Annotated in this window: 104 protein-coding genes, 9 pseudogenes and 1 other annotated feature; of the genes and pseudogenes, 13 read left to right on the top strand and 100 right to left on the bottom strand. The window is 37.2% G+C overall.

Annotated elements, in window-relative coordinates:
- Positions 1-140: 140 nt before the first annotated feature.
- A pseudogene (locus FBF73_RS06270) lies at positions 141-1,210 on the bottom strand (IS3 family transposase); the annotation flags it as partial.
- A gap of 376 nt (positions 1,211-1,586) precedes the next feature.
- Here FBF73_RS06270 and gshAB point away from each other — a divergent pair.
- Positions 1,587-3,851 carry a bifunctional glutamate--cysteine ligase GshA/glutathione synthetase GshB gene (gene gshAB, locus FBF73_RS06265; protein ID WP_136937281.1) on the top strand — a complete coding sequence of 755 codons (2,265 nt, stop codon included), beginning with the start codon at positions 1,587-1,589 and terminating at the stop codon, positions 3,849-3,851.
- A 120-nt stretch (positions 3,852-3,971) separates the two neighbouring features.
- On the opposite strand, the pseudogene FBF73_RS06260 reads toward gshAB, so the two are convergent.
- The 4 genes and pseudogenes from FBF73_RS06260 to FBF73_RS06245 all read right to left on the bottom strand — a co-directional run.
- Positions 3,972-4,355 (bottom strand): annotated as a pseudogene (locus tag FBF73_RS06260) (transposase); the annotation flags it as partial.
- A 1-nt stretch (position 4,356) separates the two neighbouring features.
- Positions 4,357-4,572, bottom strand: coding sequence for a hypothetical protein (locus tag FBF73_RS06255; RefSeq protein ID WP_000456789.1), 216 nt, complete (start codon positions 4,570-4,572; stop codon positions 4,357-4,359).
- A 1,448-nt stretch (positions 4,573-6,020) separates the two neighbouring features.
- Positions 6,021-7,472, bottom strand: a complete 1,452-nt coding sequence (locus FBF73_RS06250; RefSeq protein ID WP_136937280.1) for a hypothetical protein — start codon at positions 7,470-7,472, stop codon at positions 6,021-6,023.
- 6 nt (positions 7,473-7,478) lie between these two features.
- Positions 7,479-7,823: a helix-turn-helix domain-containing protein gene (locus FBF73_RS06245; RefSeq protein WP_084923920.1), complete on the bottom strand. Its 345-nt coding sequence runs from the start codon at positions 7,821-7,823 to the stop codon at positions 7,479-7,481.
- 865 nt (positions 7,824-8,688) lie between these two features.
- On the opposite strand from FBF73_RS06245, the gene FBF73_RS06235 reads away from it, so the two are divergent.
- From FBF73_RS06235 to FBF73_RS06220, 4 genes and pseudogenes are all read left to right on the top strand, one after another.
- Positions 8,689-8,895, top strand: a complete 207-nt coding sequence (locus FBF73_RS06235) for a hypothetical protein (protein ID WP_084923924.1) — start codon at positions 8,689-8,691, stop codon at positions 8,893-8,895.
- 80 nt (positions 8,896-8,975) lie between these two features.
- A pseudogene (locus FBF73_RS06230) lies at positions 8,976-9,173 on the top strand (hypothetical protein); the annotation flags it as partial.
- A 126-nt stretch (positions 9,174-9,299) separates the two neighbouring features.
- A complete protein-coding gene (locus FBF73_RS06225) occupies positions 9,300-9,437 on the top strand; it encodes a hypothetical protein (RefSeq protein WP_169435181.1) in 138 nt (45 codons plus the stop codon).
- A 179-nt stretch (positions 9,438-9,616) separates the two neighbouring features.
- Entirely contained in the window at positions 9,617-10,441 is an 825-nt protein-coding gene (locus tag FBF73_RS06220) for a peptidylprolyl isomerase (RefSeq protein ID WP_136937279.1), read from the top strand.
- A gap of 140 nt (positions 10,442-10,581) precedes the next feature.
- Here the strand turns inward: FBF73_RS06220 and FBF73_RS06215 are convergent, their stop codons facing one another.
- The 7 genes from FBF73_RS06215 to FBF73_RS06185 form a co-directional block, all read right to left on the bottom strand.
- A complete protein-coding gene (locus FBF73_RS06215) occupies positions 10,582-12,123 on the bottom strand; it encodes an ABC-F family ATP-binding cassette domain-containing protein (RefSeq protein WP_000025378.1) in 1,542 nt (513 codons plus the stop codon).
- Position 12,124: 1 nt separating this feature from the next.
- Complete coding sequence (locus FBF73_RS06210; protein WP_136937278.1) at positions 12,125-12,607, bottom strand: VanZ family protein; 483 nt, start codon at positions 12,605-12,607, stop codon at positions 12,125-12,127.
- A complete protein-coding gene (gene rlmN, locus FBF73_RS06205) occupies positions 12,607-13,692 on the bottom strand; it encodes a 23S rRNA (adenine(2503)-C(2))-methyltransferase RlmN (RefSeq protein ID WP_136937277.1) in 1,086 nt (361 codons plus the stop codon). Before rlmN ends, FBF73_RS06210 begins: the two co-directional genes overlap by 1 nt.
- A 20-nt stretch (positions 13,693-13,712) precedes the next feature.
- Positions 13,713-14,243, bottom strand: coding sequence for a YutD family protein (locus FBF73_RS06200; protein WP_136937276.1), 531 nt, complete (start codon positions 14,241-14,243; stop codon positions 13,713-13,715).
- A 155-nt stretch (positions 14,244-14,398) separates the two neighbouring features.
- Complete coding sequence (gene sodA / locus FBF73_RS06195; protein ID WP_136937275.1) at positions 14,399-15,004, bottom strand: superoxide dismutase SodA; 606 nt, start codon at positions 15,002-15,004, stop codon at positions 14,399-14,401.
- A gap of 172 nt (positions 15,005-15,176) precedes the next feature.
- Positions 15,177-16,214, bottom strand: a complete 1,038-nt coding sequence (holA, locus tag FBF73_RS06190) for a DNA polymerase III subunit delta (RefSeq protein WP_136937274.1) — start codon at positions 16,212-16,214, stop codon at positions 15,177-15,179.
- Positions 16,215-16,246: 32 nt separating this feature from the next.
- On the bottom strand, positions 16,247-17,182 hold the full coding sequence (locus FBF73_RS06185) for a dihydroorotate oxidase (protein ID WP_136937273.1): 936 nt from the start codon (positions 17,180-17,182) through the stop codon (positions 16,247-16,249).
- 244 nt (positions 17,183-17,426) lie between these two features.
- Between FBF73_RS06185 and gdhA the strand changes: the two genes are divergently transcribed.
- A complete protein-coding gene (gene gdhA / locus FBF73_RS06180) occupies positions 17,427-18,773 on the top strand; it encodes an NADP-specific glutamate dehydrogenase (protein WP_000199532.1) in 1,347 nt (448 codons plus the stop codon).
- 228 nt (positions 18,774-19,001) lie between these two features.
- On the opposite strand, the gene FBF73_RS06175 is transcribed toward gdhA, so the two are convergent.
- From FBF73_RS06175 to FBF73_RS06095, 17 genes are all read right to left on the bottom strand, one after another.
- The gene (locus tag FBF73_RS06175) at positions 19,002-20,189 is read right to left on the bottom strand and encodes a tyrosine-type recombinase/integrase (protein ID WP_125328389.1); all 1,188 of its coding nucleotides are present in this window, start codon (positions 20,187-20,189) and stop codon (positions 19,002-19,004) included.
- On the bottom strand, positions 20,161-20,430 hold the full coding sequence (locus FBF73_RS06170) for a DUF3173 family protein (protein WP_007520163.1): 270 nt from the start codon (positions 20,428-20,430) through the stop codon (positions 20,161-20,163). Before FBF73_RS06170 ends, FBF73_RS06175 begins: the two co-directional genes overlap by 29 nt.
- Before the next feature lie 269 nt (positions 20,431-20,699).
- Positions 20,700-20,927 carry a helix-turn-helix domain-containing protein gene (locus FBF73_RS06165; RefSeq protein WP_020998542.1) on the bottom strand — a complete coding sequence of 76 codons (228 nt, stop codon included), beginning with the start codon at positions 20,925-20,927 and terminating at the stop codon, positions 20,700-20,702.
- A 103-nt stretch (positions 20,928-21,030) separates the two neighbouring features.
- Positions 21,031-22,860, bottom strand: a complete 1,830-nt coding sequence (locus FBF73_RS06160; RefSeq protein WP_136937272.1) for an SAG1250 family conjugative relaxase — start codon at positions 22,858-22,860, stop codon at positions 21,031-21,033.
- Positions 22,847-23,212, bottom strand: a complete 366-nt coding sequence (locus tag FBF73_RS06155) for a MobC family plasmid mobilization relaxosome protein (protein ID WP_048773374.1) — start codon at positions 23,210-23,212, stop codon at positions 22,847-22,849. Before FBF73_RS06155 ends, FBF73_RS06160 begins: the two co-directional genes overlap by 14 nt.
- A 1-nt stretch (position 23,213) precedes the next feature.
- Entirely contained in the window at positions 23,214-23,573 is a 360-nt protein-coding gene (locus FBF73_RS06150) for an SAG1252 family conjugative relaxosome accessory protein (protein ID WP_048773372.1), read from the bottom strand.
- Positions 23,574-23,867: 294 nt separating this feature from the next.
- On the bottom strand, positions 23,868-24,158 hold the full coding sequence (locus FBF73_RS06145) for a DUF5960 family protein (RefSeq protein ID WP_001080187.1): 291 nt from the start codon (positions 24,156-24,158) through the stop codon (positions 23,868-23,870).
- Positions 24,148-24,513 carry a hypothetical protein gene (locus tag FBF73_RS06140; protein ID WP_048773369.1) on the bottom strand — a complete coding sequence of 122 codons (366 nt, stop codon included), beginning with the start codon at positions 24,511-24,513 and terminating at the stop codon, positions 24,148-24,150. The genes FBF73_RS06145 and FBF73_RS06140 overlap by 11 nt, the downstream gene beginning before the upstream one ends.
- Positions 24,510-25,925 (bottom strand): Y-family DNA polymerase, encoded by a 1,416-nt coding sequence (locus FBF73_RS06135; RefSeq protein ID WP_125353086.1) that lies wholly within the window; start codon positions 25,923-25,925, stop codon positions 24,510-24,512. The genes FBF73_RS06140 and FBF73_RS06135 overlap by 4 nt, the downstream gene beginning before the upstream one ends.
- A 2-nt stretch (positions 25,926-25,927) precedes the next feature.
- A complete protein-coding gene (locus FBF73_RS06130) occupies positions 25,928-26,611 on the bottom strand; it encodes a LexA family transcriptional regulator (RefSeq protein ID WP_136937271.1) in 684 nt (227 codons plus the stop codon).
- Positions 26,612-26,865: 254 nt separating this feature from the next.
- Complete coding sequence (gene pezT, locus FBF73_RS06125) at positions 26,866-27,636, bottom strand: type II toxin-antitoxin system toxin PezT (RefSeq protein ID WP_136937270.1); 771 nt, start codon at positions 27,634-27,636, stop codon at positions 26,866-26,868.
- Positions 27,636-28,112, bottom strand: coding sequence for a type II toxin-antitoxin system antitoxin PezA (pezA, locus tag FBF73_RS06120; protein WP_136937269.1), 477 nt, complete (start codon positions 28,110-28,112; stop codon positions 27,636-27,638). Before pezA ends, pezT begins: the two co-directional genes overlap by 1 nt.
- A 67-nt stretch (positions 28,113-28,179) precedes the next feature.
- Entirely contained in the window at positions 28,180-28,452 is a 273-nt protein-coding gene (locus FBF73_RS06115; protein ID WP_136937268.1) for a hypothetical protein, read from the bottom strand.
- A gap of 37 nt (positions 28,453-28,489) precedes the next feature.
- On the bottom strand, positions 28,490-28,873 hold the full coding sequence (locus FBF73_RS06110; RefSeq protein WP_136937267.1) for a DUF5945 family protein: 384 nt from the start codon (positions 28,871-28,873) through the stop codon (positions 28,490-28,492).
- Complete coding sequence (locus FBF73_RS06105; RefSeq protein WP_000152419.1) at positions 28,870-29,103, bottom strand: DUF5965 family protein; 234 nt, start codon at positions 29,101-29,103, stop codon at positions 28,870-28,872. The genes FBF73_RS06110 and FBF73_RS06105 overlap by 4 nt, the downstream gene beginning before the upstream one ends.
- A 50-nt stretch (positions 29,104-29,153) precedes the next feature.
- Positions 29,154-30,239, bottom strand: coding sequence for a toprim domain-containing protein (locus FBF73_RS06100; protein ID WP_136937266.1), 1,086 nt, complete (start codon positions 30,237-30,239; stop codon positions 29,154-29,156).
- A 9-nt stretch (positions 30,240-30,248) separates the two neighbouring features.
- A complete protein-coding gene (locus FBF73_RS06095) occupies positions 30,249-30,890 on the bottom strand; it encodes a hypothetical protein (RefSeq protein WP_000933083.1) in 642 nt (213 codons plus the stop codon).
- A gap of 159 nt (positions 30,891-31,049) precedes the next feature.
- Here FBF73_RS06095 and FBF73_RS06090 point away from each other — a divergent pair, with 159 nt between their 5' ends.
- Entirely contained in the window at positions 31,050-31,247 is a 198-nt protein-coding gene (locus FBF73_RS06090; RefSeq protein ID WP_001841477.1) for a hypothetical protein, read from the top strand.
- 13 nt (positions 31,248-31,260) lie between these two features.
- Here the strand turns inward: FBF73_RS06090 and FBF73_RS06085 are convergent, their stop codons facing one another.
- The 10 genes and pseudogenes from FBF73_RS06085 to FBF73_RS06040 all read right to left on the bottom strand — a co-directional run bounded on the left by FBF73_RS06085 (position 31,261) and on the right by FBF73_RS06040 (position 45,514).
- Positions 31,261-31,557 (bottom strand): DUF5966 family protein, encoded by a 297-nt coding sequence (locus tag FBF73_RS06085; protein WP_000998893.1) that lies wholly within the window; start codon positions 31,555-31,557, stop codon positions 31,261-31,263.
- 13 nt (positions 31,558-31,570) lie between these two features.
- Positions 31,571-31,855, bottom strand: a complete 285-nt coding sequence (locus FBF73_RS06080) for a DUF5962 family protein (protein ID WP_023916199.1) — start codon at positions 31,853-31,855, stop codon at positions 31,571-31,573.
- A 74-nt stretch (positions 31,856-31,929) separates the two neighbouring features.
- Positions 31,930-38,148 carry a DEAD/DEAH box helicase family protein gene (locus tag FBF73_RS06075; RefSeq protein ID WP_169435184.1) on the bottom strand — a complete coding sequence of 2,073 codons (6,219 nt, stop codon included), beginning with the start codon at positions 38,146-38,148 and terminating at the stop codon, positions 31,930-31,932.
- A gap of 47 nt (positions 38,149-38,195) precedes the next feature.
- Complete coding sequence (locus FBF73_RS06070) at positions 38,196-38,606, bottom strand: thrombospondin type 3 repeat-containing protein (RefSeq protein ID WP_000387515.1); 411 nt, start codon at positions 38,604-38,606, stop codon at positions 38,196-38,198.
- A 245-nt stretch (positions 38,607-38,851) separates the two neighbouring features.
- Positions 38,852-39,121: pseudogene (locus FBF73_RS06065) on the bottom strand (CHAP domain-containing protein); the annotation flags it as partial.
- A 247-nt stretch (positions 39,122-39,368) separates the two neighbouring features.
- A complete protein-coding gene (locus tag FBF73_RS06060) occupies positions 39,369-40,739 on the bottom strand; it encodes an ABC transporter ATP-binding protein (RefSeq protein WP_048773348.1) in 1,371 nt (456 codons plus the stop codon).
- Positions 40,733-41,422, bottom strand: a complete 690-nt coding sequence (locus FBF73_RS06055; protein WP_162837406.1) for an energy-coupling factor transporter transmembrane component T — start codon at positions 41,420-41,422, stop codon at positions 40,733-40,735. Before FBF73_RS06055 ends, FBF73_RS06060 begins: the two co-directional genes overlap by 7 nt.
- On the bottom strand, positions 41,419-42,006 hold the full coding sequence (locus FBF73_RS06050; RefSeq protein ID WP_042768183.1) for an MptD family putative ECF transporter S component: 588 nt from the start codon (positions 42,004-42,006) through the stop codon (positions 41,419-41,421). Before FBF73_RS06050 ends, FBF73_RS06055 begins: the two co-directional genes overlap by 4 nt.
- A gap of 21 nt (positions 42,007-42,027) precedes the next feature.
- Positions 42,028-43,752 (bottom strand): ABC transporter ATP-binding protein, encoded by a 1,725-nt coding sequence (locus tag FBF73_RS06045; protein ID WP_084888027.1) that lies wholly within the window; start codon positions 43,750-43,752, stop codon positions 42,028-42,030.
- 4 nt (positions 43,753-43,756) lie between these two features.
- Positions 43,757-45,514 carry an ABC transporter ATP-binding protein gene (locus FBF73_RS06040; RefSeq protein WP_136937264.1) on the bottom strand — a complete coding sequence of 586 codons (1,758 nt, stop codon included), beginning with the start codon at positions 45,512-45,514 and terminating at the stop codon, positions 43,757-43,759.
- 226 nt (positions 45,515-45,740) lie between these two features.
- Here FBF73_RS06040 and FBF73_RS06035 point away from each other — a divergent pair, with 226 nt between their 5' ends.
- Positions 45,741-46,703, top strand: coding sequence for a helix-turn-helix domain-containing protein (locus tag FBF73_RS06035; protein WP_136937263.1), 963 nt, complete (start codon positions 45,741-45,743; stop codon positions 46,701-46,703).
- Positions 46,704-47,593: 890 nt separating this feature from the next.
- Here the strand turns inward: FBF73_RS06035 and FBF73_RS06030 are convergent.
- The gene (locus FBF73_RS06030; RefSeq protein ID WP_070481759.1) at positions 47,594-48,160 is read right to left on the bottom strand and encodes a PBECR4 domain-containing protein; all 567 of its coding nucleotides are present in this window, start codon (positions 48,158-48,160) and stop codon (positions 47,594-47,596) included.
- An 18-nt stretch (positions 48,161-48,178) separates the two neighbouring features.
- Between FBF73_RS06030 and FBF73_RS09990 the strand changes: the two genes are divergently transcribed.
- Entirely contained in the window at positions 48,179-48,367 is a 189-nt protein-coding gene (locus FBF73_RS09990; protein ID WP_001860875.1) for a hypothetical protein, read from the top strand.
- A gap of 30 nt (positions 48,368-48,397) precedes the next feature.
- Here the strand turns inward: FBF73_RS09990 and FBF73_RS10255 are convergent.
- From FBF73_RS10255 to mecA, 26 genes and pseudogenes are all read right to left on the bottom strand, one after another.
- Positions 48,398-48,520, bottom strand: a pseudogene (locus tag FBF73_RS10255) (CHAP domain-containing protein); the annotation flags it as partial.
- 138 nt (positions 48,521-48,658) lie between these two features.
- Positions 48,659-50,581 carry a group II intron reverse transcriptase/maturase gene (gene ltrA, locus FBF73_RS06010; protein ID WP_136937262.1) on the bottom strand — a complete coding sequence of 641 codons (1,923 nt, stop codon included), beginning with the start codon at positions 50,579-50,581 and terminating at the stop codon, positions 48,659-48,661.
- Between the two features lie 708 nt (positions 50,582-51,289).
- Positions 51,290-53,995, bottom strand: a complete 2,706-nt coding sequence (locus FBF73_RS06000) for a phage tail tip lysozyme (RefSeq protein ID WP_136937261.1) — start codon at positions 53,993-53,995, stop codon at positions 51,290-51,292.
- An 11-nt stretch (positions 53,996-54,006) separates the two neighbouring features.
- Entirely contained in the window at positions 54,007-56,364 is a 2,358-nt protein-coding gene (locus tag FBF73_RS05995; RefSeq protein WP_169435183.1) for a VirB4-like conjugal transfer ATPase, CD1110 family, read from the bottom strand.
- On the bottom strand, positions 56,315-56,674 hold the full coding sequence (locus tag FBF73_RS05990) for a PrgI family protein (protein ID WP_048773335.1): 360 nt from the start codon (positions 56,672-56,674) through the stop codon (positions 56,315-56,317). Before FBF73_RS05990 ends, FBF73_RS05995 begins: the two co-directional genes overlap by 50 nt.
- 53 nt (positions 56,675-56,727) lie before the next feature.
- On the bottom strand, positions 56,728-57,582 hold the full coding sequence (locus FBF73_RS05985; protein WP_001054257.1) for a conjugal transfer protein TrbL: 855 nt from the start codon (positions 57,580-57,582) through the stop codon (positions 56,728-56,730).
- Positions 57,583-57,598: 16 nt separating this feature from the next.
- Positions 57,599-57,841 carry a hypothetical protein gene (locus tag FBF73_RS05980; protein ID WP_000627865.1) on the bottom strand — a complete coding sequence of 81 codons (243 nt, stop codon included), beginning with the start codon at positions 57,839-57,841 and terminating at the stop codon, positions 57,599-57,601.
- Between the two features lie 20 nt (positions 57,842-57,861).
- Positions 57,862-59,739 (bottom strand): VirD4-like conjugal transfer protein, CD1115 family, encoded by a 1,878-nt coding sequence (locus FBF73_RS05975; protein ID WP_136937288.1) that lies wholly within the window; start codon positions 59,737-59,739, stop codon positions 57,862-57,864.
- Positions 59,739-60,227 (bottom strand): hypothetical protein, encoded by a 489-nt coding sequence (locus FBF73_RS05970; RefSeq protein ID WP_048773330.1) that lies wholly within the window; start codon positions 60,225-60,227, stop codon positions 59,739-59,741. Before FBF73_RS05970 ends, FBF73_RS05975 begins: the two co-directional genes overlap by 1 nt.
- Positions 60,217-60,516: a hypothetical protein gene (locus tag FBF73_RS05965; protein WP_000869753.1), complete on the bottom strand. Its 300-nt coding sequence runs from the start codon at positions 60,514-60,516 to the stop codon at positions 60,217-60,219. The genes FBF73_RS05970 and FBF73_RS05965 overlap by 11 nt, the downstream gene beginning before the upstream one ends.
- 333 nt (positions 60,517-60,849) lie before the next feature.
- Positions 60,850-61,437, bottom strand: a complete 588-nt coding sequence (locus FBF73_RS05960) for a CPBP family intramembrane glutamic endopeptidase (RefSeq protein WP_048773328.1) — start codon at positions 61,435-61,437, stop codon at positions 60,850-60,852.
- Positions 61,438-61,439: 2 nt separating this feature from the next.
- Positions 61,440-61,673, bottom strand: coding sequence for a hypothetical protein (locus FBF73_RS05955; RefSeq protein WP_000840776.1), 234 nt, complete (start codon positions 61,671-61,673; stop codon positions 61,440-61,442).
- 12 nt (positions 61,674-61,685) lie between these two features.
- Complete coding sequence (locus tag FBF73_RS05950) at positions 61,686-62,066, bottom strand: hypothetical protein (protein ID WP_125353399.1); 381 nt, start codon at positions 62,064-62,066, stop codon at positions 61,686-61,688.
- The gene (locus tag FBF73_RS05945) at positions 62,059-62,508 is read right to left on the bottom strand and encodes a hypothetical protein (protein WP_125353397.1); all 450 of its coding nucleotides are present in this window, start codon (positions 62,506-62,508) and stop codon (positions 62,059-62,061) included. Before FBF73_RS05945 ends, FBF73_RS05950 begins: the two co-directional genes overlap by 8 nt.
- Positions 62,492-63,850, bottom strand: a complete 1,359-nt coding sequence (dcm, locus tag FBF73_RS05940) for a DNA (cytosine-5-)-methyltransferase (RefSeq protein WP_125353395.1) — start codon at positions 63,848-63,850, stop codon at positions 62,492-62,494. Before dcm ends, FBF73_RS05945 begins: the two co-directional genes overlap by 17 nt.
- A 99-nt stretch (positions 63,851-63,949) precedes the next feature.
- Positions 63,950-64,729: a replication initiator protein A gene (locus FBF73_RS05935; RefSeq protein WP_136937259.1), complete on the bottom strand. Its 780-nt coding sequence runs from the start codon at positions 64,727-64,729 to the stop codon at positions 63,950-63,952.
- Complete coding sequence (locus FBF73_RS05930) at positions 64,726-64,899, bottom strand: hypothetical protein (RefSeq protein ID WP_000159601.1); 174 nt, start codon at positions 64,897-64,899, stop codon at positions 64,726-64,728. The genes FBF73_RS05935 and FBF73_RS05930 overlap by 4 nt, the downstream gene beginning before the upstream one ends.
- Before the next feature lie 201 nt (positions 64,900-65,100).
- Complete coding sequence (gene rplL, locus FBF73_RS05925) at positions 65,101-65,469, bottom strand: 50S ribosomal protein L7/L12 (RefSeq protein ID WP_001196965.1); 369 nt, start codon at positions 65,467-65,469, stop codon at positions 65,101-65,103.
- 74 nt (positions 65,470-65,543) lie between these two features.
- Complete coding sequence (gene rplJ, locus FBF73_RS05920; RefSeq protein ID WP_054380833.1) at positions 65,544-66,044, bottom strand: 50S ribosomal protein L10; 501 nt, start codon at positions 66,042-66,044, stop codon at positions 65,544-65,546.
- Positions 66,045-66,083: 39 nt separating this feature from the next.
- Positions 66,084-66,219 (bottom strand) — a sequence feature (ribosomal protein L10 leader region).
- Between the two features lie 75 nt (positions 66,220-66,294).
- Positions 66,295-67,554: a TRZ/ATZ family protein gene (locus FBF73_RS05910; protein ID WP_136937258.1), complete on the bottom strand. Its 1,260-nt coding sequence runs from the start codon at positions 67,552-67,554 to the stop codon at positions 66,295-66,297.
- A 102-nt stretch (positions 67,555-67,656) separates the two neighbouring features.
- Positions 67,657-69,405: an ABC transporter ATP-binding protein gene (locus tag FBF73_RS05905; RefSeq protein WP_136937257.1), complete on the bottom strand. Its 1,749-nt coding sequence runs from the start codon at positions 69,403-69,405 to the stop codon at positions 67,657-67,659.
- Position 69,406: 1 nt separating this feature from the next.
- On the bottom strand, positions 69,407-71,131 hold the full coding sequence (locus FBF73_RS05900) for an ABC transporter ATP-binding protein (RefSeq protein WP_136937256.1): 1,725 nt from the start codon (positions 71,129-71,131) through the stop codon (positions 69,407-69,409).
- A gap of 60 nt (positions 71,132-71,191) precedes the next feature.
- Positions 71,192-72,130: a peptide-methionine (R)-S-oxide reductase MsrB gene (gene msrB, locus FBF73_RS05895; RefSeq protein WP_136937255.1), complete on the bottom strand. Its 939-nt coding sequence runs from the start codon at positions 72,128-72,130 to the stop codon at positions 71,192-71,194.
- A 258-nt stretch (positions 72,131-72,388) separates the two neighbouring features.
- Positions 72,389-73,258: a homoserine kinase gene (gene thrB / locus FBF73_RS05885; protein ID WP_136937254.1), complete on the bottom strand. Its 870-nt coding sequence runs from the start codon at positions 73,256-73,258 to the stop codon at positions 72,389-72,391.
- A 1-nt stretch (position 73,259) separates the two neighbouring features.
- On the bottom strand, positions 73,260-74,546 hold the full coding sequence (locus FBF73_RS05880; protein WP_136937253.1) for a homoserine dehydrogenase: 1,287 nt from the start codon (positions 74,544-74,546) through the stop codon (positions 73,260-73,262).
- A gap of 151 nt (positions 74,547-74,697) precedes the next feature.
- Positions 74,698-75,435, bottom strand: coding sequence for an adaptor protein MecA (gene mecA, locus FBF73_RS05875; protein ID WP_136937252.1), 738 nt, complete (start codon positions 75,433-75,435; stop codon positions 74,698-74,700).
- 124 nt (positions 75,436-75,559) lie between these two features.
- On the opposite strand from mecA, the gene FBF73_RS05870 reads away from it, so the two are divergent.
- Complete coding sequence (locus tag FBF73_RS05870; protein WP_136937251.1) at positions 75,560-77,044, top strand: oligosaccharide flippase family protein; 1,485 nt, start codon at positions 75,560-75,562, stop codon at positions 77,042-77,044.
- 78 nt (positions 77,045-77,122) lie between these two features.
- On the opposite strand, the pseudogene FBF73_RS05865 reads toward FBF73_RS05870, so the two are convergent.
- Positions 77,123-77,729: pseudogene (locus tag FBF73_RS05865) on the bottom strand (transposase); the annotation flags it as partial.
- On the opposite strand from FBF73_RS05865, the pseudogene FBF73_RS05860 reads away from it, so the two are divergent.
- Positions 77,712-78,051 (top strand): annotated as a pseudogene (locus FBF73_RS05860) (transposase); the annotation flags it as partial. The pseudogenes FBF73_RS05865 and FBF73_RS05860 overlap by 18 nt on opposite strands.
- A gap of 73 nt (positions 78,052-78,124) precedes the next feature.
- On the opposite strand, the gene FBF73_RS05855 reads toward FBF73_RS05860, so the two are convergent.
- The 21 genes and pseudogenes from FBF73_RS05855 to FBF73_RS05755 all read right to left on the bottom strand — a co-directional run bounded on the left by FBF73_RS05855 (position 78,125) and on the right by FBF73_RS05755 (position 99,000).
- On the bottom strand, positions 78,125-79,162 hold the full coding sequence (locus tag FBF73_RS05855; protein ID WP_136937250.1) for a prephenate dehydratase: 1,038 nt from the start codon (positions 79,160-79,162) through the stop codon (positions 78,125-78,127).
- On the bottom strand, positions 79,162-80,616 hold the full coding sequence (locus tag FBF73_RS05850; RefSeq protein ID WP_169435185.1) for an O-antigen polysaccharide polymerase Wzy family protein: 1,455 nt from the start codon (positions 80,614-80,616) through the stop codon (positions 79,162-79,164). The genes FBF73_RS05855 and FBF73_RS05850 overlap by 1 nt, the downstream gene beginning before the upstream one ends.
- A 31-nt stretch (positions 80,617-80,647) precedes the next feature.
- Complete coding sequence (locus FBF73_RS05845) at positions 80,648-81,667, bottom strand: sulfotransferase (RefSeq protein WP_136937248.1); 1,020 nt, start codon at positions 81,665-81,667, stop codon at positions 80,648-80,650.
- A 12-nt stretch (positions 81,668-81,679) separates the two neighbouring features.
- Positions 81,680-82,783, bottom strand: a complete 1,104-nt coding sequence (locus FBF73_RS05840) for a glycosyltransferase (RefSeq protein ID WP_136937247.1) — start codon at positions 82,781-82,783, stop codon at positions 81,680-81,682.
- Positions 82,784-82,790: 7 nt separating this feature from the next.
- Positions 82,791-83,756, bottom strand: coding sequence for a glycosyltransferase (locus tag FBF73_RS05835; RefSeq protein WP_136937246.1), 966 nt, complete (start codon positions 83,754-83,756; stop codon positions 82,791-82,793).
- Positions 83,753-84,967 (bottom strand): CDP-glycerol glycerophosphotransferase family protein, encoded by a 1,215-nt coding sequence (locus tag FBF73_RS05830; protein ID WP_136937245.1) that lies wholly within the window; start codon positions 84,965-84,967, stop codon positions 83,753-83,755. The genes FBF73_RS05835 and FBF73_RS05830 overlap by 4 nt, the downstream gene beginning before the upstream one ends.
- 22 nt (positions 84,968-84,989) lie before the next feature.
- Positions 84,990-85,418 (bottom strand): annotated as a pseudogene (locus FBF73_RS05825) (LicD family protein); the annotation flags it as partial.
- Between the two features lie 125 nt (positions 85,419-85,543).
- Complete coding sequence (locus FBF73_RS05820) at positions 85,544-86,854, bottom strand: LCP family protein (protein ID WP_136937243.1); 1,311 nt, start codon at positions 86,852-86,854, stop codon at positions 85,544-85,546.
- Positions 86,851-87,699, bottom strand: coding sequence for a prephenate dehydratase (gene pheA / locus FBF73_RS05815; protein ID WP_136937242.1), 849 nt, complete (start codon positions 87,697-87,699; stop codon positions 86,851-86,853). Before pheA ends, FBF73_RS05820 begins: the two co-directional genes overlap by 4 nt.
- Positions 87,696-88,172, bottom strand: coding sequence for a shikimate kinase (locus FBF73_RS05810; protein ID WP_136937241.1), 477 nt, complete (start codon positions 88,170-88,172; stop codon positions 87,696-87,698). The genes pheA and FBF73_RS05810 overlap by 4 nt, the downstream gene beginning before the upstream one ends.
- Complete coding sequence (gene aroA, locus FBF73_RS05805; protein ID WP_136937240.1) at positions 88,165-89,448, bottom strand: 3-phosphoshikimate 1-carboxyvinyltransferase; 1,284 nt, start codon at positions 89,446-89,448, stop codon at positions 88,165-88,167. Before aroA ends, FBF73_RS05810 begins: the two co-directional genes overlap by 8 nt.
- 91 nt (positions 89,449-89,539) lie before the next feature.
- Positions 89,540-89,878, bottom strand: a complete 339-nt coding sequence (locus tag FBF73_RS05800) for a YlbF/YmcA family competence regulator (RefSeq protein ID WP_045611301.1) — start codon at positions 89,876-89,878, stop codon at positions 89,540-89,542.
- Positions 89,879-89,888: 10 nt separating this feature from the next.
- Positions 89,889-90,992, bottom strand: coding sequence for a prephenate dehydrogenase (locus FBF73_RS05795; RefSeq protein WP_136937239.1), 1,104 nt, complete (start codon positions 90,990-90,992; stop codon positions 89,889-89,891).
- A gap of 9 nt (positions 90,993-91,001) precedes the next feature.
- Positions 91,002-92,168, bottom strand: coding sequence for a chorismate synthase (gene aroC / locus FBF73_RS05790; RefSeq protein WP_136937238.1), 1,167 nt, complete (start codon positions 92,166-92,168; stop codon positions 91,002-91,004).
- 9 nt (positions 92,169-92,177) lie between these two features.
- Positions 92,178-93,245, bottom strand: a complete 1,068-nt coding sequence (gene aroB / locus FBF73_RS05785) for a 3-dehydroquinate synthase (protein WP_136937237.1) — start codon at positions 93,243-93,245, stop codon at positions 92,178-92,180.
- A gap of 18 nt (positions 93,246-93,263) precedes the next feature.
- A complete protein-coding gene (locus FBF73_RS05780; RefSeq protein WP_136937236.1) occupies positions 93,264-94,118 on the bottom strand; it encodes a shikimate dehydrogenase in 855 nt (284 codons plus the stop codon).
- Complete coding sequence (gene aroD, locus FBF73_RS05775; protein ID WP_000767752.1) at positions 94,108-94,785, bottom strand: type I 3-dehydroquinate dehydratase; 678 nt, start codon at positions 94,783-94,785, stop codon at positions 94,108-94,110. The genes FBF73_RS05780 and aroD overlap by 11 nt, the downstream gene beginning before the upstream one ends.
- Complete coding sequence (locus tag FBF73_RS05770) at positions 94,782-95,945, bottom strand: class I SAM-dependent rRNA methyltransferase (RefSeq protein ID WP_169435182.1); 1,164 nt, start codon at positions 95,943-95,945, stop codon at positions 94,782-94,784. The genes aroD and FBF73_RS05770 overlap by 4 nt, the downstream gene beginning before the upstream one ends.
- A gap of 355 nt (positions 95,946-96,300) precedes the next feature.
- Positions 96,301-96,561 carry a hypothetical protein gene (locus FBF73_RS10240; protein ID WP_136937287.1) on the bottom strand — a complete coding sequence of 87 codons (261 nt, stop codon included), beginning with the start codon at positions 96,559-96,561 and terminating at the stop codon, positions 96,301-96,303.
- A gap of 71 nt (positions 96,562-96,632) precedes the next feature.
- Positions 96,633-98,270, bottom strand: coding sequence for a hypothetical protein (locus FBF73_RS05760; protein WP_136937234.1), 1,638 nt, complete (start codon positions 98,268-98,270; stop codon positions 96,633-96,635).
- Positions 98,251-99,000: an ABC transporter ATP-binding protein gene (locus FBF73_RS05755; protein ID WP_136937233.1), complete on the bottom strand. Its 750-nt coding sequence runs from the start codon at positions 98,998-99,000 to the stop codon at positions 98,251-98,253. The genes FBF73_RS05760 and FBF73_RS05755 overlap by 20 nt, the downstream gene beginning before the upstream one ends.
- 178 nt (positions 99,001-99,178) lie before the next feature.
- Here FBF73_RS05755 and FBF73_RS05750 point away from each other — a divergent pair, with 178 nt between their 5' ends.
- Positions 99,179-100,633, top strand: a complete 1,455-nt coding sequence (locus FBF73_RS05750; protein WP_136937232.1) for an alpha-amylase — start codon at positions 99,179-99,181, stop codon at positions 100,631-100,633.
- A 194-nt stretch (positions 100,634-100,827) separates the two neighbouring features.
- Here the strand turns inward: FBF73_RS05750 and alaS are convergent, their stop codons facing one another.
- From alaS to budA, 11 genes and pseudogenes are all read right to left on the bottom strand, one after another.
- Positions 100,828-103,446, bottom strand: a complete 2,619-nt coding sequence (gene alaS, locus FBF73_RS05745) for an alanine--tRNA ligase (RefSeq protein WP_136937231.1) — start codon at positions 103,444-103,446, stop codon at positions 100,828-100,830.
- Positions 103,447-103,467: 21 nt separating this feature from the next.
- The gene (locus FBF73_RS05740) at positions 103,468-103,953 is read right to left on the bottom strand and encodes an LURP-one-related/scramblase family protein (protein WP_020903187.1); all 486 of its coding nucleotides are present in this window, start codon (positions 103,951-103,953) and stop codon (positions 103,468-103,470) included.
- A 284-nt stretch (positions 103,954-104,237) separates the two neighbouring features.
- A pseudogene (locus tag FBF73_RS10125) lies at positions 104,238-104,702 on the bottom strand (PASTA domain-containing protein); the annotation flags it as partial.
- Positions 104,703-105,403: 701 nt separating this feature from the next.
- A complete protein-coding gene (locus FBF73_RS05730) occupies positions 105,404-106,228 on the bottom strand; it encodes a GIY-YIG nuclease family protein (RefSeq protein ID WP_136937229.1) in 825 nt (274 codons plus the stop codon).
- Positions 106,229-106,389: 161 nt separating this feature from the next.
- A complete protein-coding gene (locus FBF73_RS05725) occupies positions 106,390-107,460 on the bottom strand; it encodes an ABC transporter substrate-binding protein (RefSeq protein WP_136937228.1) in 1,071 nt (356 codons plus the stop codon).
- Positions 107,457-108,230, bottom strand: a complete 774-nt coding sequence (locus FBF73_RS05720) for an ABC transporter permease (protein WP_136937227.1) — start codon at positions 108,228-108,230, stop codon at positions 107,457-107,459. Before FBF73_RS05720 ends, FBF73_RS05725 begins: the two co-directional genes overlap by 4 nt.
- On the bottom strand, positions 108,227-109,033 hold the full coding sequence (locus FBF73_RS05715; RefSeq protein WP_136937226.1) for an ABC transporter permease: 807 nt from the start codon (positions 109,031-109,033) through the stop codon (positions 108,227-108,229). Before FBF73_RS05715 ends, FBF73_RS05720 begins: the two co-directional genes overlap by 4 nt.
- Positions 109,014-110,171, bottom strand: a complete 1,158-nt coding sequence (locus FBF73_RS05710; RefSeq protein WP_000742900.1) for an ABC transporter ATP-binding protein — start codon at positions 110,169-110,171, stop codon at positions 109,014-109,016. Before FBF73_RS05710 ends, FBF73_RS05715 begins: the two co-directional genes overlap by 20 nt.
- A 159-nt stretch (positions 110,172-110,330) precedes the next feature.
- Positions 110,331-111,236: a UDP-N-acetylmuramate dehydrogenase gene (murB, locus tag FBF73_RS05705; protein ID WP_000111599.1), complete on the bottom strand. Its 906-nt coding sequence runs from the start codon at positions 111,234-111,236 to the stop codon at positions 110,331-110,333.
- Positions 111,237-111,347: 111 nt separating this feature from the next.
- Positions 111,348-112,100, bottom strand: a complete 753-nt coding sequence (locus tag FBF73_RS05700; protein ID WP_136937225.1) for a YhfC family intramembrane metalloprotease — start codon at positions 112,098-112,100, stop codon at positions 111,348-111,350.
- A 9-nt stretch (positions 112,101-112,109) separates the two neighbouring features.
- Positions 112,110-112,841 carry an acetolactate decarboxylase gene (gene budA, locus FBF73_RS05695; RefSeq protein ID WP_125454691.1) on the bottom strand — a complete coding sequence of 244 codons (732 nt, stop codon included), beginning with the start codon at positions 112,839-112,841 and terminating at the stop codon, positions 112,110-112,112.
- Positions 112,842-112,982: 141 nt separating this feature from the next.
- Here budA and FBF73_RS05690 point away from each other — a divergent pair, with 141 nt between their 5' ends.
- Positions 112,983-114,254, top strand: coding sequence for a PLP-dependent aminotransferase family protein (locus tag FBF73_RS05690; RefSeq protein ID WP_136937224.1), 1,272 nt, complete (start codon positions 112,983-112,985; stop codon positions 114,252-114,254).
- A gap of 20 nt (positions 114,255-114,274) precedes the next feature.
- On the opposite strand, the gene FBF73_RS05685 is transcribed toward FBF73_RS05690, so the two are convergent.
- Positions 114,275-115,090, bottom strand: coding sequence for an ABC transporter substrate-binding protein (locus tag FBF73_RS05685; protein WP_136937223.1), 816 nt, complete (start codon positions 115,088-115,090; stop codon positions 114,275-114,277).
- Between the last annotated feature and the right edge of the window lie 253 nt (positions 115,091-115,343).

The following is a 115,343-nucleotide window of genomic DNA, read 5'->3' as shown; positions in this document are numbered from 1 at the left end:
AAATAATATATAATAGAAGATGATTCGTCTTTTTAAACGGACTTATCAAAAACTGGAATTCTATCAATATTTTGGACACATTTTGGGAGGAAAATTTGAAGGCTAGCGCCCTTCGGTTGCTGGACCCCTTCTACGACCAATTCTCTGTACTCTACAGGGGACTGGTCATTCAATTTTTGTTGAATTCTAGTTTCATTATAAAATATGATGTAATTTTTGACAATATCTGTTATACTATCTCCAGTTATGTTTCTTCACTTATGGAGATAGAAGGTTTCAGACTTTAGGACGGAATGAAACCATTCGATACAGGCATTATCTGCTGGTGTTCCCTTACGGGACATGGAGCGGGTGATGCCTTTTTCTACACAAGCCTGATAGTAAGCTTTTGAGGTGTAAACCGATCCCTGATCACTGTGTAAGATCGCTCCTTGAGGTAATTCCAATTGATGGAGCGTGTCCAACACAAAGTCCGTATCCTGACAATCTGAGATGGTATAAGCCACAATCTCACGATTATAAAGATCCATGATGGAGGACAAGTATAGCTTACATTTACCTAAGTATAAATAAGTAATATCTGTGACAAGCTTCTCCATAGGCTTGTCTGCTTGAAAATCACGATCCAGCTTATTGTCTGTTACATGGTAAGGCTTCCCTAATTTAGGTTCCTTCTTGGGACGGGCACGGCAAAGGTAGCCCTTTTCCTTCATGATACGATAGACCTTCTTGCGATTAACGACGAGGTTATAAACTTTCTTTAGTAAGCGAGTGATGGTTCGATAGCCGTAAATAAAGTGATTTTCTATACAGAGTTGTTCGATTTTATCTGCTATTTCGCCTCTTTTCTGAGAATTCTTACACTCCTGTTTCCAGCGATAAAAGGTGGAGCGTTTGACGCCGAAACATTCTAAAATAATAGATACAGGGAACGTTTTCTTATACTCTTCTACTAGCTTGATAAGACTTACTTTGTCGATTCTCTTATCAAGCTCTGATACTTTTTTAGTAATTCTACCTGCAATCGTAACTGTTCCACTTCAGATAACTGTTTCATCCCATTACCATAAGTATATTGTTTCCCCACGGGTTGGTGGAAACGGTACAATTCATCATTCTGATACCATCGCTACCAGGTCTTGGCCTGACTAGCATTTTTGATGCTGAGGGTATCCATGATAACTTTATTTGATTTGCCTGCCTTCTTCATTTCGATACAGGCTAGCTTAGTTTCTACTGAATATGCTTTTTGACCATAACAAAACACCCCTGTTTCTAGTTTACCACAACAGGAGTGTTTTCTTGTGTCTCATTTTATGGGTGCAGTGCCGACCCTAGGGATTCTTTCGTTCTCATATATACGTCATTAGTATAGGCTAATTTGATTTAAATTGCAAGAGAAATAACATTTTACATAAAAATCGGTGGGTATTTTACAATTTTTGCATATAATAGAGCTAAAAAGCAACTGGTTTTAAGAATTCTTATCTAAAACATTCGAAAATTCCCCTTAACCGTAGCGGAAAGTTGTTTTCTTTTCCCTGTTATAATATACTATTACTAACATTAGATGAAAAGGTGACTCTATGACTATAAATCAACTGCTTCAAAAGCTGGAGCCTACTAGCCCTATCCTTCAAGCTAACTTTGGAATTGAACGCGAAAGTCTTCGTGTCGATAGACAGGGAAAATTAGCACATACGCCTCACCCTTCCTGCCTAGGAGCTCGAAGTTTCCACCCTTATATTCAAACAGATTTTTGTGAGTTTCAGATGGAACTCATCACACCAGTTGCTAAATCTACCACTGAGGCTCGTCGATTTCTTGGAGCCATTACCGATGTAGCTGGACGTTCCATCAGTAAAGATGAACTTCTCTGGCCCTTGTCCATGCCTCCTCGTATCAACGCCCAAGAAATCCAAGTTGCCCAACTGGAAAATGAATTTGAACGCCATTATCGTAACTACCTAGCCGAAAAATACGGAACTAAACTACAAGCTATCTCAGGTATCCACTATAATATGGAACTAGGGAAAGATTTGGTTGAAGCCCTATTCCAAGAAAGTGACCAGATTGATATAATTGCTTTCAAAAACGCCCTCTATCTCAAGCTGGCTCAGAACTATTTGCGCTATCGTTGGGTGATTACCTATCTCTTTGGTGCTGCACCTGTTGCTGAGCAAGGCTTCTTCGACCAAGAAGTGCCAGAACTCGTGCGTTCCTTCCGAAACAGCGACCATGGTTATGTCAATAAGGAAGAAATACAAGTATCTTTTGCAAGCCTAGAAGACTATGTCTCTGCCATCGAAAACTATATCGAACAAGGTGATTTGATTGCGGAAAAGGAATTTTACTCGGCTGTTCGTTTCCGTGGACAAAAGGTTAATCGCTCCTTCCTTGACAAGGGAATCACCTACCTAGAATTCCGTAACTTCGACCTCAACCCCTTTGAGCGTATCGGTATTAGCCAAACTACCATGGATACCGTACACCTACTCCTTCTAGCCTTCCTCTGGCTGGATACCCCTGAAAATGTTGATCAGGCTCTGGCTCAAGGTCACGCGCTGAATGAAAAAATTGCCCTCTCTCATCCTTTAGAACCTCTACCTTCTGAAGCTGAAACTCAGAACATTACGACAGCTCTAGACCAACTGGTGCAACATTTTGGGCTTGGTGACTATCATCGAGGTCTGGTCAAACAAGTTAAAGATGCCTTTTCAGATTCCAGTCAGACACTAGCTGCTCAACTTCTTCCTCATATCAAAGACAAGTCCCTTTCTGACTTTGCCCTTGACAAGGCGCTTGCCTATCATGATTACGACTGGACTGCCCACTATGCCCTTAAGGGTTATGAGGAGATGGAACTTTCTACCCAGATGCTGCTCTTTGATGCCATTCAAAAAGGGCTTCATTTTGAAATCCTAGATGAGCAGGATCAATTCCTTAAACTCTGGCATAAAGATCATGTTGAGTACGTCAAAAATGGTAACATGACCTCAAAAGACAACTATGTAGTTCCTCTTGCCATGGCTAATAAAACCGTGACCAAAAAAATCCTGGCTGATGCTGGCTTCCCTGTCCCTGCCGGCGACGAATTTACCAGTCTAGAACAAGGTCTAGCCTACTATCCTCTTATCAAGGGCAAACAAATTGTGGTTAAACCAAAATCAACCAACTTCGGTCTGGGCATTTCCATTTTCCAAGAGCCTGCCAGCCTTGATAACTATAAGAAAGCTCTCGAGATTGCCTTTGCAGAAGATACAGCTGTTCTTGTTGAAGAATTTATCCCAGGAACCGAATACCGTTTCTTCATTCTGGACGGGCGTTGTGAGGCTGTCCTCCTTCGTGTCGCTGCTAATGTTGTCGGTGATGGCAAACACACCATTCGTGAATTAGTCGCTCAGAAAAATGCCAATCCATTGCGAGGCCGTGACCACCGCTCACCTCTGGAAATCATTAAGCTAGGAGACATCGAACAATTGATGTTGACTCAGCAAGGTTATGCACCTGATGATATTCTCCCAGAAGGGAAAAAGGTCAATCTCCGCCGTAACTCCAACATCTCTACGGGTGGTGACTCTATTGATGTCACTGAGACAATAGATTCCTCTTACCAAGAATTGGCAGCAGCTATGGCAACTAGCATGGGGGCCTGGGCTTGCGGGGTTGACATCATCATTCCAGATAGAACTCAGCCTGCTAGCAAGGAAAAACCTCATTGCACTTGTATCGAGCTCAACTTCAATCCCTCTATGTATATTCACACCTACTGTGCTGAAGGTCCTGGACAAGCTATCACTCCAAAAATCCTAGACAAGCTTTTTCCAGAAGTTACCACAAGTCAAACCTAAAACCTAATTCTTAGGAACAAACAAATCACCTTTATCTCGATGATATGATACCTCTTAAGTAGACAAGGTAAATACCTAAAATCTACGGCTCTTTGTCAACTGTAGTGGGTTGAAGAAAAGCTAAGCTCGAGAAAGGACACATTTCGTCCTTTCTTTTTTGATATTCAGAGCGATGAAAATTCGCTTCTTGAAGTTTTCAAAGTTCCGAAAACCAAAGGCATTGCGCTTGATAAGTTTGATGAGATTATTGGTTGCTTCCAATTTGGCGTTGGAATAGGGTAGTTGAAGGGCGTTGACGATTTTCTCTTTGTCCTTTAGAAAGGTTTTAAAGACAGTCTGAAAAAGAGGATGAATCTGCTTTAGATTGTCCTCAATGAGTCCGAAAAATTTTTCTGGTTCCTTATTCTGAAAGTGAAAAAGTAAGAGCTGATAGAGATGATAGTGGTGTTTCAAGTCTTCTGAATAGCTCAAAAGCTTGTCTAGAATTTCTTTATTGCCTAAATTGTCAAATTAAGTTAGACTTTTCAAGTAACTCAGAAAAACTTGGTAGGGTGATTGAAATAGTTCTATATAGTAATTCATAGACTACCCTCTGTTCAACTATTCCCCATTCATCTGTAACAAAAAAATATTTCTCATGATGTCGCCAAATATGTTGTCCATAACCTTTTATTTCCTCAAACTTACTAACTTCTTCCCAGCCTAGTTTACTATATTCCATGTATGTTCTCCGATCTTTTCACTAATATCTTACATTACACCTTCAGGAATATCTCCTGTTGATCATTGTAACTATCTAGTTGACTGTTATACCAAACCCTGGAATTCTGTCAATATCTTCTTTTCCCTATTTTGATTTATTTCTCAGCTATATGGTATATTAGGATACTTTGAATTCACCTTAAACAAAAAAATGCACAAGTTAATTACAACCTGCACATCTTTTTAATTTTATATTTAAAAGAGACTATAAATCAACTTTCCGAAAAATAAGTATTTTTCTGAGAGAAATTGGTTACTCATTATAGTCCCTAGCATTTTTTAATTTATAAACACTTGTTGTGTTATTTTCATAGGAGGAACGAATGTGCGATTTTAAATAGGGATTGCTCGTAGCTTGTATAGTAGAATTTACTGAAGCTTTTGACTTTAGAAAATTCGATGTACCTTTAGACAGTATAAATTTAAAATCTAGTCTAGAAACCAATAGAGAAGTTGATAAGATTAAGGATGAGTTATCAAGCTTCCTTATGAACAATTGAAAAGTAATAAAAGTCCGATTAATTTTTACTTAGACTATCCGGATGATTGCTTGGGCATAGTATCATTTAATAGTAGAAATTACATTGATACGGAATTATTACATGAATACTTTATGGAGGAGAATGCACCAAAAGCTTATTACAGCGCTCTTATAAAGAAATGGATTAGTGATACTAAAATTATTAAAATGAAATCCAACTAATACCTAAACAAATCACAAAAAAAATATCTGAATCTGTAACACTCCGTTTTATAAGTTATTTTCAATCTTTTTATAAAAAAGCAATAAACAAAAAGTAGAACATAGACAAACAAACACTTTAATAATCATTAAGAAAAATAGAAAGGTCGAGCTATCAACAAATAAGTATCACAGATTTAACTGAGAGGAATTTTTGTAGTAAAATGTAATCAATTAATAGTTGATATATAAAGATTATTGAAACAACTTAAGATAAACTAAAAGCCACCTAGATTGGTGGCTTTTATCATAAACACATTAAAAATGTTTGCTTATAAGTAAAAGGTCGCTTTTAAAACGACCTTCACTCTCGCATAATATACATCTAACTTATACTCCGCCTTTTCCTATTTGGCTACCCCACCGTTAACGCTAGATGTAATTATAAGAAATCCTGAAAAAATTAACATAAAAATCACTCTCCTACTGTTTGTTTTATTTTCCCAAAAAATATGTTCAATAAATTTTTCAAATAGAACAGAAGTAATTATGCCAAAGCAGTTAGTAATTAGAGCAAATGATGGGGGTAGGATTCGAACCTACAATACTAATTACTCTATTCAGGTAAATATATTATACTACTTTTTTAAAAATTAGTAAAGATATTTCTTTCATTTGAGAATTTTTTAGTAATTATATAATTTCTTTTTCTACTGATTATTAAATCAATGACATTCCCAATTCAAATTTGCTATCAAGTTTTTAAATTTGTCAATACTAATTTTTATTTCAACTTTACGACTATTATAACTGTCTATCAATTGAATTTTTAACTCATCACTTAAAATTAGACAAACGTTACCGTGTGCTAAAGCATTACGTATTTTTTCTAATATAAATTTTCTAGGTAAATCTGTTTTATCGTTTTCCCTGACATAATTTTTTTTATAGTAATTGTTACACCAATCAACAAGATCTTGATAATTGTATTCGAACTGGCTTTCATCTATAAAAATACCACTAAAATTTTCTAAATCATCATCTTCAACTCTAAGCATTATGTTATATAATGTTAGAACTGTAAATAAGGTCTGAAAAGCAACCTTATCATCTTCATCTTCTCGTAACTCTAACACTCTTTTTTTAATTTGTTCTTTAAACTCACTGTCTAATTTTTCTATATTATTTTTTACAATTAAATCGATAAGAATATCAACAAGTTGAATTAAATTCAAAATAAAGTTCGAAAATTCTGTTTCAAAATCATACAGCAGCTTCATGAACCAATGAAATTCTTTTTCTGTAAAATCGACTCCGTTTAATTTATATTCTTTCATCTTCTCATAATTATTAACCGGTCGAATATTTACCACAAAGTTAGGATTGTTATAAATAAAATCGAAAATTTTATCCGGTGAAGATTGATGGCGACTATAATCAATCATTGGATGTGTGCCGTCACCAGGTTTATATTTATCATCTGATTCAAATTTATAAGTTATTTCATAAAAATATAAACTATCTGTCAATTTTCTATTTTCATCTAAATTAGAGAAAAAAGTATGTTTATACGGTATACCATAAGTTGCTTGATTTGAATAATATCTACTGATAAACTCATGAATAACTGGTTCAAAAGCAATTCCATAATTTTTTATTTTTCCTTTATCTTTGTTATATAAGCAATAATATGGAATAATTCCAAAATCTTCTACTACAGAGAAATTACCATATTGCATGTGAGCAAAAGAAATTCTTAATCGAGCCACTTCATCATATCTGCGTTCTGCTTCCGGATTGAATACCGCAAGTGGATTTTTAGAAAAATCATCTTTTCCAGTTTGTCTACAAAATTTCTGGATCAAATCATCTTGTTTGATTGTTTGGAAGTATTTTTGAATATTAAATCTAAATATATTCTCCTCAAATTTAGCGTATTCAAAATTTTTTTTAAAGTACTCTTTCTCTAGTTTCTCTTTATTAAATACCATTAAACAAGAATCTAAAAATATACGAAATCTACTTAAATCAAACACCCGTAATTCTTTGAATTTATTATTATTTATATCATTCACAATTTTATCGACAGATACTCCATTATTATAGTATTCAGCAAAAAAGTTTATCATATCCCCATTGTTTTCAATATATGGGGAAATACTATCTCGAACTCCCATCTTGTATTATTTCTCCTTTTCGTTAAACATTCTCTTTCTTTCTTCCATAAACTCAATCATCTCTTTCTTAAAAATCACCTTTTCCTGAGCAGTCAATCCTTTCGAGTTCATACGGAAAAGTAACTCAATATTGTCTAATTCATCTATTCTTTCTTCTGAGTTTCCAACTAAATAGTCAACTGAAACATTCAAAACTTGAGCAATCTTAACTAAATTATCTTGTGTTGGTTTTTTTACTCCACGTTCCCATGAAGCATATGCCTGTTGGGAAATATTTAGTTTTTCAGCTATTTGAGTTTGTGTTAGTTTTACTTGTTTCCTTAGTGTTTTCAAGCGTTCTGCGAATTCCATATGTGACCTCAAAAAATTATTTTAAATTTTTGCAAAAAATTGTCGGCTTTTACAACCAAAGGTTGTAAAATATAATCAACAACTAATAGTTGTATATCAATTAAAAATAATAGCCTTATCTTCAAGGCTGAATCCCGATCATTGACAATTAAATAAAAAGTGCGTCTGACAACCAGATGACTAATCATCAGAACAACACATAAACTTCGTACCTTTATTGTAATTGTTTTGGAAAGAAAAGTCAAGTCTCTTATGGTTGAAGTGAAGATATAAAACATTTTTGTGGGCTTCCACGCGTTTCGGACTTTCGCACTTTTCCGAATAGTAAAGTGAACTGGCTTCGCCAAAGGGCGTAAGAGAACCCAATGGGTATGATAATGACTACCTATTGAGGTTGGCTGGGAAAGCGATGGTAATTCATGCAAAGCACCTTGCTAAACGTTGCCACCGTGAAGGAGGGATCCTTCAACCAAATAACTTTTCTTTACTGCTGTCTATCCTTATCAGATAGACTCACTCTCAAGCTACTAAGTCTTCTTTTTACTTAGTAGCTTTTTCACTTTTATAATAAAGGAGAAAACTATGACTAACTTTTTTCGCACTACAATGTAAACGACTTTACGATAATTACACTTTTACTTATAGAATATTCAGTTCATCTGATAAGCTAACCACACAGCTATACACTCAAGCTTTGAATGATTTAGATTCTTTAGCAAAGAAATCACTCATCACAGGATTTTCTCATGCTGAAGTGAAATTCTATACTAGAATGTTTAAACGTAAACTCTCTACTCACTACTACTCAAAAGTGAAACTACCTGCTTAACTCTTTTTATTTTACAACTCAGAAAGGAAACAACATATGATACCAGAAACTTTAAAAATGAAACCAGAATTTATCGGTCCAGCTTACTACGAAAAATTAGGAGACGCTCCACGTTATGTCTTTGCAGAAGATGCTCTTGTTGAAGTAGTTAACCCTATTTTCTTATCGGATATTTCGCTGAATAGAAAGTCTGTCGCACCTGCTCTCAATGTTTTTGCTGAGAAGCTAGTACTCAAAAAATAACAAAATAAAGGAAAAAATAAAATTTTAAACCATTTAGAAATTTGTTAAAATAGGAAATAAAAGTTTGAAAGAGGCTATCAGTGAATACTATTTTAGAAAAAATTCATAAAGACCATCAACTCAAACCCTTCATCTCTCCTGAACGTGATCTGGATGCTTGGCTCCTAAATCCCAAGCCTGTTCCCAAAAGAAACATGGAACTATTAACAGATGATTTACTAGCAGGAGATATCATTTTACTATGGAGAATACAGTTTGGCACTTTTACCACCGAAACCTGGTTTCCTAAATACTTTGAGTATACTTATGGCATTGATGCCCCAAAACACCTAAAAACTCTGGTAGATTAAGGTTATACTGTCATTGAAACTGCTTTTGATTCACTTGACCATCTGAATGCTACAATGAAAAAGAATATTCTGAAAAGTAAGGGAATTAGAGGACTATCTAAGATGAAGGCTGCAGATCTGGATCAAACTCTTCATGACAACTTTTCAGAAGAAGAATTACAAGTCAATTTTCAATTCGTGGCTACAAATTGACTCCAAAGGGAGAGCAGATACTGGAACAATACCAGGACATTATCGACCGTCACCCAAAGAAAAATCTCTAATCAAGCGACTTTTTGGTTGCTTGACTGTAAAACTACCCTGCCACTAATATTTGAAATCCACTTCCTTTTAGGGTACAATGGTAGAAATGAATTTTTGAGAGGATCAGAATGAAAAAACTAGCAACCCTTCTTTTACTGTCCACTGTAGCCCTAGCCGGATGTAGCAGCATCCAACGTAGTCTGCGTGGTAACGATTATGTGGATTCCAGTCTTGCTGCCGAAGAAAGTTCTAAAGCAGCTGCCCAATCTGCCAAGGACTTAAACGATGCTTTAACAAATGAGAATGCCAATTTCCCTCAACTTTCTAAGGAAGTTGCTGAAGATGATGCTGAAGTAATTCTCCACACAAGTCAAGGCGATATCCGCATTAAACTCTTCCCTAAACTGGCTCCTCTAGCAGTTGAGAACTTCCTCACTCATGCCAAAGAAGGCTACTATAACGGCATTACCTTCCACCGTGTCATCGATGGCTTCATGGTTCAAACTGGAGATCCAAAAGGGGACGGTACAGGTGGTCAGTCCATCTGGCATGACAAGGATGAGACTAAAGACAAGGGAACTGGTTTCAAAAACGAGATTACTCCTTATCTCTATAACATCCGTGGTGCTCTTTCTATGGCTAATACTGGTCAACCAAATACCAATGGTAGCCAGTTCTTCATCAACCAAAACTCTACAGATACCTCTGCTAAACTCCCTACAAGCAAGTACCCAAAGAAAATCATAGAAGCCTACAAAGAAGGTGGAAACCCTAGTCTAGATGGCAAACACCCAGTCTTTGGTCAAGTGATTGACGGTATGGATGTTGTAGATAAAATTGCTAAAGCCGAAAAAGATGAAAAAGACAAACCAACTACTGCTATTACTATCGATAGCATCGAAGTGGTGAAAGACTACGATTTTAAACTCAATGAAAATCAAAGAGCCAACTAGGAAACTAGCCGCAGGCTGTACTTGAGTACGGCAAGGCGACGTTGACGCGGTTTGAATTTGATTTTCGAAGAGTATTAAATCTTAAAAACCTAAAAAATACAGTACCCACATTCGGTACTGTATTTCTTTTACTCTCATTCTTAAGTTAAATTATTAAAATCCCATATTTGGTCCATCCAGCCTTCATAGAAGTCTGGTTCGTGGCAGACCATAAGAATAGATCCCTTGTATTCTTTGAGAGCGCGTTTGAGTTCATCCTTGGCATCCACATCCAAGTGGTTGGTCGGCTCGTCCAGCACTAAAACATTGTTTTCACGATTCATCAAGAGACAGAAACGAACCTTGGCTTGTTCCCCACCTGACAAGACCTGAATTTGGCTTTCAATATGCTTGGTTGTCAAACCACAACGGGCAAGGGCTGCACGAACTTCTGCTTGGTTGAGAGCTGGAAAGGCATTCCAGACAGCTTCTAGTGGTGTTTGACGATTGCCACCTTCTACTTCTTGCTCAAAATAACCAAGTTCTAGGTAGTCTCCACGTTCAACCTCTCCAGCAATTGGCGGGATAATTCCCAAAAGAGACTTCAAGAGAGTTGTCTTCCCGATACCATTTGCCCCGATAATAGCAACCTTTTGATTACGTTCAAAAGTAAGATTTAGTGGCTTAGTCAGAGGACGATCATAACCAATTTGCAAATCCTTGGCTTGGAAGATAAAGCGCCCTGGCGTACGAGCCGGTTTGAAATCAAAGGATGGCTTTGGTTTCTCACTTTGCAACTCGATAATATCCATCTTATCCAATTTCTTTTGGCGAGACATGGCCATGTTTCGTGTTGCAACACGCGCTTTGTTTCGAGCTACGAAGTCCTTGAGGTCCGCAATCTCTTTCTGCTGACGTTCGTAGGCAGCCTCTAGCTGAGATTTCTTCATGGCATAGACTTCTTGGAACTGGTAGTAGTCACCAGAGTAACGCGTCAGCTGTTGATTTTCCACATGATATACGATATTGATAACATCATTGAGGAAAGGAATATCATGCGAAATAAGGACAAAGGCATTCTCATAGTTTTGGAGATAGCGCTTGAGCCAATCAATATGCTCAGCATCCAAGTAGTTGGTCGGCTCGTCCAACAGCAAGATATCAGGCTTTTCAAGGAGGAGTTTAGCCAAAAGTACCTTGGTTCTTTGCCCACCTGACAAAGAGGTTACATCTGTATCCATGCCAAAGTCCATAACACCAAGGGCACGCGCTACTTCGTCAATCTTAGCATCCAAGGTATAGAAATCACGACTCTCCAGACGGTCTTGGAGTTCGCCAACTTCTTCCATGAGAGCATCAACATCCGCTCCGTCTTCAGCCATTTCCATATAGAGGTCATTGATACGGGCTTCTGCTTTGAAAAGCTCATCAAAAGCCGTACGGAGAACATCACGCACCGACTGTCCTTCAGCAAGGACGGAGTGCTGATCCAAGTAACCAGCAGTCACATATTTGGACCACTCAACCTTCCCTTCATCTGGCAACATCTTACCAGTCACGATACTCATAAAGGTTGATTTCCCTTCACCATTAGCACCGACCAGACCGATATGTTCTCCTTTGAGAAGACGGAAGGACACATCTTCAAAAATTGCACGGTCACCAAAACCGTGACTCAGATTTTTAACTTCTAAAATACTCATTTTAATTCCTTATCTTGTTTTTATGTAATCGTTTATAGAGGAGCCAAGCGATATAGCCACCCAAGGTATTGGTCCACAAATCATCAATCTCAAAGACGCGATTAAAATCAAAGAAAAAATCCAAGACCAACTGCGTACACTCGATTCCAAGACTCACTAGAAAACTGAAAAAAATCACTTTTCTTGTCTTACGCAAGTTTGGAAGGAGATAAAGGAGTTGGAAAATCAGAGGAAAAAGCAAGAAGACATTGAGGAAATTTTGTAGAAAAAGCCAACATAATTGTCCTATGTCACTCACTTCACCCAGTTTCCAGAGAGAATTGAAAGGAGTCAAAAGAAAAACCAGGCGTCCAAGATGCTGAATACCTGGAGTTTCCACTCCCACGGGAGATTGTTCTTGAGGATTAAAGCAAAAATAGACAATGCAAATGCTATAGAAAATGACTCCCCAGACCAAAACATGATTATAAGTCTTCTTCATCATTAAGGGTTGACTGTTGCGACTGCTTTCTGGCGGTCACGTTTCATTGTATTAGAACGCAATTGTCCACAAGCTGCATCAATATCAGTACCATGCTCCTGACGAACAACACAGTTGACCCCTTTTTTCTTAAGCGTATCATAGAAGGCCAGGACGCGCTCTTTAGGACTACGGCTATATTGGTCATGCTCACTAACTGGGTTATAAGGAATCAAGTTTACATAAGACAATTTCTTGATGTTCTTGAGCAATTCAGCCAATTCCAAGGCTTGTTCTACACCGTCATTGACTTCATTGAGCATGATGTATTCAAAGGTCACACGGCGATTAGTTGTTTCGATATAATACTCAATAGCAGCAAAGAGTTTTTCAATCGGAAAGGCACGGTTAATCTTCATGATGCTTGAGCGCAGTTCATTATTAGGTGCATGAAGGGAAACGGCAAGATTGACCTGAACTCCTTCATTAGCAAAATCACGAATTTTATGGGCCAAACCTGAAGTTGAAACCGTAATGTGACGAGCACCGATTGCCATTCCCTTGTCATCATTGATAGTACGAACGAAATTCAAGACATTGTTGTAGTTATCAAAGGGCTCACCGATTCCCATGACAACGATATGGCTGACGCGTTCATCCTGACCACGCTCATCAAAGTATTTCTGAACCAGCATGATTTGCGCTACGATTTCACCGTTATTGAGGTTACGTTGTTTCTTAATCAAACCAGAAGCACAGAAGGTACAACCGATATTACATCCGACCTGAGTGGTCACACAGACTGACAAACCATAGTGTTGACGCATGAGTACTGTCTCAATCAGCATTCCATCTGGCAATTCAAAAAGATATTTAACTGTCCCATCAGCAGACTCTTGAACGATACGTTGTTTCAAGGGATTGACCACAAACTGGTCATTAAGCTTAGCAATCAAATCCTTGGAAAGGTTGGTCATCTCTTCAAATGACTGGACACGTTTACGGTAAAGCCATTCCCAGATTTGATCTGCACGGAATTTCTTTTCTCCTTGCTCCAAAACCCATTCCTGCATGGTTTGACGTGTTAAACTATAAATTGACGGTTTCATTTCTTCTCCTTATTCTCTACTCACTTCTGACGAATGACAAAATGACGTTGCCCCTTGTCCTCTTTCTGAGAATGCTGGTCCTTCTGACGACGTCTATTTTTCTTATCTGCATTCGGTTTTCGTTTTGTTTGAGTCGGTTTCTTTCCTTTTCTAGAAGGCTGTTCTTCTTCCTTCTTACGCATTTTCTTGTCAAATGATGCTCGCTTAGGGGCTTCATTTTCTAATACAAAATAGGCACAACCATAACTACAATACTCTAAAAGATAGTCTTGTAAACGACTGATTTTTTCAAGTTTTTCTTCTGTTCGATCATCCTTATAAAAACCTCGTAGACGAAGCTGTTCGTTGCTCCAGTCTCCCACGATATAATCAAACTTGGTTAAGACTTCTGAAAAACGCTGATTAAAAGCCGTCACATAAAAGGCATCCTTGATATTTTCCACCAAGGAAAAAGCTATCCCTTCTGTTTCAACCTTGTCCCCATGTAAATGGAACTCAGGACCAGGAAACTTGTTATAGTTGTATAATTCAGGTGCAATTTCTTTTCGCATAGATATCCTTTTTTCACGATTACTTAATACTTTATTCTACCATAATTTCTAGCAGTTAGCACGTTTCTCATAAAAATGAAAAAAGTCTGACGATTTGTCAGACCAAAATAATATAACCTTAAAAAGAGAAGAACAATTCTTCCCTCCAACTATCATTATTTAGCAGCTGCGTACAATTCATCTACTTTGTTCCAGTTGATCACTGAGAAGAAAGCTTTGATGTAGTCAGGACGCACGTTGCGGTATTTCACGTAGTAAGCATGTTCCCAAACGTCCAAGCCCAAGATTGGTTTTTTGCCTTCTGAGATTGGTGTGTCTTGGTTTGCTGTTGAAGTCACTTCAAGTTTACCTTCTTTGTTGACAACCAACCATGCCCATCCTGAACCAAAACGAGTTGTTGCGGCTGCAGTGAAGGCTGCTTGGAATTCTTCAAATGAACCAAATGTTGCATCGATTGCTACTGCAAGTTCTGCTGATGGAGCTGTTTTTTCAGGAGTCATCAATTCCCAGAAAAGAGCGTGGTTCAAGTGTCCACCACCATTGTTAATAAGTGCTTGACGGATATCAGCTGGGATAGATTCTACATCAGCAAGCAAGGCTTCAAGATCTTCACCGATTTCAGGGTGTTTTTCAAGAGCTGCATTGGCATTGTTGACATAAGTTTGATGGTGTTTGTCATGGTGCAAGTGCATTGTTTCCGCATCGATGTATGGTTCCAAAGCGTCGTATGCATATGGAAGATCTGGTAAGATAATAGCCATCTGTAATACCTCTTTTTCTTTCTATATGAAAATGATAACGCAAACATTCACTTTTTTCAAGTTTTTTGCTTATAGATAAGGAAATCACTGAGATATTTTCTAATAAAAAAGCAAATCAGCAAGAAACCCACGACAAGATAATATTGACGTGGGTTGTAGTTTCAAAAAAATATCAATTGAGCTGACTAGAAATCTGTAAGAGTGCCTTTTCGAAAAGGAAACCTTTTTCATAAAGACCTGTTTTAATCTGATAATCTGTCTCAATTAAATAAGAAATAGCTTGCTTCAAAAAGCTCAAGGAAAGGCCTCGTGAATCCCTCAACGCAAACTTGATTTGATAGGGATTGGGATTGCGTCCGAGAAAACTTCCTAGACTACTTGCAATCTGCGCTTCTGTTTGCCCAGACTCCGACAAAATCTTCACCTGAGTAAAAGTCCGAAATTGTCCTAGCATGACTGCAATCAACTTGATTTCATCTTCTCCTTGCAAGGTCAAGTCTCTAACCAAATCGCGCGCCTGGTCCATCTTTTTAGTCAGAATAAACTGAGTTAAATCAAAAATATTGTCCTGCAAGGTCTTGAGAATTGCGTTAACAATATCCTCTTCCTCGATAACAGAGTCTTCCTTATAGGACTGTAAAAAGAGGAGATTTTTCTGGATTTCGCTAAATTGAAAACCAGACTTGATGAGGAGATTTTCAAAAGAATGATTGGCAAACTGCAGACCTTGTTTCTGACTCCACTTTTGAAAATACTGGTACAGTTCTTGTTCTTTAACTTCTACTGCATCAAAAACCTTGGCATCACGCTTAAGTAATTTAACCAACCGTCTTTTGCTATCCAGCTTTCCTTCCGCAAAGATTAACAGCTTGGTTGTTGGCGAAGGATTGTCAAGGTATTCCTCAAACGATTTGAGCTCATCATCTATCAAAAAGCGTTTTTTAGCAGTTGTGATATCGACAAAATGATCTAGTATCACGATTTTCTCATCCGCGAAGAAAGGAAGGCTGACCAACTCCAGTTCCACATCCTTGTAAGCTACTTCTTTCATATCAAAGTAGGCAAAGTTAAGGTCAGCAGAATCATAACCAATCTGTTTCAATACTTGACTCTTCATAACTTCAAACTGACCTTGATCTGTCCCTGTAAATAGGCTCAGACTAGGTAAATTTGATAAAGTCAACTTCTGACTTTCTTCAATGGCTAACATCTTCTCTCCTTTCTTCTAACTTTTTAGTTCATTTAATCAATATAGCGCAATTTCCCACGGAAATCTTCTAGGCTTTCGTACCCTTTTTCCGCCATAATTGCTTTTAGTTCATTGGTAATGCGGTCAAAAGCACCGACGCCTTCTTTATGAAGAGTTGTTCCTACCTGCACCATACTTGCTCCACAGAGGATATGTTCAAAAGCATCACGACCAGTCAGAACGCCACCTGTTCCGATGATTTGGATTTGAGGATTTAAACGTTGATAAAAGGCATGAACATTGGCTAGCGCAGTCGGTTTGATATATTCTCCACCAATGCCACCGAAACCATTTTTAGGACGAATAACGACGGACTCATCTTCTATATAAAGGCCGTTTCCGATAGAGTTGACACAGTTGACAAACTTAAGTGGGTACTTGTTGAAAATAGCTGCCGCTTGGTCAAAGTGAACAATGTCAAAATATGGTGGCAATTTAATTCCAAGAGGTTTGGTGAAGTAGGCAAACACCTCTGCCAAAATCCGGTCTGTTGTCTCAAAATCATAAGCAATCTGAGGTTTTCCTGGAACATTTGGACAAGAGAGATTAAGCTCTGTCAATCCTTTAAATTCACTCTCTTGAACTTTTTTCAAGATGGTATGTGTTTCTTCTGGAGACATGCCAACTAGAGATAGGAAGAAAGTACGGTTTGGCTCTTTTTCCTGCAAGTCCAAAAGATAGTCCAGATAGTAGTCTAAGCCATTATTTGGTAATCCCATGGAGTTGATAGAACCAAGTGGAACATCCTGATAACGTGGTTCAGGATTCCCCTGACGAAAGTCCAAAGTCGCTGTCTTAGTGACAAAGGTTCCTGCCACTGAGTTTTTAACACCTTCCAACTCAGCTATCGTCATACAAGCCACACCTGCAGCATTCATCAAGCAATTGTCAAACTCAAAACCAGCAATTTGTGTTTTCGTTGATACCATGATTCTGATCCTCCGGATTCCATTTATTTCTAATATTATACCATATTTTCAGCTTTTCTCTTTAAGAAAGTCATTTATAAGAAAAACGTTCGTTTTTTATCCACTTTCAAAAAATTCCAATTTCAAACAATCCCAAAAATCAAATTGAAAGAATTTTTAGAAAATTTTTGTTTTTCTCTTTACAGTTAAAAAAAATTCTGCTATAATGACACACATAATTAAATTAGAATTTAAGGAGAACGATATGACATCTGCTAAAGAATATATCCAAAGCGTGTTTGAAACTGTAAAAGCTCGTAACGGGCACGAGGCTGAATTCCTCCAAGCTGTTGAAGAATTTTTCAACACTTTGGAACCTGTGTTTGAAAAACACCCTGAGTATATCGAAGAAAATATCTTGGCACGTATTACTGAGCCTGAGCGCGTGATTTCTTTCCGTGTTCCTTGGGTTGACCGTGATGGAAAAGTGCAAGTAAACCGCGGCTACCGTGTTCAATTCAACTCAGCTGTTGGACCATATAAAGGCGGACTTCGTTTCCACCCAACTGTAAACCAAGGGATTTTGAAATTCCTCGGATTCGAACAAATCTTTAAAAATGTTTTGACTGGACTTCCTATTGGTGGAGGTAAAGGTGGATCAGACTTCGATCCTAAAGGTAAAACAGATGCTGAAGTGATGCGCTTCTGCCAAAGCTTCATGACTGAATTGCAAAAACACATCGGACCATCACTTGACGTACCTGCTGGTGATATCGGTGTAGGTGGACGCGAAATTGGTTACCTTTACGGACAGTACAAACGCCTTAACCAATTTGATGCTGGTGTCTTGACTGGTAAACCTCTTGGGTTTGGTGGTAGCTTGATTCGTCCAGAAGCAACTGGTTACGGTTTGGTTTACTATACTGAAGAAATGCTCAAAGCTAACGGTAATAGCTTTGCTGGTAAGAAAGTCGTTATTTCAGGCTCTGGTAACGTAGCTCAGTACGCTCTTCAAAAAGCAACTGAACTTGGTGCAACTGTTATCTCTGTATCTGACTCAAATGGTTATGTCATCGATGAAAATGGTATCGACTTCGATCTCTTGGTAGATGTTAAAGAAAAACGTCGTGCTCGCTTGACTGAGTATGCAGCTGAGAAAGCAACTGCTACTTACCATGAAGGTTCTGTATGGACTTACGCTGGAAACTATGATATCGCTCTTCCATGTGCGACTCAAAACGAAATCAATGGTGAAGCAGCTAAACGTTTGGTTGCCCAAGGTGTTATCTGTGTATCTGAAGGTGCCAACATGCCAAGCGACCTTGATGCCATCAAAGTTTACAAAGAAAATGGTATTTTCTACGGACCTGCTAAAGCTGCCAATGCCGGTGGTGTAGCCGTTTCAGCCCTTGAAATGAGCCAAAACAGCCTTCGCCTCTCATGGACTCGTGAAGAAGTTGATGGACGTCTCAAAGACATCATGACAAACATCTTCAACACAGCTAAAACAACTTCAGAAACATACGGTCTTGATAAAGACTACCTTGCAGGGGCTAACATTGCTGCCTTTGAAAATGTAGCAAATGCTATGATTGCACAAGGTATTGTTTAAGATTTATTTGGTCAATCCTCAATCACTACGATTGGGGATTTTTAGATTGAATTAAACAGTTGGAAAATTACTTACTTGCCCCTTTTAGAACAAAAAGAAAAACCGCTACTCCTAAGAATAGCGGTTTAATCATGTTTTTAAGCTACTAATGTAGTTGCTCTATTATTTAAGAGTAACAATTTGCTAATCTTATTTTCTCCCAGTATTAGTGGGTTAATTCCTCCATTTTCAACTTTGGCAGGAATTTGGTAGGTAAATTGATAATCCAAGATTATCTAAACTGTTTGTAATCTCTTCTGAAATTGTTGAATCACCTGAATAATACCAGTGACTATATGTATTCAACGTGGTTGACTTATCAGCATGTCCTAATCGATATGAAACATATAAGGTATCCTTATGCAATACATTTATAAGATAGGATGCATGACTATGTCTTAATCCTTTCCCTGTAATTTCTGGTACACCAGTAACCCTAGCATGCCTTTTTATTATCCTAGAGATTGTAGACTTACACAAGGGCTCACCAAAACGTGATATTACATAATCTTTATCATCATTCTTGATTTGAACTTCTCGCCATTTTTTAAGTATTGTAATCGTAAAATCATCTAAATCAATTTTACGATTCCCTGCTACTGTCTTTGTTTGTTGTTTAGCATACCATACACCGTTTTTATCCTTCTCAATCGTCGAATGAACATGAATCCATTTACGTTCAAAATCAATATCTTCCCATTTAAGAGCAATACCTTCACTAACTCTTAAACCAGTCATAAAATATAACCAGATCGTCATGTAATTATGGAGTCCCTCATACTCACTAATATCAAAAGAGTTTATTACCTTCTTAAATTCATCAAATGTCCAAAATTTTGTATCAGGGTGCTTTCCTCTAGGATTATCTAATCCTTTAAAAGGAACTCTATCAATATAACCCAATCTTTCTGCATAGCCCAGACATGCTTTAAATCTAGACCACATATTTTTAGCATAGTTACTAGAATACTTGTCTATAATAGCTAAGCGAAATCTTTCACAGTCAATAGTACTAATATCTGATAATTTTTTACTACCAAATTGCTTAATAAATAACTGATGATGTGGTAAAGCGGTCTGATAAGTTACAAATTGAACTTTTTGTTGATAATATTTTAAATAAATCTCTTCCATAAACTCTCTAAAAGTTAGAAAACTATTATTAATAGTAGAGTTCACAAATTCATGTTTTAAACGAAGTATCTCTTCATATGCTTCCTTAAAAGAATTAAACGGTAGTCCCTGTTGATTTTTCCTTCCTTTCTTTTGAATTCTTTTCCCAGTTATTGGATCAACTCCTAATTCAATTTGAAAATAAATTTTTCCTTTTGAATCTTTGTATACACCTTTATATTTCTTTATCTTTGATATAACCATTTTTCTCACCTTCTATATCTGAAAAAGAAATACCAATTAAATTTTCTACAATATTTTTAGGAGCAATGCCTAACCTTTTATTATCGAAAGGTGAACATCCTAATTGTACCGCATTCTTATCATTTTTTCTAGTTTCTTCAAACTTTTTTACAGCAATTTTTTTTGCTTGTCTAATAATATTTCTCGATGTGTGCTCTGGAAAACCAATCGCAACTAAATCTTTATAGTTTACTGTTTCCATGATTTTACTACTTCCTTTCTTAGATTTTTTCACCTCCATGGCATGACTGATGAAGTCATCATAAGAATTACACTTGCTGCTCTTTTACGGTGGCAGCCTGAACGGTCAGAAGTATCATTGTATATCATTTGTATCATGGCATATAAAGTATCGCTCTATTTTATTGATGGTTTTAATATCGCTCTTATCATGGCGAGCCATTCAAAACTGCTCCACAAATGAGGAAAGTACCATTTTGGACTATTCAATTGTCAATGTGCTTTCTTAACCTAATACTTTTTAGAGTAATAGTCTTCTTTATTATCCACTCGACCTACAAGGTAATCTAAACTTACATTATAAAAATCTGCAAGTTTGATAAGGTCATCTATAGAGATTAACCTGGTACCTGATTCCATTTTAGAATACGCTGATCTTGTACAATTTAAGATTGTTTTTGCAACATATTCTTGTGTCAAATCATCATCCTCGCGTAAATCTCTAATCCTTTTCAACATCCAATGTCTCCTAAAACAAGTATAATATAGTTATTTTCTTATTTTTAAATATGTGACAAATTGGAACATGAAACTATTCTAGATATACTTTTTAGGAAATTGTTTACTCTATATGTATCTCATTTTCCTTGATAGATTTCGTATTTTTTGTTTTCTGGTAGTTCTTTATCGTACGATTAAACATCTCAAATAAATTTATAGCTTCCCTATGTTGTTCCTTCAGTTTTTCAAGCCTTCCTTTATAAATGAACAAATCTTTCTCTATTGTGTCCACTGATATTTTGACATTAATATTATCTTCTAAATTTCCTGAACCATTTTCCATATCATTCAACAATATTTCCTCTAAACTAGACAAATTATCAATTTTATCTTGGACTTGTTGAATCATATTCTCTAGATATGATATTTGGTCAATGAAATCTTTTGTTATGTCTTCATAAGTATTCGAACTAGTTTCTGAAGATATAAGAAAATCTAATTGTTCTATTTTTTCTTTAATTTTGCTTAGAGGAATTCTTCTATACATATACTGCGATTCATACTGAAGATTAAATTGTCTAATCAAAGTTTTACCTTTCATAAAGCGATTTTTTTCTGCTAAATCTTTATGATATACATAGTAAGAACTAGTTTCTCTGAGAAATACTTTAACTTTTTCTTCTTCCATATTGATTTGAATATTTGGTACAAAAATAAGTCCTTCTTGTCGGATTCCAAACTGTACCTTAATGTAAATTCCATCTTCTACCACTTCTTCAACTTGATTAAGATTCAACTCTACTTCAAACTCATGAACAGCATCCCTATTTCTCTTGAAATCTTGATATGATTTCCATATCCCATCTTCTGTCGGCAACTTTTTTTCTTTAATTAGCTTTTCTTCATTGTAACGTTCAACTAAATTTTTATTATCTAAGACAACAGTTTCATTTTTGTTATTAAAATAGTCTTGAAAATAACTAACACTATACTGATTCGTTTTTACCAATTCCTGCTCTGAAATCTTAATCCCATCAAATTCAAATAGAACATGTTTTGCTTTCGGAATTATTTTTAAGCCCAAAAATTCTGCTCGTTGAATCAATTCATTCATATTCTTCATTTTCGGAAGTAAAAATTCTAAGATGTTTATGATTTCCCTTTGAACAAACTTTTTCTTAAAATAAGTTTCATTATAAGGTTGTTTTCTACTCAATTTACTATCACGTACGACTTGTTTCATATTTGAATCAGTCATAAAATAAGTAACATGCTTGTGTCTAAAATCAATTTTTAAATGTAAAGCTTTTGCTTTTTTCTTGAAATCTTCAAAATTTTTCGAGTTCTCGATTAGAAAATATACTCGTTGTTTTATTTCGTATTTGTAATTTGTTTTTCGATAAACTTCATACTGATGATGAGAATAACGATTTTCTATAATTTTTGCGCCTACAATTTTTGAAAGACGATCTGAAACCATTCTTAGATTACGTTCTGCTTTATAATCCCATAGAAACTTTTTATCAGAATTCTTATCAATTGAATTTAGTATGATGTGATTGTGGATATGATCTTTATCAACATGAGTTGCCACGATAAATCGAAATCTACCACCTGTTAACTCTTTAACTGTCTCATAACCAATCTGATTGATTTGTTCTGGAGTAAGATGGTCATCTGGAGAAAAGGACTGAATGATATGATGAGAATGAATTTTTCTTTGATTTGCTTCTTGCCTATCATGACGAATTTCATAAAGAGTATCATTGCTTAAAAAATTATCATTGTACATCTTCACTAGTTCTTTATAACTAGGAAAATCTAAATAATTTCTCATGCCAAAATCTGAAACTAGTGTTAGGTTTTTTGTTTTACTTGGATTCAAAATATATTTGATTAGTTTACTACGATAATTTTTTCCATGTATCGCAAAGTGTTTAGTGACGACCATAAAATTTCCTCAATTTTTCAGATTGGATAAGAAAATCTTTCTCCACTTCTACTATTAACTCTTCTATACCTTTTCTCAATTCATCTAATTCAACTTCCGTTATTAAGTTCGAATAATTTATGCTTCTGGCGATTTGATTAATATTATTTCCTATTCGTTTTAATTCAAAAATTAAATCTTGATAACTATTCGTATCAATGGTGATGAAATTCATACCAGGATCTAATAGAGTTCGTCTAGCATATTCTGAAAAGGATAAGCAGTTACTTTTTGAGATATTTTCATTTAATTTGACTAATTCGAGATCAGATAAAAAGACTTTTTTTAAATTTGTTCTATATCGGTGTTCCACTCTACCACCTCATGTATTTGTTACTAAAATCTTCACTAAGAGGACTTGTTTTTTCTACCTCTTTAATTAATTCTTGAATACAAGTTAACAGAATAGAAACATGTTCTTGAGTAACCTGATGATTTATTTTAGCAATTATTAATATTTCATGAACATCACGGCTAATTTGTTCCAACTTTTGATTTTTCCAAATGTTGAACCATTTTTCCATCTGTTTTTGTCCATCAGACAATAGTAAGCTTTTACGGAGAAAATCAGAAAAATTATCCTCTCCTTTCTCTCTCATTAAATCTAATATTTGTTTTTCTTCCGTTTCTGTTAAGCGAAATTGTTTCCGAATACTACGTATATCTCTTTTCATATGACTTTTCCTCCCTCATTGATACCTGTACTGACAATGTAAGCTTACAGACACTGTCAGTATATTTTTCAAAATAGATTCAACATTTTTGTAAGGCTTTGCGAGCTCAGATATTGTGTCCACAATATCCCAAAAATCATATCGCCTGCCATTTCAAACCTCACGGTTTAAAAAACAAACGATATGAAAATGTGGTGGCACGCCCCCAAACCCCCAAGATAAATCTAAATTAAAAAAAGTATAACAAATACTTTTTGATAAAATTATCACAGAAAAAAGAGCCCTATCGGACTCTTACAAATTAAAACAATGTCTCTGATATTCATACTGCCTAATCCCACTACTATCTTTGTTCATCTTGATAGAAAAAACAAAGTAATGATCACGATTGTCTAAAGATTTGCTTTTGTTTAATTTAAAATAATGTTTCTGAGACATAGCCATGGTGCGTAAAATATCATCAGTGATAAATGTTAATGGTATATCTAAAGCAGAATACTTGTAAAAATCTGACTCAAACCTTAAATAAGAATCAGAAAAATAATCTAGCTGTAATTTATCATCATATAATTCTTTACGATTCATATAAATCTACCCCTTCTATCTGTATATCGAGTATATCTCCCCATCTTAATCGAAGAAAACCAGAGTCTGATTTAATGGATATAGACTCTCTCCCAATCTCTTTAACAATACCCGATACTACTTTTCTTCTATTTGAGAGCTTACAAACAAAAGTTGCTGGGAATACATTCGTATAAAGTTGACGAACAAATAGAACTTTCTCTTCCATTGATAGGGAAATGGAGATGTCTTCTCTATTTTTTTCTTCCCAAAGAGAACTGGAATGTTCTGACAAAAAGAATCCCATCCACTTAGCCATCCCACGGTCTTGATACTCTCTTGCAGACAAAAAAGGTAAATAAGAACGATTCATCATTTTAGTCCATCTAATCCTCCAGCTGAATGACCACCAATGAGTTTACTTCTTGCGATTGTTCTAGAAGCTTGATCCAGGGCATTCCCTTTCAATAGTGAAGTAAAACCAAATTCTGTTCGAATAGCATCAATTGCGGACTGGAGCCTTTCTTCTTTTTCTATTTTCTCAACATCATCAAATAATGAAATCAATCCAAATGATTCATCTACTAAACCTGAATAGCTCACTGCAACACTTCTGATAGCTCCTGAAGTATATTTAGTGTGAAATAACTTTAAAACATAGTTTGTAAGTAGTGCTGTTTGATTGGTTGGTTCAATCTTCATTTGAGTATGAATAGATCGTTTCTGTTCCACTTTAGAATACCCTAAGTGTATAGAAACTACAGTTGCTTTCTTACCAGCTCTTCTCAATCTAACTGCAACTTGTTCTGCCATCTCACGAAGTATGATTTCAATATCTCTTTGTTTGACATAATCTCTAGGTAAAACTTGAGAGTTCCCTATTCCTTTTGACTTTGGCTTATAAGGTTTATGAACATTACTTTCATCAATCCCATTAGCATGAAACCATAACTCTAAGCCCATGATACCAAGCTCTTTTTTAATCAAGTCAGGATTAGCCTTAGCTAATTCTTTAATCGAAAAGATACCTAAACTATGTAATCTCTTCTCCATCCGATTCCCAATTCCCCAGAAATCTGTCATTTTAGGGATAGACCATACTTTCTTTTCAACATCTTCATAGGACCAATTGGCTCTCATTGTCGGAGTCTTTTTAGCTTCATTATCTAGTGCTAACTTTGCTAATAAGGGATTGGCATTAGACATACCAACCGTTGAATAGATTCCTGTTTTTCTCCAAATCTTTTTTTGAATAGCAGCTGAGATGATGTCTAACTTATCTTTTCGACTAATACTTTTATCAGGCACAAAATAATTTAATGAACTTGTTAAATCAATAAAACCTTCATCAATTGAGTAGGGATAAATATCGTCTGGTGCTGCAAAATCTTGAAAGATTTTTTGAATCTCCATATTGACTGCAATATAAGTATCCATTCTCGGAGGAACAATCACTGTTGATTTTGCCCACTCTTCTATATAACGGACATAGTCTATCGTTGTCGGTAACCCTTGCTTTCTAGCATTATAGTAAGAGAACTTTCTAGTCTTTACATCAAATGGTAAATCATAGGAACGTCCAACATTTGATTTCCCAAATACCTTCTTAAACATAGGAGAGGAGGCAAGAATTAAACCCGCAGAATTATCTGCACGACTCATAACACAAAGTGAAGTCTTAAGTGGATGCAGGCCTCTATCTACACATTCTACACTTGCGTAAAAAGATTTCATATCAATAAAGGCAATGTCGCTTTTAGGTTCGAGACTATAATCAAACCAAGTCATACTCAGTCCTCTAAAGGCATAAAGTTTCCAACAATTTTCCCTATGATACGAGGATTCTCATCATAAGGCGCAAACTTATCTGAATAGTTTCGATTGAGTGAAACTAAACGAAGTCCATTTTCTTCACGATACACTTTCTTGATATAGGTTTGACCATCCCAATCGATGGCATAGATAGCTCCATCATAATCAAATCCTGTTTGCTTAATAAGGGCTACAGAACCATTTTCATATGTCGGTTCCATTGAATTACCAAACACCCATGATGCAAAGTCACAATCAAATTGATGATTGAAGTAAACTGTATCGTAATTACCATCATCAAAGTAAGCTGTTCCTGTACCAGCTGATAATTTTTCATAGACCTTATAAGCAAATCGTTCAGAAACTTCTACAACTTTAGAGTTTTGATTGTTCAATAATTCTTTTGCATAATGAAGTGTCGCTTTTTGATTCTTTTCAGTTAGCTTGAGATAAGTTTCAACTATTTCATACTCTGATTCAAAATATCGAGGATCAACATTCAAAATCTGACTCAATTTGGTTAGATTGTTTTGATTAGGCTTTGTTTTACCTAATTCCCAATTAAAGTATGAAGCTCTACTGATTCCCAAACTGGATGCAAGTTGAGATTGTGATAACCCCTGACTTTCTCTTTTTTCTTTTAATTTAATAGGTGAAAACATTTGTTCTCCTTTTGTAAGTTTATTAACTAACAAAAGAATACCATAGCTGCTGGAAAAAATCAAGAGTTTAATAATCCCCAAGATTTAAAATAATCATAAACTACTCTAAATTCGTACTTATATTGTTAGGAAATCATCACTGAAGAATGCTAAAACTTTTGAAAAAATATGAAGAACAAGAAGATAGAGAATATAAAAAAGGATCGTTATTTTTTAATTGACGATCCAATAGACTTTATTTTAAAAATCTAACTCTACAAACCATTTCGATTAGTTAAATCTTTCAATCTTTCTTCTCCTGATTTAAGCATATCCTTCTCTACTTGATTCCATTCTCCAAATAGTAAGTCATGAAGAACGGTTGCTGCTGAAGTTGTATTTTCTTTTGAATCATATACACAACTTCTATCTCGTTGGTAAATTTGAATTCTTTCAAAGATAGCTACTTCTTCCAATTGTCGTGTATTATCAACTAAATGATTTACAATGAAATCATGATGTTCTTTTGGAGTTGCGCGTGCTTGATTTGGATTGATAGCGTACAGTTCTTCGTATCGGATAAGGGTGCTCAGATAGGACAGCTTAGGCTTTGTCGCAATCAAGGCTAATTGTACTTCATATCCCTTATTTTTCAAGAGTTGTGCTGTTTTCTTTGGAACATCAACCGTTCGTAAAGTTCCCTCTATCAAAAGATTGTATCCCAAATGACTCAATTCTGTTACTAAAGACTCTACCATTTTACCCGCAAAATCTTTGGTGTATTCAACACTATCTTTGCCATATTCTTGCTGAAGTTCTAAATAGTGTGGATGCTGAGAACGAAAACTATCGCCATCTATGATAACAATATTTCCTTGAAATTCTTTCTGTTTAATACGATGAATTGTAGTCTTACCAGCACCACTTTGCCCTCCAAGCAAAATCGCTATAGGTTGCTTACTGGACTTTTTTCCTCTTGTCAGTGAGCGAAGATTCCGTGCTAGAGCATGTTTGAATTCACTATCGGTATAATCTTGGATTTCCATTAGGCTACCATCCGTTTTTCAGATATCTCTAACATACGTTCAATTCCATCCAAATAACCGCTATATCTCTCTATTTCATCAAAAGTTTCTACTAAATAGATATTTGTATGAATCAAGTCAGATAGATCATCACTCATTAAAATCCAAGGATTAGATTCATCATCAATGCTAATTCCCTGACTATCTTGATAGCGATAGAGTCGAGATAATAGATTAGAACCTCTTTCTTTCACAATTTCAATTTTTAAAGTCAATTCATAATCTTCAACAGGATTAAGCATTTTATCTTCTCCTACAATATCGACATAAGATACATTAAACTTCTGACAAATGATGTCAATTAATTCCGTAGAGACTGAACTCGTTCCATTTTCATAACGACTCAGACTATTTCGAGAAATTCCTATAATTCGGGCAAAGTCGTCTTGTGTTAAGTCATGTGTTTTACGTAAGGATTTTATGTTCTTTCCAATCATGGCAAACTCCTTTATTTTTATAATTCAATTATAGCATAAAAAAGTATAACGCACCAATTTTGGTGCATTATTGGCTATTTTTCCTAAACCTCTCTAAATTCTTCTCCAATTGTTCCTTATGAAGTTGATTCTTAGCTTCCTTTAATGTGTCGTCCAAAGTTTCTTCTCTGAAAGTTGCTTCTGTTTTTAGTTGTTCTGATCCTTGATCTGGAGTGAAAATGATATCTAGCAGTCGGTCTATTTTTTCAAGATCTTGGACAGACATATCAGATAGTCTATGAATCAGCTTTTTAAATACGTCACTATTGTCGTGATTTTTCTTAAAAAATGTTGTAAACATCTATAACCTCTCAAAAAAAGCAGCCTATCAGGACTGCTTAGTGTAATTCCGAAATCGCATCATAAATGGACTGCAATTTCTTATTGTCTTTATTCTTTGTGTCAATCAACGTATGTAGCTCTTCAATTTTCTTTTGACTACTTTGAATATCGCTATTGTTATCCGCAATCAGTCTTTTAAGATGTTGCTGATAACTTGTAGTGATATCTATCTCTTTTCCTGTTCTAACCTCTGTAACTTTGGGTTTAGAACTAGAATTTGATTCCGTCACAGGTGCTTGTTTGCGCTTTTGAAAAGCTGCTTCATAATTTACATCATTACCTCCTTGATGATTTCCAAATAAGGCCGCAATTTTATCTGGATCTTCTTGATTTTCTGATTTACTCTCTAATGGTTGATTAAAATTCCAATCTTTTGTCATTCACTCATTTCATCCTTTCTAAATTCAGAATCATCGAATTGTCTTTCTTTACCAAAGGCATGGTCAAGAGCTTCTTCAAAACTCATGTGACTAATGCTTTGACGCCTTTTGAACGTCGCAAACATCGCTGTCTCCAGTTGCTCTTTGTAAGCAGCGAGTTTTTCTGTCTCTCTTGCTACCTTGCTTTCTTGCCTAGTGACCTTTTCTTCTAAGCGTTCAATAATGGTCATATACGATCCTCCTTCATTCTAATATTAGCTAAAACATCTTGATTTTGTTATCACAATTCTAAACATTGAGAGGTTTGTCTTACTGGTGGATTCCACAATGTATCTTTTACTGTCTCAAGCTTAAATTGAAAATCTGATTTCTTTTCTCTAAGAATATCGTTCCAATCTATTTTTTCTTTCCCAGATTCATTATTAGGTAAATCCAGTAAAACAGGAAATCCTGATTGAGATAACTTATCAGAAAAATCTTTTCCTGCTTCATCACAATCTACTGCCAGTGTCAATAAATCAGGATGATTATCAAAATAGCTGGTTGTATCACGAATTGTATTGATCAAAGGCAATAACTTTGAAGGTATTACTGTATCTAAAAATTCCAACTTCTGATTTTCTTCAGCTATCAGTCGTAAAGTTTGATAAGCAACAACAGACCTTTTTAATCCCTCCATAGATACCAAACGAACATCAAATAGATTTTGTTGATGAAGTTCGTAATAGCTCATCAAGTCGATAAACGATTCACAAAAGACCAATCTATTTGGTTTACCAATGTCAAAGGATATTCCAACATGTCCATGGCTTCCTTTTAGAATCGTTTTTAACCTCTCTCTTGGGATAGAATGATTCTTATAAATCCCTTGTAGGCTTGCTGCCTGCAGTTTGTGACGATGATCAAAGCTTTTAAAAACAATAACAGGTTCAACTGTTTCATTTGTTTTCCAAGTGGCTTGTGCCATCAATCCTTGTTGAATCATCTTTTGTACGATTTCTTCTGCGATTCCTCTACATTCTGTTAAATAATATCTGGCCAGACTACAGTTAGAATCTTCTACTCTCTTTAAAGGATAATAAAATGGTCTCAATCTATTTTCTTGAACGGCTTCTTTTTGAAAAGGTTCTTCAGAAAGAAAGGCTAGAGCTTCTTTAAAGGAAATTCCCTTAACAAGTCGAACAAAATCAATAACATCACCTTGAATATCTCTTGAAAACCATTTAAAAGTATTGGTAGTTGAAAAAATCCGAAATGAATCGTGTTCAGGATGTTCATAGACACTGCTCGAAACTTGTTTAAAGGAGATACCTAAACGATTGGCTACATCAAGAATTGAAATTTGCTTACATTCTTCTATTTCCATGCAATATCATCATTTTGTCGTAGTATTTGGCAGTGATGGAACAGATGAGGATTCTTCCAAAGTTTTGGGAGTGGCCTTATCCAAATCATCTAACCCAGATTTCCAAACCTGTACTTGGTTGACCAATAACTTACCAGGTAGTTTCGAATAAGACAACTTAACTGTTCTTGTTTCTGTCTGATTAGTCTTTGATTGGTTGGCATTCTTTAAATCAGATACATAGGTTACATTATAAGAGACCATGGCAATAGCTTGATTCGTAGTCTGATTGACAAAGATATCTGCTTTTTCAAAATGATAATCCAAAATATAATCCTTATACACTTGGTTCATGGCATCATTTTGACTTGACAATTCTTGAGAATAAGCCGATTCAGTCATATAAGGTTGAATACGTGTATTATTTTCTCCGAGCTTTTCTTTCGTATAGTACTGAGTCAAAAATTCTTTTACAGTATCCGATGACAAAATGCTGGCTTTATCTTCTGCTTGTTTGTCCTCTACAAGTTTAGCTGCAGCCAATTCGATTTCTTTGCGACTTTGTTTAGCAGTAGAATGTTGACCAGCAGTATATCCCATCATGAGAATAAAGCTAGTTGCGGCTACTGCTCCAACACTAATTAAGGCTTTAGTTTTGACTTTATTTAACATCTTAGACCTTCTTTCTATAAAAACTAGGTCAAGAATAACAAAAAGAACTTGTAAGTTTTATCACATCACAACGAAAGGTAATTCCTACATTTCAGGCGAAAAATCGTACAGTTCAGAGCAAAATATCAAAATTAGCTGTCTTCAGTTTATAATATAAATATGAACAAATTAAAAGAAGAAAATTTGAGAAGAGCTCTTTCTCATATTGAACGCCATAAACAAGCCATAAATACAAGTAATAATAGTGAGGATAATGATTTTCATAAATTATTACTCCAATTTAGCTATGATGTATATGAAAGAATCAAGGCAAATAAAAAACCCTATCCGAATTTAGATTCAGATAAAGTTTTTTAACCATCTAACAAGTTTACATACTTTCCTTAGTTTTGGAGTTTATGAAACGCCAACTGAATCCTAGAACCAACATCAGATTGATGAAAAGGTACACAGCCGTAAAACTAGTTAAACCATGTTGCCTGATATCATCAAAGTATAAAGTCGGTTCAGTAAAGAACAAATAAATTCCATAGACCTCCACGAAAATAAGAAAACTGATAAAACCAATAAGGAAAAGTCCACTGGCAATAAGAAAGAGTCTCCATAAAAGAATGAGAATTCCTCCTACTGCTAAAAAAATTACTGGGATAAGGAGTAAATCATTCATGACTTTCTCCTTCCTAATCAATCAATTGACGATAATGGGTGGCAAGAGAGGAATCAAACTCTTCTAATTTTTGAACTAAGTCCAAATACTCCTCTTTTTCATGTTCTTCAAAGTCCACACCTCGATGATTTTGAAGAGTGATTTCCAATTGGCTAGTGAGTTCTCGTTTGGAAAAGCTGTAATCGCCTGTCACTTCCTCATAATGTTCCTTTAACTCCTTGTAGGCTTGGTATTCTTCAGGTGTTTGAAATCCCTGTACCAAAGCCTCTTCTAATTGATAATAGGTATCTTCCATCATAATTGTTACCTCGTTTCTTTCTATCTTTATTCTACCGCGCTTTTCATTTCTTGTCCGCTATTTGTATCTATTTTTTAATCCAATTCAAAAGAAAGTTGTTCCTGCTTTTCGTTTCCTTTTTCATGGAATTGTCTTAAGGCTTGATCTATAATATCTAAATCCGTTTCTGTTTCAATCAATGGCGCGAGTACATCGTATTCGGCCTTTTTAGTTTGATAATCCTCTTCCTTTGGAAAATTTTTCTCAATTTCTACCTTAGCAGTAGTCCATTTATCCTTTAAGTCATCCAATAAGTTCTGAGTTTTCACTTGGTCCTCTTTAATGTGTTCAATCGTATGCTGAAGCCTTTGAATCGTCCCCAAAGGAGAATACAAATCTAAACTGACAGAATATTGATTTTCTCCTACAATCTTAACAGAGAAGGTTTCAGGAAGAGGTTGATTTGTTGCAAGACTAAGCATTTTAATGTCAAACCCTCGATAACTGGCTAGGGTGCGAAATTCTTTAATATCAGCTTGATTATGACGGATAAGACGGTGTAGGGATTCCCCTGCTTCAGCTCGTTGCTCAAAAGCTTGCTTACCTACCGTCATAGAAAATGCCTGGTCTTTCGACATTTCAGACTGTTGAATGTCGCCTTCATACTTGCTTAATCGTTTCTCAAGAATGGGTATATTTTCTTCACAGTAAGAGATTGTATGACGATAGTGATCCTTGCTGCGTTGAAAGGCGCGTCTTTGATTTTCTAATAGAGTTAGATCATTCTCTAGTTCCATCTTATATTTGAGATAAGGATTACCTGTTGCTAGTGCCTTAAAATCAGAAGCTGTCATAGTCTGCTCATCAATGTCTTCTGCAGCACGAATCGGCTCCTTAGAAGTCATAATTTGCTTAATATAACGGAGTTTGTTCTCCTGAGTTGCCCATAGATAATTATCAAACGAACCTTTGGTAATATAGTGGTAAATATCCACTTCCTTGTTTTCATTTCCCTGTCGGATAATCCGTCCATTGCGCTGCTGAATGTCACTTGGTCTCCACGGTACATCCAGATGATGAACTGCTTTCATCTTGCTCTGAACATTTAAACCTGTTCCTCCTTTTTCAGTTGAGGCAAGGAGAATCCGCACCTCTCCTGCATTGACCTTTCGAGACAAACTATTCTTCTTTTCATCACTATTGGCATCATGTACAAAGGCAATTTCCTTACTAGGGACTCCTCTATCAACTAATAAAGCCTTAATCTCAGAATAAACATCAAAGCCATTATCTTTTTTCTTAGGTGTGCCAATATCTGAAAAAATCATCTGAGTAGCCTTATTTTCCATTCCCTCACGATAAATTCTTTCAACATTATCCACTACCTGAAGCAGTTTATGATTATCTGCTAGACTATAACTAGAGTCCAATAAACGCATATCAATTGCTAGTTTTCGTGCCTCACCCGTAATTTTTAACATGTTATCCTGACTCGGATCAACTGTTCCACATTTGACCATATCTGACCTCATAACCAATTCTTCTAGATAGAGTTTCTGGTTTTCAGTTAACTCACTCTCAATAGGGATAATATGAGCTTCTGGAACAGGTAAATCCAACATATCTTGTGTTTGAATGTCGGCTGTTTCTTTATAGATTTTCATCAACTCAGGTAGATTGACAAACTTTTTAAATCGTTTCTTAGGTTGGTACTTATCCCCTGTAGGAGCTAATTCCATAGAGTTTTGAATTTCTCCAAAAGCACCTACCCAAGAGTCAAAATAATCAACTTGATAGCGTTTTAAGATATCCGGTTGAATGTAGTTCATCATAGTATACAACTCACTAATAGAATTGGAAACAGGTGTTCCTGTCGCAAAGACAATATTTTTAAAATCATGTTCTTCCTGAATCTGTCGAACCTTCATCTCCATATCCACATTCTTCTTAGAAGTTGTATTAGTAATCCCTGCTACATTCCCAAGTCCAGTAATTGGACGAATATTTTTAAAGTGATGTGCTTCATCCACAAAGAGAAAATCAATTCCTAAGTTCTCAAAATCAATAAAACTATCACGATTAAAGCGTTGGAGTTCTTCCAATTGTTTCTCTAGACCACTTATTGATTGCTCCGCTTCTTTAACGGTATACTTGTTTTCAGAATGTGTTTTAATCTCTCGTAGTTCATTGAGTTTATCCTCAATATAGTTCATCTGTCTTTCTTTACTGACAGGGATTTTTTCAAATTGAGAATCCCCAATGACAATGGCATCGTAATCTCCTGTAATAATACGTGACACAAATTGTTTTCTTCTCGCCTTCACAAAATCTTTCTTAGTAGTCACAAAGACCTTTTTAGTAGGGAAAAATTTCATGATCTCTTGGCCAAATTGAGCAGACAAACTAGAGGGCACCACATACAAGGGCTTATGAACCATCCCCAACTCCTTTAATTTAAACCCAGCACCAAGCATGGTCAAGGTCTTTCCTGAACCTACCTCATGAGCTAATAAAGCTCTTTTTTCTTCTACGATTCTTTGAATGGCATTCTCTTGATGAGGGCGAAGGCTGATGTTTTGTGCCAAGCCATCAATGACTAGATGGCTACCGTCATACTCTCGACTAACTGTTCGATTATAAAGACGATTATAGCTTTCCTCAATGACTTGTTGGACTTCTGGATACCGTGAGACAAATTCTTGAAAGAGCTCTTGTAAATGCTGCTCTTTCGCTCTTAGAACAGAAGTTTTTTCCAAATCTGTGATGGTCTTTTTCTTTTCTCCTTCCGTAATAGTCATGGTAATAGTAGGTTGGTTCGAATTAAGTAAATTCTCAAAAATCTTTCTTCCTGTATCATAACGTGACCCACTGACTCCAAGACTACTATCTTTGGCACTTGGATAGCGATAAGCAAATGATGTCCTTAAATGAACCTGCCCATCAACAGGATTCACTTCAATGACTTGTTCTACATCAGGCGAAGACAATTCAAATTCACGATTGGTAAAACATTCAAAGGCAAATTTACCATAAACGGATTGAGGGATCCAACGTGACCCTATTTTGAACTCAATATCTGCCAGATGAATCCGCGGAGGGCGAACAGATTCTAACAAATCTAAAGCGTGGTTCCAATCATATTCTTGGTTGTTTTCCTCCACTAATAGTTGAACTACTTCTATCTTGTTGAGAATATCTCCTGACAAAAACTGGTTCTTAGAAAGATATTTTCTTTCTCCTCTTAAATATCTTTCGGGATCTATTAAAATCTGGTCACCTAACTCATCTAAAATAGCAGCTTGGCTATGTTCGGGATAAATTGATACCATATAGTCTAAATCAACCCCTCTACCATCCGATAAACTAGAGTTTAAGGCATCTAGAGCAGTTGAAACTCTTGCAATCACTCTCTCTGGCCTAACCAATGCTTTCTCAAAGGCTAAAGATTTTTTATATTTTACTTTCTGATCTTTAGAATCAATGTATTCATCTTCTAAACTTGCTAGTAAAGAATACTTATCGTCACTATCAAATAAGTTCCGATTAACGGAGGCATTCAAGTATCCAAATTGACTTACAAAGCGGTCATAGTCACGATTGAGTTTACTAAGTAATACCTGAAAATCTGTCCGACTATAATCTTGATGACGTTGAATTTCAATTAAGGATTGATAGGTCTCTCTCAAATCAACCATGCCCTTAATGCGACCAATATCCTTATCCGATAAGGGACTTTCATAAAAGACAGTTTTTTTGAACAGTCCCTTATATTTCCCTCTTTTACTCGCTTCTTCTGACTTGTAAACATCTAGTGCTTCCTCATCTGTCAAATGAAGTTGCACAAATCGATCTATTTTATGTTCAGACAAAGAACTGTCCCAAGCTTTAAAATCTCCATTCTCATCTACATAATAACTAATTTCGTCTACTTTTGAACTGTTCCGAATGCCATGCGTATCTCGGTAATAAATTTGATTTCCCTCGTATCCAAAAGAATAGAGCGCTAAGTCCTCACGTATACGACTTGGGATAGAATTATCCACTTCTTCTTGGATAAAAACAGGTGCTTTCAAAGAATTGTCAATTTGTTTAAGTGCTTCCACATTCTCTAATGCTTTCATTATGTCAGTAGCTAATGTTTCTGATACCCCCTTAACATTGAGAGTACCTCCATTAAAATTACGTACCTCATATTCACCCAAAACTTGTGTATTGTATTTCCCATCAAAATATGGATTGATCCAGACACGCTTATCCTCCTCAAAGGGAATAGAACCATTAAAAACAAGTTCCTCTTCATTAAGATTCTTTGCTTGGTCCTTTTGAAAGAAGAGGAGATCTGTAGTCACTCGGGTACCTGCAATCTTTTTAAAACCCGTATCTGGCAACCGAACTCCCCCTAAAAAATGAGTGTTGGATTTAATCTCTTGTAAGACATTATCTGTCCGCTTATCCATTGTGCCAATAGATGAGATAATCGACACTTGTCCTCCGTCTCTTACTAAATCAAGTGAGTGTTTGACAAAGTAGTCGTGAATCATATAAGGTTTATCATAGTTTTTATCGGCAATGCGAAAATTTCCAAAAGGAACATTCGTTAAGACTAAATCAAAACTATTATTTTGATAGGGAACTTCTTCAAATCCTCGCACTTCAATATGGGTATTGGGGTGGAGTTGTTTTGCGATTGCGCCTGTCACACTGTCTAATTCAACCCCATAGAGTTCTGATTTATCTCGTATACTTCTAGGCATAGCCGCAAAGAAGTTCCCAGTTCCCATAGAAGGATCTAATATCCTTCCTCCCTCAAAACCATCATCCAGTAACTTTTGCCAAATCTGGCGAATAATCATTGGGTCTGTATAATAGGCTGTGAGAGAACTTTGTTTCATAGTGGAGTATTCTGATTTACTTACTAAACTCTTAAGAGTTAAACGTTCTGTTTCATACTTTGGATTGAGTTCATCAAAAAATTCATTGGCAAGGCCACCCCATCCGACATACTTGGCTAGTAGTTCTTGTTCTTCTGGATTTGCTTGTCGTCTCTCTTTTTCTAATCTTTTAACAAGTTCAATTGCGGCGATATTCGTTTCAATTTTTTCTCGATTTGTCTTAGGATAAAAGTCCTCTAAATCATCTGGAAAAACAAAATCTTGAACAGGAATATCCAACTCTTCTACACTTGAAATAAGTGGTGTTGATTCTGTTTCCTTATCTTTTTCCTTTTCTTCTTCCAGGTAGGAAAACAAATCTATTTCCTGATTTTCACTTGATGAATCAATCTCAATCTCTGAATCTTCTTTTTCAAGTTCTACGATAGACAATACTTGTTCAATCTCTTCTAAACTGTTCAAGTATAAGATAGGACTTTCTTCAAATAACTGGTTGGAATCATTGAATAGCTCTAGGCGAACTAAGTTATTTAACTGTGCATTTTCAATCGAAACCAACTGAAATACTTGTCCTTTATAACTTACTTGTGAACCGATTGGATATTTCCTCAAAGCTTCTTCTACAATTTTATCGACATTAGAAAAAGAGTTCGTTTCTTCCGTTTCCTGTTCAACATCACTTGAAGGAGACAAAGATTCCTCTACTTGATTAGACTTTTTTCTTATAGCCTTTACTTCATCAAAATGAGTAATAATCTTCAGCTTTTGTGTCAGTGGGAGTTGTGTGTAGTTTTCTTCATGATGGACAAGATCCGTCACGGTATCTAAAGTAGCCATCAATTCTGAACCCAAATAAGCTAGAACATCTCCCTCTTTTTCTTCAAAATGAATCTCAATAACTTCTTTTTTAAGCTCTTTTGAGTCAACCATTAGAAGAAATTCCTCTATATCTCTACTAATACGGTCAGATAGATTATTCGCAACCCGATAGACATTGACTAAATTGACATCCTGATTTTGATGAAATACAAGCTCACTTAATGGTTCTAACTTCTCTTTTCCAGATTGGATGTGAAATCGAGTGGAAAGGTTATAGGTTGCGACTTCTAGCACCAAGTTTTTCTCCCAATTGCTTAATTGAGATAATTTATCTAGACCTGCTTGTCCAAAATTTCTTGTGTAACTTTCTAGATCTTGGTCATTATTTTCAGAACTGGCCTCTAGGAAAGAAATAATATCTTGATGAAATGAATAGACATGAGGTATCTCTTTTATCTTGCCCTCTTCAGCCAAAAAACTCTCTACCAAGTCTTGCCATTTCTCATCAAAATGTTGCGCTTGATAACGAAGAAATAGGCCCATTTTCTCCCTATCTTTTGGAATTGTTCCACGAAACATAGCCAATAATTGCATTACTTCCATACTCGCTCCTTTCATCTATACGAAAATAGGAGAATCACATGATTCCCCTACAACTCTATCTCCATTTCAACCTCTTGAGGACTGGTTTCTAAATCACTAGACAAAAGAGAAACGGCATCTGTTCTCATGTAGTAAGTATATAAGTCTTCTAGGTCTTGTTGGTTTTCAATCCCTGTTTCAATACTAATCAGAGCCTGTATAAATTCCTTGTAGTGACTCTCCATCATATCTGAAATCTTTTGTTTCATTTCCATAAATACTGAAGACGGTTCAGTTATACTTGTTTGGCCCATGTCTTGTAAATCCTTTTCTAAGGGATTGGTTCCTTCTTCTACTTCTACTAAATCTGAACGACCATCACCATCAGAATCTGCGCTAAGAGGATTGGTTCCTAGCGTCAATTCTTGAGCATCAGTTAGTCCATCTTGATCCGAATCACGTTGATAAATGGCTTCCATATACTTCCTTCTTTCCTAGTTAATCTTTTTTCACTCCAATCCTATCAAATATTCCTTGAAAGAAGTATCACAACAAAAAAAGAGAACGAGCCAAAACTGCGTTCTCCTTAAAATGTAAAACATTACTATTAAAGTAAAAAAGACGACTTACAGAACCTGTAAGCCACCTAGTCAGTCGGTTTATTCTGGTGTCTACCACCGCTTGGCCCTTGAGATTTCAAAAACTCATAAATATGTTTTGCTCATTCAAACTCATCCCCACCAAACTGACTAATTGCTGGTAAAATAGTAGTCTGAAGTTGAATGACTTTTGGGAAATAAAATTGAAGATTGACATACACCAATTTTTCTTTCTTGTTCTTATACTTTTGATAAGAAACTTTCAAACCTGTATTATCTGGTGTTTCACCGATAACATCACCCGTTAGAACTCTTGTCCCCTCAATCGCACGGCCATTATGAATGGAATATAAGGTTAAACGACTCCCATTCTCTCCTTTTCCGTTAGTGATAATAAAAAAGGAGGACTTCTACACTTTGGCGTAAAAAGTCCTCTTTTAGAAATGTATTCTTTTTCTATTATATTATTTAATAACGCATAAAAATTTTCCTAAACAAAATATCTTACTTTCACACGATAAAAGAAATTCACATACACTTATATTTTCTATTATCATGTCATGATATTTCATATTTTTATCTCCTTACATCTTTAAATCTCCTTTATTTTGATTTTTCAAATATGAGTATCACTATGGATATTTACAAATATATAACATTGTCAGCTATCGAATTTAAAAATTCTTGGTCATGTGAAACAATGAATATTATTTTCTTATCGCTTTTACATTCGTTGATCAGATGGGATATGTTCATCATATTGCAATAATCCATTCCACTAGTAGGCTCATCAAAAAACATAAGTTTAGATTTTTTACATAGTACAGATGCAATTGCTACCCTTTGCTTTTGTCCACCTGACAAGCTCATTGGATGACGATCTTTTGATTCATATAAATCAAGTTTTTTCAGAATATTTTCAACATAACTACTTTCAATATTTTTTATTCCAAGACCTACTTCACTTGCAATAGAATCGGTAAAAAGCTGATGATTAACATCCTGCATTACAAGGGATGATATTTTTAGCCTATCTGATTTTGAAAGTCTTTTGCCGTCCAAATAGATTTCATCCTTCGATTTTCTTTCTAAGCCTATAAGGCATCTGAGCAAAGTGGATTTACCAAGTCCGTTTGTTCCTACTATGCCGTAAATTTTTCCCATTTCAAAAGAGAGGTCTTTTAAATGCAATTTTTTATCTATGCCATTAAACTTAAATTCAATGTTTTTTACTTCTAAATTTCCCTTATTTTCATTTTCGGGTACTGTAAGTTTTACTCTATTCTTATTTCTTAAACCTAACTTCTTTAGCTTTTCAGACGGTATTTTCATAAAATCTATTTGAGTATATTCCTTTTGTATTTCCCCATCTTTAATCAAAAAAACTCTATCTACAATATCCATTAGATAAAATATTCTATGTTCTGAGATTATAAGAGTTTTCCCCTTATCTTTAAGTTTTATAAGCATTTCTTTTATGATTAAAATGTTTTCTTCATCAAGATTTGATGAAGGCTCATCTAAAACAATGATTTCCGTTCCAGATATATAACTTGCAGCAATACATAAAATCTGCTTTTCTCCACCCGAAAGCTTAAAAATATCTCTATTTAAAAGATGTTCTATCGGAAACAAATCCAACATATCATTTAGTCTTTCATCCATTTGTTTTTTTGAAAGTCCTATATTCTCCAAATAGAGAAGTAATTCAAGAGTAGTATTTATATTGAAAAAGTGTGTCTTTGGATTTTGAAATACATTTGATACTAAGAGCGATATTTCGTATAATTCGAGGTTTTTAATATCTTTATTATCAATCCTGATGGTTCCACCCATAGAAGCTCCATCATATCGTACAGCTAACCCATTGATAGAATTTATAATTGAAGATTTTCCGCTACCACTTTTCCCAGTAAATAATACACATTCGCCTTTTTTTACATCTAAAGAAATGTTTTTTAACACTTTAGGAGAATTTCCATAAGATAGAGATAAATTTTCAATTTCTACCATAAAGCTCCTCCTATAACCATAATCAGTATTGAAAGCACATAAACAAAATCAACTGTTTTCGTTTTGACGGATATGTACCTAGTTTTTTTAACAGGATTTTCAATACATTTTGTTTCTGCTGCCTTTGCAATATCATCAGAAATATTAGAAGACATAACAAGTAAAGGCACAATTACATACTCGATGTATGAAATTGGATTTTTAAATGTAATACCCCTTATTTTCATAGCAAGTTTTATATTGTGACTTTCTTCCCTAAATGAAGGAAAAAACCTAAACATTACAGCAATTGGTATAGAAACAGTACGAGGTAAATTCATTTTATCCATTGAGGATATTACACTTCCTACATCCGATGTTTTTAAAAAAAAACTTCCCGCACTAAATGGAAGATAAAACATCTTACATACAGCAAATAGCATAAAAAACATCATTAAAATCGCATTCATATTTCTAATTACATCAAGATTAGGTATCAAAGAAAGAACCCCAAAAAATGATATGTTTTTTAAGGCTTCTTTCTTAAATCCATTCATTAAAAAAAGAAATGAAATAAGAAGCACAATTCCCCATTCAAAATAGGTATTTACTTTATAAAATACAGCAAATCCAAGTGAAAAACTTACTAAAATTTTACTAATTGGATTGGGATTATATGGATTGTCTAAAGAAACGAGCATTATACAATACCAGCTTTTTCGAAATGCTTTTTCAAAAAGACTTTACCGATATATGCGCCGAGTATCCCGCCGACAACAGCACCGATATATACTAATACCATACTTCGATAATTCAAAAGTGCTATGAGCTTCATTATATAATCGTGACCCATACCGCCTGTTTCCGCCAGTTTAATAACCTTGTCTTTAGCCAACAAAACTTGCATAAGGAAACCACAAATCCAAGTGTTGAATACGACAAATGAGAGCATATTAAATTTAAATGATTTATATTCTCCTTTTTTTCTTAAAAGTTCCGCAATTGCCATACTGATTACAGCATGTATCAATATTACATATGTATTTCCCATTGCAATTGCTAAAAGACTACAAATCAACCCAAGTATAAATAATCCCCATGATTTTTGAACTTTTGCCATAAAGAGCATTATAACTATTCCTGTTATAATGCCTGCCAGTGTAGGGTATGCCAAGTATAAAATCGGTACAATACCAATCATTCCCGAAGCAAACATAAGTACAAAATATATTACTGTAAATACACCTATCGTAACTAAATCTTTAATTCTTAATTTTTCCATTTTTATATTTTCCTTCTAAATAAGTTTTCACTGAATATTTGATTTTCTAAGCATTGCTTTATAAAATTCCGAGCTTTTACAAAGTTCTTCATCTGTCCCTATCGCTTCTATTTTTCCGGCATTTAATAAAACGATTTTGTTTGCATTTCTTATTGTTCTTAATCTATGAGCAATAACAATTGCCGTTTTTTCTTTTATAAGTTCGGATAAAGCCTCTTGAATTAGACTTTCATTTTCAACATCCAGAGATGCTGTAGCCTCATCAAGCAATATGATTGGTGCGTCTTTTAGTATTGCCCTTGCTATTGAGATTCTTTGTCTTTCTCCGCCTGAAAGTCTTTGTCCGTTTTCACCTATTACTGTATCTATTCCATCCGGCATTTTGTCTATAAATTCATAACATCTTGCTATTTTAGCCGCTCTTATAATCTCTTCATCTGTAGCATCTTTTTTACCGATTTTTATATTATCTTTTATGCTTGAATTAAAAAGAGTAACATCTTGGAAAACGATAGAGAAATTTTTAAGGAGTGTTTCCGGATCAATTTTACCGATGTCCTCTCCCCCTATCAAAATCTTTCCTTTATCTATATCCCAAAATCTTGCAGCAAGCTTGGTGAGAGTTGTTTTTCCGCTTCCGCTTGAACCGATTAGCGCAGTGATTTCACCCTGCTTTGCAGTAAAGCTCACACAATTTATTACAGAATAATCATCATATCCGAAATAAACATCCTTGAACTCAATATCGTAATTTTTAATGTCAATATCTTTTTTGCCTTTTTGAACAGGCATGGTCTTTATTTCCTTTATTCTCCCTACAACCGCATCAAGCATAACTATCATTGACATAAAGGTGATTATTCCTTCTATAGGAAGATAAATACTTGCTGTAAGCATTAAAAATGCGATATAAACCAGCGCACTTACCTCCCCTGCCATAAGCATGTTGACGCCGATAACGGCAACACTTATAATTCCAAGCTTTAAAATTGCGGCAGCTATTCCTGTAAGTGTTCCGGCTACAACTTCACCTTTCGTCTTCTGTTTTGTGGATGCATTTAATTTTTCAAAAAAATCATTTAACATCCTATCTTCTAAGTTGTAAGATTTTATTTGCTCTATCTGCTCTATATTTTCCTGTAGATTATCAAAAACCTTACGATTATCATCTATCCAGCCTTGTACTATTTTTTTCTGACTTTTCTTTGATAAAAATATAATCAAAATAGAAATGGGAATTACCCAAAGGGCTGCAAGTGCAAGTTTCCAATTATAGAAGATAAGCATTAAAGCAATAATACTTGTGGATATAGCCGTTGAATATATATGAGGTACAGCATGAGAAAAAATTGTTTCATATAAGTTCATGTCATTCATCATGGTTTCCGCAAGGTCTGCCAAATCTCTTTTACCAAAATAAGAAAGAGGTAATTTCTTTAACTTTTCCGCTAACTCAATTCTTGAATTTGCACTCTCGTTGTACACATTGGTGTAAAGTCTTACATAATCCCACCTCGCTATTAAGAACATCACAATCATCATTACTACAATTAGTGCAATATAATGAACAGAAGTAAAATTGTAACTCTCAATACTTTTTAAAATGCCTATATACTGAAACAGAAACATAAAACCGATCATTGGTGCGAACAATTTAGTTAAATTAACAAGCGTGTGTGAAAATATGGCTTTTTTTAAGTTAAGAGCGCCTTTTTCTGACATCGCATATTTTTTCATAAAATAAGAAACCATATGTTTAACCTCCTATCTTCCAATTTACGGATTTTTGATATTCTTCCCAAAGTTTTTTGTAAGGCCCACTCATACCGATTAAATCTGAATGCTTGCCTTCTTCTACAATTTTCCCCTTATCAATAACAAGAATTTTATCCGCATCTACTACTGTAGATAATCTATGAGCAATCATCAATGTTGTCTTGTTTTTTGATAGCTTCTTAAAAGACTCTTGAATCAAATGTTCATTTTCAGGATCTGCAAAGGCTGTAGCTTCATCTAAAATGATAATATCTGCATCTTTCAAAAAAGCTCTCGCTATAGAAATCCTTTGAGCCTCTCCTCCTGAAAAATATGTGCCTTTAGTTCCGTAAACAGTATCAAGTCCTTTATCTAAATTTTTAATAATATCTTTAGCCCCTGAATTGATTAAGGCATTGTCAATTTCTTCATTAGTTGCATCAGGCTTTCCGATTAAAAGATTATCTCTTAAACTCATTTTAAATAGTTTAGAGTTTTGAAAAACAAAAGCAATTTTTCTCATTAAAGCCTCTTTTTCAAAATCTTTTATATTAATTCCTCCAATATAAATTTCACCTGTTTTAATATCGTAAAATCGTGCAGCAAGCCTTGCTATAGTAGTTTTACCACTGCCTGATGATCCGACTAAAGCAACTCGTTCTCCTTTATTCACCTTAAATGAAATATCGTCTAATACATTTTCATCTTCATAAGAAAAGCTTACATTTTTAAACTCTATCCCAACATCAGAACTTGTTTTATTTCCATAAACAAAATCATCAAACTCAAGTATATTTTCAATTTTATCTAAAGCAAGTTCTGCAAAATAACTGTATTGTGTAATCGTCGCAGTTCTCATAATAAAAGTAGCAAATGCCGGTCCTATTAGGAAGTAAATAACAGAATCTGCAACTACATTAGATAAGTTTCCATTAAATTTTATTAAGAGTAATGCCACAGGTACCAAGAAAAATGCCGTCGATGTAGAAACGGTTTCAAACCACGACATTTTATTCGTATAACTCATAGTAAGCTTAAGTACATTGTCTTTTGTTTTTATGATTAACGAATATAACTTATCAAAGCTCTCAACACTTTGTGCAAATGTTTTAACAACAGGAATTCCTCGAACATATTCCACAGTCTGAGAGGATAAATCGGAAAGTCCTGCATAATACTCATCCTTCATTTTTTTTGTTTCGGTTGTCATCATAGATGACATCAATGTCATACCGATAATCATCGGTATCATACTGGCAAGTCCTAACTTCCAGTTAAACACGAAGAAAAATACAAGCAGGACGATTGGCGATATAATGGTCATCGCCATATCAGGAAGTTGATGCGCTATAAAAGAATGGGTTTCAGACGCTCCGGACACAATTACATTTCTTATCCTTCCGCTTTCTTTGTCATCGAAATACCCAAGCGGTTTGTTTATTAGTTTTGTTACGGAAGTCTTAATAATGTTATCTTCCACTTCAAATGCAAAAATATGGGATAAAATTAAACCTATTAGGTATATAAAAAGCCCCAGAACGGCAAAGACTGCTGCATAAATTGAATTTTCCTTTACATAATCAAAATTCACCATCCCATTTAAAATTAAGTTATTTACAATTCTATGAATATATACCATAGGCATCAAAACCATGACACCTGATACAGCAGACATAACAATAGCAATATAGAGTAAAAAACTTTTTTCACCACCGTAAGCCATTAGTCTTTTCAGTATTGATTTCTTCTTATCCTTCACTGAACAACTCCTCCTTTTTTTAAAATTAGCAAACCCTATAAATAGCCTTTTTAGACTGATTTTAGAGGCTTGTTTTCAAACTCTTTTGCAATACGCATAGTTTTTCTTGTTTTTATTTATCATTTATTTTATAATAAATGAGGATTTCAATCAATTAGATATGACTAAATAAGTCTATTCGGGATAATGTCTATTCGGGATAAAATATAAAGCACGGAGGTATAATATGAGTGATTTTTATAACTTTGTTAAAAACTTTTTTTCTACAGATGAATCTATCGATAATACAAAATACTCCACTGTAGGACATGAATTCCGTTTTAGCACGGATAATGCAGAAGGCATATATTGGTTTTACGAGGGCGATAATTTCACTATTGATATTTATGATGTTTTCATAAAAAAAGAAATTATCCATACAAGTTTTTCTGGTTTGAATAATTTCTATTCCCTTTATTTATCTTATTTAGTTACAGCAAACGGTGAATGTTTTAATCCTTATCAAAATCTTTCTTCAAATTCACTTTATACTATAAATACAAAAAATTCTAAAGACTTTAGGTTTATACTTCACAAAAACTCTCCTTATTTAGGAATCGGTATAAATTTCAATCAGTCCATGATAGAGCAATGCCTGTCCTCTTATAAGAATAAAGTCTGTAACTATGAAGATTTATTTTTTAATACCAGCATTATAATAAACAAGCCTTTAGAAAGAATCGCAAAAGATATCCTTAATTGCAAGATGGCATCTCCTGCTGCTGAAATCTTTTTTGAGTCAAAGGCAAAGGAATGGTTAAGTATTACAATAGACTCTTTTTTAAATAAGTACAGCAATCCACTATCTATTGCCGATGATGAGGCTTTGAAAAATGTCACCAATTATATAGACGATCATTATGCAACATCTATCTCACAGGATACTTTAGAAAAAATATCCACTATGAGCGGCACAAAACTAAAAAAGTTATTTAAGCAAAAATATCAATGCACAATTACAGAATATACTCAAAGACGGAGAATGAATATGGCGGAATTACTCCTACTGAACTCTACCCTTAAAATTCAAGATATAGCAGAGGCTGTAGGATATTCCTCTCACAGTAAATTTAGTACATGCTTCAAAAAATATAAGGGATTTTATCCCAAAGACATAAAAAAATATGCGAAAAATAATCTTTCTGATTAAATACATAAGGATTTAACTTTGGGGACGGTTGAGTTAGACCTTATTGGAAAATGTTAAAGTCATAATTGGTAAACCTAAATAAATTATACGTTTAGGTCTTGTTATTATCTTGTAAAATCAGTAAAGTAGCTAATTCTACTATTTTTAGGGAGTTAGTCACAAAGAAAATCAAACAGTTAGACTGACTGTTTAAGTATGAAAAAAGCAGATAAAAAATCCCTTGAGTAAATAACTTAGGGGATTTTAAAGGTTGGGATAGGGTATTGAAAAGCTCGTACAAAGTATAATAAAAATCCCCACCAAATTTTGAAAATCTATTGAAATGTATTGAAGTTTATTAGCAGAATACATAAGTGGAAAGCTTGATTTTAATACATTTAGAAGATTAATGAAAAAGAAATATCACACTTTCATTCTTATTAAAATCCTTATAACTGTATTTTGAATGATTTTCCCCAATCAAGCATCCCTCTCTCTTATAAAATATATACATTCAGTTGTATGAAATGTAATGTTGTTCTTATCAGACTTGAAACTTTTACTAATCCAACTATTTATCTTACACATTTAGTTTAAACCTATAGTATCCTATTTTCTTAATATTCTACAGTGTAACACTGCATTTATATTATAACGCTAATATGTTCAGAAAAGAAATACTTTGTAAGTCAATGTCTGTTATAACGGAAATTGTTAGAGATGTCTATCATAACAGAAATTGACATAATGTCCATAACTTTCCTGAAGATAAATTATGTAATCACAAACTATTTCATATCCAATCTAGTATATGTTGTTTGGAGCATATCATCAACAAAAAAAGAACGAGCCAAAACTGCGTTCTCCTTATAATGATAAAAATATGTTTTATACCACAAAAGATATGTAAACTAATCTTTTAAATAATAAAAAAGTTCCGACGTTTGTAAATGTTTTGAGTAAATTGAAATTACTTTTTGACCTTCTGGAAATACTGTCTTTCTCTTCAAATCTAATAAAGATTGAGGAACAATTTTCCTTGATGTCTCTTTCAATGTTAATGCTAGTATCTGTTTTCTTGTACGTAGAGCATAATCAAACTCCAAATACAAATAACGTCCTGAACCAGTTAGATGAACATGCTTTCCCAATAACTCCTCAATAGATCCTAAAACTTGTAACTTTTGCATCGTGGTTCCATCATTTTTTATTTTCAACTCATCAATTATGACATGACTATTTAAACAATCGTCAAAGAAACTGCCTGCACCTTTTCGGTAATCAACACCACATAGGTGCATGAAATTAGTAGGTGAAAAATGAAGTTCAACACTTTCTATTTCTGTTTCATAATACATGATTTTGCCAACGAAGTGTTCTTTAAAAAAAGAAGCCGCAATTTGTAACTGAGTAAAAAAACGCTGAAGTTTTATTTTTTCGGTGTAATTTGGATTACGATAATCTCTAGAATTTGCCATATTTTCCTCACAAAAAAGGTGGTTTACAGAGTCTGTAAGCCACCTAGTCAGTCGGTTTATTCTGGTGTCTGCCACCGCTTGGCCCTTACGTCCAAGATTGCTATCGGATTTCGTTCTGGTGTCCGCCACCGCTTGGCCCTTATGTCCAAGATTACTATCAGATTGACCATGAGCCGACTACTCATCTACACTATTTATTCTACCTGAAAATGGTTAAAATTTCAAGTGTAAACTCTTCTATTTCGTAGTATAAGCAAAACTAATGGCACTATCTGCTTGAGAGATTTTTCTAAAGGTATAGTTAGGGTTGCCACCATAGTTGGTTTCAGACACAAGGAAAGAACCATCATCATAGACCTTCTATAGCGATAGGTAAAACTTTGATACTATCTCCATCTTTTCCCCCGCTTCACACCGTGCGTGCGACTTTCACCGCACACGGCGTTCCATCAATAGTGTATTATCACGATTTTGCTTTATCGTGCTGTATTAATATGATTAACATAATTGTTCTAAGTTCAAATTTTCTTTCAATAATGGTGAATTTCCTGCAAGTTCGCGCAACTGATTTAATTTGGTCAGTCCTGTATCACTCAAATTCAAAAGCTGAAAGAGATTTTTGATAACCTTCTCATTTGTTGCGTGAATCAGGCGATGAATATCTCGTCCAACAATGATAAGGTTCCTATAAGAGTCATCCTTTGTTTCTAACCACGGTCTCTTATGGTGACAATGAATATCATCCATATCCAATTCCTGACCGGTTACAGCACATTTCCCTTTTTGAGCTACAAATAAAGAAATTCGATTATCATTGTATTCAACTGTTGCACGCTTATTTATAATTGAGTGTTCTCTCAGCCATTTTAATTTCCATGTTTCAACAGATTCCTGTTGTTTATGAATCAATTTTCTCCCCTCGGGAGTATACCTATTCAGATTCTTATTTCTTCCTTTTAGTGTTCTCGTCTTGACATAGCTAATTGGAAGAATTGGATAACCCATTAAGTACCGAATATTTTGAGATTGGAGGTAGGGGAGAAGTCCTTTATCTTTTCCCTTGTATTCTCCTATTTTTGTCAGACCTTTCGCCTGCAATCGATTTTTAAAAGAGAGATAAAGCTGATAATGAATTTCTTCTAAATCCTTACTCACATGTGTTGCCATACTATAATAGTTATGAATACCGATAACCATACTATTATACTTCTGTATTTCACGAATAATTGTTTCTTTAGCACCTTTAATTTGTATCAATTTCATCTGTTGTTTCAGTTGATGTTTAATACGTTTATTGGCTTTTGATGCAATATGAGAGAAACAAACCAAACGATTATTCTTAGAAACTAGCTTTAAAGTAATCCCAAGGAATTCACTACTTTTCTTTCTCAGATTGGTAATTTGAGATTTTTCCTCTGAAATAGGGAGGTTAAGTCGTTCTTTTAACCACAATTTTACAGCCTTAAACGTTCGCTCTGCCTCATTCCTATTTCGACAAAAGATTTTAAAATCATCCGCATATCGGACAATATAAACTTCTTTTAGCGTCGTTGAAGCTCGCAGCTTTCTGTATACATGTGACTTGTGTCTTGTTCCCTTGGAATTATATTGAGGAACTAATTCCTTACAATCTCTTTCTTCCCATTGTCGTCCTATCCACCAATCAAATTCATTGAGATTGATATTGGCAAGTAGTGGAGATAAGATACCTCCTTGTGGTGTGCCCTTAGTTGGATATGTCACTTTTCCATTCGGAAGAACAATTGGTGCTTTTAACATTTTTCGAATAATCACTAGAAGTTGTTTGTCTCTGATACCTAATGTCCAGATTTGACGCATTAACTTAGTATGATTCACTTCATCAAAAAAGCCTTTAATATCAACGTCAACGACATAAGTCATATGACTTTTATTCATACGATACATACAGTCCATAATAGCGTTATCAGCCGACCTTAAGGGTCTAAATCCATAACTGTGTTTGTAAAATTTCGCTTCACAGATTGGATCCAACACTTGTAAAATACACTGTTGGGCCACTCTGTCCCACATCGAGGGAATGCCAAGTGGTCGTTTCTTCCCATTTGGCTTAGGAATCTCTACTCTTCTGACTTTTCTGGGTCTATAATATTGAAATCTTCTTTGAACTTTAGAGATAAAGTCTTCTTGGGTCAGATTTTCTAAATCTTTAATGGTAACACCATCTACTCCTTCGGTTTGACTACCACCATTCCGCTTTATGGTACGATAAGCGAGCAGTATATTCTCGGGAGATATGATAATGTTCATTAAGTTCTTAAAACTGAATCCCTTTTGACTTTTTGAATATAAATCATCAAATATCTCAGTCATGCCATAGTATTCCGCATACCTTAGTTTTTGATGTTTTAATAGTTTGTCATCATTTTTTGATTTCGTCATGGTCTATCACTCCTCTCTTTGGATTCGTGACCTTTTATGTCTTACAAGAATCCATGAAATGATAAAGTTCATAACAATACACTATTGACTAGTGGCTGTTCCTCCAGTATCATTACAACACTTTCAAAGGTCGTGCCACCACTCTCACTAGAGATTAAGGAAAGTTATGATTTTCTTTCCAATGTTTCTCTGGTTGTGCAACCTCCACATCTCTAGCTTTCGACGTTCCCTTATCTTTATCAATACTAAACTTAGGTGCCTAGCTATACCCCTTCAACTTTGATATGCCTGTAACATAACAAGGAATTTCATATCGTCGATTCTTACTCTTCCTCAAGTTGAAACAACTTACGTTGTTATACGCATTTCTACGTACTCGCCTTCGGAGCGTACATTCGCTGGTTCGTCAGTGCTCATGCACATTCTCACCCTATTTAGTTTTTAATGACTCCCGACCTATCAGATACATATTCCACCTCTGGAACACTTTCGATTCTTAAGTCCTTAAGAATGACGGTATCTTTCAGCCGACTTCACCGAGCTTCAAACCTTTACCTTTGCACAAGATAAACGCATGTCGGAGTATTAGAGAAATCGTTTCAGGGCGTTACCCCTTCATTCCAATTTTCAAGATAAGAGTTCTCCATTCTATTCAAATTTAACCTGATTATCAGGTTGATTTTTCAAGAACGTGTCTAACCTTTTCAGTTAGAAACGTCTCGCACCTACAAAAGCCACATGACCATAGTCTGCTGGTGTTCCATGTGTTCCTCCCACAAAAGAAACAATAGCACCTGCTCTTGGTGTAGAGCCAGTTTCCCCACCAAGACTTGAAGCTGTCGCAACCCAGTCCTGACCATTTCCCATAGTATTAATGATTGAAATCTTATCTCCATTACTTCCTTTTAATTTCAAGCCTAACTGGTTCATACGAGCCGCAACACCCCATGTACATTGTCCATAGGCATAGGCCATACCATCTCCACCACCAGGAACAGAATGATCATACAAGTCTCCACGAACACCTTCAAGGGATTGCGGGTCACTTTTTGCCTGTCCTCCATTTGTTTGGCTAAAGCCTTTTTCAATTTGGTAATACCATTCCGTTGCTCTGGTTTGTCTTTCCAGTAGTTTGTCACCAGAATTTCCCTCCCAATAGGTAAGGAAGAGTTGGGCTAGATTGGCTGCACTGCCCGTATTTCCAAAGAAATCCTTTAACCAACTTTGATAGTAAGGACTATCCCCATGAAGCATAAAATCAAGTTGGAGGTCTAAATCATACCATTTCTTATTTTGGGTGCGTGCATAATTTAACAAGGCTGTATGACGTGTTGAACCATCTGCGGTATCCGTCCATTGCCCTAACCCCAAACCTCTATGAAGTATATTAGGATAAGCACCACTATAAATGGCTGGACCTCCAATTGCTAACCAGGTTTCATCATCCCATGAGGAATCGGTAGCGCCAACAGGAGGAGATAAATAATCTCCCTCAGCTCGTTTTGGATTGATAGAAGATTCTACCGACCAATTTCCTAAAATAGCCGCAATGGCTTGGGAACTTGCCCCTTGAGATTTCAAAAAATCATAAATATGTTTTGCACGTTCAAACTCATCCCCACCAAACTGACCAATGGCAGGTAAGATAGTGGTCTGAAGTTGAATGACCTTTGGAAAATAAAATTGCGGATTGACATACACCAATTTTTCTTTCTTGTTCTTATACTTTTGATAGGAAACTTTCAAACCTGTATCGTCTGGTGTTTCACCAATAATATCACCCGTTAGGACTCTTGTCCCCTCAATCGCACGGCCATTATGAATAGAATACAAGGTCAATCTACTCTCATTCTCTCCTTTTCCGTTAGTGAGAATAACATTGTCGCCATCTAGAGATACAACTCCATCCATTGGTGCGACAATCGTTTGGTGAGCCTTTGCTTCTAGTAGAATGTACTCCTGAAGGGTAGGTTTTCCGTCTAAATCATAGTATCCATAACGATAAGTCATGGTTAGACTATCTTCGTTGCTTTTCCCCTCAAATGGATTGTCCAATTCCTGCATGGAAGCATAGACACCTTCTTCTTTTAGTTCCTTCATTTCCTCTTGATCGTCTTTCGATAGTTTATACTTAGGAGTTTCATAGAGGTCTTGCATGGATTTCAAATCTTCCCCATCGTTTAAATCATGCCACAAAGTAGATAGATAATCCTTGTAAGTTTCTGTACTAAATAAGTGAACTGGTTTGTGTAACTCATAGTCATGGAATTTAAAGTTCATATACCCCATCACATCATCAACTTTTGTGTAATAGGTAATTCCTTTGTCATTTGTGCGAGTATGTTCTGCATCTTCCCAAGTTAGGTGGGTATAAGCTTTTGTTAATTCAAATTCATCTTGTTGAATCAAACTAGAAGATGAAAATCCTAAAAAGAAGCTCATTATAAGTAAAAGAAGAAAGACTATTCCTCCAACTATCCAGGTTACAGGATTCCCAGTCGCAAATGTAAAGAAGGAAAAGGCTGCTTTTAGTTTTTGATAGATATTTCGAACACTTGTAAGACCTTGTTTCTTTAATTTTCGAAACCGATTTTTAAAGGAACTTGGGTTATCTTTCGCTAGTTTCCATCCTTTTCCATCCTTAAAATGATGGTATCGCTCTTTTGTGTTGGTCAGTCTTTTCTTGGTAAAACGACCTGTTGCTTGTCCTGTTTTGACACTAGCTTTTCCAATGTTATAAGAAAGCCGACTGTAGCGTTTCCCTTTTCTAATGGTCTCTTGAAGTGTGCGATAGCCTTCTAAATTTTCATTTTCTGAAGCTAACTCTCCTCCTTCACGTCCAAGAACATAAAGAAAAGTTTTGGCTTTCCTACTGACTTTTTTGGACTTATAGGCTTGTTTAGTAGATTTTAGATTTTCTTTTGCGGCCTTGACTTCTTTCTTAGCTTTTAATTCTTCTAAACTCTTCCCTTGAAAGAAAAAATTGGATTTTACTTTTGTTTCCTGACCGTAGAGAAATTTTGGATTGGTTTTTCTTTCTTTACGACTCTCTTTTCTTTCTTCTTTTGTTTGTACCTTGACTTCTCTAAATTGCTTCTTGGCTATTTTCAATCGTTTCCTAGCATGAGGTAATCGTCTATCTCTTAATTCTTTGCGATTCAAAAGAGATGGAGGACTATTTTGAAGAATATGATTGTAGTCTTCATTTGCTTGTTTTACTCTAGCCTTTGAAACTTCTCTCATCTCCTCTAGCTTTTCTTTTATCTCTTTTTTCCATGCTTTTTCATCCAGTACAGCGGAATCTTTTTTCTGTTTCTTCACCTCCTTCTTTCCTTTTTTCAAGAATTTTTTCTCATCTTTTAGGCTTCTTCTAAATGCCTTTCGGGCACGTATGATTTCTCTTTTATCCTTCATTTACCTTCCCCTTAATTAGAAGCCATTTTATCAGGATCCGTACTCATGATATCAAACAATTGAGTACCTTGAGGAATCTTATTTTTAAAGGGAACAACAACTGAACCAGCTTTTATTAGTCCTGCCCCTTTTTCTGGATTGACTAGGTATTTTTCGAGTTCTTTTGACAAGCCTAAGAGTTGAACCAGTTCTTCTCGGTCATTTTTTGCCTGCTTGAGGAGAATCATAAATTCACTATTTGCAATAATCCGTCTACCATTTGGATCTAACAATAAGGTTTCGACGTTTTGAGTTATCCCAGTCGGACTGGCTCCATATTTTCTGACACGACTCCATAATTTAAAGAAGAAATCACTGGCATATTTATCTAATAAGAGAAGCTGCATTTCATCAAAATAAATCCAGGTTTTCTTCCCTAATTTTTGGTTCCGAACAACACGATTCCATATCTGATCAAACACTACCATAAGAGCGATTTGTTTCAGCTCATCTCCTAACTTCTTAACGTTATAAATCAAGAAATTAGATCCTGTCTGAATATTGGTCTTATGAGAAAAAATATCAAGAGAACCTTCGACATATAGTTCCATATCAAGTGCCAAATTCTGCGCTTCTTCTTCTGGCTGTTGACTCAAGACAAAAACCCATTCTTCCAAAGAAGGCTCTTTAAATGACTGATAGGTCAGTCTGGTGACTCGGTCGATAATCGATTTTTCTCTTCCATCCATTTTTCTATCCAATAACTTGCCGATAAAGGATAAAAGAAATTCTGATTTTACCTTTACAGGGTCTTCATCCATATTTTCCTCAGACAAGTCAAGGACATTGAGATAAGTTTGGGAATCAGGCGCAATATCAATCATTTCTCCCCCAAAAGCTCGTCCAATGACACTGTACTCTTCTTCTGGATCCACAATGATAATTTCAGTATTTTCACCAGATTCCTTGATTTTGGTCGTGATAATTTCATGCTTGGTTGCCATCCCTTTCCCAGCTCCAGATGTTCCTAAAATCAGACCAGACGGTGTATTTAATAGGCTGCGATCAATGGTAATAATATTACTTGATATTTGATTGATACCGTAATATTTCCCACTACGGTCTTGTAAATCTACTGAAGTCCAAGGTGAGTTCACTGCTACATTAGATGTTAATAAACTCCGTGATACGCCCTCTAAAAAATCACAACCAAATGGCAGCAAGCTATTAAAGGCTGCTTCTTGCATATATGGAAGTTTATCAATCATTAGGTCATTTGAGCCGGCCACTTGTTGGATAGTGTCTAGGGCTTGTTTGAGTTCTTCTTCATCCTGACCAAAGACCCCAATCAAGAAGACCGTTTGAAATAGTTTATCTCCTGTCTCGGTCATGGTTTTTAAGAGTTCCTCAGCTTCATCGATATTGCTTTCTAATACATGACCTACTTTTTCCAAATAGATACCTGTACGAGCTAGTTTTTGTTGTTCCCCAATCTTTTGGGATTCCATTAAGGTTTTCTTTGTTCGTAGTTTCTTCATGGCATCTGCCTTGGTCGAACTTTGAGCATGAAGGCTTACAATCAATTCCAGATCTCCTTGCATGAGGTCTCGGATAAACTGATCCCCTAATTCCATACCGTAGTCTCTCACATAGACAATCTGTAATAAGCGGTCATTGATTTGTAGGTAATTCTTGTTTTTAAAATCCAAGAGATTAGGTGCTATGAAGTGACGAGTTGTCTGGCCAGATCTCGTTAAATCACGATAAGAAAAAGGAAGATGGTGTTCTCCTCTAAGCATATCTGCCAACAAGTTCACCCGTTCTTCTCCAGTCAAGGATCCAAATCGAGCATCAATTTCTGAGAAACCACTCTTGAAATATTCGCCTATTTGAGACAAGGAACGATAGGCTTGTTTGGGATTAGAATCCTTTCTACCAAAACTAATCAGTTTCACAGCCGAAAAGTTATTTTCACCACTATCTAAATTTTGATTCATCATCCGATTCAATTCTTTACGATAGCTATCGTACCCATCTTCTTTTTCCTCATACAAAACACTGTGTCTGAATTTTTCTAAATTCAATCTTTTATTAAAAATGGTCAATTGGAAGTTGGTTTGGTCATCTAAAGAGTTAATCAAATCAGAATACTTCTCAATGATTGCGCTCTTATCTTCTAAACCAACGGTCTGGTAATTGACATCACCAAGTAAATAGCTTTGTGAAAAATATTCTTCTTTTACCTGCATCAGACCATTTTGATACAGAGCTTGATAGGAAAGAGTATTAGCCGTAGAGGGTAACACTTCCTCTTTTTTTCCTTTAACTACTTCTTTCTGATTAGTCATTGAGGTTTTTTGTTTCTTTAATGTATTTGATTTTCTTTTCATGTTCAGGTCCTTTCTTTCCTGTAATTGTGCGTAGGGGAACCGTTAGTTCAAAATGAAGACGGTATTTCAAATAATGTTCAAAATATAAATCATTGGGTTTATAGACTCCAAAAAGCATGAGGGGGATGGTAAAGGCAAACACAAAACCGTAAACAAACCAATCTCCAAATTGCCAGAAAAAGAGATTCAAGCCCAAAACAATAATTGTGACAATAAAGGCTGGTAAAACAAAGATGATTTGTCTTGTGGTGAAACCTAACCAAGCCCTGTGTTGGTATTTTGAGATGTCTTTAAAGACACGTGTATTCATGACTTTCCTTTCTAAAAAGGCTAAGAAGCATTCACTTCCTAGCCTTTATCTAATTACATACCTAAGATTGAGCGAGCCGTACGTTGAGAACCAACGAGGGCAATAATCAGTAAGATAGCTTGTACCAAACTACCAAACATAATCGCAAGTGATTGCAAGACTCCTGCACCATTTGAAACAGCTATTTTCCCAGCAGATTCAAACAAAGGAACAAGAGAAACAATCAGAAAAATAAGAACCCCTTGTACCGCATAGACCATAATATTTTTTAAATAACCAATACCAATAGACTTCCACTCATCACTTAAAAATGTTGGAATCGTAAGAGGGGCAAATGGGATCATAAGGTAGAGTTGAATAAATCGAATAGATACCAAAAGATTAACCATGGCTGCACTTACTATCCGAACTAGCCAAATGAGGAGGGCGAAAAATCCCACAATCATACGGCCAATAAATCCTGAACCTTTTAGTCCAGAGATGGTATCATACTTTGCCCCACCGTGAGCCACAATCGAGGCCACTTGTTCAATGGCGTGACTCGCAATCCCGATGATGGCTTCTACAATCACGGTAGTGTTGGTAATTACAACTGCGACCATAATATAACTAATCAACATCGGCGCTAATGCTTCAAAGGTCATCGCTCCTCCTGAGTTAGCAATTTTCTTTGCCATCTTCGAAAATTCTAAGATGAGAACAACTGATAAAATCGCAACTCCAAGAGGCTGCATGACACTTTTAGTAATACTAGACATATAAGTCCAAACTGTTGGATTGTAGCTAGATAGGGATTTAATCAGATCTACCGTAGATTGTAAATCTACATTAAACCCTTCAAATAAATTTTCAGCTGATATTTTTTCAGATGCAAGGTAAACAAAGGGTGAGACTAAACTAAGATTCATGTCATTGTTTATCCTCCTAAATTGAAATTTGAGTTACAAAGGCTCCAGCAGCCCCTACCATAACACCACCGACAATTTCCAGAATGGCATTCCGAACACCAGGTCCACCATCTTTAATGTTGGTTGCAAGGTTGACAATCCCCACAACAACGAGAAAGGCACCAACTGCAATCAATCCCTTCTGTAACAAAGACATAGCTTGTGCAAACATAGCACTTGCGTCTACTCCATAAACAAAACCTTTAAAATGCGTAATCATCTATTTCCTCTTTTCTATTTTTATTTTAAACTAGATTCAAAAGTTAAATCACGAATTCTAAGGCCTTCAAGATGATTTTCTTGTCTTTGATTCAAAGGATTGATTTGATAGTTCCACCACCGTTCATCGGTTTCTTGGTTGGCTAGGTACTTCCAGTTTGGATGCTTAGTGGAATTGTATTTTTTGCTTTTAAAGACTGGCATATTAGCAATTCGAACCAAGCATTCATGCCGTTTCATATTTCCGACTTCATCAGGTGTCATTAAATCACGAGCAATCTTTTGATGAGAAAGGGATCCTGAACCTGTCTGGCCAAAGGAACGACTAGTATTTCGAACATCAATGGTTTGTTTACCGAGTAATCCACTCATAAATTTAAAGGTATCTTCATCATTACCACCTAAGTAGACTAAGCTATCACAGTTCCCAAGAATGGTTTTCCAAGCTTCTTTTTCTTTATAGAGCCCTTGAAGTTGGGCAATATTTTGAAGAATGGGAACGAGACTCATATTACGAGAGCGGACTGTTGAGGTTTGTTCAGCAAAGTCTGGAATTTCTCCAATATTTGCGAATTCATCTAAGTAGACTCTCACATGAAGAGGCAATTGACCCTTAAAATCAATATCTGCTTGTCTTGTTAGGGTTTGAAATACGGTTGAAAAAAAGAGGGCTGAAAGAAAGCGAAAGGTACTATCGTTATCTGGGATAACTAAGTAAACCATTGATTTTTCCATGCCCCATGTCTTCATATCAAGGGTATCTCTTTTGGTCAAATCCATGACACTTTGAATATTGAAGAGGGCAAATTTAGCAGTGGTTACAGCTATAACAGAATCCAGAGTCTTATCCTTATAATTTTGGAAATCTGCCCAATTTCGCATGGTAAAATTTTCAGTTCCATACTTTTTAGCATAATTTTCAAATAGAATTTCTAAGACACTTTTTTCTTGGTTTTCACCCTTGGATAAGTGTTTAATGAGTTTTGAGATTTCAGCAAAACTTGGATAACGCCCTCGTTTTTTTCGCTCTTCCACTTCTTTTTTTTGACGTTTCAACAAGTTTTGGTATTCTGTTTGACTCAAACGACTCTCTTCAATGAGCTGTTCTCTTGTTTTGGGTGGATTATAGAAATCGACCAAGTAAGAGGCTAAAGCTCGTACCAAAGTCATAGAAGCTTCATCCCAAAATGGATCACTACGAGAGCCAGAGCCTTTGGTGTTATTAAAATAAACCGTCAGCATGCGATTCAAATCATTTTCTGTCTCTATATAGCGAAAAGGATTGAAGCCATCTGAGTTCTTCATATTGACTAAATCTAACACCTTTACTTGGTAGCCATGTTCTAAAAAGAGTTTGCCTGTTTTCTCAGCTAAGTGATCTTTAGGATCCACGACAATATTAGAACTGTTCATCTGAATCAGATTAGGTTTTACAAAGCGAAAGGTCTTCCCACTTCCTGAACCTCCGATCACCGCAATATTCTTATTTCTATCATATTGGGGTGGTTTTTTATCTAATAATGTCAAACGAACATCTTGTGCTAAAATCGTATCATGAGAAAATTCCTTACCGTAAAAGAGCTTCTTTTCTTTTAGAGTTCCAAAACGGGCGCTCCCGTATTCTACCCCTTCTCGGTATTGTTTTTTACCAGTCTCTAGATAGAGATAAACCAGCAACATCATCACAAAGCCTAGTAGAAAAAAAGCACTTGATTTTCCAGTAAAAGAAACATTCCATGGCGACTGAAGAACTTCATCTTGACCCTCCATCAGAAGATGAGTCCATTTATCTAAGCTATTTCCAGTATAGGAATCATACAAAAGCGTCAAACGATGAAAAAGATAGCCTAGTAAGATGCCTAACAGTGAGAATAGTAGGAATTTCTTTCCACTGTACATCATCTCACCATCTCTTTCTGTTTGACGGCCCCTTCTTGTCTAAAGGTAATTTGGGATTTAGCCTCATCAATTGCATCGTCTAATGACTTATCCATGGTAAAATCAGCTAATTTCTCCGGATCATTAACCATTTTTTCTAACAGATGGTCTAAATGATTGTCCAGAATCGAACGGTCTTTCGTGTAGAAATGTAGAGAATCCCCTTGCCAAGCGATGGCTAAAGGAATCTCTTCTTTTTCTAAAAAAGCTTTAAATTTCTCTATATCAATTGGTTTGTCTAAAAAATCTTTTTTCAGATTAATCGTATCAATCGAATAAGGAGATTGTAGCAATTCTTCTAATTTCTGTACCCCTATCTTATAGGCGGAATCTTGTGCTAAAACTTGGCGTCTAGACCATTCTAGAATCTTTAAAAGACTTTTTACAGTAAATAAAAGACTACGCTCAGCATATTGAACTGCCATTCGTTCCTGTTGTTCAGAGGACATCTGAGGCCTCCTTCTTAACAAATAGCAGCTTTCCTTCTTTATAACGATAAGCTATCAATTTCTGACGTTGCTTAATCGACTTGACAACCTGCAGTAGATCTCTCGAATAAGGTTCTCGAAGAGTAACTTCTACTGCTTTCCCATCAAAGATACCAACACGTTTAAATTCAATGTAGTCTTTTTTGAGATGTCCTAAGCCCATACCAAAAGGAAAGTGATGAATCAATTGGATGGTACAACCACCTTTATTTCCCATTTGTTTCAAATCATACAAGTTTACTACCTTCATGATTAACTCCTTTATCTAGTTTGTCGCATCGTTTAAGTCTGGTAACGATAAACTCCGTGTCTGTTAGAAAATTCTCACACACGTCTTGTGCCAGTTGCCCTTCACAGGGAAATACTCTCAGTCCCTACTTACACAGGCACGCTAATCAAGACGGAGTGGATTCAATTTTCAAAGAACAGGTAGCTTTATTATAGATAAGAGTAGTTGAAATTTTTATCACATTTCTTATTTTTCTGTCGAGCTAAATTCATATTCATCAAAGAGTTTGAAATAAAAGACTAACATTGTTACATAACGTTAGCATTTCATTTCCCTTTGAAAATCTAACGTTGTCTAAACAAGCAGCAAACTATAAACTAGTAGGTTCCACACCAAATGTAGACCCATACTGCCCCATAAGTCCGATTTATAGCGCACCATCCCTATAAACATTCCCAATGAAACATATAAACACCAAGCTAGAATGGTTCCAGGATGATGTGCTAAGGCAAATAAAACACTTGTCAACGCAATTCTGATATCTAATTTTCTCACCAAATTCCATATAATTTCTCTATACAGAAATTCTTCAACCATACTCGCATTGATTAAGAACAATAAAAATGAAAACCAAGGAACTTGATGTTGAAGTCCAATTAAGTTTGCTTGATTCGTGGTTCCTTGAGCATGGATTAGGCTAAAACATAGACTTATAATCAGTAGGCTAATGAATCCAATACCAAGCCATTTCATCCTAGATTTCATATTGACCTTATGAGCTTGTTTGCGTTGGCCATACATCCATAAAAAAGAAATGAGTGACGCACCATAGAGAATCTCTAGTATAGTTAACTCACCGATACAAAGAAATTTCAGTAAGTATAGAGATACCAATAGGACATTTACTTGTTGGAATATATAAACTGGAATTATTCTTTTCATAGTTACCTCCGAAATAAATCTTCATAATCTAAATCTAATACCTGCACAATCCTTTCTACCCATGGACTTTGAGGCATTCGTTGTTCCATCTTGTAGTGACGAATCTTTTGATACAAACGATTCAATTCACTTGGATAGTGAAACTCTCCCGCAAACATTTTTCTGGTTAACTCAATCCAGCTGATATTTCTTTCAGCCAAAATAATGGACAAGTTCTCCCAAAATCGTTCAGCCATATTGCTTCTCCTTTAACTTGATAAATAATGTGTTTGTGCCATGTAAATCAATTGTTTCGTATCTCTTGGCAATAAAGCTCTAGCCTCCTCCAGATTCAGATTTGGATAAACTCGCTTATTTGAAACCGCAAGAGGAAGTCTGATGGTTAGTTCAGGATTTTTTAATATCATCTCGATGAAATCCGTTAATCTTAGATTGTCACGGTTCTTAAATCGCAATAAATTGGGAGATAAAAACTCAAAACAATCTGAAGAATAGCTCATCATTTCAATTAATTTGTCCTTTGTCATTTCAGAAATAGAATGAGGAATGACCTCTATGCCATACTTTTGAAAGAAATCCAAAAGAAGTTGATTTCTATGGCTATTTTTACTTAGATAGAGATCAATCATGGGATACCTCCCAAAGATTCGGTTCCATTTGATATTCTGATACGATTAAGGAATCTAATAAATTTGCGAAGTTAATCGGTTGCTTGTCTTCATCATAAGCTTTTACAGTTACTTGGGTTGTAAGTATTCCCTCTTTTCCCTCGGCTCGATAGCCTTGTCCATATAAAACAAAAACAAGATTTTGATGATCATCTACAAAGGCATCGGCTCCGTTCTTTATATCCTGACTTTCAAGGAATTCCATAATGTTTTGAAGATAGGATTCATAAAATAGGGGGTAGTTGTGTTTTTTATGGTAATCATCTAAAAATGTCACCTCAAACTCACATGGATAATTGGGCATCAAAATTATTTGTTCATCCAGCTGTCTGATTTCTGCATCATGTAATTCTGTTTCTAATTCATCACAATCTAGTATTGATTCTTTATTTAATGCTTTCATCTTTTTCCTCTATTTCTTTAAATTTCTTTGCGATTGCGGCAATCACAGGAACGGTTACACTATTACCAGCTTGTTTATAAAGCTGACTATTACTAGAGACTTTTCTAGCAGCTTCAAAAGCCCAATCAGGAAAACCCTGCAATCGAAAACACTCTTTAGGAGTGATTCGTCGTATCCTCAGACGGTAAAATTGTCCATTTATTAAAATACCAGCAACATGGTAAACTTGCTTATCTTCTCCTTCATAGCTAGCCACTACTACTCCCATTTGACCACTAGTTGTTAACGTATTCGCTATACCTTTTCCAACTCTACCACGACGATACTGAGAACCTGGTCTTTCCAAATTGATTGAATCTCCTATTTCTGCTTGAGCATATCCTTTTTTCGTTGCCTCTCGGACTTTTAGAAATTGGATTGGTTCTGGAATCAGTATTTTGGGGATTTTATCTCCACCTTGCATCGTAGTCAGTGTTGGAGATAGCCCCTCACTTCCATAGACGCGACCAGTTTCCTTAAAGCTAGTTGGTAAATCTCCAACAACGACAATACCATGGCGATCCTGAGTATTTAAAGTAAACATTGGCTCTTGATTATCCTTGAAACGTCTACCATTTTGTCTCTTTTCTAATCTGTCTGGTGTCATACAAGGAATCGCAACTTTAAATCCTTCTCCTTTTCCACGAACTAAGGTTGGCGCAAGACCTTCTGAATAATAGACTTTACCACTCATTCCACTTTTTGATGGATTCAAATTTCCTAGTGCTTTCAAAGTCTCAGAGTTAGTTGCTTGACCTTCTCGTCTGAAAGGAAATAGGAGTCGGGTACCTTTCTTTCTAGAATGTCCGATAATAAACACCCTCTCTCTGTTTTGGGGAACGCCAAAATCCTTACTGTTAAGCACCTGCCACTCAACATCAAACCCCAACTCATCAAGTGTGGTAAGGATTGTGGTGAACGTCCGTCCCTTATCGTGATTGAGTAGGCCTTTAACATTTTCAAGAAAAAGAAAACGTGGTTGGATTTGTTTGGCCGCCCGAGCAATTTCAAAGAACAAAGTTCCTCTAGTATCTTCAAATCCCAATCGTCTTCCTGCGATTGAAAATGCTTGACAAGGGAATCCCCCACAGATGACATCGACTTTCCCTCTAAGTTTTTTAAATTCGTCATCTGAAACATCTCGTATGTCATGAAATTCTATTTCTCCTTCCGTTTGAAAAATGGACTTATAAGATTCTCTAGCAAATTTATCAATCTCACAAAATCCAATACACTCGTGTCCGACACTTTCCATTCCAAGTCGAAAGCCACCGATACCTGAAAATAAATCAATAAATCTCATTTCTTGATCACCCCTTTCTTATCGACTATCATTGTCAGAACTGTCACTCCACTTGAAATGACAATGAGCATAACTAATATCCACTCGATTGGCGACATTTTAACCACCTCCTTTTCTAACACGATTATTCCAAACGGAATACAAGCCGTTAAACACAAATTCAGCAAGTACTTCCGCTCGTCTAACAAAGCGAACATTGTCAAGAGCATACTGATAGATTCTCTCAAAATCAGTCATAGCAATTTCACTGGCTGTTTCAGAAAAACCCTCTCGTCTAAATTGATCTTGCACCAATCCCCAAATATAATCTCGATCATATTTTGTGACCTTTTCTACTTTTCTTTTCAAAATAGGTTGAGTATTCCTATCCTCCTCATCCTCAATAAATAAAGAATCAGTCTCACTATATTTAGTCTCACTAACTTCAGTCTCACTAGGGGCTGAATGTGAGACGGGGGCCGTTTCATTTTCAACCTGCCCTAGTCTTTTTTTAACACTAGCCCTGTTTGAATTATCTACTGGGGTAGAAGATAATTCCCCTAAATAAATCTTATTAGCTAGTCTTCCTTTCTCACTTGAAGACTGTTGAACTTCATCAATTAAGTCATATTCTTTAAGAGTTTTTTTGATGGACAGTAATTTTGACTTCGAACAACCTAACAGCCTCATCAGTTTAGAATTAGAAAATACTAAATAGACTGATCCTTCTTCATCTATCCAACCACGACTGAGAGATAATTCTAAACGATCTTTTAAAATAGAATAAGCCACCTTTACTTCTAGTTTCATATCCATATATTTCTCATCCTCAAAAAGAATTTTAGGTAATTTATAATACCGTTCTGAAGTTTGGTATTGGTTTGCGGTAATTCTTTTCATAGCGCGCCTCCAAGTTCTTTGAGTATTAAATCTCCACTTGATTCCAATCGAACCAAGCCATTTTTTTCTAATTCAGCCATAAGAGAGATGGCTTCAACAATGTCAATTCCCATTTCACGTACTAAAAATGAAATGACAATATAGCGTGATGATTGTAATTCTTTTGTCATTTTCCCTCCTGAAAATAAAAAAAGGAGAACAATATTCAATTGTTCTCCACGATAAATTTGTTAAAAAGAAAAACCCTGCCAAATTAATTTTTGGTAGGGTTTTTGGTAGGAAACTAAATTAATTTATCAGTTTCTAAAATGTGTTCACGATTCTAAAAGGCTGATACTATAGTATTCCGATTTCTAATTGGTATATGCCTCTTATTTAAGAGTAACTGAAGCTCCAGCTTCTTCCAATTTAGCTTTGATTTCTTCAGCTTCTGCAGTTGCAACGCCTTCTTTAACAAGTGCTGGTGCACCGTCAACAAGTTCTTTAGCCTCTTTAAGTCCAAGACCTGTGATTTCACGTACAACTTTGATAACGCCAACTTTTTTGTCGCCTGCAGATGTCAATTCAACGTCGAATGAATCTTTAGCAGCACCAGCGTCAGCAGCACCAGCTGCAGCAACAGCTACAGGAGCAGCTGCAGTTACACCAAATTCTTCTTCGATAGCTTTTACAAGGTCGTTCAATTCAAGGATTGAAGCTTCTTTAATTTCAGCAATAATGTTTTCAATGTTCAATGCCATTGTTATTTCCTCCAAATAAGTTTTAAATTTTATAATAGTTTTTTCGTAGCTAGGCTACGCTGCGTAGCTTAAGATTAAGCTGCGTCTTCTTTGCTTTCTGCAACCGCTTTGACTGCAAGAGCAACGTTGCGCACTGGCGCTTGAAGTACAGAAAGGAGCATAGAAAGAAGTCCTTCGCGGTTTGGAAGAGTTGCAAGTGCAAGAATCTCTTCTTTAGATGCGACAGCGCCTTCGATTGCACCACCTTTGATTTCAAGTGCTTCAGCGTTTTTAGAAAAGTCGTTCAAGATTTTCGCTGGTGCGATAACATCTTCGTTAGAAAATGCTACTGCAGATGGTCCAACAAATACTGATGCAAGTTCTTCAAGACCAGCTTTTTCAGCTGCACGACGCAAGATTGAGTTTTTAATGACTTTATACTCAACTTCGCTTCCACGAAGCTCACGACGAAGAACTGTATCTTGCTCAACTGTCAAACCACGAGCGTCAACAACGACGATAGATGCAGCAGCTTTCATTTTTTCAGCTACTACGTCAACTAGTTCCGCTTTTTTAGCAATAATTGCTTCACTCATTAGTGTGTTCACCTCCGTAATTATTTTGCTTGGGGAAATTTTTCCAAAAGAAAAACGCGCCCAAACCTAGACACGAAAGTACAATACGCTTCTTTTTACATGATACGTTTTGTCCTCGGTAGGATACTTATGAGTCGAGCTCCCCTACTGTCTTAGGCAGTTTTTTCAAACCGTATATAAGTATAGCATAGTTAAAAAAAGAATGCAAGATTTTTGCAAACTTTTTTTAAAATTTTTCGTGATTTTTCTTTTAAAGTTCTACTGTCAGGACTTGACCTTGCTTAACAACTTGTTCTCCGCCGATATAGACATCATCAACATCACTGGCTTTGACTGCATAGACAAGGTGAGAAAGCATATTTTCCTGAGGTTCGAGATGAATTTTACCTTGTGGTTGAATAACGAGAAAATCTGCCTGTTTACCTACTTCCAGACTTCCTATCTGATTTTCCATTCCTAGGACCTTAGCCCCTTCGATTGTCAGAGCCTTGAGTGATGTTTCGATTGGGAATTGGCTGGCATCCCCACTGTTCATTTTCTGTAGGAGAGCTGCTGTTCGTCCTTCCTCAAACATATCAAGGTTGTGGTTGGAAGCAACTGAATCTGTCGCAATTCCCACAGCCACTCCTGCTTTTTGCAGTTGAATGATAGGAGCAATCCCTGAGGCCAGTTTGAGATTGCTGATAGGGTTGTGGGCAATAGCCACTTGAGAGGATGCCAAGCGCTCAATTTCTCGCTCGTTTAATTCTACCCCATGAGCAAAGACGGACGGATGATCTAAGTAACCCAGTTCTTCTAGAAAAGCAAGGGGGCGTTTGCCGTAGCGTTTCAGGATAATTCCTGATTCCTCCTTGGTCTCCGCCACATGGATATGGAGAGGAATATTTAGCTCTTTTGCCATGTCTAAACTCGCTTGTAGCAAGTCTTGATTACAGCTGTAAGGAGAATGAGGGGCTACCATCACCTTGAAATTTGGATTTTCATATCCTAAAATTTCCTCAATAATTGCTCGAGTTCTTGCAATGGTCTCAGCAGTTGTTTCTGCCCCTGAAGAAAAGAGGGTCGGCGAGAAATAACAACGCATCTTGGAATCTTTCACTGCCTGATAAATCCGTTCAATATCCACACCATTGGGATTATACATATCATTAAAGGTTGTTGTTCCTGACTGGAGCATCTCTGTCAGAGCTTCTTTGACCGCCTTGGTAGTCATGTCAGGAGTAAATCCTGCTTCTGCAGGCCAGATATAGTCATTGAGCCATTCATGGAGATTGCTATCATCTCGAATTCCTCTCAATCCTGTCATAGCAGAATGGGTGTGACAATTGACCAAACTAGGCATAATCCAGGCTCCCTGATAGTCTATAATCTGCTCAGCTTGCTCTAAAATCTCTGACTGCTCTTGACCAACATAGACGATTTGAGAATCCTTAACGGCTAAGATTCCATCTAGATAAACATGGAAATCTTTGTCACAAGTCACGATATTTACATGCTGATAGACTTTCATTGTTTTTCTCCTTCTAAGGCCATGATTTTTTCTAGCTATTGTAACAAAAAAGTCACCTGAAGGCAACTTTTTTTGTCTATAGGAGTTCGAAATTAGAAATAACTATTCAGAGCTAAAAGCTGCAGCTTGCTGCATTTGGTAATACTTGCCCTTTCTAGTCATGAGATCCTGATGATTGCCATGCTCCACGATGTCACCATTCACCAAGACAAGAATCAAATCTGCATCCTGTATGGTAGACAAGCGGTGGGCAATAATAAAGCTTGTTCGCCCCTTCATGAGTTTGCCAAAGGCATCCTGAACCAGTACTTCTGTCCGTGTATCAATGGAAGAAGTCGCCTCATCTAAGATCAGAATCTTTGGAATAGCCAGAAAAACTCGGGCTATGGTCAAGAGCTGAGCCTGACCGACAGAGAGAGATTCTCCAGCATTTTCCAACTTGGTATCGTAATCCTGCGGCAACTGTTGGATGAAAAAGTCTGCATTGGCTGCTTTGGCAGCAGTAATCACCTGCTCCCGACTGGCATCAGGATTTCCAAAGGCAATATTGTCATGAATGGTCTCTTGCTTGAGCCAGGTTTCTTGGAGCACCATGCCAAACTGCTGACGTAAAGAGGCACGACTATAGTCATAAATGGATTTCCCATCCAGCAAGATATCTCCCGAGTTAATGGGATAAAAACGCATGAGGAGATTGATAAGGGTTGATTTTCCAGCACCTGTCGGACCAACAATAGCCACCTTGCTACCAGCTGGAATATCAATAGATAAATCCTTAATCAAAATCTTTTCAGGATGGTAACCAAAAGAGACATGTTTAAAGGAAATAGCTCCTTTAACTTGGTCACTGGTCAAGACTTCCTTACCAGTTTCAGCCAGCTCAGTGCTATCTAAGACAGCATAGACACGCTCTGCGCAAGCAAGAGCACTTTGCAATTCGGATAGAACTGAGGAAATATCGTTAAAGGGCTTAGTGTACTGTTGGACATAATTCAAAAAAGTCACTAAACGCCCGATAGTCAAGGTAGAGCCTATCATGATACGGTAAGCTCCCACTCCAGCTAGAAGCGCATAAATGAGCGCATTTACAAAGCGAGTCGAAGGATTAACTGTTGAAGAATAAAAGATAGCTGACTGAGAATAACCTGCATAATTGGCATTAGCCTCGTGCAGCCTTTGGATAAACTCTTCCTGAGCATTAAAGGACTGGATAATGGTCTGCTGGCTCAACGATTCTTCAATTAATTGTGTCTGAATCCCCCTCGTCTCTGTTTGCTTCTGGAAGAGATGATAGGATCTCTTGGCAATAAAGCGTGAAATTACCATAGACAGTGGCGTCAAGAGCAAGACTAAGATAGTCATGAGGAGATGAATTTGGAGCATGGCTAGAATGCTGACTAAAATCATCAAGACGCCAATGAAAAATTGGTTAAAAATCATGGTCAAGCCAGCTGCTAACTGTTCGATGTCTGTGGTAACACGACTGACCATCTCCCCACTACCTTGTCTATCCACAAAGGCAATCGGTAAACGATGGAGCTTATGGATGATTAGCTCTCGCAAATCTTTAGTATAAGAGAAGATTAAGCGATTATAGAGAAGAGGATTGACCCACTGCACAAGGGTATTTCCTATGACCACCAAGATCATTTGGAGAAAAATCTGCCAAAAAACTAGTGAAGAGCCAACCACTAGGACTTGGTCGATGACCTGGCCAATCAAGATAGGTAGGTAGATCGATAAGCCAACTTGGGCAATAGTTCCTAGAAAGGCTAGGAAAAGGAGGAAAGGATGACTTGCAAGGTCTTTAGCCAAGCGTGTGAGCGTCTGGTTTGCAGTTTGTCGTCTCATGCTAGTCCTCCTTTCCATGTTGAGATGCATTGATTTCACGATAGACTTGACTGGTCTTCATCAAGTCCTCGTGCTTGCCGATAGCTAGTAGTTCCCCTTTTTCCAAGATAAGAATCTGGTCAGCCATCTGTAAAGTCGAGGTTCGTTGAGAAATCAAGATTAAGCTTGTATTTGGTAAGTTTTCTCGGATAGCTTTCAAGAGCTTGGACTCAGTGATAGTGTCCAGTGCTGAAGTAGCATCATCTAAGATGAGAAACGGAGCCTGGCGCAAGACTGCTCGTGCGATAGACAGCCTTTGTTTTTGTCCACCTGAGAAATTTCGTCCTCCTGCCTCAACTGGGGCATCCAAAAGTCCTTCCTTTTCACTTACAAAATCCTTAGCTTGCGCAATCTCCAAGGCCTGCCAGAGTTCTTGGTCAGTTACTTCTTGGTGTAAACCTAGAGTCAAGTTGGAACGAATGGTTCCTTTAAAAAGTTCGACTTTTTGGGGCACATAGGCAATCCAAGACCGCCACTGCTCAAGATTACGAGGACTAGATCCATCTCGATAAAGGTCAATGCTCCCCTTGTCTGCTGGATAAAGCCCAAGTAAGACTTGCACCAAGCTTGATTTACCAGAACCCGTTCCCCCAATAATACCAAGGGTTTGCCCTTGCTGCATATCAAAGGAAATGTCTCTCAGAGAAGGCTGGGCTGCATCAGGGTAGGTAAAAGTTAAATCTTGAACTTGTAAAACCTGATTACTGGTAGCTTGCTTTTGTTCTAACTCGGAATGAATATCTTCTGGAGCTTCGACAAAGACTTCCTCAATTCGCTTAGCTGAGATATGGGACTGATTGAGAGAATTTATTAGCATAGCTAGTTTGACCAATTCCACCAAAATCTGTAAGAGATAGTTGATAAGGGCAATGAGAGCACCTTGACTGAGCAATCCTCCTTGAATTGAAATATATCCCTGCCAGATGATGACAAGCAGAGTTCCATTGACAATTAGATAGGTCAAAGGTGTTAATAAACTAGACCAGAAACCTGTTTTTTCTTGCAATCTAGCATAGACTTGGTTAAGGGTTTGAAAAATCTGTAACTCTCGTTTTTCTTGACCAAAAGCACGAATGACCCGCATGCCTTGCAATTGCTGACGCGTTTCCTGAACCAGTTGGTCCGTTTTCTTTCTGAGACTACTGTAGAGAGGATTGACCAGTCGAGAAAGACCTACAATGACGATGGTCAAAATGACAACCATGACCAAGAACCAGAAAGTCAGCTCAGCTGAGATTCGATAGGCCATAAAAATTGCACCAAAAACGATAATAGGCGCTCGTAAAAAGAGGCGCAGAAATTGATTGATCCCAGTCTGAATCTGATAAGTATCCGAAGTCAAGCGAGTCACCAAGCTAGAAGTTGTCAGACGATCTCTGCTATCCTTGGGCAAGGAAAGAATATGACGATAAAGGTCGTTTGTCAGTTCTTTGGCAAACCCAACCGCAGCCTTAGCTGAGTAAAACTGAGCTACCAAGGCCACTAAAACTCCAATCACTGCAAAGATAAGGAGCAGGCCAATCTGCATCCAGAGATGCCCTTGATCTCTCTGAGGCAAGGACTGGTCAACAATACCTGCAATCACCATGGGAACCAAGAGTTCAAAAACAGCTTCTAGCAGCTTGAACAGGGGTGCCAAAATTGATTCCTTGATGTAGGGTTTAAAGTAAGATAATAGGTGTTTCATAGATCCCTTCTATTCGTTTTCTAGAAATGAAGAAAGTGGGAAGCACCCACCATCTCTGATTTATTTGTTTAAGTAAGGCAGTAGATAGCCATATCCTGCTTCTTCCATCTCATCCTTGGCCACGAAGCGCAAGGAAGCAGAATTGATACAGTAGCGGAGGCCACCTAACTCCCGAGGTCCATCTGTGAAAACATGACCCAAGTGAGCATTACCTGAACGAGAACGAACCTCAATTCGCTCCATTCCATGGCTGAGATCCTTGTAATAATGAATCAATTCCTTGGAAATCGGACGGCTAAAACTTGGCCAACCACAACCTGAGGCAAACTTATCCTTGGCAAAAAAGAGTGGCTCACCCGTCGTGATATCTACATAAATTCCCTCTTCAAAGTTTTGGTCATAGACATTGGTAAATGGAGCCTCTGTAGCAGCTTCTTGGGTAACACGATAGGACTCTTCAGTTAAGCTTTCCTTTAACACTTCTTGGCTAGGCTTTTCATAGTTAGAGGCGTCAATCAAGGGCTTCTCAGCATCGGTCACATCGATATGACAGTAACCCGAAGGATTTTTCTTAAGATAGTCTTGGTGGTAGTCTTCTGCCATAATGTAGTGACGAAGTTTCTCCACCTCTACTGCAATCTTTCTCCCAAGCATGCGCTCCTGCTCCCGCACCACGGTGTAGATAACTGGCAAGTCTGCTTCATCCTGATAATAAATCCCAGTTCGATATTGGCGACCACGGTCATTTCCTTGTTGATTGACTGATAATGGATCAATAACACGGAAATAATAAAGCAAAATTTCTCTGAGTGACACTGCTTTCTCATCATAAATCACTTGAACCGTTTCTGCATGGTCTGTTTCCTTGAGCAACTGGTAATTGGTCGTTTCGACTTGTCCATTAGCGTAGCCAACACTGGTTGCTAGAACTCCAGAAATTCGTGAAAAATACTCCTCTAGGCCCCAAAAACAACCACCTGCTAGATAAATTTCTGCCATCTTTATTTCTCCTTTATCAAGTTTTTAACTAATACTCTTCGAAAATCTCTTCAAACCACGTCAGCTTACATCTGCAACCTCAAAACAGTATTTTGAGCTAACTTCGTCAGTTCTATCCACAACCTCAAAACACTGTTTTGAGCAGCCTGCGGCTAGCTTCCTAGTTTGCTCTTTGATTTTCATTGAGTATAAACTTCTTTTCAAAAAAAGGATAGGAAGCCCTCTGGTCGAGAGTTTCCCCATCCTATCATCTATTCTTTATTTTGCTTCGACACGGACACCTTGGGTATCAACTTTCAAGCCATGAAGTTTTCCTTTGAAAGGTTGCTTTTCCAATTCTGCCTTAATCGTTGGCATCTTGTCATGAGAAGCCAAGACCATAACTGTCGGCCCAGCACCAGAGAGGTAGGTTGCATAGGCACCATTTTCTTTGGCCACTTGCTTAATCGTCGCAAATTCTCTCACCAAGTCCTGACGGTAGCGCTCGTGGAAGAGGTCTCCCTCGATTGCTTGACCAGCTGTCACCATATCTCCTGCCAACAAGGCAGCAACCGCCACATTGGCAATAGAACTAGCCGAAACAGCTTCCTTGTAAGACAATTTCTTAGGCAAGACACCACGGCTGTCTCTAGTACGCAATTCATAGTTTGGAATGTAGGCTAGGAAATCACACTCTGGGAAGTCTGCTACAATAGCTGAAACTTGCCCATCAACGGAGCTTGCAATAACGAGATTACCATAAATGGCTGGAGCCACATTGTCAGGATGTCCTTCAATCTTGGTCGCTAACTGCAATTTTTCATGGTCTGACAAGTTGAGCTGACCCAGTTGGTTGGCTAGTTCAATCCCAGCAACAATAACCGAGCTAGAAGAACCCAAGCCACGCGCCAAGGGAACATCACTGGTCATTTTCAAACGTCTTGGGTGCAAGTCTGGTACAATTTGCAAAGCGATTTTGAGCAAGAGATTACGTTCGTCATGTGGAATCCATTTGCCAATCTGGTGTTCAATCAACCACTCATCTCGTTCTTCACAGACCTCGATTTGAAGGTACTTGGTTACAGCTACACCGACCGAGTCAAAACCTGGCCCGATATTGGCACTGGTTGCAGGTACAATAATCTTCATCTTATTCTCCTAGCACCTTGAAGGTATTCAAGAGGTCGAATTCTGAAACCTTCTTCAATTCAGCTGAGACATTTTCAAGTTGAGATTTATTAATCTTGTGTGTAATGATAACGACACGCGCCTTGTCACCCTCTTTTCCGTCTTGGAGGATTTGCTTGAAGGAAATATCTTGAGCATTAAAAATTTCAGCCAACTTCAAGACCTGACCTTTTGAGTCTGGTGCCAAGATTGAGAAGTAGTAGTTTGCTTTAACATCCTCAGGATTTGCCAAGACCAAGTCACGGCTGTATTCGTTGAAGTCTTTACCGATGGTTCCATCATTCAGGCGACGAACGATACGGACAATATCTGCTACAACACTTGTTGCAGTTGGTTTTTGACCAGCACCTGGTCCGTAGTACATAGACTCACCAATACCGATAGATTCTACAAAGACAGCGTTCATTACGCCATTCACACTGGCAAGTGGATGCGCTTTAGGAAGGAAAGTTGGAGTTACTTCTGCAGCAATTCCTGAAGGAGTTTCCTCAATAGAACCAACCAATTTCACTACATAGCCAAGTTCTTGAGCTACAGCTACGTCTTCTGGTGTGATGTTACGGATTCCCTTGTGGGCTACATCGTCAAAGGCAACCTTCATGCCAAAAGCAAATTGGCTCAAAATAACCATCTTGTAGGCTGCATCAATCCCATCCACGTCATTTGTCGGGTCACTTTCTGCAAAACCTAGTCTTTGCGCTTCCGCAAGAGCATCATCGTAAGACCATCCTTCTTCGACCATCTTGGTCATCATGAAGTTAGAAGTTCCATTGACTACACCAAGCACGCGCGTGATTTTATCAGAAGCCAAGGAATTTGCCAACGTACGAAGAATTGGAATCCCACCAGCTACTGCTGCTTCGTAGTAAAGTGCTACCTTGTTAGCTTTAGCGATTTCTAACAATTCTGCACCATGGACAGCCAAAAGGTCCTTGTTAGCAGTAACAACGTGTTTGCCAGCCTCCAAGGCACGAGTGATAAAGGTTTTAGCAGGTTCGATACGCCCCATCAATTCCACTACAATGGTAATGTCTTTGTCTGATAAAATATCATCCACATTGGTTACAAAGTTAAAGTCATTCCCTGCTGCAAGCAAGCGATTCTTTTCATCTTCATCCTTGACCAATACCTTAGCAACTTCAATCTCTGAATGTGCTGATTGATTGATTTTTTCTCCATTTTCCTTTAGGAGGAAGGGCACGCCACTTGCAACGGTACCAAATCCTAGTAAAGCAATTTTAACTGTCATGTTTGTCTCCTCGAAATTTTCTAATATAGCCATTATAACAGAATTTTGTGAAAATTCCTATTATAGTAAATCACTATTTCAGTCTAAAAAAGAAAAAACGAATCAGATGATTCGCTCTTCCTAAAATATATAAATAATTTTCCAGAAATGATTATCCAATCTTTTGTAGATTGAGCACTGCATCGTGATTCATCAAGACTTGACCATACTCCTGCAAGACTGAGCGACTGATTTCACTATCATCTGCAAACTCACGCATACGAGCCAACAGCCAAGCTGGATATGGACTTGGATGATTTTCAATATCCACTAAAATAGTCAAATAATAGCGCTCATTCATCTTGTAGAGTTCAGAAGTTTCCATATCAAAAGTCACTGTCTTGGCAAAAGCCACCAAGTCAGCCAACTTAGCAAAAGAAAGGATGTAATAGATGTAAGGTTCTTTCTTGCTCTCAGCTTCTTGTTCAGCCTGCTCCTGCTCTTCTTCCTTGGCTTCGACTTGCTCTAGAGATTGAATCGCTTCGATATCATCCTTAGTCTTTTCTGCAATGCTCTTTTCCAAGGTTTTAATAAATTCATCTGGCGACATTTGAGCCAATTCTTCCATATCTGGTAAATCCGATAAGTCTTCAAAATCTAGATTTTGGTCAATCTTTGATTTAGTTACAAAGACATCTACCTTATCAGGTTTTGGAGTCACACGGAAGCTCAACATACCTGTATCCAAAAAGCTCTCAGGCATCTCTAACTCATCCAAGATGGCATAAAAGAACTCTTCTGTTTTTTCTTGAGGGACGAGAAAGTCAGCAATCTCCATTCCTCGATCCATCAAATCCTCTAAAGACATCGTGATTTTTAAAGTTGTATCACTGATTTGTTTCATTTTCATTGCTAGTAACCTCATACTTTCAGTTCTATCTATTATACTAGATTTTTACGATTTTATCAAAAGAATGAAGCGAGAATGTGATATAATACTAGAGACCATTTTACAATACAAGAAAGAAAGTACAATGAAAAATATAAAAGTTAATGCACTGGCTAGCTTGCTAGTCAATGTTCTCAATATCGTTTTTCCTCTGATAACCAATCCTTATCTGACGCGGATTCTCAGCAAATCCAACTACGGTTATTTCAATACCGCCAATACCTGGGCTAGCTTTGTCATTCCTTTAGCCGCCTTTGGAATATACAACTACGGGATTCGTGCTATCAGTAAGGTTAAGGATGATAAAAATAAAATCAACTATGTTTTCTCTAAATTATTCTATTTTTCTCTAATCACTTCAGTCTTCATAACAGCTATCTACTTCCTTTTTATTTATTTCGACACCAGCATTGTCAATCTAAAAATTCTATATTACATCCTAGGGATCCAAGCTCTCTTCCAATTTCTTAATATTGAATGGATGAACGAAGCCTATGAAAACTACACTTTCATTCTCTATAAAACCTTAATTATCCGGATTTCTATGTTAGTTGGAATCTTCACCTTTGTAAAAACAGCAGATGATATTGTTCCTTATGCCATTGTCATGAGTGCCACCACCATCCTAAATTATCTACTTAGTTTTCTTTGGATCAAGAGAAAAGTTTCATTCGTTAAGATTAGTTTTGTGGAATTAACCAGAGAATCTAAACCTCTCTTTACTATGCTACTATTGGCAAATTCCAGTATGCTCTATACCCTGCTCGATAGAATGTTTATAACCAAGGGACCTGATGAAAACTACATTTCTTATTATGCGATTGCTTCGAACATCGTTATGTTAATTGCCGGTGTCCTAGGTGGAGCTATAAACGTAAGCGTTCCACGTCTCGGCTACTATCTTGGAAAAAAAGATTACAATTCCTATAGATCTCTTGTAAATCAAGCAGCATCATTATTCTATTTCCTCATGATTCCAATAAGTATTGGAATTATGATTTTAGGGAGTTATGCAACCGTTATTTATTCTTCTGAAAAATATCTTGAGGCGGGAATCATTACTAGCATCTTTGCTTTTCGAAGTGTTATCTGGGCCATTGAGTTGATTCTTGGTAGACAAATTATATTTATTAATAATCACGAAAATCGTCTAACTGCCTATTACTTTATTGGTGGTGGATTAAATTTCCTGCTCAACTGCTTCTTGTATTTCAATAATATATTTTCACCAGTATACTATCTCATTACTACTATAGGTGCAGAAATCATAGTCGTTCTACTAGAAATTCACTTTATTAAAAAATATCAATTACTTGAATTGAAAGAAATTTTCTCGTTTCTTATGCGCTATAGCATTGTCTCACTAGGATTTATTCCTATTTATCTAACTTTTAAAACGGTCTTCCAAATAACGTCTTATACAGTAACTTTGAACATGATTTTCATGATTCTCTCTACCATTGTAGGTTGTATTATCTACTATCTCTTAACACTCTTTATCACAAAAGATAAAACACTCCACTATGCCCTAAATCTTGTACTAAATAAGATTAAAAAAACAACCATCTAATCATTAGCGTTATTAGTGAATTTTCAATAAAAGCGACTTCTTTTGGCTCTTTGTCAACTGTAGTGGGTTGATGAAAAGTTATAACATGGAGAGGACCAACTTGGTTCTCTCCTTTTTGATGTTCAAAGCGATGAGGATTCTAGTTTTAATTGAAGTTTTTAATGTTCCGGAAGCCAAAAGTATTACACTTGATGACTTTAATGATATTATTAGTAGCCTCTAGTTTCACGTTTGAGTAGTGCAGTTCTAGTGCGTTCATGATTTTTTCCTTATCTTTCAAAAAGGTTTTAAAAACAGTTTGAAAAATAGGATTTACACAAGAAATCGTTTCTTCAATCAATTCAAAAAAATGGTCTGTTTATTTCTCTTGGGAATGAAATAGTAATAGTTGATAGAGTTCATACTTCTCTCTATGTTCTTGAGAGTATGCAGGGAGCTTTTCGAGAATCTCATTATTGGTCCAGTGTGAGCGAAAAGTAGTGCGATAAAATCGTTTATCACTCAGTTTACGACTATCCTGCTGGATGAGCTTCCAGTAGTGCTTGATAGCCTTGTATTCATGGAATTTTCTATCGAATTGGTTCATGATTTGAACACGTACACGACTCATAGCACGTCTGAGATGTTGCACAATGTGAAAGCGATCAAGTACAATTTTTTCATTTGGGAAAAGCTGTTGAGCTATTCAGAAGACTTGAAACACCACTACAATGTCTATCAGCTCTTACTTTTTCACTTTCAGAATAAGGAATTTTTTGGACTTATTGAGGACAAGCTAAAACATTTTTCAGACTGTCTTTAAAACCTTTCTCAAGGACAAAGAGAAGATTGTCAACACCCTTCAACTACCCTATTCCAACGCTAAATTAGAAGCGACCAATAATCTCATTAATCTTATCAAACGAAATGCCTTTGGATTTCGGAACTTTGAAAACTTCAAAAAACGGATTTTTATCTCTCTCAACATCAAAAAAGAAAGGACGAAATATGTCCTTTCTCGATCTTAGTTTTTCTTCAACCCACTACAACTAGTATAGAATCGAAAATTCAAGGTCTTACTTTCCTTTAATTTGATATAATCTACAAATTATATGAAGCCACGCCTAGAACATTTTTGTTTAGGTTTTTAATTACTTGAAGCTGTTCTTCAAAATTTTTATATCTAGTTATACCATACTCTTCTACAAATAAAATGTTGTCAGAATCTAATACAGACTTAATGTTATTTATATTTCCAATGACAATATTTTCTGGCAAGGCTTTAGCATATTGCTTAGAAAATTTATCAAAAACATTTTTATTCGTTGCTATCACTAATAAGTTCTTATTTCCATTCTTATATTGTATAACATCTTTAAAATTAGCTACAGTATCTAATTTCACTACAAAATCTACACCATATTTTTCATAATCTCCAGCTCTATTAATAGTTGGATTAAAGATATATGCTGCTACGTTAACAAATATTACTAAAAACAGAGCACCAATTCCGAGTATAATCACACGAATGAATAAAGTAACTTTATTTACTCCAGATTCTATGTCATTTTTTTCAAGTTCTTTTGAATAAACTGTCTCCAATTTTTCAATTGTGACACCAGAGTATGTCTGTTTATATTTATTAATCAAATAATCCAATTTCTGTTCAATAATATCATTCGCCAACTTACTTGGTGTCAATATTTTTACTGTAATTCCCACATTATTTAATAAGGAATTTACTTCTATCTTTTTGTTCCAAAAATCAAAATTTGAGTTTTTAAGTGTAACCTCAGATGTCATTAATTCTGACGCAATTTTTTTCATATCTGATTCTGATTGGTCATTGAACAAATAAGCTCCATTTAAATTGGCTTGAATCAAACGTCCATAGAAATCACTATATCCTCCAATCGTGTTACTATTAGGAGTTTTAGTTTCAACTTCTGGCGCTATGATTTTATACGAAAGATAACTAGAATAATTACTAGTATCCTTTACAACAGACTTTGTTGTAAGTACTTTATAAGAGTATGGTATAGCTAAACAAAGAAATAAAACTATTAGTGAAACTAGATTTAATACTCTTCTCTTATAAATATTTGCAAATAAATCTGCAATCGAATAATTATCAAACATTATATATCTCCTTTATTATTAACTGTGTATTTTACTTTTCTTTCTATTAGGGTTGCTGCAAAAAATATAACAAAAACAATTCCCCAATATTGCAATGTAACTAAATTAAAGAAACTCTCTGTAAAGCCTCCTCTCGGCATAAAGAATAGATTATTTAAAATTAATAACGTAATACCGAATAATAGTACTCTGGATTTATAAGCTGATTTTATCATAAATATGAAACCTATCCCCATTAGAATACTCAACAGAAATAGTCCAAGCATTCCATAATCAGTATACATTTCCATTATATAGCTTCCACCTATGCCATGACCTGCCAAATAATCCTGTTTCAAAACAATATACGAAATATTGTGAGCGTATCTGTCACTTTCAAGAGCTAATTCTAGACTATTATTAGCACTAGTAAAGGGAGTTCCACCAAATAAAATTCCTAAATTCCCTCTGGTGATATACTCAATTATAGGACTAAATGTATAATTTCTAAACTCTTTTATCGGTAAATTACTTCCATATAAGTATCCCCTTGCTAAAACACCAAAGCTAGTTCCTTGTTTATAGATAAAATCTAAAAAAAGTTCAGAAATACTCATATTCCCAATCCCTGCTCCATCACGGGCATAATTCAAAAATCCCATAACAAGCATCATGATAGGAGTACCTATATAGAACATAGCTTTTTCTTTTACACCTATCCATATCCCTTTTTCCATTTGATTTCTCATAAAATAATAAATGAAAGAGAATATCAAACTTAATACAAATGGATTTCTAGTTCCTATTAAAAGATTAAGCACATTCCCAACGACAAACATACCTAACACTATCGTTGAATGACGTTTATTAGGCTTAGTAGCTAAATAGATACACATGGCATAAACTACAAACGTTGATAATGTATAGGTGAAATAAGGTAGCTCGCTTTTGAAATCTGCATAATACTCATAATATGATACATTTACTCTATACATTAGCCGTTCGATTAATCTAATTAAATAGAACGGATATGAAATTAGAAATACTGCTAGAGATACTTTTCTTATACTATTTATAAATAATCTAGATTTTTGAATTTTATAGCCTTCTTTTTTATTATTTTCTTTTTTAGAAATTAATAAACCTCCTATCGTTAATCCAATAATAGAAACGATAACAGCCAAAAATGAAAATCTATAGACATCTTCCTGATAAGTATTTATTAGCCCCTGCTTGAAATAATCTATGGTTGGTCTAGACACTAAAAATAGAAAAATTGTAATGTAAAAAATAAGGTGGATTATATAATACTTTATATTGTTAAAACAGTATAGGACACTACTTATAATAAGCATAACTAAAGTTATCAATAACGTAATAATCGAATTGTTATATATATATGCAATACCTAAAAAAATAGTTATAACATAACTAAATAGCGTAATTAGATAATACACTCTTTTCCAATCTAATATCAAATACTCACCTCATTCCTCTACACGGTAATTAAAAAACATCCCCAGTAGAAACAATACGTTTCTTAAAATTATATAGGTACTCTGATAATTCTAACTCTATCATTTCTACTTCCTCCCTGTATTTGTCATCTCTATTGTAAACTTGTAAATTATTCACAGAAATAGCTGGGTTGAAATACTCAAACTTTGCTTTATGATGGACAGAATCTATACCGATGAAATTTTCTATATCTTGTTTTGTTTCCTCATAATTCAAAACTAAATCCTCAAAATTTAATCGTAATACTAAAGTATTTGTTTTTTTCTCATTTTCTCTCATCATTTTGTAATAATTACAAAATTCCTTAATATCGGTTGGATATGGCACCTCTTGATTTCTTGGCTTCCAAAAGTATTTATTCATTATAAATACATCACGAGGATCTCTAGAAATTATTATTGGAAATAACTCTTCAATTTTATAATTATCAATTATATTAAGATTATGAGGCAATAAAAGTTGATCTAGGACTATATACTCTTCTTTATCCGAAATTTCTTTTATTACATTCAAAATAAATTTTCTACTTTTTTCATAAAAATCATCCGACGATACCATACTCATTTCTAATTGAACTTGTTTTGGCTTTGTTGTCTTTTTAAAGATAATTCTCCTTATAACTCTCAAAAACCAGGCAATTTTTGAAGGTTTTTGATGATAATACCAAATCCCCTGATATTTACTAGTTATTATAGAATCCAAATAATATTCTACCACATTCATGAAGTTATCCGATATTTTATCTTTATAATTAGCTATTCCCCAACCATCATAATGATACAACTTTTCCATGAGTTTTCTAAAATTCTTTATAGCCTCATCACTTCTTATAGCATTATTATTATATAGCAATTTATATTCTAAATCAAATAATCCATCGGGTGCATATAAGAATACATACTCAAAATCTGAATTTTTTGTGTTTATTCCTTCATATTCTTTTAATAAATCTGTCACAGCAGAAGATCCACTTCCCATATAACTCATAGGAACTATGATTTTATCCATATTTCTATCATCCTATAATTCTTTAATGATTTTTTTTATACTAGCAATTTGTTTATCTAAGGAAAATTTGTCTACATGTTTTCTACACACTTCTGATTTAATGATTCTGTTTTCCATATTTTTACTAAGTTCTTCTACAATATAATTAGTGATTTCTTCATTGTTGTCTGAAACAAAGCCACATTTTTGAGAATTATATAGTTCATTTGTTCCCCCAACAGGTGTACTAATAAATCCCTTTCCTAAAGCTAAACTTTCGACTAAAACGGTAGGAAAGCCCTCTGCTTCTGATAATAAAATAACATAAGAAGATTTTTTTATGTATGGATACGGGTTTTTAACATAACCCAACATAAAAACATTGTTCTCTAATTTATTATCAAGTATAAATTTACTAACATATTCCTCTAAATCGCCTTTGCCTAACAAATATAATTTTTTATCGGGAATCTTTTCAACCACATTCTTAAAAACTTCTAATAGTCTCTTTATACCTTTTGATTCTTCTATTCGTCCTATATATATAAGACTATCCTCTTCAAATTTAATTTCTGCATTTTCAAGAGATTTAACATAGATATCATTAAAATCATATCCATTATATACTATTTCTATTTTTTTCTTATACTCAGGATAAATTTCTTTGATCGATTCTTCTGTTTTTTCTGAAATAGCTATTATTTTGTTAACAAATCTTAGTTTTTTACCTTGTCTAATCCTAGATATTTTATGATTTTTTAAATTATAAATTGTTCCATGATTCCACGATATTGTTTTCACATCATCATTAAGTAAATAAACTGGATAAAGATAATTAAAAGCAATCTCATAATCGTATTTTTTTCGAGTTATTCTATTTCTAAAAAATTTTGGAAATAATAAGAACAACTTCCATTTAATGTTTTTAAAAATACTAGTATTTTCTAAATTTTTGAATACGGGTTCTAATAAATTAATATTTTCATCATCACTACATACAGCACCATGATGATTTATCTCTAAAATATCAATATCATATTCATTGCCTAATTCTTTGGAAATACTTTCCAGAATTTTTTCAGCTCCGCCCCCCATACTAAAAGACCAGGTTATAAACAAGACTTTCTTTTGACCCATATCTCACCTATTTCAAAAATTTTTTCACTATTTTTTTTTGATTATATTTTATCAAATACATTAGTATTTTTCTCTTTAAAGATTGACTCTTTAAATATTTATTTTTCATCCAATTTGGATATTTAATTTTAACTTTTTTTAGATATTCATCTAATAAAGGAGATGTTTCATCTATTCTTAAGATATTTGCATATCCTCCGTATAAAATATGGTACCAGTTAAAATACTCTAACTCTTCTTTAAATTCTCCTGGATAATTTTCTGCATAGTATTCTTCAACACTACTTAACATAACCTCTATATCTCTTATTTTATTTATAGCAGTGCCACCACGCATAATAGATCCTTCTGTTAAATAATATTTGTATATGCTAAAATTAAAATATTTTGCTTTACTTACATTAGGCCATAGTCTTGCCATAAATTCAAAATCTTCATATAAATAGCCACTCTTAAAAGTTACTTTAGTTTTTCTTAAAAATTCCAAATCATATATATAATGCCAAACAGCATTTGGAAGAGTGAAAATTTTCTTTTCTTTATTAGGAATAAGTATAGTATTTTCTTGTATTCCCATACTTATAGTCTCTAGTTTACTATTCTCATACCCTAGTCGATAATCAAATATATTTACTTCTTCTAGTTTTTGATTAGCTATAAATTCTATTGCCCCTTCTTCTATCTCATCATCTACATCTACAAACCATAGATAATCTCCACTAGCTTCTTCTAGAACTACTCTTCTTACATGAGCTAAACCTGAATTGTTTTGTGTTATTACTCTTATTAAAGATATTTTTTCACTATACTCTTTTAATATTGTTTTACTATTATCTTTTGAACCGTCGTTTACTATTAACAATTCTAACTCTATATTTTCTTTTGCCTTCTCATACTCTTTGAGTATAGAATCTATACAACGGGATATATATTTTTCTCCGTTGTATACTGGTATGCCTATAGTTAATTTCATTCCTTTTCTCTCATTACTTCCTTTATAAATGTATATACTCTTTTAGAATTTTTAGAATCATATATTCTAAAAAATTTTTCAATTCTTTCTTTACATTTATCTTCCAAAATCCAATTATTATAATACTGTTTTTCAATTTCTATTATTAATTCATCTAGAGTGTCTATTGATTTTCCAAATCCATCTTTATAGTCATAGTAACCTTCTTCGTACTGACCCTCCCTAAATTTTTTATAATCAAATTGATAAAACAAAACTGGCTTTCTCATATAAGCAAAGTCCATAAATACACTAGAATAATCTGTAATTAAAAAAGCTGACTCTTTTAATAATTCTTGTATATCATATTTTTTCCAATCTGCCAATATTATATTTTTTGATGAGGTTTGGAATTCTTGTAGATTGTTTTGCATATTCCTATGCGGATAAAAAATTAAAGTTAAGTCATTTACTTCTAAAAAAGCTTTTAGGTCCTTATTCAATAAAAACTCATTCCATTTTTTAAAATATTCACTTTCTGTAAAAATACTGCCTTCATTAAAGTTAGTTCTAGCTTTAGTATTTAAGTTCAACCATTCTCTCCATGTAGGCATTACAAGAATTTGATTATTTTTTACAATGGTATTATGAAGGTTGTCAAATCTAGGAAAACCTAAATATTGTACATATCCACTAGGGTAACCAAACTTTTCCTTTATTTCTTTGTACTCTTGTTCTGCTCCACATATAAAGCCACGCATCTTTGTATTTTCATAATATAGCCATTTAGCATCAGAGACTGTAATTCCATGTTGTAAAAATACTTTATTGGTTTTTAATTCTAAATATACTTCCATAAAATTAAATACAGCTGCATTAGGGTTTCCTGCTTTTTGTGTACTTACATTTACTCCTGCACTTAGATAATAAATCCAATGTCTCAAAGACCAATACTGTATACATTCCCCTAACTCTTTGACTTTATGAGCATCAGGAGATTTCAAATCAATAACATATATTACATTTTCCTCTGGGTGATTTTTTCTAATATATTTAAACAACCAATATCCATTATCTCTAGCTTCTTTTTCACTTTCGCATATTAGTATTAGATTCTTATTCTTGCGTCTAAAGAATAGAGAAATAAGATAGGCTATAGGAAAAATAAATATAAGCGAAATAATATCTCTTATAGAAATTAATCTTAATTTTTCAAAAAAATTTCTACTCATCTTAGTATCTCCTCATAGATTTCCAACTTATTATTTTTTTTATTAGAGCAAAAAGCTGATTTTTGGAAAAATAATCCAAAGGCAAAACATCCAAGGCTAGACCATGTGGCAATTCTAAATCCTGCTGATAAGGTTTGATACAGGTCTTTTCCTTGTCACGAATGGTAATAAAAAGATTGCGGTCGACAAAATCCTTGTTACTCTTCGACAAGAAATAACGCTCATCTGCATAACGAGGCCATAATTCTGCTAATTTCTCATAATCTTTACGGGGCATAAAAAAGTCTAGGTCGTCATCCCAAGGAATAACCCCCTTATTTCGAAGGGCACCAATAGCACCTCCTCCACAAAGATAACAAAGCAAATCATGTTCCTTGTAAAAAGCCACAAAATATTCAGCCATCTCCAGACTTCGAGCCTGAATTGCTTTTAAATCAGTCATATTGTTCATTATTCTTTCTATCGTATCGTTCCATTATACCACAAATAAGGGATGAAAATCTATTGCAGAGTGTAAAAAATCAAAGCCTGAGTGCTGGATAAATAGCCTTCAAACTTTGATTTTTCTGTCTTATCTTATCTCATTCCCATTTGAGCGAGCTTGGTTTGATATTTATTTTGGTCTACTAAGAGTGCCTGTCCTCCATAGACATCATAGGCATCGACCCAATCACCTAGTTCTGGAACTGTTAATCTCTCAATGCCATTTTGCGCTCCATCTAGGAAGGATAAACCATTGGTCAATAAGAAACTATAGGGAACATTCGTAGAGGTCATGCCAAAGACCTTACCAAGTGCTTCTGATCCAGTAAAGAGTTTAGTTGGATCCTTGAGCTGTTGCAGAACAGCTGTCAGCACTTGCTGTTGTCTCTTGGTACGACCGTAATCACCTTCATCATCATCACGGAAGCGAGCATAATTTAGCAAGGTTGAACCGTTCATCTGCTGTTTTCCGACTTTAATAGTCTGGCTTGGAGACTCTGTTTCTGTAGCATGCAAGTCATCTCCCACCGTAGCTTCGGTTAAAGGTTGACCTTCTAAGGTTGAGAATTTGGCATCAATCGTCACCCCATCAGGGAAGAGAGTGTCAATAGCGGTTGCGAAGGCCTGAAAATCAACCAAGGCGTAGTACTTAATATCCAAGTCAAAATTATCTTTCAATACTTGGCGAACCATTTCTGCCCCTTTTTGGCCTTCTTGTTCCCCTAGTTCATATGCTACATTTAACTTGTTATCTGTTTGTTTCTTCCCGTTGACAATCTTACTATATCCATCTATATAAACCAAATTGTCACGCATAAAGCTGGCCAGCTTGATTTTTTTATCTGAGCCACCAACGTTTAGAACCATAATCGAGTCCGTTCTCGTCTCAGCACTGTTCTGGCCAATCCGTCCATCCGTCCCCATAATCAAAATATTAACTCCATCCTTGGTATCTTGACCATTAAAGACTTCTACTTGAGCTGCCTTAGCATTGGCAGGTCTGTTTGGATCAGCATTTGAATAGCCTTTTAGGAACATAAAAATCATGCCAAAACCTACACAGGCCAGAAGAGCAAGCAATCCTGCAAAAATGCGCCCCCAACGAATCTTGCGTTTTTTGGATGTAACCTTTGGAAGAGAATGACTTTTCTGGTATTTTTTTGCACGGCTACGATTACCATAGGATGGAAGAGGAGACTGATTGATTGGTTCCATGAAAGACTCTTCCATATCATGATTTTCACTATGAATTTCTGGTGAAGCTTCACTACCACTAGCCATATTTAACTTACCTTGCAAGTAAGCAAACTCTTTTTTCTCTCGCTCATTGAGGTAATGAATATTCTTAAAGAGATAGTCATAACGTAACTGCTCATGATGACTTAAGGGATTTTCTTTACTCATCTTCTCTCCTTTCCGTAGTCTGATATTGGATAAATAGGATAGGCGCCCAGTACTTTATACTGGATTCCAATCGCTTCTAATTCTTTTTGGGCAAAGTGGACCAAGTCCTTATCAGCATAGTCCACATCAATAATAAAAAAGTATTCTCCCAGTGCTGTCTTGAGTGGACGACTTTCAATTTTTGTCAGGTCAATTCCTCTCCAAGCAAAGGTCGATAGAGCCTTATAAAGTGCACCTGGAAGGTTGTCCGGCAAGGTCAAGGCCAAACTCATTTTCTCAGTTTGTGCTTGCAAGGGAATACTAGGCTTTTCAGCTCCCAAAACCCAGAAACGTGTGAAATTAGCTTCCATTTCCTGAATATCCTCGGCAATCAGTTCCAAACCATATTCTTCAGCAGAACTTCTAGGTGCAATGGCTGCATAAGGCTGGTCAGGATGTTCGGAAATAAAGCGGGCCGCATAAGCTGTACTAGCTGTTACCTCGATTTGGGCCTCTGGATATTGTTCATCGATAAATTTCTTTCCTTGAGCCAAGGCCTGTGGATGTGAAAAAATCTTTTCAATCTTAGTATGACCTGGAACCACCATCAACTGCTGATGAATAGGCTGAACAATTTCTGCCACTGCTTGGATGCGAGCCTGATGAAAAAGGTAGTCTAAGGTTTCATGAACACTACCCTCGATAGAGTTTTCAACTGGCACCACAGAATAGTCCACCAAGCCTTGTTCATAAGCCTTGATAACATCTGTAATATTGGCAAAGGCCTGCAATTCCTCATGAGGAAAAGCTGTCTGCACAACGTGGTGTGAAAATGATCCCTTGGGACCTAGATAAGCAATTTTCATCTCAGTTCCTCTATAATTTCCTCTGGGCTTAGCTTAGTCACATCCAAAACCCGACTAGCCACTTCCTCATACCAAGCCTGTCTTTCTTGGAAAATAGCAGCAAGTTCTTCCTTGCTATTCTTTAGAAAAAGCGGGCGCTGATTGTCATGATCAGCTGCTATGCGTTGGTAGAGGGTTTCAAAATCAGCTTTCAGATAGATGTTATCAGAATTGGTCTTTAGTAAGTCACGATTTCGCTGAGAAATAACCACTCCTCCACCAGTTGACACAACTTGATCTCTTTGTAGTAAATCAGCTAGGACTTCTGACTCTACCTGTCGAAAGAACTCTTCTCCCTTTTCAGCGAAAAATTCCGCAATGGACATACCTAAGCGATTCTCGATTAGGGCATCCATATCGAGGTAATTAGGGTCCAAGCCTCTTGCAATAGTCGATTTGCCAGCCCCCATAAATCCTAGTAATACCTTAGCCATGAATCAAGCTCTCCAAATCATCAAAGAAACTAGGATAGCTGGTATTGATAGCTTCAGCACGGTCAAGATCCACCTCTCCATCTGCAACCAAGAGGGCCGCGATAGCCGTCATCATGCCTATACGATGGTCTCCAAAAGTATTGACTCTAGCACCGTGAAGGGCTGATTTTCCTTTGATAACCATTCCATCTGCTGTAGGTGTGATATCCGCACCCATGCTATTTAAAGCGTCTGCCACAACCTGAATGCGGTCTGTTTCCTTGACCTTGAGTTCCTCAGCATCCTTGATAACTGTTACACCATGCGCTTGGGTAGCAAGAAGAGCAATAATGGGCAATTCATCAATCAAGCGTGGAATCAAAACTCCACCAATCTTTGTTCCTTTCAGGTCTGAAGACTCAACAGTTAAGGTAGCAGACTTAGCGACTGGATCGATTTCAGTTATTTCCAATTTTCCACCCATGGCGCGAATGACATCGATGATACCTGTACGTGTTTCGTTAATACCCACATTCTTCAGCACTACACGAGAATTTGGAACAATCAAACCTGCGACTAGCCAAAAGGCTGCACTGGAAATATCTCCTGGAACAATTACCTTTTGTCCAGTCAGTTTTTGTGGCCCTTGGACTGTGATTTTCTTACCATCCACACTTAAATGACCACCAAATTGTTGCAGCATATCTTCAGTATGATTACGAGTGCACTCTTTTTCGATAATTACAGACTCCCCCTGAGCCTGCAAGGCCGCAAAAATCAAGGCTGACTTAACTTGGGCAGAAGCAATTGGCAACTCATAATGAATAGGTTTTAGGTTTTTCGTCCCTTTTAAATGAAGGGGAGGCAGGTCTCGCTCAGCTTGACCTGAAATACTAACGCCCATTTTTTTCAGTGGAATAGTCACACGATCCATAGGACGTTTGGAAAGACTGTCATCTCCAAACATTTCTACTTCGAAGTCGGCCCCAGCAAGGACACCTGAAATCAGACGAATCGAGGTTCCAGAATTTCCCATATCAAGGGCATTTTGCGGAGCTTTTAAACCATCCATACCTACACCTTGAATGGTAATAACTCCATCTTTATCCTCAATATCAACACCAAGGTCACGAAAGACTTGCATGGTCGAAAGGACGTCTTCGCCTCTCAGAATATCATAAACCTTGGTCTCACCCTCAGCCAAACTTCCAAAAATAATGGAACGGTGACTGATAGATTTGTCACCTGGAACTCGGATACTGCCGTGTAAGTGGCTAATGTTTGTTTTTAGTTTCATACTGGACCTCATACTTGCAATACTTTTACCTATTTTATCATAAAAAGCCAGAAATTCCTTAAAAATTCCTGACTTTAGGATTGTTATTTTCTTATTTTAGCAATTCTGAAACTGGTTCGAAAACAATTTTTTCAATGTCAGAAAGGTAAATTGCCAATTGTTGTTGCTTGGTAAAGAATTCTGATAAGAGGCTATTCCCCTGAATCTGCTTGCCAAAGTTTTCCATTTTCGCTTGAAAGGAAGCATCTGGCATTTGACCTGTCTGCGCTAGTCTTTGAATTTCCTCTTGGAAAGCAACATATTCTGTAAAGATTTTGCTTGCCTCAGCATCTGCTGAAATCGCATCTTTAGCTGCTTTGACAGCCTTGTATTCTGGTAATTCGCGTAGACCGCGACTGAGTTCATTTGCACTATCGTAAATATTTGACATGATTTTCTCCTTATTTGATGACTACTGTATAGTCGGTATTTTCTGTTATGAGATGCTCGGCTCGTTCCAAGTCTTGAGCATTTTTAAATGAAATTTGTAGGATTCCGTGAATATCCTCACGGTTTTCCTCATTGATGTGAATATTGACCAAGGAAGTTCCACGTAGTAATTCCAAGATTCGTAAAATAACGTCTTCCTCATCGGGAACGTCGACATAGAGGTCATAAGAGCTATCCACACCACCACGCTTATGGATTTCCATGGCCTGACGTTGCTCACGCGCTTGGTTGAAAAAGTTCCAGATTTGCTCCTCATCTCCCTTGCTGATGGCCTGACCAACCTCGTCTAAGCGCGCCTTGAAATCCTCAATGCGATCTAGAATAGTCTCACGATTGGACAAGAGAATGGAGGTCCACATCCCCGGCTCGCTTTCCGCAATTCGTGTCATATCTCGAAAACCACCGGCCGCAAAGCGCCTTGCCATCTCATGTTCTTGGGCATAGACCGCGGTCTGTTCCATGAGACTGGAAGCCAGAATATGAGGAAAATGGCTAATCTGAGAAGTCACACGATCATGCTCCTTGGCATCAATCTCGATAAAACGAGCATGAAGACCTGAAAGCAGATCCTTCATTTCCGCAAGTGTGTCAGAACTTGTCAGGTTCGAAGGCGTAAAGATATAATAGGCATTTTCAAAAAGATTGACATCCGCAGAAGCAGCCCCTGTCTTGTGACTACCAGCCATGGGATGGGCTCCGACGAAGCGAACAGGTTTGCCAGCCAAATATTGCTCCGCCGCATCCACAATGGCTGACTTAGTCGAACCAGCATCTGAGATAATCACTCCTTCTTTCAAGTCCAAGTTAGCCAACTCCTTAATGAAAGCAATGGTCTGTTTGATTGGCAAACTGAGAATAATGATATCTGCCAAAGGAGCAAAACTGGCAAAATCATCCGTTGCACGGTCAATCATGCCTTCTTTCAAGGCGATATCTCTCGAAGCTTGACTGCGATTATAACCCAAAATTTCATAATCTGGATGATCGCGTTTGATGCCAAGGGCCATAGAGGCTCCAATCAATCCAAGACCTGCGATATAGACTGTTTTTGCCATAGGAACTCCTTAATAGTTCTTTGTATAGTCTCGATGTTTTGCCACTGCTTCTTTTAATTCCTCTAGATTGTCTGATGAGAATTTTTCAAGGATTTCTTGTGCCAGAACCGTTGCCACAACGGCTTCCATGACCACACCTGCTGCTGGAAGAGCAGTCGGATCACTTCTCTCCACAGTTGCCTTGTAGGGTTCATGGGTTTCGATATCCACACTCATAAGAGGCTTATAAAGAGTAGGAATGGGTTTCATGACTCCACGGACAACGATGGGTTGCCCATTGGTCATACCACCTTCAAAGCCACCCAGATTGTTGGTACGGCGGGTATAACCGTCTTCTTCAGACCAGAGAATTTCATCCATTACCTGGCTGCCTTTACGATAACCAGCTTCAAAGCCAATACCAAATTCCACCCCTTTAAAGGCATTGATAGAGACAACTGCTTGGGCAAGTCTGGCATCTAATTTTCTGTCCCATTGGACATAGGAACCAAGACCAACTGGAACACCTCCAACGACTGTCTCCACAACCCCACCGATGGTATCACCGTCACGCTTGATTTGGTCAATATAGTCCTTGATTTCCTGTTCCCGTTCTTGGTTGACAATAGAAACTTCAGATTGGGCAGCTCTTTGCTTAATCTCAGCGACTGTCAGATTTTCAGGAACATCGATTTCCTTGCCACCAAAGACTACGACATGGTTGGCAATCTCCATATCCAGCTCAGCCAAGAGGCGTTTAGCTACTGCCCCAACGGCCACCCGCATAGTTGTTTCACGAGCAGATGAGCGCTCCAAGGAATTTCTCAAATCGTCAAAACGGTACTTGATTCCACCTACCAAGTCGGCATGACCTGGACGTGGATGGGTGATTTTTCGTTTGCTTTTAAGGCGGTCTTCAATGTCCTCCGCAGACATGATATCCAGCCATTTCTGATGGTCCTTATTGACGACATCCATTGTAATAGGAGCCCCTGTCGTCTTCCCATGGCGAACGCCAGAAGTAAAGATAACTTGGTCGCTCTCAATCTTCATACGACCACCACGACCGTAGCCACCCTGACGGCGCTTAAGGTCCTCATTGATGTCCTCAGCTGTCAAAGGAAGTCCAGCTGGAATTCCTTCAATGATAGCCGTCAGACGGGGACCGTGTGATTCTCCTGCAGTTAAATATCTCATACACTCTCCTTATTTTACCAAGTAGTCTTTCATTTCTTCCAGAGAAACTGGGTGGATAGTCGCTGAACCAAACTCTGGCACCAAGACTAATTTCAAGGTGTTGCCACGGGCTTTTTTATCATGAGTCAAAGCCTGATAAAGTTTATCAACATCCCAGTTTTCATAGTCAACAGGTAGTCCAAATTTCTGACACATAGCTGTAATAGACTGGGTTATCCCTTCTGGCATAAGGCCTTTTTCCTCAGCAACCTTGGAAATCTGTACCATTCCCATGGCCACAGCTTCTCCATGCATGACTTTTCCATAACCGGCCGTTGCTTCAATGGCATGACCAATAGTGTGGCCAAAATTGAGGTAAAGGCGAACACCATTGTCCAACTCATCCTCAACCACCATCTTGCGCTTAACCTGGCAAGAATGTTCAATCAAGGTCTCTGCATATTCCAGTGTGCTCTCTACAGAACCATCTAGCTCCGTCAAAATTTTCCACAGTTCTGGATCCTCAATCAAGCCATACTTGATAACTTCACCCATCCCTTCAATCAACTCTCTCTTTCCAAGCGTTTCAAGAACAAGTGGATCAATCAGAACCCCATCTGGTTGGGCAAAGGTCCCTACCATATTTTTAGCAAATTGAGTATTAACACCTGTCTTTCCGCCGATAGATGAATCCACCTGAGCTGTCAAACTAGTCGGAATCTGCACAAAGTGAATTCCCCGCATATAGGTAGAGGCTACAAAACCAGCCAAGTCCCCAACGACACCACCACCGAGAGCCACGATTCCATCGCTACGAGTCAACCCCTGCTTAACTAAAAATTCATAGACTTTCTGAACAGTGGTTAAATTCTTTCTTTCTTCCCCTTCTAAAAAGTCAAAAACTGCTACCTGAAAACCAGCATCTTCTAGGCTGAGCTTGACCTTCTCTGCATAGAGAGAGGCTACATGGTTATCTGTCACAATGACTACCTTTTGTGGTTGCCAGAGTTCTCGCAACCATTGACCAGCCTGAGCCAGACAGCCTTTTTCAATCTGAATATCATAATGATGATGAGGAATATCGATTCTGATTTTCATAGGAGAGTCTCCTTTTCTTTATTGGTATTTTTCTTTTAAGGACTGCCAAATCTCTTCTGTCGGCATTTCCTTGCTTGTCCACAGTTGAAAAGCTTCTGCAGCTTGATAGAGCAACATTCCCAGACCATTGACAACTGGATTCCCCTGACTTCTGGCCCATTTCAAAAATGGTGTTTCAAAGGGTTGGTAAATGATATCTGCTACTAAAAGAGTTTCTGATAGGACAATGTTTTCAGGAACTGGAGATGATTGACCATCCATCCCTACACTTGTTGCATTGACCAGTAAATCCGACCCAGCAATCCTTGCTTGCAGTTCAGGAACATCTTCTAAAGCATACAAATCCACTTTAAAGCCTGTCTGCTCCTGTAACTTGTCTAGATAAGGTCTTGTTTTTTCCATAGAAACTGAACGAACAAAGACAGAAATCTGACTGACACCATCCAAAATAGCTTGTGCCAAGATAGACTTAGCCGCACCACCTGCACCCAGCAGGGTCATCTTCTTACCTGTAATTGTAAAAGAAGGCAAGCTCTTAAAAAATCCCTTGCCATCTGTATTATATCCAATTAAATTGCCATTCTCATTGACAACTGTATTAACTGCACCGATTAAGCGCGCCTCATCGCTCAATTCATCCAAATAAGGAATCACCTGCTCCTTATAAGGCATGGAAAGGTTGATGCCAAACATCTGGTAGCGACGAATATTGGCCACTGTTTCTGCCAAGTCACCCGCTTCAATCTCCCAAGCCACGTAAGCACCATTGGTAGCTGTCGCCTCAAAGGCACCATTGTGGATAAAGGGGGAAATAGAATGCTTAATAGGATTGGCAACAACGGCAGCTAAACGTGTATAGCCATCAAGCTTCATCCAAAATCTCCCTAATTTTTTTCATGTTAGCTAGAGAAATCTGACCTGGGGCACTTGCCTCATCTAGACTAGCAAAGGACCAGCTAGAACCTGTCACATCCGCAGTGATACGAGAGACCTTGCCCACCTTGCCCATAGAAATGGTTACATATTCCTGCTCAGGATTGAGGGTTTTAAAGCCTCGTGTATAGTTCATTAAGTCTAGCACATCCTGCTCCGTGTGAGCCATCACCGCAACCTTGACAAGTTTTGGATTTAGACTCGTCAACTCTGACAAGATTTCCATCATGTTTTCAGGTGTTTCTTGGAAATTGTGGTAACTCAAAATGAGATTCGGGAAGTCCAGCATTTCCTCAAAAACATCCTTATAGCTATAGTACTCAAAATCAATATAGTCTGGTTGATAGAGTTGCGCCACTTCCTTGATTAGATGGATATATTCTTCTGGAGAAAGGTCGATTTCTCCCCCTTCAGCGCGAGTTCGCAGCGTGAAAACCAACTCACGGCCTGCGAATTTTTCAAAAATAGCTGGAGCTACCTGCAAAATCGCTTCCTTAGGCAGATAGTCGGCACGCCATTCAATGATGTCGGCATCCAGGTACCTCGTGGCATCCAGAGCCTGGGCCTCCTCTAAACTTCTTGGCATTACTGAAACGATTAATTTCATTTACTAACCTTCATACTAATCACCTTGAGGTAATTACTACTTTCATCTTTTTTATTATAGGCGAAATCTGCTGGAAGACCGTATTTATTTAAAATCTGGTAACTTCTTCCTGCAAAGCCTTTATCAATTTGTTCTGTAAATTTCTGGCGGGATACATTGGCAGCATTGGTACTAGCAATGATAATCCCTTCCGGATTTAAAATCTCAAGACTCTGGGAAATCAACTTGTGATAATCCTTGGCCACAGAGAAAGTTTGTTTTTTGTTCCGAGCAAAGCTAGGCGGATCTAAGACAATCACATCGTAAGTCAAGCCTTTTCGCTTAGCATACTTGAAATACTCAAAGACATCCATGATTATGAAACGATGGTCGTCTGTGCTGATTCCATTTGCCTGAAAATGCGCTTGAGACAATTCTCGTGAACGTTTGGCTAAATCAACAGAAGTTGTCTGGCTTGCTCCCCCCATGGCCGCAGCTACTGAAAAAGCTGCTGTATAAGAAAACATATTGAGCAATGATTTACCCATAGCCAATCCATCAACTAAACTACCGCGAACTTCATGCTGGTCTAGGAAAATCCCTGTCATCAAGCCATCATTCATAAAGACTTGATAGAGGACACCATTTTCCAAAACAGTGAAAAATTCAGGTGCTTCTTGGCCATAAATATGGGCAGATTCATAGTTCAAACCCTTAAAGCGGATCTTCTCATATACTCCTAAAACCTCAGGAAAAACCTGTCTAAAGGCTTCTGAGATAACCTTGCGAATCTGATAAACATAAGAGTTATACCAAGAAAAGACAGCGTAGTCGCCATAAAGGTCCACTGTCAGACCGCCAAAGCCATCTCCCTCTTGGTTGAAGAGACGAAAGGCAGTTGTCAAATCATCTTGATAGTAGGCACTTCTCTTTTCTTTAGCTTGTCTAAACAGTGCTTCAAAGAACGCTTGATTGAAGATCACCTTGTCTGTGCTCACAAACCAGCCCAAGCCCTTGTTTTGCTGAGAAAGGTAGGCAGTCCCAAGAAAGGTTCCTTCCTGACTCTGCACTTCTACTTCCTGATCCTTAAGATTGACATTCTCAAGATCGCTGGCTTCTAGTAAAACCAAACCTTTGGCAAGCTTCTTTTCAACCCTTTTGCTGACTCTTATTCTATTCATAACTACCATTATATCAAATTTTTAGACAATTCTCAAAAAAGAAACTAGCCTTGCTTTGTTACTCTAGTTTTAAAAAATACTATACTTAATACTAATTAAAAATTAGAAAGTAAATATGTAAGAATCACAATAAAAGATGCTCTTCCGTCTTGGAGGAGCATTTCTTTTTATCAACGAAAATCAACGAGCAAACTAAGAAACTAGCCTCAGTTTAACTTTGAGATTATAGGTAGAGAGGTTGTATCAGCAATATGGGTCTGTCAAGTTTAGTAACAAAGATAGTAGAAGAAATATGAGAAGATAAATCAGCTTCAGCAGGTATCCAGAAAGTTTGATTTTATAGAAAAGCCTTTTGTTACAAACTCAATATACTATCAATAAATAATATTATAGAAGCAACAATAATTATAATTTCACCTATCTGCATCATTCTATTTTGAACTCTAAATATATGTTCTATCAAAAATACTTGAATCACACACATTATAGGAATGAAAGTTTTTGAAATTGAAAAATATCCAAATAAATAAACTATAAACAACAAAAATAGAACTATATTATATTTCTTATTCAAAACATTCCTCCCTATATATTTTTGATTACCAATCTTAATAATTTACAACTACATTCTAACAAACTATAAAAGCGTTTGACGAATTGAATTTATCAATCAAGCGACCAACTACCTCATCTTTTTTCTATTTCTGCCAATATGCGTGACAGGTAGTAATGATAGCCAGAAATAGCAAGAGCAAGCAGAAGGATAAGAACTCCTACTCCCAAGCTGATGGCAAGGATAGGGGAGAGAGACCGAACCAAGAATAAACTTGCTATGACTAAAATCATTAAGATAGCACTATAAATTAAGAGTAAAACTATTGCTACTATACGATTTGAACGGTTCACCAAGTCCGTAATGTTACTCCAATTGGTTGACAGATTTTTAACGTCCTTAAAGTAATGGTGGCAAGAAAGGATGACACTTGCAAGGGTCCAGACTACAAGAAGGTAAATCATCGAAAGGATGGGCAAGCCTAGATATAGAGAAAGGCCAAGTAAAGTCAGAACTGGTAAAAAGGACTGGACAGCAAATATAATCCAAAATTTCACTTTCACATAACGAGCAAAGTCAAAGGGTAAACTCTTAAGAAAATCAACATTTTCTCTCTCCAAGGACAAGGCAATTGAATGCAGGCTGGTGATATTGTTATTGACAACTGCTATAAACACTCCTACAAAAAACAAGGGTAACCAGTATGGAGGATGAATGTCTGGAACTATCTGAGAATCTCGGATGTTGGAAATCAGACCGATCATCATGAGATAAGGAAGGAAAGCACTTGTAAAAAGCACTGTAATCACGCCAGTTCCCTGTCCCAAGAGGGTGAGGTGGTAGCGTAAAACCATACGGAAAAAGCCCTTTTTATTAGTAGTTGAAATTCTCTCCTTATTGCGACGTTCTTTTTTGACCTTCTCCTCACTATTAAGCAGGATAACGTCATAAAAACGAGGAAGGACCTTCTTTTTGGTCAGGTAAAGCAAGAAAACAGTTAAAGCTATCCAAGCGAGCAGACCCAGTATGGCTTCTGTCGAAAAAGGCTCCACTGCTATTTTGTAAAAGATATGAAGAGGATAAAGGAGAAATGGAATGTCTCTAACTTTGTCAACAATACTTCCAAAAGTCGACTGTAGAAAGAGGACAAATATTAAAGGTATGAGAACCCCTATCCCAATCATCACATTCGAAAAAATAGACTGATACTTTCTGAAGACCCTAGTCTGAGCCAAGAAATGTACTGCCACTACCATCACTAAAGTAACAGAGACAAATAATAAGGCCAAGGACAGCAGCATCAAAGGCAAACCCAGCCATAGAGAAGGAGCTAGCCTAATATAGAGGACTAGAAAATAAGCTAGGATTGGTACAATTCCAGTTAGAGCTGGCAAGAGAACAGATAGTCCTTTAGCAATTATAATCTCTGATTCTTTAAAGGCATAAGGCCTATACGATACCAAGTCCTTACTCTCATAAAAGACATTGTAAAATGCAGTGAAAGAAGTTGAAAAGGCAAGCACCAGTAAAATAGCAACCATGGTACTAAAAAAACTTGGCCTTTCCTCAAAAGGAAAACGAAAGGCTATATTTATAAACATGAAAAGCATCAAGAGACTGGAAAAAATGTAAGAACTTAGGACTCTAGCGGAAACATTTACTTTTTTCCCAGGATTCTTAGCTTGCTTCTTTCGTAGGTTAGCCAGATTAGCTTCTTGAGATGAATAGAGGATATTGATATCAACTAATTTTTTAATGACCTTGAGACGCATCTGAAACCTCCTCTTTTCTACCAGCAAGGCTAAGGTAGATACTTTCCAAAGACTGGTCTGGGTGGTCTTTTCTCAAGTCCTCTACCTTACCACAATAAATCAAATGCCCCTTTTTCAAAATGGCAATCCGATCACAGACTTGCTCTGCCACCTCTAGGACATGGGTTGAAAACAAGACCGTCTTACCTTTTTGTGCATGTTCCTTCATCATTTGCTTCAAATCAAAGGCAGCCTGGGGATCCAAACCAGTCAAGGGTTCGTCCAAGACCCAAATATCGGGATCGGACAAGAGTGCTCCGATGACAAAGACTTTCTGACGCATTCCGTGAGAAAGGGTTTCAATAACTTGATAGCGGTTTTCAGCAAAATCAAAAACACTCAATAGCCTAGCTAAACTAGCTTCCAAGTCAGAGCTAGTTAGATCATAGGATGAAGCAATCAATTCCCAAAATTCATTGGCCGTTAAACGCAAAAATAAATCAGGCGAGTCTGCTACGTAGCCAATCTTTCGTTTAATAGCCAAGCGATTTTCCGATAAATCCTGACCGTCTACCAAAATACGACCACTGCTGGGCGAAATGATACTGACTAAGGATTTTATAGTGGTCGATTTCCCAGCTCCATTATGGCCAATCAAGCCCATAATCTCCCCATTTTCAATCTGCAAATTGAGATTACTCAAGGCCTCTTTATCACCATACAACTTACTAACATTTTGAAATTCAATCATGGGATGACTCCTATCTTTATCTGTATTACATACCATTATACTAGCACTTTGATACAAAAAAATCAACACTTTATTTTAAGTGGTTAAAATAGATTTCTTCTATCTTACGCAAACGTTTGAGCTAACCAATACTTTATGATAGAATAAAGAACAAGATTGACAAGTAAGAGGAAACATCATGCAAAATCAAACACTCATGCAATACTTTGAATGGTATCTGCCCCACGACGGCCAGCACTGGACGCGCCTGGCTGAAGATGCTCCACACCTAGCTGATCTCGGTATCAGCCATGTCTGGATGCCACCAGCTTTTAAGGCGACCAATGAAAAAGATGTCGGCTATGGGGTCTATGACTTATTCGACCTAGGCGAGTTTAACCAAAAAGGGACTGTCCGCACCAAGTATGGTTTCAAAGAAGACTATCTTCAAGCCATTCAAGCACTTAAAGCGCAGGGAATTCAACCTATGGCCGATGTAGTTCTCAACCACAAGGCTGCGGCCGATCACAGGGAAGCCTTTCAAGTTATTGAAGTGGATCCTGTAGACCGTACAGTTGAACTTGGAGAACCTTTCACTATTAATGGCTGGACTAACTTTACCTTCGATGGTCGCGAAAATACCTACAATGACTTCCACTGGCACTGGTACCACTTCACAGGTACAGACTACGATGCCAAACGCCGTAAATCTGGGATTTATCTCATCCAAGGGGACAACAAGGGATGGGCTAACGAGGAATTGGTCGATAACGAAAACGGTAACTATGACTACCTCATGTATGCCGACCTAGACTTTAAACATCCTGAAGTCATCCAAAATATCTATGACTGGGCTGACTGGTTCATGGAGACGACTGGTGTAGCTGGTTTCCGCTTGGATGCCGTTAAACACATTGACTCTTTCTTCATGCGCAATTTTATCCGTGATATGAAGGAAAAATACGGTGAAGATTTCTATGTTTTTGGTGAATTTTGGAATCCTGACAAGGAAGCCAATCTGGACTATCTTGAAAAAACGGAAGAACGCTTTGACCTTGTCGATGTTCGTCTCCACCAGAATCTCTTTGAAGCCAGTCAAGCTGGCGCAAACTATGACCTTCGTGATATTTTCACAGATAGCTTGGTTGAACTCAAACCTGACAAGGCTGTGACTTTTGTCGACAACCACGATACCCAACGTGGTCAGGCTCTTGAGTCTACTGTTGAAGAATGGTTCAAACCAGCAGCCTATGCCCTCATTCTATTACGCCAAGACGGCCTTCCATGTGTCTTTTACGGAGACTACTATGGGATTTCAGGTCAGTATGCTCAAGAAGATTTCAAAGAAGTCCTTGACCGCCTCCTAGCCATCCGAAAAGATTTGGCCTATGGAGAGCAAACAGACTACTTTGATGACGCTAATTGTATCGCTTGGGTACGTTCAGGTGCTGAAAATCAATCCCCAATCGCAGTCTTGATTTCAAATGACCAAGAAAACAGCAAGTCTATGTTTGTCGGCCAAGAATGGACTAACCAAACTTTCATAGACTTACTTGGAAACCACCAAAATCAAGTTACAATCGATGAGGAAGGTTATGGACAATTCCCAGTCTCAGCTACTTCGGTAAGTGTCTGGGCAGCCAATACTATTTAATAGTTCATAATATTTAAGCCAGATCCAATCGGATTTGGCTTTTTTGTATTCACAAAAAGACCTACCCAAATGGATAGATCTTTATACTTAATGAAAATCAAAGAGCAAACTAGGAAACTTGTCGTAGGTTGTACTTGAGTACGGCAAGGTGAGGCTGACGTTGTTTGAAGAGATTTTCGAAGAGTATTACTTGATTACAATTTACCTGCTACTGAATCCAACAATTCTTGGATCTTAGCTTGGTTGCTTCCTCCTGCCATGGCCATGTCTGGTTTACCACCACCACGTCCATCGACGATTGGTGCCAATTCTTTGACAAGGTTTCCTGCATGAAGGTCTTTTGTCTTACTTGCTACAAGGACATTGACTTTGTCACCTATAGCAGCAACAAGAACAAGAAGATCAGAGTAGTCTTTTTGTTTCCAGTTATCCGCAAAGGTACGAAGGGCACCAGCATCGGATACAGACACTTGGCTAGCGATATAACGGTGACCGTTGACTTCCTTCACATCCTTGAAGATGTCGCCTGCGGCTGCAGCTGCGGCTTTTTCTTTCAATTCAGCATTTTCTTTTTGAAGTTGACGAAGTTGTTCTTGAAGGCCTTCTACCTTGTGAGGTACTTCTTTAAGTTGAGGTGCTTTCAAGGTTGCTGCGACTGCTTTAAGAGCATCTTCTTGTTCACGGTAGGCTTCAAAGGCTTCCTTACCAGTCACCGCCAATATACGGCGAGTTCCTGATCCGATACCTTCTTCTTTGACAATCTTGAAGAGACCAATCTCAGAAGTGTTGCCAACGTGGGTACCACCACAAAGCTCGATAGAGTAGTCACCGATAGTAACAACACGAACTTCCTTACCGTATTTCTCACCAAAGAGAGCCATAGCTCCCATTTCCTTGGCAGTGTCAATATCTGTTTCAACTGTCTTCACTTCAAGAGCTTCCCAGATTTTCTCGTTGACTTGCTGTTCAATTGCGCGCGATTCTTCTGCAGTTACTGCTTGGAAATGGGTAAAGTCAAAGCGAAGAAATTCAACTTCGTTAAGAGATCCTGCTTGTGTTGCGTGATTTCCAAGGATATTGTGAAGAGCAGCGTGAAGCAAGTGAGTCGCAGTGTGGTTTTTCATAACACGGTGACGACGATTTGTATCAATTGCCAAGGTATATTCTTGGTTCAAGGCAAGCGGTGCAAGGACTTCAACTGTATGAAGAGCTTGTCCGTTTGGTGCTTTTTGAACATTGGTCACAGTAGCCACAACCTTACCTGACTCATCCAAGATTTGTCCGTGGTCAGCGACCTGTCCACCCATTTCAGCGTAGAATGGCGTTTCCGCAAAGATAAGAGAGGCAGTTCCTTCTGATACAGCTTCTACTTCTGCATTGTCAGACACGATAGCCACCAATTTAGAAGACAATTGGCTAGCATTGTAGTTGAAGACACTTTCTACAGTGATGTTTTGAAGGGTTTCATTTTGCATCCCCATTGAGCCACCTTTAACAGCTGAAGCACGCGCGCGTTCTTGCTGTTCTTTCATGGCTGCTTCAAAACCTTCACGGTCTACAGTCATACCAGCTTCCTCAGCAATTTCTTCAGTCAATTCAACTGGGAATCCATAAGTGTCATAAAGTTTGAAGACATCTTGTCCAGCGATAACCGTTTGACCTTTTTCTTTCAAGTCTGCTACAATGCCTTGGGCAAAGTGTTGACCTGAGTGAAGGGTACGGGCAAATGATTCTTCTTCGCTCTTAACGATTTTTTCGATAAAGTCACGTTTTTCAAGCACTTCTGGGTAGTAGCTTTCCATGATTTTTCCAACAGTTGGAACTAATTTGTAAAGGAAAGGCTCGTTGATACCCAATTTTTGACCATGCATAGAAGCACGACGGAGAAGACGACGAAGGACGTAACCACGACCTTCATTTCCAGGAAGGGCACCATCACCGATGGCAAATGACAAAGAACGAATGTGGTCAGCGATAACCTTAAAGCTCATGTTGTCGCCATCTTGGTCATAAACCTTACCAGACAATTTCTCTACTTCACGAATAATCGGCATGAAGAGGTCAGTTTCAAAGTTGGTCTTAGCCCCTTGGATAACGGCTACCAAACGCTCCAAACCAGCGCCCGTATCAATGTTCTTGTGTGGCAATTCCTTGTATTCGCTACGAGGAACAGCAGGGTCTGCGTTAAATTGTGACAAAACGATGTTCCAGATTTCGATATAACGGTCGTTTTCAATATCTTCTGCAAGTAAACGAATACCGATATTTTCTGGGTCAAAAGCTTCTCCACGGTCAAAGAAAATCTCTGTATCTGGTCCAGAAGGTCCCGCACCGATTTCCCAGAAGTTATCCTCGATTGGAATCAAATGACTTGGATCCACTCCCACTTCAATCCAGCGGTTGTATGAATCTTTATCAGCTGGATAGTAGGTCATGTAAAGTTTTTCAGCTGGGAAGTCAAACCATTCAGGGCTTGTCAAAAGCTCATATGCCCAAGTGATAGCTTCATCACGGAAGTAATCACCGATAGAGAAGTTCCCCAACATTTCAAACATGGTATGGTGACGTGCAGTCTTCCCTACGTTTTCGATGTCGTTGGTACGGATGGCTTTTTGGGCATTGGTAATACGTGGATTTTCAGGGATAATGGTCCCGTCAAAGTATTTCTTAAGAGTTGCTACCCCAGAGTTGATCCACAAAAGAGTTGGGTCATTTACAGGAACCAAACTTACTGATGGTTCTACTGAGTGACCTTTAGTCGCCCAGAAATCAAGCCACATTTGGCGTACTTGTGCACTAGATAGTTGTTTCATATTGTCTCCTTATTTACTTGTTTAATGTGATTGGCTTTCCAGCATTTCCACATAGTCAATCGCGACGCAGAGGGAAATGACTAGGTCTGCATAAGCGTCCTCAAGAACCGTTACGGTATAGGTAGAGGTCAGATGGAAGAGTTCCTTCTTAATTTCCGCAATCAGCTGATCGCGATCATCCAGCAATTTGAAATCCAAATCCCAGATATTGCCCTCGATACGAAGACCTAGATTATCAAACTCATACTTATCTCGCCAGAAGGTCAACTTCTTACGAATGACAAAACTCGAGCCATCCTGAAGCTGAATCTCAAAACGAGGGAGCAAGGTCAAGATTTCTTTACTAATCTGACTGACCTGTTCACCAGCCGCATCATAGATGGTAAAAGTTTTGGGAATCTTAAAAAATGATCCCTCCACCTGATAGGCGATTTCTCCCCTGTCATCCTTGATAGCGAAGCGTTCGCCTCCAAGACGAAACTTTTGTTTGACAAGAAATGTTTTCATCAACACCTCCAAAAATCAAAAGACAAGCTCATATCACGAAGGGCGAAAAACCGCGGTACCACCTTCATTCAATGAACTTGTCATTCTCTTATTCTTATGCAATTGTTAAATTGAGTAGCATGACTTCCTAGCTTAGATGGCTCGCAGCACCGCCATTTCTCTGGACTAAGACAACTGAAAATCAATTCTCAACTTTCTTATTATAACGTTTTTTTAAGCTTGCGTCAACTGGAAATGATTCTAACCAATAGTAGTGAGTTAGCTTTCTAAATTAACGTTTTAATTTATCTAGATCTACTTTGTGATGTTTGATGAGCTTTAGGCTTATAAATTGAAATTTTAACTCGTGTACGTTTCAAATCAACTTCCTCTCCTACTTTCGGACTTTGATCTACTACAGTCCCCTCCGATGTACCTTCAGGAGCAGTTGAAACTTCTACTCTTTCAATATTGGCTTCTTTAATACCAACAATGTTGATTAAATTATTTTTGGTAAACTCAAAACTTGAACCTGCATAATTTGGCATTGTAGCGCTAGTTCGTTCTTTTGTAACAGTCAAAATAATATCGGATGAATCATTCAAATCATATAAAGTTCCCTCCGATAAACTCTGACGTAAAATTGTACCGGGAGAATATTCATCACTTTCTTCTTCCTCAACTTTTATATGATTCTCAGTAATTTTTCTACTCTTCAATTCAGCTATAACATCCGAGGATTTTTGACCAATGTAGTTTCCAATATATACTTTTGTAGCCTGTGGTCTAGAAGAGGTAGAACTTGTAGATGAAGTTTGTTTATCTTTAGCTTTATTTCCACCAAGAGAAGCTTGCTTTGTAGAACTTGTGGAGCTTACTGAATTAGATGATTGAGTTGATTGAGTTGATTGCTTAGTACTGTTATGAGATGATTTAGACTTACTCATACCTATGAAAAAAGTTCCAATTATCACTAATAAAAGTAAGCTTGTAGCTATTCCGAAAAACCACTTTATTCTATTGATTTTCTCTCGATGATGCCTTGCTAATTCTTCCTGTTCTTTTTCTCTCTCTTTCTCAAGCAGATATTGATTATACTCAGTTTCTGCTTCTGCTAAGAGTATCTGAATTCTCCCTCTCTCATCTTCAGTTTCAGCTTTAGCCCATAGTTTTTTTAAATCAAATATATTATCTTTATATTGTTGCTCTTTACGTAGTTCTAACTCTCTTTCATGTCTAAATTTCTCATCCCATTGTCGCTGACGTTCTAGTTCATTTCTCTCCTCTAATGCCTCATTCTGCTTCCAAGCAAGACGATTTTGTTCTTGTAATGCTGCGTGTTGTTTTTGGTTAGATTCTTGCTGCTCCCATCTTTGTTGTTCTAACAAATTATTTTGTCTTCTTAATTCTTGATTTCGTTCTGCATCTCGAAGATCTCTTTCCCAATTATTCAAACTATTTATACCTCCTTCTAATTTGAATTATATCCATGTTCTTTAGATTTTAAAACTTCTTTCCACCAGGATTCACGTTTTAAAACAAATTTATCATCTATTTTTCCATTATAGTTTTCTAATACAGAGTATTGAAAATTATCTTTAACATAATTAAACCCTTGTTTTTCAACTAAAATCTTAAGTTCTTTGTTGCCACCATGTCCATTATCCACATAGGATTGCCAACGTTGTAAAAGCATACCATAATTTGAAGTTGCTGATCCGACATATAATTTACCATTCTGCTTATCAGTAATAAGATAAATAGCCTTTTGATTTTGTAAAGCAGTTATCCAATCTTTTTTTCTCAAACGTAAAATCAATTCTAAGTCTCTATAAGATAAAGAAATATTATCATAACCCGGAAATTCTTCCCCACCAAATGAATCTGATAACAATTGCTCTATAATCAATTCTTCATTACAAGTTGAATATTTTAGAACTGAACCTCTAGATTTTTTTCTATACCTAATAATTAAACGCCCAAAAAGTGCAGAATACTCATTCAATTCAATTCCTTCATAGTTCTGACCCCCAGTTACAAAAAGTTCCTTGGTAACTTCTTTTATTGTAGTCAATAACCATTTATTATTGTCTATCTTAATAAAATTTATAACGATATCTCCAACATTAAAATATCGCTTATTTGTTCTCCAAAATAGATTGTAGTTGTTTATTATTTCCTCATCTCTTAAATAGGTCTGAATTGGGTTTTCTCCAGTCCAATTATTAAACTTCACCTTGAATTTCCATTGATTTTGTTCACTTATATTCAAAATATCATTTAACTTTAAATCCATAACAAAACTTTATTCCCCATAATATTTGCTAAATTTTACATTTCTCACATATTATACAAAAATGTATAGTTATGGTCAAACTTTTATCAGGTTACTTTAATTAATAGCTATCATCAAAAAAACGAACCAGCTTGACTGATTCGTTTTCTTACATTCTACTCCTACTTCCGGTACATTTTAAACTGTAGGAAGAGGTCACTATATTTTCCTGTCCACTTATGGTCAAATTTCTCATAAACTTCTAGGTGTTTCATGGTTTCAGCATCTGGATAGAAGGCTTTGTCTTCTTTTTTCTCCTCTGGGAGCAGTTCCTTAGCTGGTAGGTTTGGTGTTGAATAGCCGACATACTCCGCATTTTTAAGAGCATTTTCGGGTTTCAACATAAAGTTGATAAATGCATAGGCTGCATCTTGGTTTTTGACGGTTTTGGGAATGACCATATTGTCAAACCAAAGGTTGCTGGCCTCAGTTGGTACCACATAGCGTAGGTTTTCATTTTTTTCTAGCATTTGGCTGGCTTCACCAGAGAAGGTCACGCCGATAGCAGCATTATTCTGAATCATGTAACCCTTCATCTCGTCCGCCACAATAGCCTTGATATTTGGAGTCAACTTGTAGAGCTTATCCACTGTCTCTTCCAATTGCTGAGTATCCTTGGAGTTGAGGCTGTAGCCGAGGGAGTTGAGTCCTAGTCCCAGCACCTCACGCGCCCCATCAAAGAGCATGATAGAGTTTTTATACTCTGGCTTCCAAAGGTCATCCCAATGCTCAGGCGCCTCATCTACCATGGTTTCATTGTAGACAATTCCCAAGGTTCCCCAGAAATAAGGAATGGAGAATTTATTGCCTGGGTCAAAGGACTGGTTGAGGAACTCTGGTCCGATATTTTCAAGACCTTCAAGTTTTGAATAATCAAGCGGAACCAAGAGATCTTCGTCCTTCATCTTGTTGATCATGTATTCACTTGGGATGGCAATATCGTAGGTTGTTCCACCCTGCTTGATTTTGGTATACATGGCTTCGTTGGAGTCAAAGGTCTCATACTGGACTTGGATGCCTGTTTCTTCTGTGAATTGCTCCAAGAGTTCTGGATCGATATAGTCCCCCCAGTTGTAAATGACCAGTTTTTGACTATCTCGACTATTGATTTTACTATCTAGATGAGTCGCAATTCCCCACAAGATCAGGATGATGGCTGCAATTCCTGCTAAAAATGAATAGAGTTTTTTCATGCTTGCTCCTCCTTCTCACGTGAGATAAAGTAATAACCAACAACCAGGATAATACTAAAGAGAAAGACAAGGGCAGACAGGGCATTGATTTCTAGCGAAATCCCCTTCCGAGCACGAGAGTAAATCTCGACCGAGAGGGTTGAAAAGCCATTTCCCGTTACAAAGAAGGTCACGGCAAAGTCATCCAGTGAATAGGTGAAGGCCATGAAATAACCTGCAATGATAGACGGAGTCAGGTAAGGAAGCATGATTTCCTTGAACATCTGAAATTGACTGGCACCAAGGTCATAGGCCGCATGAATCATATCGCCATTCATTTCCTTGAGTCGAGGCAAGACCATCAAGACCACGATAGGAATGGAGAAGGCCACGTGACTAGATAGAACGGTCAAAAAGCCAAGTGAAAACTTGAGTTGGGTAAAAAGAATCAAGAAGCTGGCACCAATCATAACATCAGGCGCAACCATAAGGATATTATTGAGTGATAGAAAGGCTTCTTGGTATTTCTTACGAGACTGATAGATATAGATAGCTCCAAAAGTCCCGATAATGGTCGCTATCAAGGCTGATAGAAAGGCCAAGAAAAAGGTCTGGGTCACAATCAACATAAGGCGACCATCGACAAACATGGTTTTAAAATGGCTCAAGCTAAAGCCTGTAAAGCTATTCATGTCATTGCCTGCATTAAAGGCATAACCAATCAGGTAAAAAATCGGCAGGTAGAGGACAAGAAAGACCAGTCCTAGATAAAGGTTGGCAAATTTTTTCATCGTTCTCTCCTTTCCTTGGTCACCCACATGGTGATGAACATGGTCAGAATGAGAATCACACCGATGGTTGAACCCATACCGTAGTTGTCATTGGTTAGGAAGTTCTGTTCAATAGCCGTTCCCAAGGTGATAACGCGGTTCCCACCAATCAAACGGGTCAGCATGAAGAGACTCAAGCTTGGAATAAAGACCGACTGAACTCCACTTCGCACGCCGTTCATAGACAGAGGGAAGATGACATGACGGAAAGTCTCCCACTTGGTCGCACCTAGATCGTAGCTGGCATTGATGAGGTTATTATCCATATCATCCAAGACATTGAAAATCGGCAAAATCATAAAGGGAAGCTCGATGTAGCTTGCGACAAAGATAAAGGAGAAATCGGTAAAGAGCAACTGTTGCGAACCGATTCCGATAAATTCCAAGAATTGGTTAATAGAGCCATTCTGACCAAAAATTCCGATAAAGGCATAGGCTTTAAGGAGCAAATTGATCCAGGTAGGCAGGATAATCAACATGAGCCAGAGTTGACGGTGCTTGAGACGGGTCAAAAAGAAGGCTGTTGGATAGCTGATAAGCAGGGTCACAAAGGTCACAATTCCTGCATAAAGCACGGAGTTAAAGCTCATTTTGAGGTAGGTCAAGTTTTGTGAAGCAAAGTAAGATTTATAATTTTCTATACTGAACTGGCCTTCGATGTTGAAAAAGGATTGTCCGAAAATCAAGACCAAGGGTGCCAGGACAAAGAGGGCAATCCAAAGCATGTAGGGCACTACAAAGAGTTTAGAGCTTGTTTTCTTCATCTCTTTCCTCCTCGATTGCATTGATCAGACCTGCTTCTTGCTCTTCAATTTCTACGTATTCTTCGATACGAGCATCGAACTCTTCTTCAGTTTCGTTGAGACGCATGATATGGATGTCTTCTGGTTCAAAGTCCAGACCGATTTCCTCACCCACGATGGCCTTACGGGTTGAGTGGATCATCCATTCATTCCCAAGTTCGTCATAGGCGATAATTTCATAGTGCACCCCACGGAAAAGCTGGGTATCGACCTTAACTTGGAGCTTGCCTTCTTCAGGAAGGGTAATACGCAAGTCCTCTGGACGAATCACGACCTCGACAGGTTCATTCGGCTTCATCCCACCATCGACCGCTTCAAAGCGTTTGCCGTTAAACTCAACCAAGTAGTCCTCAATCATGGTTCCTGGCAAGATATTTGACTCACCGATAAAGGTAGCAACAAAGTGGTTGATCGGCTCGTCATAGATGTCCACAGGTGTTCCAGACTGGACAATCTCGCCATCATTCATAACGAAAATCCAGTCACTCATGGCAAGAGCTTCTTCCTGATCGTGAGTGACAAAGACGAAGGTAATGCCCAATCGTTGTTGCAATTCACGGAGTTCGTACTGCATGTCTGTTCTTAATTTCAAGTCCAGCGCTGACAAAGGCTCGTCCAGCAAAACCACACGAGGTTGGTTGATGATGGCACGGGCAATGGCCACACGCTGGCGTTGTCCCCCAGAAAGTTTACGGATGGAACGTTTTTCGTAACCTTCCAACTGAACCATCTTGAGAACTTCCGCTACGCGCTGCTCGATTTCTTTCTTGTCAATTTTACGCAAGCGAAGTGGAAAAGCAACATTTTCAAACACATTCATATGTGGAAACAAGGCATAGGATTGGAAGACCGTATGCACATCTCGCTTGTTGGTTGGGATGTCATTGATACGGACACCATCCAGCAAAATATCTCCTGTCGTCGCATCCAGTAAACCTGCAATGATGTTAAGGATAGTTGATTTCCCTGAACCAGACGCGCCTAGAAGAGTATAGAACTTCCCTTCTTCCAACTCAAAGTTGATATCTTTGAGAACCTTGGTGTTGCTGTCTTCAAAAACTTTAGAGACGTTTTTGAATTCAATAATTGGTTTTTTCAATTGTCATTTATTCCTTCTTTTTCATAGATTAACAGATCAGGGCTCTGTCAGGCCGCTACTACCTCGCGTAGGAGATTGAACTGCCTACATTCTTCTGCACTGACGATAGGCTTTCACCCCCTTTCCATGACATAGCAGCAGCTTTTCAACTACAGCTTCCTACTTGCTTTCACCCAAGATACGAACTTCTCTCTCAAGAGTAACGCCAGAGTGTTCCTTGACTTTTTCGATAACAGACTCAATCAAGTCCTCGTAGTCTTTAGCCGTTCCATCAGCGACATTGATCATAAAACCTGCGTGTTTTTCTGAGACTTCTACTCCACCAATACGATAGCCTTTCAAGCCAGCTTCAGAAATTAACTGACCTGCAAAATGCCCTACTGGACGCTTAAAGACCGAACCACAAGATGGATATTCTAAAGGTTGCTTGAGTTCACGTAGATGCGTCAAGCGATCCATTTCTTGCTTGATAACCGGATGGCTTCCTGGGGCTAGGGCAAATTTAGCTGATAAGACAACTGCACCAGACTCCTGAATGGCTGAATGGCGGTAACCAAAAGCCAAGTCCTTGACAGATAGGGTCTCGATTTCTCCATCCTTGGTCAAAATTTTACAAGACTGTAAGATGTGGGCAATCTCACCACCATAGGCACCCGCATTCATAAAGACAGCACCACCGACACTTCCAGGAATACCACAAGCAAACTCAAAACCAGTCAAACTATGACGGAGGGCAATGCGAGTTGTTTCAATCAAGTTAGCACCAGCCTCAGCTTCGATGGTATAGCCATCAACGGAAACATGATTGAGCTTGTCACACAAGATAACAAATCCACGAATCCCACCATCACGAACAATGATGTTGCTAGCATTTCCAAGAACCATCCAAGGAATATTTTCTTGATTAGCAAATTTAACAACGCGCGCCAACTCAAAACGATTTCGTGGAAAGACCAAATAATCGGCCTCTCCACCTACTTTTGTATAACTATAGCTATGCAAGGGTTCTTTGAAACGGATATCAATCCCTTCTAAGATTTCAAGCATGTTTTCTTTTACTGACATGACACTCTTCCTTTTACAAAATTCATTCCATTATACCATTTTTAAGACCATTTGACGACCCTAAAAAATCTTGAGCTTATTTTAAATAAAAAAAGAGGTTTCCCCCTTTTCTTATGATTTTTTGCAAAAGATTGCCTTAGTTCCATAGGCAACTAGGAACAGTTCAACTAGTAGAATGACTTCAACCAAGACTGGACTTGTCAGCCAGCCAACTTGGGCTAGAGATGGTGCCAGGTCAAAGAAGGCATGTAGTCCATAGGCCGCTAGGAGATAAATCCATTTCTTCTGGCGAACAGCTTGGTAAACCCAAACAGTCAAAAGCAATTGGAAACCTAGAGCCAAAATTCGCTCAAAACCAAGCAAATAAATCTGCCAGACTGATAGCGACTGGATAGTTTTCAACATATTTTCAGACAGCAATTGCATAACCTGTGGATTTTGCGTTTGAACTGCTGAGAGAACGATGTAGAGATTAATCAAACTAGTAAGGCCTAGGAAAATCAACTCCAAGCCACCATGCCCCAATCCATAAGCCAAGGCATCTGCCTTTTCCAAACTTCTCTTTTTCTCCAACCATTTGAAGAAAATAAGACGAGCAGTTTCCTCAAAAAATGCTGCCATGGCTAGGCCATAGATGATATAGACAAGCGGATGGTCTTGCAAGAGGGCAATACTGCCGTCTTTTTGAGGATGCAAAACCAAGATATGCACCAGTTTTTCTAAAATCTGTGAAGAGACAAAGAAAGCAACAGCCCCCAAGCCCAAGACAGCTAGATTAATCTGGTATTTCTTTTTGGCATACCAAATGCTCCCTATCAAGAAAGCTAGTAACAGCAACATGGTAATAATGATATGAATAGTCATTCTCTTCTCCTATTCTGCCTTTTCAATATCTTTTTTCATCTCGTCAACATTGAACTTAGCAAACAAGTATTGACGGTCTTGGACTGGGAAACGTTGATCCAATTGGTCAACAGCTCCCACTTCGATAATTCCTTCCTTAATGACAAAGTCCATGACATGCCCACCGAAGGTCAAATCATCTGAAATGAAGTGCAGATGGTAGCCTGCCACACTGACCCCATGGAAAATCTCTGGCGTCCAGAAACCAACGATGGTCCCCGCCACATTGTCACGACTATATTCCGGTTGACGAGTTGCGACCTCAGCAAACTTGGTATCTGGTGTCGACTTGGGAATCATGCGCACATGCATATGCGAAAATTCCCCACGAATCTTGATAGAGCGGAAAAGATTTTCCCCATCATAATAAGACTCGATTCGCTCTTCCAATTCCTTGTCTGTCATCTCAAAGCGCTGGCGGAAAATGACCTCTGCCTGATGCGGTACTACTGCTGCGTAAGGAATAAGGGCATCTGGTGACACTTCTACAATTTCCGGTTGCTCTCCTGAGCCTTTAGCCTGATAAGCTTTGCCATCCAAGACAATCAATTCCCCATCAATGGAATCCAAGGTTCCCAAACCAAGGTCACCATGCTCTAGCAATTCTCCTACTGTCATGGTACCACCATAAAGGCCAGCCATCAAGGCTCCAAGGGTATTGTATTGAAATAATTTCACTGGTTCCTGCACGTTCTTATCCATTCACTTTCTTGTCTGTTATTCTATAAATGTTACTCCTAAGTATACCACATTTGCCCCTAGATGTGAACGAGAGAAACACCTTAGACATTGCCAAGAAGGAAAAAAAAAGGTACAATGTAACAAAATCAAGGGAGGTCTGGAATGAAGAAACAAAGCAAGTACCAAGAGGTCGTTTCCTATCTGAAAAATGGCATCGAGTCTGGACGCTTTCCGACGGGAAGTCGCCTGCCTTCTATCCGTCAACTGAGCCTTGACTTTCACTGTAGCAAGGATACTATCCAACGAGCCCTGCTGGAATTACGGCACGAACAATACCTCTATGCCAAGCCCCAGAGTGGTTACTATGTCCTAGAACAAGGGCAACACCAGGATCTAGAAATCGAAGTCACTGACGAACATGCCAGTGCCTATGATGATTTCCGACTCTGTATCAATGAAACTTTGATTGGCCGAGAAAACTACCTCTTCAACTACTATGACAACCAAGAAGGATTAGAAGACTTAAGACAATCCATCCATAAACTACTCTTTGACCAAGCTCTCTACTGCAAGGCAGACCAGTTGATATTGACTTCTGGAACCCAGCAAGCCTTGTTTATCCTTTCTCAAATTTCCTTTCCTAGCCAAGCCAAGGAAATCTTGGTGGAACAGCCGACCTACCATCGGATGAATCGCCTCTTGATTGCTCAAGGTCTGGACTATCAAACGATTGAACGAGGCATTGATGGGATTGACTTGGAGGAGCTGGAAGGCCACTTCAAAACAGGAAAAATTAAGTTTTTCTACACCATTCCTCGTTTTCACTATCCTCTGGGGCATTCCTATTCTGAGCAGGACAAACGAGCCATTCTTGACTTAGCTTCCAAGTATGGTGTCTATATCGTAGAGGACGACTATTTGGGGGATTTGGACTCTAAAAAGGGCCAGACCTTCCACTATCTAGATACAGAGGAGCGCGTCATTTATATCAAGTCCTTCTCAACCAGCCTCTTTCCAGCCCTGCGGATTACGGCACTCATTCTGCCAAATGCTATCAAAGAAGCCTTTGTGGCCTACAAAAATATCCTAGACTACGACAGCAACCTCATCATGCAAAAGGCCTTATCACTCTATATTGACAGTCAATTATTTGAGAAAAATCGTCTGGCTCGCTTGTCCAATCAGGAAACTTACCAAAAACAAATCGAGGAAATCTTAACTAAAACACCTTGTCCCCTTCCTCATTATCCCCTACACGATGGTTTATTGCTCGATCTCAGACAGTATCCTAAAATCGCCAGCCTAAAACACAGTCAGCTGAAATTGGACTTCTTTGAGGAGGCTTACTTGGATGCCTGCCCTTATCAATTTGCCAAGGTATCCTTAGAAAATCTAGAAAAGGTTTTAAACTATTTAAAAGCAGAATTGGAATAACCTCCAACTCTGCTTTTTTCTTATTCTTCAACTTCTGTTAGGGTTGCTGCTTTTTCAAGATATTTTTGGTAGGTACCGTCATCCTTGAGTTTTTGGATGACCTTGTCCACCACTTCTTTCAAATCAGCACTATTTTTTCTAAGAGCAACGGCATTGGCTTCGCCGTCCTTCATCTTCAAGCTGACAGTTGCGACAGCTAAGTCGGCATTTTTAGCAGCATAGCTAAGCGCAACAGGCTCATCCATGTGAACAGCATCTACTTTTCCAGCCTGTAATTCATTAACAGCTTCACCCATATTGGTTAGGGATGTCAATTGAGCTTTTGGCAATTGTTCCTTGACCATCGATTCTGGAACAGTCCCTTTTTGGGCTGCAATATTGGCACTTTCTAGACTAGTTAGATCCTTGTATTTTTCTACATCAGACTTACGAACCAAGAAACTAATCTTGTTTTCATAGTAAGGAATTGAAAAATCAAAGACTTCTTTTCTCTCGTCAGTAGCGCTAATTCCCGCAACTGCTAGATCAGCCTTACCAGTTTGAAGACTGGTCAAGACATTGTCAAAACTCATACTTGAAATTTCCAACTTAACCCCAAGTTCATCAGCAATAGCCTGAGCCATATCAATATCTGCACCGACTACCTGATTTTTCCCGTCAACCAAGGCTTGGAATTCAAAAGGTGCATAATCAGGACTAGTCGCCACAACTAATTTCCCCTTTTGCTTAATGGCCTCAAGAGCTGACTGAGAACCATTAGAACCCGACTGGCAAGCCACTAAGAAGAAACTTGCAAGAAAGCTACATAAAACAAATATCCATTTTTTTGATTTCATAAATAAACAACCTTTCTGTTAATTTTGTATAATTATAACTCTATACAACTTACTTGTCAAGTGTTTTTTGAATTTTTATCTTAAAAATATTTTTTTAATTCAAAAAAGGAGCTATCAATTGATTTCGGCTCTATAATATTCGTAGTGGGTAAATCCCCTATAGATATTATGGAGCCTATTTTTGTGTAGAAAAAAAGTCCCATATGACCTATAATGAAAAGCGACTAAACAACTCATTAGAAAGAATCATATG

Origin of the sequence: Streptococcus mitis (genome assembly GCF_005144795.1) — a bacterium.
GTDB classification, from domain to species: Bacteria; Bacillota; Bacilli; order Lactobacillales; family Streptococcaceae; genus Streptococcus; species Streptococcus mitis_BB.
The sequence above is the reverse complement of the archived record's forward strand: the minus strand, read 5'-3'. Positions and strand labels throughout refer to the sequence as shown.

Bases quoted from the DNA above. Each gene is read 5' to 3' on its own strand.
- FBF73_RS06145 (WP_001080187.1), bottom strand. From the start codon at position 24,158: ATGAATCGTAAAGAATTATATGATGATAAATTACAGCTAGATTATTTT.
- FBF73_RS06105 (WP_000152419.1), bottom strand. From the start codon at position 29,103: ATGACCATTATTGAACGCTTAGAAGAAAAGGTCACTAGGCAAGAAAGC.
- FBF73_RS06140 (WP_048773369.1), bottom strand. From the start codon at position 24,513: ATGATGAATCGTTCTTATTTACCTTTTTTGTCTGCAAGAGAGTATCAA.
- thrB (WP_136937254.1), bottom strand. From the start codon at position 73,258: ATGAAGATTATTGTACCTGCAACCAGTGCCAATATCGGGCCAGGTTTT.
- FBF73_RS05935 (WP_136937259.1), bottom strand. From the start codon at position 64,729: ATGAAAAGAATTACCGCAAACCAATACCAAACTTCAGAACGGTATTAT.
- FBF73_RS05685 (WP_136937223.1), bottom strand. From the start codon at position 115,090: ATGAAATCAAAAAAATGGATATTTGTTTTATGTAGCTTTCTTGCAAGT.
- FBF73_RS06115 (WP_136937268.1), bottom strand. From the start codon at position 28,452: ATGTTTACAACATTTTTTAAGAAAAATCACGACAATAGTGACGTATTT.
- FBF73_RS05830 (WP_136937245.1), bottom strand. From the start codon at position 84,967: ATGAGTAGAAATTTTTTTGAAAAATTAAGATTAATTTCTATAAGAGAT.
- FBF73_RS06255 (WP_000456789.1), bottom strand. From the start codon at position 4,572: ATGGAATATAGTAAACTAGGCTGGGAAGAAGTTAGTAAGTTTGAGGAA.
- sodA (WP_136937275.1), bottom strand. From the start codon at position 15,004: ATGGCTATTATCTTACCAGATCTTCCATATGCATACGACGCTTTGGAA.
- FBF73_RS05795 (WP_136937239.1), bottom strand. From the start codon at position 90,992: ATGGCAAAAACAGTCTATATCGCAGGTCTTGGATTGATTGGAGCCTCT.
- aroB (WP_136937237.1), bottom strand. From the start codon at position 93,245: ATGAAAATCAGAATCGATATTCCTCATCATCATTATGATATTCAGATT.
- FBF73_RS06210 (WP_136937278.1), bottom strand. From the start codon at position 12,607: ATGATGAAGAAGACTTATAATCATGTTTTGGTCTGGGGAGTCATTTTC.
- FBF73_RS05930 (WP_000159601.1), bottom strand. From the start codon at position 64,899: ATGACAAAAGAATTACAATCATCACGCTATATTGTCATTTCATTTTTA.
- FBF73_RS06035 (WP_136937263.1), top strand. From the start codon at position 45,741: ATGAGTGATTTTTATAACTTTGTTAAAAACTTTTTTTCTACAGATGAA.
- FBF73_RS05715 (WP_136937226.1), bottom strand. From the start codon at position 109,033: ATGAAGAAAACAAGCTCTAAACTCTTTGTAGTGCCCTACATGCTTTGG.
- gshAB (WP_136937281.1), top strand. From the start codon at position 1,587: ATGACTATAAATCAACTGCTTCAAAAGCTGGAGCCTACTAGCCCTATC.
- pheA (WP_136937242.1), bottom strand. From the start codon at position 87,699: ATGAAAATTGCTTATCTAGGTCCCAAGGGATCATTTTCACACCACGTT.
- FBF73_RS06160 (WP_136937272.1), bottom strand. From the start codon at position 22,860: ATGGTCGTCACTAAACACTTTGCGATACATGGAAAAAATTATCGTAGT.
- FBF73_RS06075 (WP_169435184.1), bottom strand. From the start codon at position 38,148: ATGGAAGTAATGCAATTATTGGCTATGTTTCGTGGAACAATTCCAAAA.
- FBF73_RS05770 (WP_169435182.1), bottom strand. From the start codon at position 95,945: ATGAATAGAATAAGAGTCAGCAAAAGGGTTGAAAAGAAGCTTGCCAAA.
- msrB (WP_136937255.1), bottom strand. From the start codon at position 72,130: ATGGCAGAAATTTATCTAGCAGGTGGTTGTTTTTGGGGCCTAGAGGAG.
- FBF73_RS06100 (WP_136937266.1), bottom strand. From the start codon at position 30,239: ATGGAAATAGAAGAATGTAAGCAAATTTCAATTCTTGATGTAGCCAAT.
- FBF73_RS06030 (WP_070481759.1), bottom strand. From the start codon at position 48,160: ATGGCAAATTCTAGAGATTATCGTAATCCAAATTACACCGAAAAAATA.
- FBF73_RS05950 (WP_125353399.1), bottom strand. From the start codon at position 62,066: ATGATTGATCTCTATCTAAGTAAAAATAGCCATAGAAATCAACTTCTT.
- FBF73_RS05840 (WP_136937247.1), bottom strand. From the start codon at position 82,783: ATGGGTCAAAAGAAAGTCTTGTTTATAACCTGGTCTTTTAGTATGGGG.
- FBF73_RS05910 (WP_136937258.1), bottom strand. From the start codon at position 67,554: ATGAAAGTCTATCAGCATGTAAATATCGTGACTTGTGACAAAGATTTC.
- FBF73_RS05750 (WP_136937232.1), top strand. From the start codon at position 99,179: ATGCAAAATCAAACACTCATGCAATACTTTGAATGGTATCTGCCCCAC.
- gdhA (WP_000199532.1), top strand. From the start codon at position 17,427: ATGACATCTGCTAAAGAATATATCCAAAGCGTGTTTGAAACTGTAAAA.
- FBF73_RS05880 (WP_136937253.1), bottom strand. From the start codon at position 74,546: ATGACAGTTAAAATTGCTTTACTAGGATTTGGTACCGTTGCAAGTGGC.
- FBF73_RS05730 (WP_136937229.1), bottom strand. From the start codon at position 106,228: ATGGATTTAAAGTTAAATGATATTTTGAATATAAGTGAACAAAATCAA.
- FBF73_RS06060 (WP_048773348.1), bottom strand. From the start codon at position 40,739: ATGGTAGAAATTGAAAATTTATCTCTATCTTATGGAAATTCTCCTAAA.
- aroA (WP_136937240.1), bottom strand. From the start codon at position 89,448: ATGAAACTAAAAACAAACATTAGCCACTTACACGGCAGTATCCGAGTT.
- FBF73_RS06150 (WP_048773372.1), bottom strand. From the start codon at position 23,573: ATGAAAAGAGATATACGTAGTATTCGGAAACAATTTCGCTTAACAGAA.
- FBF73_RS05945 (WP_125353397.1), bottom strand. From the start codon at position 62,508: ATGAAAGCATTAAATAAAGAATCAATACTAGATTGTGATGAATTAGAA.
- FBF73_RS06185 (WP_136937273.1), bottom strand. From the start codon at position 17,182: ATGGTATCAACGAAAACACAAATTGCTGGTTTTGAGTTTGACAATTGC.
- FBF73_RS05820 (WP_136937243.1), bottom strand. From the start codon at position 86,854: ATGAGTAAAGAAAATCCCTTAAGTCATCATGAGCAGTTACGTTATGAC.
- FBF73_RS06085 (WP_000998893.1), bottom strand. From the start codon at position 31,557: ATGAATGATTTACTCCTTATCCCAGTAATTTTTTTAGCAGTAGGAGGA.
- FBF73_RS05845 (WP_136937248.1), bottom strand. From the start codon at position 81,667: ATGGATAAAATCATAGTTCCTATGAGTTATATGGGAAGTGGATCTTCT.
- FBF73_RS06130 (WP_136937271.1), bottom strand. From the start codon at position 26,611: ATGTTTTCACCTATTAAATTAAAAGAAAAAAGAGAAAGTCAGGGGTTA.
- FBF73_RS06165 (WP_020998542.1), bottom strand. From the start codon at position 20,927: ATGTTGAAAAGGATTAGAGATTTACGCGAGGATGATGATTTGACACAA.
- FBF73_RS06000 (WP_136937261.1), bottom strand. From the start codon at position 53,995: ATGAAGGATAAAAGAGAAATCATACGTGCCCGAAAGGCATTTAGAAGA.
- FBF73_RS06235 (WP_084923924.1), top strand. From the start codon at position 8,689: ATGATACCAGAAACTTTAAAAATGAAACCAGAATTTATCGGTCCAGCT.
- FBF73_RS05725 (WP_136937228.1), bottom strand. From the start codon at position 107,460: ATGAAAAAACTCTATTCATTTTTAGCAGGAATTGCAGCCATCATCCTG.
- FBF73_RS06175 (WP_125328389.1), bottom strand. From the start codon at position 20,189: ATGGTTATATCAAAGATAAAGAAATATAAAGGTGTATACAAAGATTCA.
- FBF73_RS05760 (WP_136937234.1), bottom strand. From the start codon at position 98,270: ATGCGTCTCAAGGTCATTAAAAAATTAGTTGATATCAATATCCTCTAT.
- pezA (WP_136937269.1), bottom strand. From the start codon at position 28,112: ATGATTGGAAAGAACATAAAATCCTTACGTAAAACACATGACTTAACA.
- FBF73_RS06080 (WP_023916199.1), bottom strand. From the start codon at position 31,855: ATGATGGAAGATACCTATTATCAATTAGAAGAGGCTTTGGTACAGGGA.
- FBF73_RS05965 (WP_000869753.1), bottom strand. From the start codon at position 60,516: ATGAAGGTAGTAAACTTGTATGATTTGAAACAAATGGGAAATAAAGGT.
- FBF73_RS05900 (WP_136937256.1), bottom strand. From the start codon at position 71,131: ATGAAACACCTATTATCTTACTTTAAACCCTACATCAAGGAATCAATT.
- FBF73_RS06200 (WP_136937276.1), bottom strand. From the start codon at position 14,243: ATGCGAAAAGAAATTGCACCTGAATTATACAACTATAACAAGTTTCCT.
- FBF73_RS06110 (WP_136937267.1), bottom strand. From the start codon at position 28,873: ATGACAAAAGATTGGAATTTTAATCAACCATTAGAGAGTAAATCAGAA.
- aroD (WP_000767752.1), bottom strand. From the start codon at position 94,785: ATGAAATTAATCGTTTCAGTAATGCCAAGAAGTTTAGAGGAGGCCCAG.
- FBF73_RS05995 (WP_169435183.1), bottom strand. From the start codon at position 56,364: ATGAAAAGAAAATCAAATACATTAAAGAAACAAAAAACCTCAATGACT.
- FBF73_RS05990 (WP_048773335.1), bottom strand. From the start codon at position 56,674: ATGAATACACGTGTCTTTAAAGACATCTCAAAATACCAACACAGGGCT.
- FBF73_RS05960 (WP_048773328.1), bottom strand. From the start codon at position 61,437: ATGAAAAGAATAATTCCAGTTTATATATTCCAACAAGTAAATGTCCTA.
- FBF73_RS06135 (WP_125353086.1), bottom strand. From the start codon at position 25,925: ATGACTTGGTTTGATTATAGTCTCGAACCTAAAAGCGACATTGCCTTT.
- FBF73_RS06090 (WP_001841477.1), top strand. From the start codon at position 31,050: ATGAACAAATTAAAAGAAGAAAATTTGAGAAGAGCTCTTTCTCATATT.
- FBF73_RS05800 (WP_045611301.1), bottom strand. From the start codon at position 89,878: ATGTCAAATATTTACGATAGTGCAAATGAACTCAGTCGCGGTCTACGC.
- FBF73_RS06225 (WP_169435181.1), top strand. From the start codon at position 9,300: ATGAAAAAGAATATTCTGAAAAGTAAGGGAATTAGAGGACTATCTAAG.
- rplJ (WP_054380833.1), bottom strand. From the start codon at position 66,044: ATGAGTGAAGCAATTATTGCTAAAAAAGCGGAACTAGTTGACGTAGTA.
- FBF73_RS06070 (WP_000387515.1), bottom strand. From the start codon at position 38,606: ATGGAAGCCATTTATCAACGTGATTCGGATCAAGATGGACTAACTGAT.
- budA (WP_125454691.1), bottom strand. From the start codon at position 112,841: ATGGATAAGAACGTGCAGGAACCAGTGAAATTATTTCAATACAATACC.
- FBF73_RS05740 (WP_020903187.1), bottom strand. From the start codon at position 103,953: ATGAAAACATTTCTTGTCAAACAAAAGTTTCGTCTTGGAGGCGAACGC.
- pezT (WP_136937270.1), bottom strand. From the start codon at position 27,636: ATGGAAATCCAAGATTATACCGATAGTGAATTCAAACATGCTCTAGCA.
- alaS (WP_136937231.1), bottom strand. From the start codon at position 103,446: ATGAAACAACTATCTAGTGCACAAGTACGCCAAATGTGGCTTGATTTC.
- rplL (WP_001196965.1), bottom strand. From the start codon at position 65,469: ATGGCATTGAACATTGAAAACATTATTGCTGAAATTAAAGAAGCTTCA.
- FBF73_RS05755 (WP_136937233.1), bottom strand. From the start codon at position 99,000: ATGATTGAATTTCAAAATGTTAGTAAGTTGTATGGTGATAAAGAGGCC.
- holA (WP_136937274.1), bottom strand. From the start codon at position 16,214: ATGTTAGCCATTGAAGAAAGTCAGAAGTTGACTTTATCAAATTTACCT.
- FBF73_RS05955 (WP_000840776.1), bottom strand. From the start codon at position 61,673: ATGGCTGAACGATTTTGGGAGAACTTGTCCATTATTTTGGCTGAAAGA.
- FBF73_RS06220 (WP_136937279.1), top strand. From the start codon at position 9,617: ATGAAAAAACTAGCAACCCTTCTTTTACTGTCCACTGTAGCCCTAGCC.
- FBF73_RS05780 (WP_136937236.1), bottom strand. From the start codon at position 94,118: ATGAAGCTTGATGGCTATACACGTTTAGCTGCCGTTGTTGCCAATCCT.
- murB (WP_000111599.1), bottom strand. From the start codon at position 111,236: ATGTCAGTAAAAGAAAACATGCTTGAAATCTTAGAAGGGATTGATATC.
- FBF73_RS05905 (WP_136937257.1), bottom strand. From the start codon at position 69,405: ATGAGACGACAAACTGCAAACCAGACGCTCACACGCTTGGCTAAAGAC.
- FBF73_RS05720 (WP_136937227.1), bottom strand. From the start codon at position 108,230: ATGAAAAAATTTGCCAACCTTTATCTAGGACTGGTCTTTCTTGTCCTC.
- FBF73_RS05700 (WP_136937225.1), bottom strand. From the start codon at position 112,100: ATGACTATTCATATCATTATTACCATGTTGCTGTTACTAGCTTTCTTG.
- FBF73_RS06215 (WP_000025378.1), bottom strand. From the start codon at position 12,123: ATGAGTATTTTAGAAGTTAAAAATCTGAGTCACGGTTTTGGTGACCGT.
- FBF73_RS06245 (WP_084923920.1), bottom strand. From the start codon at position 7,823: ATGGAATTCGCAGAACGCTTGAAAACACTAAGGAAACAAGTAAAACTA.
- FBF73_RS05855 (WP_136937250.1), bottom strand. From the start codon at position 79,162: ATGTTTGATAATTATTCGATTGCAGATTTATTTGCAAATATTTATAAG.
- FBF73_RS05870 (WP_136937251.1), top strand. From the start codon at position 75,560: ATGAAAAATATAAAAGTTAATGCACTGGCTAGCTTGCTAGTCAATGTT.
- FBF73_RS05970 (WP_048773330.1), bottom strand. From the start codon at position 60,227: ATGTCCTCTGAACAACAGGAACGAATGGCAGTTCAATATGCTGAGCGT.
- FBF73_RS06170 (WP_007520163.1), bottom strand. From the start codon at position 20,430: ATGGAAACAGTAAACTATAAAGATTTAGTTGCGATTGGTTTTCCAGAG.
- rlmN (WP_136937277.1), bottom strand. From the start codon at position 13,692: ATGAAACCGTCAATTTATAGTTTAACACGTCAAACCATGCAGGAATGG.
- FBF73_RS05810 (WP_136937241.1), bottom strand. From the start codon at position 88,172: ATGGCTAAGGTATTACTAGGATTTATGGGGGCTGGCAAATCGACTATT.
- FBF73_RS06045 (WP_084888027.1), bottom strand. From the start codon at position 43,752: ATGGTTTCTTATTTTATGAAAAAATATGCGATGTCAGAAAAAGGCGCT.
- FBF73_RS05690 (WP_136937224.1), top strand. From the start codon at position 112,983: ATGAAGAAACAAAGCAAGTACCAAGAGGTCGTTTCCTATCTGAAAAAT.
- FBF73_RS05975 (WP_136937288.1), bottom strand. From the start codon at position 59,739: ATGTACAGTGGAAAGAAATTCCTACTATTCTCACTGTTAGGCATCTTA.
- aroC (WP_136937238.1), bottom strand. From the start codon at position 92,168: ATGAGATATTTAACTGCAGGAGAATCACACGGTCCCCGTCTGACGGCT.
- ltrA (WP_136937262.1), bottom strand. From the start codon at position 50,581: ATGACGAAATCAAAAAATGATGACAAACTATTAAAACATCAAAAACTA.
- FBF73_RS05985 (WP_001054257.1), bottom strand. From the start codon at position 57,582: ATGAATCTTAGTTTAGTCTCACCCTTTGTTTACCTTGCATCTGAAAAA.
- FBF73_RS05980 (WP_000627865.1), bottom strand. From the start codon at position 57,841: ATGATTACGCATTTTAAAGGTTTTGTTTATGGAGTAGACGCAAGTGCT.
- dcm (WP_125353395.1), bottom strand. From the start codon at position 63,850: ATGAGATTTATTGATTTATTTTCAGGTATCGGTGGCTTTCGACTTGGA.
- FBF73_RS05835 (WP_136937246.1), bottom strand. From the start codon at position 83,756: ATGAAATTAACTATAGGCATACCAGTATACAACGGAGAAAAATATATA.
- FBF73_RS06250 (WP_136937280.1), bottom strand. From the start codon at position 7,472: ATGGGAGTTCGAGATAGTATTTCCCCATATATTGAAAACAATGGGGAT.
- mecA (WP_136937252.1), bottom strand. From the start codon at position 75,435: ATGAAAATGAAACAAATCAGTGATACAACTTTAAAAATCACGATGTCT.
- FBF73_RS06095 (WP_000933083.1), bottom strand. From the start codon at position 30,890: ATGTTAAATAAAGTCAAAACTAAAGCCTTAATTAGTGTTGGAGCAGTA.